Below are 113247 nucleotides of genomic sequence, written 5' to 3'. Positions count from 1 at the left end.
CTCGGCAAAGCTGCTCTCTGCAAGGCGCTCGCCCAGACGGGCCTGACCGGGAATTTCATAGACATTGGAGACATGCCAGAGCTTGCCGGCCTGTTCCGTCAGCGCCTCTACGAGGTGCGGGTGCGCATGCCCCAGTGAATTGACGGCAATGCCGGCAGCGAAATCGAGATAACGCTCGCCATCAGCCGTTTCGATCCAGCAGCCCTCGCCGCGCTCGAATGCGAGGGGTTGACGGGCATAAGTTCCATAAAGCGCAGATTCACGCATCCACACGGTCTCCGCTGAGCCTGAGAATTGGTTCCTGCCTCGCGCGGACGCGCGTGCAGAAGGATGAAATCAAAATGCCGCCCCAAGGGCGGCACTACGGGATTTATCGGTTGTTTCCGCATAAGTGTCAACGCACGCGGCACGACAGCCAGGTGACACCGAAAACCAGCAAATTGGGGAAAACCCTAAAAAGCGAATCAGCTTACGGTAAGGACTCTTGTCACGGAGTCAGACGATAAGGTAGTTTCTGGTCAAGCAAAAAGACTACATTTTGTGCGGCGGACCACTTCTACCATGATTATATGGTGCTCCCTCGGCTTTGGCTGAGCGAGACTGGATTCGGATTCCGCACGCTGGACAGGAGCGTGTCCCGATGAACTGGACTGACGAAAGAGTCGAAACCTTAAAGAAACTTTGGGCGGAAGGACTGAGCGCAAGCCAGATCGCAGCCCAGCTTGGCGGCGTCAGCCGCAATGCCGTGATCGGCAAGGTGCACCGCCTCAAACTCTCCAGCCGCGGTCGCGCAACGAGCCCGCGCACGCGCCAGAAGAAGGCAGCCACCGCAGCGCCGACCACGACGACGACCACCACGCGTCGTCCGCGCGCCACGCGGCCAACCACGGTGTCCATCGGCGCAACCGCGCTTCAGGCGCAGTTCGATCAGGAGCCGGTGGCCCAGACCTATATCCGTCCGGTTTCGGACGTGGTTGTGCCGATCTCGCGCAAGCTGGAGCTGGTGCAGCTCACCGAAACGACGTGCAAATGGCCGAACGGCGACCCGCTGTCGGAAGAGTTCAGCTTCTGCGGCAACGAAGCCGGCGAGAGCGGCCCCTACTGCGCCTACCATTCGCGCATCGCCTACCAGCCCGCTTCGGAGCGGCGCCGGGCGCGCTGATCGCGAAAGACTTCTCCTCTGCACTACCCGGCTCGCATCATGCGCAGCCGGGTTTTTCTTTGCCTGAGTGAAATCTGAAGCACCGCACGGGCCGAGGGCGCGAGAAGCCCCTCGCCCTCGCCTCAATCAACGGCTACCGGCTTGCTTGCCCGCTCTCGTGGCTAGTTTTCGGGCGCCGCGACAACCCGGTGGCTCTGATCTTCCTTTGGACGCTCGAGCGGTAACTGCCGGCCCGTCACGATGTGATGCACCGTTTCCGCGATATTGGTCGCATGGTCGCCGATGCGTTCGATGTTCTTGGCGCAGAACAGAAGATGGGTGCAGGCCGTGATGTTGCGCGGGTCTTCCATCATGTAGGTGAGCAGCTCCCGAAAGAGCGACGTGTACATGGCGTCGATTTCCTCATCCCGGTCGCGCACGAAACCGATGCGCTCCACGGAACGGGAGGCATAGACATCGAGCACCTCCTTGAGCTGGGTCAGCGCCAGGCTCGCCAGCGCTTCCAGCCCGCGGAAAAGACGGATCGGCTGACTGCCCTCGGTCACCGCAACAACGCGCTTTGCGATGTTCTTGCCGAGATCGCCGATGCGCTCCAGATCCGATGAAATACGAATGGCGCCCACGATCTCGCGCAAATCGTCGGCGACCGGCTGGCGCTTGCCGATGATGATGACGGCGCGTTCACCGATCTCCCGCTCCTTCTCATCAAGGAACAGATCATCCTCGACCACCTTGCGGCCCAGTGCGGCATCCGACTGCACGAGCGCAGCGACGGATTCCGCCACCATGCGCTCAGCATAGCCACCCATGGCTGCAATCTGGTCCGACAGATAGTTCAACTCATCGTCGAATGACCGCATCGTGTGCTGTGTCTGCATGGTTTCAATCCTTCTCAGCCCGGCCTTCTCAGCCCGGTCGGCCTCGTTGCCTGCCATCCCTACTAAGTTATTGTGATGGCGGTAAAATGAAAGTGGTGACGCAATCTGCGCCCGGACTGTTCTGCCTTACCCTGCCGGCGGCACGGGCGGGAAATGAACGGTGAACGAAGAGCCCTCTCCCGGCGCCGATTTCACGGAAAGCCGCGCATCGTGCCGCGTCAGAATGTGCTTCACGATGGAAAGGCCGAGGCCCGTCCCCTTCTGGATCCGGCTCGTTTCGATATCCACGCGATAGAAGCGCTCGGTGATGCGCGGGATGTGCTCTTCGGGAATGCCGGGACCGAAGTCGCGCACCGTGATCCGCACCTCATCCATCGAGCTTGCCTGCTCGGCCGATACGATAACACGCTCACCGTCACTGCCATATTTGCAGGCGTTTTCGATCAGGTTCTCGAAAACCTGAACAAGCTCATCGGAATGCCCTGCGATCAGCATCGGTTTGACACCGAGCTCCGAAACAAACTCGACATCATTCTCGCCGGCAATGTGACGCATGGACTCCATCACGCCCTTCACGAGCTCCACCACATCGAGTTGCGTGCTCGGCTTCTGATAGGGCTTCATCTCCAGCCGTGACAGCGACAGGAGATCATCGATGAGCCGCGCCATGCGCTGCGTCTGGTTCTGCATGATCTGCAGGAACTTTTCCCGCGCCGCAGGGTCATCGCGGGCCGGACCGCGCAGCGTTTCAATGAAGCCCGCAACGGAGGCCAGCGGCGTGCGCAGCTCATGGCTGGCATTGGCGATGAAGTCCGCCCGCATCCGGTCGATCCGGCGCGCTTCGCTCTGATCCTTGAAGAGCAGGACATAAAGGCCAGTATCATTGCCAATGCGGCTCGCCACCACCCGGTAGGCGCGCTCGACGGGGACCCGCTCCGCATAATTGATCGCGACGGACTCCTCCGCACCCGAGATCACCTTGGCGACCAGCTCATGCATTTCAGGCGCACGGAATTTCAGGCGCAGCGACACGCTCTTCGACACAGGGCCGAACGCAAGATCAGCCGCCTCATTGGCATAGAGTATGCCGCCATTGCTGTCGAAGATGTACAGCGGGTCAAGCACCGCCGCCGCCAGATAGACGGCAGGCAATGAATTGATGTCGCCCTTCTTCGGGCGCGGCTTCTCGGCCTTGCCATTGCTGCGTGCGCCCGCAAAAAGGGCGCCAGCGGCTTTCAGGGCCGATCCGATACGAGCAACAAGACCGCGCTCAACGCCGTCCTGATTTTCCTGCCCATTGTTCTCATTCGCACTCATTACGAAGTCCATTCCCGCGATCGTCAGGCACGCCCGCTTCAGGGTCTCTTGTTATGAAGAAGAATTGTCATTCCGTCTTCACTGCTGGACCTTGTATCAAGCTGCAAATAGCATTGACACTCTCATGATTCAGGATCGGTTTTATGAACAAGCCTTTGGAAAACCCTGCCCAAGAAAAAATCAAACCTTTCAAGCTCACGATTGCAGGCGAGGAAAGGACTTTCGACATTGACGAACCGGACCTTCCTGACTGGGTCAAGGAGCGGGAACTCACAGCCGGCGGTTTTCCATATGACGAAAAAATGGACCGTGACGACTACGAAAAGCAGCTCGAAACGCTGCAGATCGAACTGGTAAAGCTGCAGGCGTGGATGCAGAAAAGCGGCGCGCGGGTTATGGCGCTCTTCGAAGGGCGAGACGCTGCCGGCAAGGGCGGCACGATTGCGCGCATTCGCACCTATCTCAATCCGCGCAATGCCCGCAATGTCGCGCTGCCCAAGCCCACCGAGACGGAGCGCGGGCAGTGGTATTTCCAGCGTTACGTCACCCATTTCCCGACGAGCGGCGAATTGGTGACCTTCGACCGCTCCTGGTACAATCGCGGCGGCGTCGAGCCAGTGATGGGTTTCTGCACGCCCGAGCAGCATGAGCAGTTCCTGAACGAAGCGCCCGACTTCGAGCGGGCCATCGTCAATGACGGCATCCATTTCTTCAAATTCTGGCTGAACATCGGCCAGGAAACACAGCTTGAGCGCTTTCATGACCGTCGTCACAGCGCGCTCAAATACTGGAAATTCTCTCCCATGGACGTGGCCGGCATTCAAAAGTGGGACGCGTACTCCCGCGCCCGCGACACCATGCTGGAACGCACCCACAGCGCCCACGCGCCCTGGACGGTGGTGCGCGCCAACGACAAGCGCCGGGCACGGTTGGCGGTCATTCGGCGCATATTGCTCGCCATCGCCTATGACGGGCGTGATCTCGACGCCATCGGCCCCGAAGACCAGCTCATCATCGGCACAGGTCCCGGCTTCCTGGATTAACGGCCAGCTGCATTCAGGAACGGCAATGTCGGGCGGAGACGCCCGACACACGACCTTTCGCCCCCTGCCTGAACGCCCGTTTCAAAAACACCGCCGCAGCCAGGCTACGGCACACCGGCCCTTCAGGATCAGACCTGACGCTCCTGAACCTTTCCGACCGGCAAATGACCGCGGCTATGCCGCCTGTGCGGTGTTTTCTCCCAGTGATGCGGGGTCCAGTAGAGCTGCCAGATGCATCGCCATGCGGCCACCGACATCAGGCACCAATAGGCCGGCGTCCATACGATCCGCTTCCAGAAGGCGGGTCGCTCGGTCTTCTGCAAGGTCATCCAGCCGAGCAGCAGAAACGCGCCATGCCCGAGAACCACGTTCACTATATCGATATAGAGCAGCGACTGCTGGAAGGCCTGAAACTCGCCGCCCAGCATCAGATAGACGATGACGCCGAATGCGGTCAGGAAGAAAAAGCCATAAGCCAGCGCCGAGAGCACCATCCCTGCGAACAGAACCTGCATGATCACGAAAGAACCCAGCCCCAGCTCGCGCGCGGTCAACTGCGGATTGCGCATATGGACGAGCCATGTCTGCGCCCACCCCTTGAACCAGCGCGTGCGCTGCGGCAGCCATGTGCGCACATCCGTGGGCGCATCTTCCTGCGTCGGGTTCCAGATGACGCTCGCACGATAGCCGAAGCGGCTGAGACGCGCCCCGAGGTCGGCGTCCTCGGTGACATTGTAAGGGTCCCAGCCGCCCGTCGCTTCCAGCGCCACACGCCGGAAATGATTGGAAGTTCCACCCAGCGGAAGCATCAAGCCGGACCGCGCCAGCCATGGAAGGACCGCCCGAAACAGCGCAGCGTATTCCAGCGCGAACATCGCTGAAATCCAGCTCTCCCGACTGTTGGATATGGTCAGCGGCGCCTGTACACAGGCCAGCTTCTCGTCGGCAGTCTCGAAAGCGTTCCAGGCCTCCACCAGCTGGAACGGATGCGGCCTGTCTTCCGCATCATAAAGCGCCACAAAATCGCCGGAGGTCATCGGCAGGGCGTAGGAAAGCGCTTTTGGCTTTGTGCGCGGGCCGCCCGCCGGCACCTCAATCACTTCGATATAGGGGCGCAGCTCCTGCGCCCGAAGCGCTGCAAGCGTTTCATGGTCATCCGCCTCGCAGACCAGCTTGATTTCCAGCTTGGCGCGCGGCCACACGATCTTGCCAAGCGACATCAGAAGATCGGGAACGATCTCGGCTTCCTTGTAAAGCGCCACCAGAACCGAATAGACCGGCATGTCAGCCGGCCCGATCGTGGTGAAGCGCGGCCCCGGCGAACGTTTGACACCCAAACCGACAACCACCCGCAGCAAGACGCAGGAAAGGAACGCCAGCGAAAACGCGCCATGCAGCACCAGCAGCGTGGCAGAAGGCGCAAAGACGGCCGCAAAAAGCAGCGACACCACCGCAGCCCCGAGCGCCGCCCCCTGCCAGGCATTGACCACAATGCGCGCCGACATCTCCGGTGCTTCCCTGAAAAGCCGCTCCGTGGCAACCCGCATCAGTCTGCCCCGCGAGCGCCTGGTGATCGCATCCCGCAATGCGCTGGGCTGCACCACGCGAATGCGCTTCGATGCGCGCGGATACCGTTCCACGAAAGAGTGCAATGCGGGAATGTTGAGCTGGTCGGGCGCGATCAGGACAACGGACTGCCCCCGCGCATCGACGGAAAGGCTGACCCGCGCGCCACCACGCTGTGCCAGCGCCGCCAGCCCCTGCCACCCACGCATGACAAGCGCGTCAGCATCGGGATTGGCCAGAAAGGCCAGCCCCAGATTGTCTGCCAGCGCCCGAAAAAGCGCATGTTCAGGCACCAGACCGGACGCAAGCAGTTCCGTCTGAAACGAAACGCCGGCAAGCTTCGCCCGCGCCTCAATGCCGTGCGCTTCCGCTTCTGTGATCGAAAGTGCCTTGAGAATGGGCAGCCAGTCAGCGGCTGGCGATGGTGTTGTAGCGTCAGGCATTTCGCCTGCCCCACCAGAACGATCTGAACCAGATGAATGGCCAGAGGCCCGGTCTGTCTTTGATGTGTTCATCAGATGGTCCATGACAACCACCTAATTCAATGTGTATGCGTTGCTCTCGGTAAACCTGAAACTTCGTTTTCTATGAAATCTGGGCCCAAAAGGCCAAAATTCAAAACACAGTAGCGATACGAAAACTCTCCCAACAATCGAACGATCCATTCACCTCACCATTGAATGATTAATCCATCAATTCGATTTCCCCACCCTTCTAGTCTGAATAAACCACCCATTATAGTCAATCAGAAATAGAATTTAAAAAAACGCCTCAATCGAAGACGCCGCAGCGAATGGCCTCTGCAACCGCATGCACACGATTGGCCGCCCCTAGCTTTGTCTTGGCATTCAGCAGATGTTTTTCCGCCGTATGCTCGGAAATCCCGAGAATCTGCGAAACCTCCCATTCGGATTTTCCGAAAGCCGCCCATTCAAGACACTCTTTCTCTCTCGGCGTCAGGCGCGGCGCTTCCCCGAGGCGATAAAGCGTATGACCGGGACCAAGCTTTCTCTTGCCCTGCTCGATGTGATGCGTGACCTCGTCATGATCGATGCACAACCGCTCGGAGATTTCACAATGAGAGCGACCACGGGCGGCGAGCTGAAGGCATTCCTTTTCAAGCATGTCCAGGTCACCATATCGATCCGCGCCGCGCAATCCGAGCGCATGGGCAACGGCACAGGTTGCCGCGAAAGAGACGACACCGAGATCCTTCTTGGAAAGCTCGGCCTCTTCCCCTCCGAAAGACATGATGATCTGGCTGCCTTCGAGGGTAGGAAACGACATCGCAATGCCGTCAACCAGCTTGAACCCCCTGGCCTCGCTCATCATTTTCGATGTCTGACGGGTTTCCTCGACATCATTCAGGATATCGCGCCACAAAACGGCATTTCCGCTTTCGCGGACATGTTTTACGATCGGGTCATGAAAAATGTATCCGCGCGAGACATATCGGTCGATCCATTCCTGGGGCCAGCTGCTCAGAACGAGGTGCCCAACCTGGTCTCCGGGTGCGGCTCCTCTGGGCGGCAGCGTCCCCGCACACACCGTATGCAGCCCGAAACGCTGCGTAAAAGCGATCAGGACGTTGCAAATCGCCGCCGGTGTCTGCGCCTTCTGGATAGCGTCAACAAAAACCCGCGTTTCCCGGAAATCACCCATACATGCCTGTCCCTGCCCCACATTCCTCGCGACTCACCCCCAGAATGCGGACAATTCGCCTTTGTCTTAAACAATAAAGCCTATCGGTAATAACAATGGAATTGTTCCATAGACAAAAAAAATCAGTAGAAGCAACAAAACATAATTCGTCGGCTACTATTCTATGAGAAAAATGCTGCACCGCAACAAGGCAATCCTTGCAATCATTTTGACGCTTGCATCAATACCTGCAGCGGCAGAAGAAGCGACGCCACCAGCCTTCACGGATCCAAAGCAGCAGCTGTCAAAACCGGATATTTCATCGCTTTCCAGACTGCGGTTTCTCACAACGGTCGATTTTTATCCGTTCAATTATCTGGACGAGGAAAACCGGATCAGTGGCGTTCACATCGATCTCGTTCGACAGATATGCGGCGTGCTCGGCATCTCGGAACGATGCCAGATACAGGCGCTGCCATGGAATGAAATCGGTCCGGCGATTGAAAACAGCCGTGCCGAAGCCGTCATCGCCGGACTGGCGATCACCGAGGAGAACCGCGAGCGCTATCTTTTCTCGCGCCCCTATCTGCGTTTTCCGGCAAGGCTTGTGACGCTTCGCTCGGCCCCTCTGGCAGAACCGCTCCATGAGGCGCTGAAGGGGAAGCGCATCGGCGTCATGGATGAAACCGCCCACGAACTCTTGCTGCGCGACCTTTTCACGGAGGTGCAAAGCGTCGTCTACACGCGAAACGACTGGCTCCACGAAGATCTGAAATCCGGGAAGATCGATGGCATATTCGGCGACGGGGTGAAGCTGGGATACTGGCTGGCGAGCAGGGATGCGCAGGACTGCTGCGTTTTTTCCGGAGGCGCCTATTTCGCACCCGAATATCTCGGTCAGGGCCTTGCCGTGGCGGTTCCGAAGGACATGCCGCAACTCGTCGAAGCCATCGACTTCGCATTGCAGAGCATGAATGCGACCGGCGGCTTCACCCACACCTATCTGCGATACTTCCCGGTCGACTTCTACTAGGGGTGCATTGTGATCTAACGTCGGCGAAGGCTGCGGAACGGCAGCACCAGCATCCACACGAGCTGCGCCGTGAAACTGCCGCGATAGTCCGACAGGCCGATCTCGATGTCGTCATGCCCGCGCTTCGGCTGCGCGATATAGGTACCGAAAAGGCGATCCCAGAACGGAAAATTGAACCCGTAATTGGAATCCGTCTCCCGCCTTATGGTCGAGTGATGCACGCGGTGCATGTCCGGCGTCACCAGCACAAGACGCAGGATCCGGTCGAGACCGAGCGGGATTTTCACATTGGAATGGTTGAACATGGCCGTGCCGTTGAGCACGATCTCAAACAGGAGCACTGCCAGAACCGGCGCGCCCAGCAGCACCACGATCGCCGCTTTCCAGAGCATGGAGACGACAATCTCCAGCGGATGGAAGCGCAGCCCCGTGGTCACGTCGAAGCCATTGTCGGCGTGGTGCATGCGGTGGATGCGCCATAGAAGCGGGATCTTGTGGCTTGCCACATGCTCCAGCCACACCGCGAAATCCAGAATGATGAATGAGATGACGCCGGCAAGAAGCGGATGGACGCCAAGGGCATGGAAAAGCCCCCAGCCCTCCGCCTCGGCCCACATGGCGGCCCCAACGGCGGCGGCGGGAAACACCACCCGCATCATCGCGGACGAGATCAGCACCATTGAAAGATTGGCAAACCATCGGCGCGATTTCAGCGCGCCGACCATTTCGGGTCGCTCGAGCCGCGGCGACCACAACTCGTAAAGCGCCATGATCGAAAAGATGCCGACAAAGGCGAAGAGGCGGATGGCCGCTTCGGAGAAGAGAAAAGAAGTCATGCCGCCATTATTCCGTAGCGCCGTTCAAACGCCAGTCACATGCGCTTGAACGGCCATATGTGTCAGCCGAGCGCCCGCTTGCGCGCCTGCGCCGTGCGCTCGATGGCGGCGGCGACCAGCGGCTCCAGATGCAGCCTGCTGCGCACGATGTGCAGCAGGCGCTTTTCTTCCGGTTCCACATGCCGGTCTGCTGCGACAACCTCGACAGCCAGCGCATAGGCGGTGTCGTGCAGCCTGGCAGGCACGGTGTCGCGCACGGCGTTCAGAATACGCTCAAGCCCGTCATCTTCCTGAAGGATCTGCTGGCACTGCCGCGCCACCTCGATAATCCGGTTGTCGTCGAACTCCTGAAAAACCGGCCAGGAGCGGATCGTGTCGCCGATAATGGCAAGTTCTGCATCGGTCATGTCGCGGTCGGCGGCCGACATGACGACCATCAGGTAAATCAGGGCTTCGTGGGCGGACGGCTGCGCCATCTTGTTCTCCGCTATCACAATAAGGGAGCCTGAAAGTAGGTAGCCGGGCGTCATGCCGCAATGAAAAATCGTCGCTTCGATTGACGCACCGGCTGAGCCGCCTTACAGGCTTGGCCCTTGATCGAAACGAAATTCTGGAAAGCGACATGACGACGGCAAGCCAGGACGCGCTTGAATTGACGCCCGAAGTGATTGAGGCCGCAGCCGACAGCAAGGCGTGGCCCTTCGAAGAGGCGCGCAAAATCGTCAAACGCTACGAAGGCGGCTTCCCCGAAACCGTGCTCTTCGAGACGGGCTACGGCCCCTCGGGCCTGCCGCATATCGGCACTTTCGGCGAAGTGGCCCGCACCTCCATGGTGCGCCATGCCTTCCGCGTGCTCACCGAAGACAGGATCAAGACCAAGATCCTGTGCTTCTCCGATGACATGGACGGCCTGCGCAAGGTGCCGGACAATGTGCCCAACAAGGAGATGCTGCGCACGCATCTGGGCAAGCCGCTGACAAAGGTGCCGGACCCGTTCTCCAACGAATACCCATCCTTCGGCGCGGCCAACAACGCCCGGCTTCGCGCGTTCCTCGACCGGTTCGGCTTCGACTACGAGTTCGCCTCTTCGACCGAGTACTACGCCGCCGGCCGCTTCGACGAAATGCTGCTCACCATGCTCGAGCGCTACGATGCGGTGATGGACATCATGCTGCCATCGCTGCGCGAGGAGCGCGCGCAGACCTATTCGCCCTTCCTGCCCATCCACCCGAAGACGGGCGTGGTGATGCAGGTCGCTCTGGAAGAGCGCAAGCTCGACGCAGGCAGCATTGTCTGGCGCGATCCCGAAAGCGGCGAATTGTTCGAGACGCCCGTGACCGGCGGCCACTGCAAGCTGCAGTGGAAGCCCGACTGGGCCATGCGCTGGGCCGCGCTGGACGTCGATTACGAAATGTCCGGCAAGGATCTGATCGACAGCGTCAAGCTGGCAGCGCAGATCTGCGCAGCACTTGGCAAGAAGCCGCCGGAAGGCTTCAACTACGAACTGTTCCTGGACGAGAACGGCCAGAAGATCTCCAAGTCCAAGGGCAATGGCCTGACCATCGACGAGTGGCTCGCCTATGCCCCGACCGAGAGCCTCTCGCTTTACATGTTCCAGAAGCCGAAAGCGGCCAAGAAGCTCTATTTCGACGTGATCCCGCGCGCGGTGGACGAGTATTACACCTTCCTGTCGGCCTATGACCGTCAGGACTGGAAGAACCGTCTGGGCAACCCGGTCTGGCACATCCATGACGGCACACCGCCGGAAATCGAACTGCCGGTGCCGTTTGCGCTGCTGCTCAATCTGGTCAGCGCCTCCAACGCGCAGAACACGGACGTTCTGTGGGGCTTCATCTCGCGCTATGCGCCCGGCGTCACGCCGCAGACGCATCCCGAGCTGGACCGTCTCACCGGCTATGCGCTGCGTTACTTCGAGGATTTCGTGAAGCCGTCCAAGGCGTTCCGCGCGCCCGACGAGGTCGAGCGCGAGGCGCTTGCCGGCATCAACGAAGCCCTTGGCGCACTGCCGGCCGACGCCGATGGCGAAGCCATCCAGAACGCCATTCTGGATGTGGCGCGCGGCATCGAGCGATATCAGGACCACAAGCGCAAGAGCCCGAATGGCGGGCCGGGTGTCTCGGTCGCCTTCTTCCAGATGCTCTATCAGGTGCTTCTGGGCCAGGAACGCGGTCCCCGCTTCGGTTCCTTCGCAGCGCTTTACGGCATCGCCGAAACGCGCGGCCTCATCACTGCCGCGCTCAACGACGAGCTGTCGGCCTGACAAACGGATCTGGCCTTTTCGCGCTCCCTGAGTCGCGCTTCTTGAGCGGGAAGAGGCCAGTCCCTTCAAGATCTCGGATTACGAGCCGGAAGGCCCGCCGCTGAATATGCCCTTGCCGGCATTGCGGGCCGCCTTCGCCTCTTCGGCGTAAGGGCCATCTGGGTTTGCGAGCGCCCAGCCATTTTCAACCAGCCAGCTGCCCACATCGTAACCGGCGAGCGAGCAGCGCATCGGCGCATCGCTCTCATTATCGGAAGCAGCCTCATTCGCCGCCCCGCCTTCCGCATGGCACTCCAGCGCGCGCCCGCGAAGCCAATAGCGAAACGCCGTCCGCGCCCGCTTGCCGCAAAGCCATGCGCCGCCACTGCTCGCATCACAGGACTGGTCCGCGCCGATGACGCGGATGCCGGCAATCGTGATGGTGCGCCCTTCGGATTCGAACATGCCCGCCGCAATGGCGACAGGCCGATAATAGAGCGTGTCCTGCGGCTTGGGCTCGGGAGCGGGGCCTGCAAGCACGCTGAGCGGCTCGCGGGGCTGCGCCCGTTCAAGCCCGGTGGAATCGATCGGCGGCGGCGCGACAAGCTCCGGCGCGATGACACGCGGCTGCCGGCGCTCCTGCGCCTGCGCGGAACCGGGCGTCAGGAGTGCAGCAGCGCCAGAAAGAAGCGCCAGTGAAAGAACGCCTGCCCTCTTCATTACTGGCTCGCCCACACGATACGCGCCATCCATTCCATCTGCGCTATCTCGATCACACGATTGGGATGTTCGGGGTTCAGCGAAAGCAGTTCGACCTGCTCGCTCGTCTGCCGCAGCAGAACCTTGGCCATGACCTCGCCGCCCGCCGTCTTGACCACCACACGATCGCCGCGCCGTAAGCGGGCCGTGGGATCGACGATCAGCGTGTCGCCGTCACGATAGAGCGGCATCATGGATTCACCCTGCACCTGAAGCGCATAGGCGCCTTCGCGCGCTGCGCCCGGCAAATCCACCTGCTCCCAGCCCTCGCCGAGCGGGAACCCGGCATCGTCGAAGAAACCGCCGGCGCCCGCCTGCGCAAAGCCGATCAGAGGCACGCTGGACGGTGGATTTCCATAAGGTTCGGTGGGCCTAGCGTCACGCTGCAGAAGCGCAAAGAACTCCGACAGCGTCGTGCCCGTGGCAAGCATGATCTTCGACAGGGATTCGGTTGACGGCCAGCGCGGGCGTCCATCGGCTGAAAGGCGCTTCGACTTGTTGAAGGCAGTCGAATCCAGGCCTGCCTTCCGGGCCAGACCGGAGGCGGAAAGCGAGTGACGCGCCGCCAGCGCGTCTATGGCTGCCCAGACCTTGTCGTGCGAAAGCACGCGACACATCCTTCCGGTATCAAAGAGACAGGAAAATATACCTGTCTTTTGCTTTTAGCGCCGGCGGCAGGGCTTGTCCACAAACCCATGCTTGCCGCCACACGCGCCACACCCGCAAATTAAGCCGACTTACTATCAAGTGACATTGCGGGCTTCCCTGCACCATGCAGGGGGCATCACGTCACGGTCAGCGCGGAGCGCGCTTGGCCAGAATACGCTGCAGTGTGCGGCGATGCATGTTCAAACGCCGCGCCGTTTCCGAAACGTTGCGGTCGCACATCTCGTAAACCCGCTGGATATGCTCCCAGCGCACACGGTCGGCGGACATCGGATTTTCCGGCGGCGCAACCTTTTCGCCCGACTGCCGCGTCAGGGCGGCGTATATGTCGTCGGCATCGGCAGGCTTTGCCAGATAATCGACAGCGCCAAGTTTCACCGCCGTCACGGCCGTGGCGATGTTGCCATAACCGGTCAGAATGACCGTCCGCGCATCCTTGCGCTTTTCACGGATGGTGGCCACCACGTCGAGGCCATTGCCATCGGCAAGGCGCATGTCGACCACGGCGAAAGCCGGCGGCGTGGCCCTTGCGCGCGCAACGGCTTCTTCCACGCTCTCGGCCGTTTCCACCGTGAAACCACGGCTTTCCATCGCCCGCGCCAGACGCGTCAGAAAGGGTTTGTCATCATCAACGATGAGAAGGGAGCGGTCTTCGCCCAGAGCGGCGTCCGGGTCTTCCACGGTGTCGCTTGTCATATCCAACACGTTCAGCACGTTACTCTTCCTAGAATCTTTCTAGCCTAAATCTGTCAGCTTTCCAATTTAGGACTATTTTCGCCCATTTCCAGATTGTTATCCGGAGCAACAAATACGGCTCTGGGCCAGATAACCTCGGCATAAGCGCCTTTTCCGCTTTCGGCGAGGTTACCAAAACGAATCTGTGCGCCCGAGCGCTCAAGCAGCGTCTTGGCGATGAACAGACCAAGCCCGAGCCCGCCGCCACTGCTGGAGCCCGGCGCGCGCTTGGACATATAGGGTTCGCCGATCCGGTCAAGGATTTCAGCCGGGAAGCCGTGTCCGTCATCGATCACCAGAAGGCCGGCCTTGTAGGAATCCCAGTGCCAGCGGATCGTCACGCTCTCTTTCGCGAAGTCGACTGCGTTCTCGACCAGATTGCCAAGCCCGTAGATCACACCGGGATTGCGCCGCCCCACGGGCTCCGGCCCGTCGGTCACGCCGGGCTCCAGACGGATATCGATGCCGAAATCGCGATGCGGGGCCGCCGTTTCCTCGATCAGCGAGGTGAAGGGCTGCCGCGCCATATGCGCCTCGCCCTCCGATGACAGGCTGGTGAGCTGGCGCAGGATCTCGCGGCAGCGCTCGCTCTGGGTGCGCAGGAGCGTCACATCTTCGCTGAAGCGGTCGTCATTGCCAAGCGCACGCTCCATCTCGCGCGCCACCAGTGCAATGGTGGCAAGCGGGGTGCCGAGTTCATGCGCGGCTGCCGCCGCCAGCCCGTCCAGCGCCGAAATATGCTGTTCGCGCTGCAGCACGAGTTCGGTGGCGGCGAGCGCATTGGCCAGAAGCCGCGCCTCCTTCGCCACCCGGTAGGCATAAACACCGGTAAACGCGATGCTCGACACCACGGCGATCCACACGCCGATGATATAGATCAGCGGCATCACCAGCTCCGTCCCCGGGAACCAGGGAAGCGGGCGATGGAACACGGCGAGCGCCGTTGTCAGCGCCACCACCAGAAAGCCAAGAAGCGCAGTCCAGCGCAACGGCAGCGATGTGGCCGAGATCACCACCGGCACCGTCATCAAAAGCGAGAACGGGTTGGTGAGACCGCCCGTCATGTAGAGCAGGCCCGCCAGCTGAAACGCATCGAATGTAAGAATGCCGAGAGCGGGCAGCGGCGCAAGCCGGTGCGCCACGGAATATCTGAGCGCCAGATGCACGTTGAGCCAGGCGGATGCCGCGATCAGCGCAAAGCACATGCCCACCGGCAGCGGGAAGTCGAGCCCGAAGGCGACAACGATCACCGCCGCGCTCTGACCGATGATCGCCAGCCAGCGCAGCTTGATGAGCGTGTTGAGCCGCAGGCCGTGGCTCGGATCGTGTGCCCTGATATCCTCAAGCATGGCGGCGTTATGGGGGAAGTCCGCCCGCACTCCAAGAATTATTTTTTGCGCGGTTTGGCGCGATGTGTCGCGGCTGCGTTCGCCGGATCTTCCGGCCAGACATGCTTGGGGTAGCGCCCGCGCATGTCGGCGCGCACATCCGCCCACGATCCGGCCCAAAAGCCCGGCAGGTCCTGCGTGGTCTGGATTGGCCGGTGCGCCGGCGACAGAAGCTCCAGCTTGAGCGGAATGCCATCGGCCACCGTCGGGTGTTCGGTCAGGCCGAAAAGCTCCTGCACGCGGATCGCCAGAACCGGCCCCTCCGCCTCATAGCGAATGGGCACATGGCTGCCCGAAGGCGCGTCATAATGGCTGGGCGCCATCCTGCCGATGCGCCTTTGAAACTCGTGCGGCACCAATGCAGTCAGCCCTTCGCGCAGGATGTGCGGCGCCAGTCTGGAAAGCGACGCCTCGCCGGTGAGAAAGGGCAGAAGCCAGTCATCCAGCCGGTCGAGAAGCACCTCGTCGGACATGTCCGGCCATGGATCGCCCTTCGCCGCATGAAGCCAGGCAAGCTTGCCCCGGAGCGCCTTCGTCTCCCTGTCCCATGGCAGGAGCGACAGCCCGTTTGCCCGCACGGCGTCGATCACCGCGCGGTCGGCGGCAGCGCCCGATGGCGGCGGCAAAACCTGCTCGGCCAGCACCAGCGCGCCCAGCCGGCGCACCCGTCGTTGCCTGAGCGTGCCCGCGCTCCGGTCAAAGCGTGTCTCGGTAACCTCCTCGATCAGATGTCCGAGTGCCGCCACGATTTCTTCTTCGTCAATCGCCGCTGCCGAGGCGATGCGCGCATTCTGCGCCCGCCCCTGCAGATCGGCGACGACCAGAAAGGCGCTTCCGGCAAGCCGCTCCTCCGGTGCAAGCACGCCGCCACGACCATTCGCCATGACGAAATGCCCATGTGCGCCCCGCGCCTTTGCAACGCGGTCGGGCCAGGCGTTGATGAGCAGAGCGCCCGCATGCGGCGCATCGCCGGCGCGTTCGCCACCGGCAGACCTGGCAAGCCGCGCGGCCAGTCGGCGCGCCTGCTCCGCCCGCGCACCCCGCTCCCTGCGGAAGCGCTGCAACCGGTCGTCCAGATCGGCAGACCGGCCACCCAGCCCGCGCTCCGACAGGAGAACGGCGAGTTCGGCTGCGGCCAGCGCGTGACCATCTTCCGCCGCGCGCGCCACCATATGCGCCAGCCGCACCGGAAGGGCGAGCCTGCGCATCGCTTCGCCCGCCGCCGTCAGCCGCCCCGCCTCGTCCAGCGCGTCAAGCCGCTGCAAGAGGCTGCGCGCCTCGGCAACCGCCGCAGCCGGCGGCGCGTCGAGAAAGGAAAGAGAAGCCGGATCGCTCACGCCGAAAGCAGCGCAGTCGAGCAGCAGGCCCGACAGATCCGCCTCCAGAATTTCCGGCGACGTGAAGGCGGGCAGCGCCGCCGTCTGTTCCGCCCGCCAGAGCCGAAGCGCAATGCCCGGCGCGGTGCGCCCCGCGCGACCCGCCCGCTGATCGGCGGAAGCGCGCGAAACGCGCACCGTTTCAAGCCGCGTCAGACCCGTTGAGGGCTCGAATTTCGGCAGCCGCGACAGGCCGCTGTCGATCACCACGCGCACGCCGTCAATGGTGACCGAGGTTTCCGCAATGGCCGTCGCCAGAACCACCTTGCGCCGCCCCGCATCCGCCGGGCGGATGGCCGCATCCTGCGCCCGCCCGTCAAGACCGCCATAAAGCGGCGTGATGTCCACATCGGCGGGCAGCCGTTCGGCAAGACGCTCCGCCGTTCGCTCGATCTCGCGCTGACCGGGCAGGAAGGCAAGCACGCTGCCCTCCTCCTCCGCCAGAACCGTGCGCACCGCCCGCGCCATCGTTTCCTCGATGGCCTCGCCGGCGGGCCGTTCCGCATGGCGCAGTTCGACGGGAAAGCTGCGCCCCTCGCTCTCGATCACCGGCGCATCGCCAAGAAGCGCCGCCACCCGCGCGCCGTCAAGCGTGGCCGACATCACCAGAAGCCGCAGGTCCGGCCGCAATGCGGCCTGCGCATCGAGCGCCAGCGCCAGCGCAAAATCGCCATCGAGCGAGCGTTCGTGAAACTCGTCAAAGAGCACCGCCGCGATGCCGGAAAGTTCCGGATCATCGACGATCATGCGCGCGAGAACGCCTTCCGTCACCACGAGAATGCGGGTTCTGGCGGAGACCTTTCGCTCCATGCGCATGGCGTAGCCGACGGTCTCGCCCGGCTCCTCGCCAAGGATCGCCGCCATGCGCCGGGCCGCAGCCCGCGCGGCGAGCCGGCGCGGCTCCAGAAGCACGATGCGCCCGCGCGACGCCCATTCGGCGTCCAGAAGCGCGAGCGGCGCAAGCGTCGTCTTGCCCGCTCCCGGCGGTGCGACCAGCACCGCCTTGCCCTGCGTCTCCAGCGCCGCGCTCAGCGCCGGCAGCACTTCCGTTACCGGAAGATCGGGGAGTTTCAGTCTCTCCATCACGCGCCAATCCGCACGATGTCGCCGCCGGCGGCCTCCGCGTCGGCCTCGTCATGCGTCACCAGAAGCACCGGCAGCCCGCTATCGCACGCCTTGGAGAAGACCAGTTCGCGGGTCTGTGCACGCAATTCCGCATCAAGCTTGGAAAAGGGCTCATCCAGAAGCAGGGCGCGCGGCGAAGAGGCCAGCACACGCGCCAGCGCCACCCGCGCCTTCTGCCCGCCCGACAGCGTTGCCGGATCGCGCGTCTCAAGCCCCGCAAGGCCCACGCCCTCAAGCGCCTGTGCGACACGCGCCGCCCGCGCCGCGCGGCCGCGCACCGCCTCCGGCAGCGCGAACATCAGATTGCCGCCCACACTCATATGCGGAAACAGAAGCGGGTCCTGAAAAAGCACGCCCACATGCCGGTCTTCAGGCTTCAGCGCCGTCACCTCGGTTCCATCGACGAAAACCCTGCCACGCGCCGAAAACACCGGATCGAGAAACCCGCCAATATAGGCGAGCAGCGTCGATTTTCCCGCACCCGACGGCCCCATGACCGTCAGCACCCCGCCGGGCGCAACCCGTCTGGTCAGCGAAACGATCTCGCGCCCTTCAAGCGCAATCGTCACCCGGTCGATGAAGAGTCCGGCTTCCGTCAAATCCCGTGTCCGTTCAAACATGCATGTCGCGATACCGGCGGAATATCAGCGCCGGTACGATTGTGGCAACGGCAAAGCCGGCGGCCGGCAGCACCATCTGCATGAAGGCATAGATGCCGATCACGCGGCGATTGCCACCCGAGGCGAGCGCCACCGCCTCTGTGGTTATCGTCGTCAGCCGCCCCGCGCCGATCAGCACCGTGGGCAGATAGAGCCCCACCGACACCGAAAAGCCGATGGCCGCAACGGCAAGAAGCGGCCGCGCCAGCATCGGCAGGCGAATCTGAAAGAACCGCCGCACCGGCCCCTTGCCCAGCCCCGCCGCAATCTGGTCGTAGCGCCGGTCAAAGGCCCGCCAGGGGTCTTTCAGGGCGAGCCAGGCATAGGGCAGCACAAAGACGAGATGCGCGAACACGAGCGCCGCCAGCGTCGCCTCCACACCGGTCAGGATGAAGAGAAGCTGGAGCCCGAACAGGAACGCCACCTGTGGCACCAGAAGCGGCAGATAGAGAAGCGCCAGCGCGCCCCGCCCCGGCGGACGCCCCATCTCATCCTCCCGCACGAAACACAATATGGCGATCACCGCCGCAACGAATGTGGAGATGAACGCAACGAACAGAGTGGTTGCCAGCGGCTCCACCAGATTGGGCAGAACCCGCATCCAGTTGCGCAGATCGAAGCGCGCCGGCAGCAGGTCGGGATATTGCCACAGGCCCGCCACCGACCACAGGCCGAGCGCCACAAGCCCGGCAAAGATTGCGCCGGCAGACACAAGCATCGCGGCCAGCGCGCCCCAGCGCAGAACACTGTCGCGCCGAAAGCGCCGCCCGGCGCAGGAAAACCGGTCGCGCAGCCGCGCGCCGAGCTTCTCGAAGCCGATCCAGATCAGGATTGCGGCGGCCGTGACGCCCAGTTGAAGCACCGCCCCCGCCGACGCCAGAAAGCGCATGGAGAGGTCGGGATCGTTCATCCAGTCGACCAGCCGCACCGCGAGCGGCGCGGGCGTGGTCGGGCCCAGAATGGTGGCCACATCCACCACCGATGTGGCAAAGGCGATGACCGCGAAAACGGGCAGACGGATCTGCGGATAGATCGACGGCCAGAGGCCGAACACGAAACCGGAGATGCGCCCATATCCCATTGATGCAATGAGCGCCCGCATGCGCGCCGGCTTCACCTGCGGCAGTGCGGCCAGCGTGACGAGAAGCAGGAACGGGATTTCCTTCACGATCAGGCCCGCCATCATCGACAGGCCGAACGGATCATGCACGATCAGGAGGTCGGGCGGGCGCTCCCAGCCGGTCAACCCCGGTGAGATCAGCCGCGCGATCATGCCCGACGGCGCAATGAGAAAGGCGAGCGCGAAGGCGCTGGCCGCATGTGGCACGGAAAGCAGCGGCGAAATCAGATGCTGGATGCGTGCAAAGAGCCGCGTGCCGCCCCAGGCGGCGGTGAAAAGCATCACCACCGCAAGCGAGATCGCCGCCGTCGCAAGCCCGCTGACGAGGCTCATCAGCGCCGACATGAAAATGGCCGGCTCGGAAAACAGCATGGCGAAGGGCGCAAGCCCGAACTCCATGCCACCCAGCGCCGGCAGATAGCCGAAGGCCGGCAACAAAGTGCCGGCCAGCCCGAACGCGACCGGAACGGTCAGAAGCCCGATGGCGAGAAAGGGACCGAGGCGCGTCAGCATCAGGCTGGTCCCATGCCTTGGCTAATTTCCAACCCCATAGCGCCGTTTCCACTCGGTTTCGATGCGCTCCATCCAGCTCGGATGCGGCTCGTCCAGCGCCGGGCCGAGTTCGTCGGGCCGCAGCGTTGCGACGCCGAGATCGATGGCGTCGAAGCGGGCGCGGTCATTCACATCCAGCCTGTCGAGCGCGAGCACCGTCGGATCGCCCCAGATGGCTGGATCCTGCTTGCGCGCCTGTGCCTCGGGCGACATCAGGAAATTGGCAGCCACCAGCGCCCCCGCCTTCGCCGAAGCATTGTAGGGGATGGTCAGGAAGTGGGTGTTGGCCAGCGTGCCGCCGGGAAAGGTGAAGGAACGCACCGTGTCCGGCAGCTCGCCATTGGCAATGGCGTTCGAGGCTTCAGCCGGATTGAAGGCGAAGATGATGTCGAGTTCGGAATCGGCCAGAAGCTGCTTCATCGCCGGGTAATTCTGCGGATAGGCACGGCCGGAGCGCCACATGGCCGGGTTCAGCGCATCGAGATAGTCGAAAAGCGGCTTCGTCACCTGATCGAACGCATCTTCATCGACCGGTTTTTGCAGCAATGCCGGGTCTTCGACCGTTTCGGCCAGAACCTGCTTCAGGAAGGAAGAGCCTATGAAATCCGGCGGCTGCGGATAGGAGAAGCGGCCGGGGTTTTCCTGCGCCCATTTCAACAGCCCGTCGGCATCCTGCGGCAGGTCTTCCACATGGATGCGCGCGGTGTCGTAGAAGAAGACAAGTTTCGCCATGCCCCACGGGCTTTCCAGCCCTTCCACCGGCACGGTGAAGTCGGTGCGGATGGTCGGCTTGTTCTCGACATCCACAAAGGCCCAGTTGGGAAGCTTTTCCGCCCAGCCCGGCGAGAGGATCAGCCCCTGTTGCTTTATGGCGGCAAAGTTCTCGCCATTGATCCAGATGAGATCGACCGTTCCGCCCGTATCGCGACCGGCGGCCTTTTCCGCCACCACGGTGGCGACCGCGCTGGCCGTATCCTCAAGCTTCACATGTCTGAGCGTGACGCCGTAGCGCTCTTTCAGTTCGTCACCCGCCCACTCGATGTAATCGTTGATGTTCTGCGAACCGCCCCAGGCGTTGAAATAGACCGTTTCGCCACGCGCATCCTTCAGAACCGCATCCCAGTTCGAGGGATCGGGCTGCGTCGTATCGGCGGCGGCTGGAACCGCGCCAATGGCCAGAAGTGCAGTCGAGAATAGCAGTGCGCGCAAGCGAAACCCCTTTGTTGCCCTTGTTTGAAACCCGTTGGGATAGAGCACGTCAGGGCGGATCAAATCAACGCAAACCACCTCGCGCTGCGGTCACTTCGCGGTGAGTTGTGGGTGATGTGCGCTCTCAGCCGGTCTCGTCCGCGCCGGGTATGTGCAACTCGATACGGTCGGCGGCAAAGCGGGTCTCGGAATACTGCACGGGCTGTCCCTGCGCATCCACATTGATGGCAATGGTCACCAGAACGATCGCGCCGGGCGAAAGCTGCAGGTCTTTCAGATCGCCCGCTTCTGCGTGCCGGGCTGTTACAGTGGTGCTGTGGCGCAGATAATCGGCAAGGCCCAGTTCCCGGAACGAGGCCGTGATCGAGCGCGTTCGCGAAAAAATTTCCGCCATGCCCGCAAACCGCTCTGCGTCGAACCAGCCACGGGCGCGGGAAACGGGCCGTCCATCGGCATGCGAAAGCGTCTCCAGCCGGATCACCGGCGCGCCGGGCGAAAGACACAACGCCTTTGCAACATCAAGGCTCGCGGGCTCCACCGCATGATCGAGCAGATCGGCGGCGAGCCCGCGCGACTGCCCCGCCAGCCCTTCCGAAAAACGCGTACGGCTGCGGATGGGATAGGCCAGCCGCCTGCGTCCCTCGACAAAGGTGCCGCGCCCCTGCTCTGCGCGTAAAACGCCTTCCTGCACAAGCGCCGCAATCGCCGTGCGCACCGTGTGCCGGTTGACGCCAAAGCGCTCCGCAAGCGCCACTTCCGGCGGCATGCGCCCTCCCTGCCCCAGAAGACCTTCACTGATCTCGCGCCGCATGCGGTCGGCGATCTGCCGCCAGAGCGCAACGCCGCTGCGCCGCTCGATCACCGCTTCCTTTTTCTTCGCCTGCGCCAAAATCCCGTTCTCCCCGGCTGCGCTGTCATCAACGCGTCATGGACACCCGTTAGGCAAAACCCATAATATGTTTGGTTGTCTAGAACAATAGACAAATTGGCGAACGAGGAAGGAGACATCATGGTCTCACGACAGGAAAGACAGGCGGTCACCGAGCGGCGGCGCGAAGCGATGGCGGTGCTGGCCATGGCGAGCGGCGCCGATCTCATGCACCTCTGGAACGAAGCCGGGCTGCCCGACGAGGCCGAAACGCTGCGCGGACCTGAAACCGGCCTTGTGACCGTTCGCGGCCGCATGGGCGGCGGCGGCGCGCCGTTCAACTTCGGCGAAGCCACCGTCACGCGCGCCACCGTCAAGCTTCCCGGCGGCGAGGTTGGCCACGCCTATGCGCTTGGCCGCGAGAAAATGAAGGTGCGGGTTGCCGCCCTCATCGACGCGTTGCGCCAGCAACCTGACCTTGAAGCCCGGATCGAGGAGAAGATCCTCGCACCGCTGCGCGCCCGCCGCATCGAGGCTGACGCGACCCGTCGCGCCGAAACGGCGGCCACCAAGGTCGACTTCTTCACCATGGTTCGCGGAGAGGACTGATGACGCTCGATTCCATCGCCATCGAAGGCGGTTTCCAGAACCCGGTCTTCGACGCCCAGACCATTTTTCGCGCCGTCATGCAGGCCATGGCCGAGCCCGGCACGATCCACAGGGGCATTGCGCTCGCCAAGCCGCCCGCACCGCTGACGCCCGAGGCCGCAGCCGTCGCGCTGGCGCTTTGCGATCAGGACACGCCGATCTGGCTTGACCCCGCGCTTGCGGGCGATGAGGCGGTCCGCGCCTGGCTCGCCTTCCACACCGGCGCGCCGCTCGCCAACACGCCGGCCGATGCGCATTTCATCCTGGCGGCTGATCCCGAGCACCTGATCGGGCTGGAGAACTTTGCCCAGGGCTCGCAGGAATATCCCGACCGCTCGGCAACGCTCGTTCTTCAGGTGAACGACCTTTCGGGCGGCGAGGAACTGGTTCTCGACGGCCCCGGCATCGAAAACGAGGCGCGCCTCGCGCCCCGTCCCATGCCGCGTCATTTCACCCGCCAGTGGGCGCAGAACCACGCCCGCTTTCCGCGCGGCATCGACCTGATCCTGGTCAGCCGCGAGGGCCTTGCGGCCCTGCCCCGCTCCACCCGCATCACCAGCCAGGAGGCCTGAGCCATGTATGTAGCCGTCAAGGGCGGCGAAGCCGCCATCCAGAACGCGCACCGGCTTCTGGCCGACCGTCGCCGCGGCGACCGCAACCTGCCCGCCATCACGCTCGAGCAGATCGCCAGCCAGCTTTCGCTTGCCGTCGACCGCGTCATGTCCGAGGGCTCGCTTTACGACACCGGCCTCGCGGCACTTGCCGTCAAGCAGGCGCGCGGCGACATGATCGAGGCGATCTTCCTTCTGCGCGCCTACCGCACCACCCTGCCGCGCTTCGGCTATACGCGCCCCGTCGACACGGCGGCGATGCTGGTCGAGCGGCGCGTCTCCGCCACCTACAAGGATCTGCCCGGCGGGCAGCTTCTCGGCCCCACCTTCGACTACACGCACCGTCTGCTTGACCCGGAACTGGCCGAGGACGCCGAACCGGCAGCGCCCGAGGCCCGCAGCGAAGCCGAAGAAGCCATGCCGCGTGTGTCCGACATTCTCGCCAATGAAGGCCTGATCGAGGAAGACGGCTCCCTGCCGGAAGACCGTGAGCCCGGCGACATCACCCGCGAGCCGCCGGAGTTTCCCATGGAGCGCGACCAGCGCCTTCAGGCCCTGTCGCGTGGCGACGAGGGGTTCCTTCTGGCGCTCGGCTATTCCACCCAGCGCGGCTATGGCCGCAACCACCCCTTCGCCGGCGAGATCCGCATTGGCGAGGTGGATGTGGAGATCGACGTGCCGGAACTCGATTTCCCGCTCACGCTCGGCCGCATCCGCGTCACCGAGTGCCAGATGGTCAACCAGTTCAAGGGCTCGCAGAAAGTGCCGCCGCAGTTCACCCGCGGCTACGGGCTTGTGTTCGGCCAGTCGGAACGCAAGGCCATGGCCATGTCGCTGTGCGACCGGGCGCTGCGCGCCAACGAGCTGGATGAAGACATCACCGCACCGGCGCAGGACGAGGAGTTCGTCATTTCGCACTGTGACAACGTGCAGGCGACCGGCTTCGTCGAGCACCTGAAGCTGCCGCACTATGTCGACTTCCAGGCCGAGCTCGGTCTGGTCCGCCAGATGCGCCGCGAATACGAGGAGCGCCGCGAGGGCGCAGCCGCAGACACCGAGCGCCGGGAGGCCGCCGAATGAACGCCCACACCGACAACATCGCCCAGTACAATTTCGCCTATCTGGACGAGCAGACGAAGCGCATGATCCGCCGCGCGATCCTCAAGGCCATCGCCATTCCCGGCTATCAGGTGCCCTTCGCCAGCCGCGAAATGCCAATGCCCTATGGCTGGGGCACCGGCGGCGTGCAGGTCACCGCATCGGTGATCGGAACCGACGATGTGCTCAAGGTCATCGACCAGGGCGCGGACGACACCACCAATGCCGTCTCCATCCGCGCCTTCTTCCAGAAGGTCGCCAATGTGGACGTCACCACCCACACCGCCGACGCCACCATCATCCAGACGCGTCACCGCATTCCCGAAGAACCGCTGAAAGCCGGTCAGGTGCTCGTCTATCAGGTGCCGATCCCCGAGCCGCTGCGCTTCCTCGAGCCACGCGAGACCGAGACGCGCAAGATGCATGCGCTTGAGGAATACGGCCTCATGCATGTGAAGCTCTACGAGGACATCGCCCAGCACGGCCACATCGCCACCACCTTCGCCTATCCGGTCAAGGTCGAGGGGCGTTACGTGATGGACCCCTCGCCGACGCCGAAATTCGACAATCCGAAAATGCACATGTCGAAGGCGCTCCAGCTTTTCGGCGCAGGCCGCGAAAAGCGCATCTACGCCGTTCCGCCGTACACGCGGGTCGAAAGCCTCGACTTCGAGGATCACCCCTTCGAAGTGCAGACCTTCGATGAGCCCTGCGCGCTGTGCGGCGGCACGGATGTCTATCTCGATGAAGTGGTTCTCGATGATCGCGGCGGGCGCATGTTCGTCTGCTCTGACACCGACAATTGCGAGGCGCGCCGCGCCGAAGGCCATCGCGGACATCTGTCCGGCGAAGAGGCTGCAACGTGAGAAACGACAGCGCATCGATGACAGCGCCCGGATCGCGGCCCTCCTCCTTCTCCCCGTCGGCGGGGAGGAGGCGTCGGCAGGCGGATGAGGGGCTGCGCAAACTTTTGAAAATTCGCGGAGAAATCCAATGACTGACGAACCGCTGCTTCGCGTTCGCTCCATCTCGAAATTTTACGGCAACCGTATCGGCTGCAACGACATCTCCTTCGACCTGTGGCCGGGCGAGGTTCTGGCTGTGGTGGGCGAGTCCGGCTCGGGCAAGACCACCCTCCTGAACTGCCTCTCCACCCGCCTCCTGCCGACCTCCGGCACCGTGTCCTACCGCATGCGCGACGGGGCCTTCCACGACCTCTACCGCATGAGTGAGGCCGAACGCCGCTTCCTGATGCGCACCGACTGGGGCTTCGTGCACCAGAACCCCTCCGACGGTCTGCGCATGACGGTTTCCGCCGGCGCGAATGTCGGCGAGCGGCTGATGGCCGTGGGCCAGCGCCACTATGGCGACATCCGCGCCACCGCCACCGACTGGCTCGGCCGCGTGGAGATCTCCAGCGACCGCATCGACGACCAGCCGCGCGCCTTTTCCGGCGGCATGCGCCAGCGCCTGCAGATCGCCCGCAACCTCGTCACCGGCCCGCGCCTCGTCTTCATGGATGAGCCGACCGGCGGTCTCGACGTGTCGGTGCAGGCCCGCCTGCTCGATCTCCTGCGCGGCCTCGTTCACGAGCTTGGCCTGTCCGCCATCGTCGTTACCCACGACCTCGCGGTCGCCCGCCTTCTCTCCCACCGCATGATCGTCATGAAGGACGGTCACGTGGTCGAAAGCGGCCTCACCGACCGGGTGCTCGACGATCCGCAGGCGCCCTACACCCAGCTTCTCGTTTCCTCCATCCTGCAGGTGTGATCATGGCAACGCCCCTCGTCATCTCCGAAGTCTGCAAGAGCTTCACCATGCATCTCCAGGGCGGCATCCGCCTGCCCGTGGTGTCCGATGTCTCCTTCTCGCTCTCCGCTGGCGAATGCGCCGTGCTTGGCGGCCCCTCGGGCGCCGGCAAGAGCTCCATCCTCAAGATGATCTATGGCAGCTACGCCATCGACACCGGTCAGGTGATCGTCAGCCATGACGGCAATCTGGTGAACCTCGCCACCGCCGATCCGCGCACCGTCATCGCCATCCGCCGCGACACGATTGGCTATGTCAGCCAGTTCCTGCGCGCCGTGCCGCGCGTTTCCGCGCGTGACGTAGTGGCCGAACCGCTCATCGCGCGCGGCGAAGTTCTGGAAACCGCCCGCGGCAGGGCCGAGATGCTGCTCGAACGCCTCAACCTGCCCGAGCGCCTGTGGGATCTGCCGCCCGCCACCTTCTCCGGCGGCGAGCAGCAGCGCGTGAACATCGCCCGCGGCTTCATCACCGACCACCCCGTTCTGCTGCTCGATGAACCGACCGCTTCGCTCGACAAGGCAAACCGCGAAATCGTGGTTTCCATGATCGACGAGAAGAAGAAGGCGGGCGTCGCCCTTCTCGGCATCTTCCACGATCAGGATGTGCGCGAGATCGTCGCCGACCGCATCATCGACGTCACCGACTTCGCACCAGGCAGGAAAGCGGCATGAAACAGCTATCGGAAAAGCCGGCCATTCACCCCACCGCAAAGGTCGTCGAGTCCACACTCGGCCGCTACACCGAAATCGGCGAGCGCTCCCGCGTGCAGGAAACGGCGTTCGGCGACTACTCCTACATGACGCAGGACTGCAGCGTCTGGTGCGCGCAGATCGGCAAGTTCTCCAACATCGCCGCCGCCGTGCGCATCAACGCCACGAACCACCCCACATGGCGGCCGACTCTGCACCATTTCACCTACCGCTCCGGCGATTACTGGCCGGATGCCGAGCATGACGCCCAGTTCTTCGAATGGCGGCGGGAGAACATGGTGCGGATCGGTCACGACACATGGCTTGGCCATGGCTGCACGATCCTGCCCGGCGTCACCGTCGGCGATGGCGCGGTGATCGGCGCAGGCGCGGTCGTGTCGAAGGATGTCGCGCCCTACACGATTGTCGGCGGCGTTCCCGCCCGCCCGATCCGCGAGCGTTTCGACCGCAAAACCGCCGAGCGCTATCAGGCGCTTGCCTGGTGGGACTGGGACCATGACCGGCTGCGCGCCGCACTGGACGACTTCCGCTCGCTGAACGCGGAGGAATTCCTGGAAAAGCACGGCGGCTAAAGCAATTCCAGGAAAAGCGGGAACCGGTTTCCGTCCGGAATTGCGTAAAAGAAGATCCGATTTATTGATGGAGCATCGGAGAAACCGGAAGCCGGTTATCGCTTTCCGGTCCGATGCTCTCATCGCCGCGCCAACGGGTCGCAGCTTTCCCTGAATATGATTGTCATGTTTTTATTGACAGGAACGCCCGTCCGCGTGTTCTATGCGCCTGCATCTGCGCGATGCGTCCATGGTGTTGGGGCCTTCAACCCTTTCGATCGCAGGACGTCTGTCGTCGCCCGCAAGCCCTGTCTGCCGCAAAACCTGCCGGCAGTCTTTCGCTGATACGGGCGCGTTTTCCGACACACTCCGGCACGAAGGTTCAACCCTTGCCTGTGGGCTTGACCTTGCAAAGCCACGGAGCGTTTGACGTCGCCATGCTCGTCTGTCAGTGCAACCTGATCACCCAGAAAGAGGTCGAGGACACCATCGTTTCGATGCTGGACGAAGACCCCTGGCAGCTCATCGTGCCGGCCAAGGTTTATCACACGCTTTCCAAACGAGGTCGCTGTTGCGGCTGCTTCCCAAATGTGGTGGAAACGATCATCCGTGTAACGGAAGAATACCACCACCGTCACGCCGAAAGCGAAGGCGCTGAAGTCGTGACATATCTTGACCAGGTTCGCGCCCTGCGCGAGCGCTACGGGAGCAGGTTTAATGAAAGGCGACAAAAAGGTTATCGAGCGGCTTAACGAAGCCCTCACCCATGAACTCGGGGCGGTCAACCAGTACTGGCTGCACTATCGCCTTCTGGAAGACTGGGGCTTCACCAAACTGGCGAAGAAGGAACGCGAGGAATCCATCGAGGAAATGCACCACGCCGACAAGCTGGTCGAGCGCATCATCTTCCTTGAAGGTCATCCCAACCTGCAGGTCGTTGGACCGCTGCGCATCGGCCAGAACCTCAAAGAGGTTCTCGAAGCCGATCTGGCTGGCGAGCACGATGCCCGCAAGCTGTACAAAGAGGCCCGCGACGACTGTAACGCCGCCGGCGACTACGTATCCATGAAACTGTTTGAAGAGCTTCTGGCCGATGAGGAAGGCCATATCGACTTCCTCGAAACCCAGCTTGAGCTTCTTGAGACCATCGGCGAGGCCAAATACGGCCAGCTGAACGCCGGCTCTGCCGACGAAGCCGAGTAATCTGGCTTAGGAATGGCCGGTCGAGCACCCGCTCCCGGCCATTCCACTCCTGTGATCAATGCGCTCTTGGCCGCTGTTTTGCACCCGGAACGAGCGCCGCATCGCCCAGCTTGCGCGCCGCCCCGGTTCGCTCCGCCACCACGATCAGCCCTTCTATGGGCTCACCGCGATCCATCCGGATCGCCGCCTTCTCCAAAAGGACCGGCTCGAACCCCGCTTCCGCCAGCGCTGCACGCAGATGCGGCTCGGAATGGGCATAACGGCGCGAGGCGCGCAGCACCATTGCCTCCGGCCCCGCGTGATGTTCGACCGAGAAGACGAAGAGCGCTCCCGGCGCAAGCGACGCGCCCGCCGTCGCAAAAAGCCGCTCCAGCGCGCCCAGATACATGAACACATCGGCCGCCGTCACCAGATCGGCCTTGCGCGGCAGGGTCGAGAGCGCGGCCAGATCGGCCCGCTCCAGACGGTCGTATATGTGCTTTCCGCCGGCCCGCTTCAGCATCTCGGCGGAGATATCGAGCCCTTCCAGAAAGCTCACGCGGGATCGCAGACGCTCGCCCATGAGGCCGGTGCCGCAGCCAAGATCGACCGCATGGGCAAAGCTGTCGCGGCCAAGGCGCAGAAGCGCCTCTTCCAGCAATTGCGGCACGCGGTAGCCAAGTTTGTCCACCAGCGAAGCGTCGAAGGTTTCAGCATATTGATCGAACAGCGTTTCGACAAAGGCGGAAGGAGCGGCTTCAAGACCGTCCAGCGCGCCATGCAGCTCAAGCTTGAGCGCTGCGCCCAGCCTGTCTTCGCGATCAAGCCGCAGCACCGTGCGCCAGGCGTCCACCGCCGCCGCGATCTCGCCGGCCTCGGCCAGCATTTCGCCATGTCGATAATGCCCTGCGATCCAGTCCGGCGCGAGTTCCAGCGCCTCGCCCATCAGGCCGGCTGCCGCCGCAAACTCCCCGTTTTCCAGCAACATCTCGGCGTACTCCGCCCGGCGATCGGCCAGGAGGTTACCCGAGGTGAAGATGAATGGGTTCATACAGTTTGAATTTTTCCGGGGTGCCCTGGGTCAGGACCCACGCGGGCGGTGGGCGTTTATGCTCCCGGAAATCTCTCCTGACAAGCATATCTTTCACCATCAGAAAAAAATCCTATCTTGTGGTTCCATGAAGCCGCACGATCTGCTCCACCCGCGTCCGGCAGGGCTTTATTGCCCGCCCGGCGATTTCTACATCGATCCCGTTCGCCCGGTGGAGCGGGCGCTCATCACGCATGGCCATGCCGACCACGCCCGCGCGGGCCATCGCCATGTGCTGGCGACAGGGCAGACACTCGACATCATGGAGCTGCGCTACGGCGCGGATTTTGCCGAAAGCCGGCAGGCCCTTGCCTATGGCGAGAAGCTTTCCATCGATGGTGTCACCGTCTCGTTTCACCCCGCAGGCCATGTGCTCGGCTCGGCGCAGATCGCGGTCGAGGCCAACGGGCTGCGCATCGTCGCCTCCGGCGACTACAAGCGCCATCCAGACGCCACCTGCGCACCATTCGAGCCGGTGCGCTGCGATGTCTTCATCACCGAAGCGACCTTCGGGCTCCCCGTCTTCGTCCATCCCGATCCGCTGAACGAGATCCGCAGGCTGACCGCCTCGCTTGCCCAGTTCCCGGAGCGCGCCCACATCGTCGGCGCCTATTCGCTCGGCAAGGCGCAGCGCGTCATCGGCCTCCTGCGCGCCGCTGGCCATGATGCGCCGATCCTCATTCACGGCGCACTGGCCAAGCTCTGCAACTACTATCAGGGTCAGGGCATCAAGCTCGGCGAACTCGCCCCGGCCACCGACGACAAAGGCATTGTCGATCGCGGCGCGGGCCAGATCATCGTCGCCCCGCCCTCGGTTTTCGGCGAGCGCTGGACGCGCCGTTTCGCCGACCCGCTCAATGTCTTCGCCTCCGGCTGGATGCGCATTCGTCAGCGCGCCAGACAGCGCGGCGTCGAGCTTCCGCTGATCCTGTCCGACCATGCCGACTGGAACGAACTCACCGCCACCATCCGCGAAACGGAGGCGGACGAAGTGTGGGTGACCCATGGGCGCGAAGAAGCCATCGTGCGCTGGTGCGAGCTGAACGGCATCGCCGCGCGCCCGCTCAACCTTGTCGGCTATGAAGACGAGGCCGAGTGATGCAGCGTTTCGCCGATCTCCTCGACCGTCTCGTCCTCACCCCCTCGCGCAATGGCAAGCTGCGGCTTCTGGCGAATTATTTCCGCACCGTGCCCGATCCCGACCGGGGCTATGCGCTCACCGCACTCACGGGCGGTCTGGATTTTCCGGCGGTCAAACCCGCCATGCTGCGCACCCTGATTTCCGAGCGCATGGACGAGGTGCTTTTCGCCTGTTCCTACGATTATGTGGGCGATCTCGCCGAAACCATTTCGCTGGTCTGGCCCGCCGCCCCCGACAGCGAGACCCCGCCGCCGGCGCTCGCCGAAATCGTCGAAACCCTCGCAAGGCTTGGCCGTGCCGAAGCGCCAACAGTCATTGCAAGCCTGCTCGACCGGCTCGACCCTTCCGCCCGTTTCGCGCTCATCAAACTGGCGACCGGGGGCTTGCGGATCGGCGTTTCGGCGCGTCTTGCCAAACAGGCGCTTGCCGCCTTTGGCGACAGGGATGTGGGTGAGATCGAAGAGCTCTGGCACGGGCTCGAACCGCCCTATGAAACGCTTTTCGCCTGGCTTGAGGGCAAGGCCGAAAAGCCGGTCAGCGCAGCAAAAGCGCTGTTCCGACCGGTCATGCTCGCCCACCCGGTCGGCGAGGGCGATCTCGGAAAACTCGATCCGGGCGACTATGCCGCCGAATGGAAGTGGGACGGCATCCGCGTGCAGGCGACGTGCGAAGACGGTGTGAAACGCCTTTATTCGCGCACCGGCGACGATATTTCCGGCGCATTTCCCGATCTTTTGGCGGAATTCGATGCCGAAATGACGCTGGATGGAGAACTTCTGGTCGGAAATCCGGGCCTTAAAACCGGCACGTTTTCAGATCTGCAACAGCGCCTGAACCGCAAGACGGTCTCGAAGAAGATGCTCGCCGAATACCCCGTTTTTCTGCGCTGCTACGATCTTCTCCAGATCGGCGATGATGATCTGCGCGCCCTGCCCTTTGCCGAGCGGCGCGCCATTCTGCAAAGCGAACTGCCGGCGCTTTCAGAACACCGGTTCGACCTTTCGCCCATGGTCGGCTTTTCAGGCTGGGAGGAGCTTGAGGAAAAGCGCCGCAATCCGCCGCATCCCGTGATCGAAGGGGTGATGCTGAAACGGCGCGATTCCGCCTATGTGCCGGGTCGTCCAAAGGGGCCGTGGTTCAAATGGAAGCGCGATCCGTTCACCGTCGATGCGGTCCTGATGTACGCCCAGCGCGGCCACGGAAAACGGTCGAGCTATTATTCGGACTATACATTCGGCGTCTGGAGAGGCCCGGACGACGCACCCGAACTGGTGCCGGTCGGCAAGGCCTATTTCGGCTTTACCGATGAAGAACTGAAGCTGATCGACAAATATGTGCGCGACAACACGGTGGAGCGTTTCGGCCCCGTGCGCTCGGTGCGCGCGGAGCCCGGCCATGGCCTCGTTCTGGAAGTCGCCTTTGAAGGGCTGAACCGCTCGACGCGCCACAAATCGGGCGTCGCCATGCGCTTTCCACGCATCTCGCGCCTGCGCTGGGACAAGCCGGCGGCCGAGGCCGACCGGCTGGAAACCCTTATGGCGCTTTTGGCGGACTAGCGGGCAGTCACTGCGTCGCGACCGCTGCCCGGATCGCGAAGATGTCGAGCGCCTTGCCGCCGCCCGTCACATCGGGAACGATGGTGATTGTGCCGCCGCCATTGGGCCGCTCATCCGGCAGCGTGACCTCGAACAGATAATCCGCCCGTGAGGGGCCGACCACATAGCGGGTGCGTCCGCAGCCGCCGAGCGCGCCGAAATTGCACGACAGCGAAAGCTGCGTTTCCTCGCCATCCTGCGAACGCGCCTCAATGCTGAAGATCGCGCTGCGGCCTGCCAGCGTTTCGAGAATGCCCTGCCCCACATCGAAGGTGACGCCGGCATTGCCCGCCGTGCTGATGCGCAGGAACACACGATCATCATTGCGCATGACATCCACATTGCCGCCATTGGACGCGGCGACCGTCGTCGGGTCGGTCGGATCGAACACGGTGATCCACTCGCCCGCAGCGCGGCTTGTGCCCGATGCGCCCTGCGTGCCCGTGGTCTCGTCGCTGCCCGTCGAGAACTCTTCTTCCTCAAGCGCCAGCGGCGGATTGGGAACGCTGGTGTCGCGTTCGGCGCTGGACATCAGGATGCCACTGGAAAACGTCCACCAGAGCCCCATGGCGACAAAGGCCACCAGGGTCGCCACGAGAAACAGCATGGCGTAGGGGCGGCGCTGCCTTGGCAGGGCCGCGCGAATGCGGCGCTTGGTTTCCGCATCCGACGGCTGGTCGGGTGCGGAAGGCCGGTCTGCGCGGTCGATCTGCGGCGTGAAGTCGCTTTCGGCGCGCCGCACTTGTGCGCGACGCGGCTCGGGCGTCACCTCGGGCGATGGGGCCTGAGGCGAAGGGGCCTGACGCGGCGCGGGCCTCGGCTCCTGCCGCTGTGGCGCTTCGGGTTCCGGCGCGGCCGGGCGACGGGGCGCGGCTGCAGGAACGAATTCCGTTTCGATTTCGGTGATCGTCGCCTTCAGGTTCTCACGCCGGGCGAGTTTCGCCTCGTCCGAGAGATCCTCGCGTGCCTCAAGCGTGCGCTCCAGCGCGGCAAACGCCGAGCGGTAGACCTTCTCACGAAAGGACCGCTTGTCTGCGTCGCCCTTTTCGAACGCCTTTCTTATGGCTTTTTCTATTGCGTCCAAGGCTGGCTGCCCTCTTTGCCTGCTTTGCCCCATGGTTAACCGTTGGTGAGTATGCAATCAACGGTGATAACAAGGTGTGAACAATCCATCCTTCCGGCGCAACGCGCGGAAAACGGTTCACAAACCGCTCAAAACAAGGCCGGAGGAGACTGAAATGCGTGATTTCGCGCTCGAAGTTCATTTTTCCCGCTGGGAGTTCAATGCCCGGCATCACATGACCGCTTCGGACATGGAGAGCATGACGCTCGGCGAACTGACGCAGATGGCAGGGCCGGCGGCGCGCGAACAGCTCGACAGTCTCTGGCTCGGCTACACGGAAACCTGGGGCGCGCCTGATCTGCGCGAGGCCATCGCCGCCACCTATGACGGGCTTTCCGCCAGCAACATTCTCTGCTTCGCCGGGGCGGAGGAAGGCATCTACGCCGCCATGCGGGTGATGCTCACGCCCGACGACCACGCCATCGTCTCGGTGCCCAACTATCAGGCGGCCGAGACCGTGCCGCTCGGCCTGTGCGCCGTTACCGGCGTGCCGCTTCTGGAAGACGAGAACTGGCGGCTCGACCTCGACGCGGTGCGCGCCGCGATCCGCCCCAACACAAAGCTCATTTCCGTCAACCTGCCCAACAACCCGACCGGCGCGCTGATGCCGCAGGACGATTTTGCGGAACTGGTGGAGATCTGCCGCGCGCATGATCTCTATCTTTTCAGCGACGAGGTCTATCGGCTTCTGGAGCGCGACGAGAGCAAGCGCCTGCCGCAGGCCGCCGAGATCTATGAGAAAGGCATCTCGCTCAACGTGATGTCCAAGGCCTACGGCCTGCCGGGCCTGCGCATTGGCTGGATCGCCAGCCCGGACACGGCGCTCCTGCTGAAATTCGAGCGCTACAAGCACTACCTCTCGATCTGCAATTCCGCTCCCAGCGAGCGTCTGGCGGTGATGGCGCTTTCGGTGAGCGACCGCATTCTTGCGCGAAACCGCGCTCTGATTGCCGAAAACCTGGAGAAGATGGACGCGTTCTTCGCCGACCATGCCGACCTGTTCGACTGGACACGGCCCGATGGCGGCTGCGTGGCCTATCCGCGTTACAGGGGCGCCGACGGCGTGGAAGCCTTCTGCCGCGATCTGGTCGAAGAGCAGGGCGTGCTGCTTCTGCCCGCCTCGGTCTATCATTCCGAGCTGATGGATGCGCCGGCCGGACGCTTCCGCATCGGCTTTGGCCGCCGGGGCATCGACGCGGGACTGACCGCGATGCGGGCCTTTCTCGAACGCCGTCACAACGGTGTTGCGGCCGGGTGAGGAGACGCCCGGCGCAAAAAATGCGACAAGGGTCCCCGGGACGCTTCGGGAGCCCGCAAGATCAAGGGTTCCCAACAAGGGGTGAGATGCTGTAGAAGTTTTGACGTTTACGAATACGTCAATAGAGGGGATAGCCAATGGCGCTTCCGGCCGTTTTCGACAAATTGCGTTTGCCCGTGGTCGGCGCGCCTCTGTTCATCATCTCGCATCCGCCGCTGGTGGTGGCGCAGTGCAAGGCCGGCGTGGTGGGCTCGTTTCCCGCGCTCAACGCCCGCCCCAAGGAGCAGCTCGACGAGTGGCTTTCGCAGATCACCGAAGAACTGGCTGCGCATGACGCACAGAACCCGGATCGTCCCTCCGCCCCCTTCGCGGTCAACCAGATCGTTCACCGGTCCAATGACCGGCTGGAGCATGACCTGAGGGTCTGCGTGGACCACAAGGTGCCAATCGTCATCACCTCGCTGGGCGCGGTCGAGGAAGTGAACCAGGCCGTCCACTCCTATGGCGGCATCGTGCTGCACGACATCATTCACGACCGCCATGCGCGCAAGGCCATCGAGAAGGGCGCTGACGGGCTGATCGCGGTTGCAACCGGGGCCGGCGGCCATGCAGGCACGCTCTCGCCCTTCGCGCTGGTGCAGGAAATCCGGCAGTGGTTCGACGGGCCGCTGCTTCTCTCGGGCGCCATCGCCAATGGCGGCGCGGTTCTGGGCGCTCAGGCCATGGGCGCGGACCTCGCCTATATCGGCTCGCCCTTCATCGCCACCCATGAGGCGCGCGCCAGCGACGACTACAAGGAGATGATCGTCTCTTCGCGCGCAGCCGACATCGTCTATTCCAACCTGTTCACCGGCGTGCACGGCAACTATCTGAAGGGGTCCATCGTCAACGCTGGCATGGATCCCGACAACCTGCCGGAAGCCGACCCCTCGAAGATGAATTTCGCCAGCGCCGACGCAAAGGCCTGGCGCGACATCTGGGGCAGCGGACAGGGTGTCGGCGCGGTGAGCGAGATCACCGGCGCTGGCGCGCTGGTGGACCGGCTTGCGGCAGAATATGCCGCCGCAAAAGACCGGCTCTGCACGCCGCGCTGAGACCAGATCGTGATCTTGGAGAGATCACCCCTCGTCGCTCAGACTGTCCTGTAGCGACGAGACGATCTTTTCGAGCAACGCCAGATAGTGCGCGCGCTCCGCATCGGTGAGGGCTTCGAGCGCGAGGCCGTTCACAGAACCAACCGCCTGCCTGACACGCACCGCCTTTTCCATCGCATCCGGGGTCAAACCGATCAGCCGGCTGCGCCGGTCTTCCGGGTCGGCCCGTCTCTCGATCAGACCATCGCGCTCCATGCGCAACAGCGTTGCCGCCATGGTCGGCTGCTCGATGCCGGCGCTTTTCGTGAGCGCCTTCTGCGATAGCCAGGCTCCCTCACCCAGCGCGAAGAACACCGGCAGCATGCCGCTGGTCACGCCGATGTCCCTCAAATTGCGGTCGATGGCGCGCGCGAAAAGCCGCGCTGCCCAGTTCGTCATATAGCCTGCAGATCGTTCACGCCTGAAAGTCATTTATATAGCTTGCTATTCATTTATATTGCATGCTATGTATATTGCATCGACGGTATCCCCGCAAGGAGAAGGACCATGCGCTGGAAAAGCACTGATGACCGCTATGGAGCGGTTGCGATTGCCATTCACTGGACAACGGCCGTGGCCATTGTCGGCATTCTGGCCTCCGGTTTTCAGGCGGCAGACGCGATGGAGGCGGCAGACAGGCTCGTGCTTCTGCGCATCCATGCCACGCTTGGCATCTTCGTTGTGCTTTTGACGCTGATGCGGATCGGCTGGTGGTGGCTGGGCGATGCCAAACCGGCCGATGCCGCCGGCACGCCGCGCTGGCAGGCGCGAGCCGCGCATATCGTGCACGGCCTGCTTTACGTGATCATTCTTGGCATGGGAGCCAGCGGCATCGGCATGCTGGCGCTCTCCGGCGCGGGCGCGACCCTTTTTGCAGGCGCCACGACGCCGCTGCCGGACTTCACCACCTATCTGCCGCGCGCGCCGCATGGTCTGGGAAGCCGGCTTCTGATCGCGCTTCTGGCATTCCACACCGCCGCCGCGCTCTACCACCATTTCGTCATGCGCGACGGGCTTCTTGGGCGCATGGGGCTGGGGCGCTAACGCCCCGCTCACACGCCGCCGGCCAGAACGCACCGGCAATGGCAAAGGCGTTTAACCCGGCAGGCCCTCCAGCCGGCTTACCTCATCCAGCCCGTCATCCCAGTTGGCTCGGCTGGAAAGACAGATATGCGCGTTCGGGCGAATATCGACCGGTGTGTCGAGGCTGCCCGCAGGCACGACGAGAAGTGCGCCATCCATCTGGATGCCTGGAACTGCCGAGCCGCATTCGCTGCAGAAGCTTTTTTCATGCCGGCTTTCGGGCACCCGGTAAGTCTTGATCCGGTCTTCTCCTGACAGCCAGGTGATCTTCGCCACGGTGGAGAAAAGATTGGCCGCATGCGCCGACCCGGTATCCTTACGGCAACGGGAGCAGTGACAAAGAAAGAAGCTCTCGAACGGGCCGGAAATCTGAAATTTGACTGCCCCGCACTGGCAGGAACCCTCGTTCTTCTGGGTCATATACTCTCTCATCTCTTTTTGAAGCGGCCGTGTCTCTATCACAAAGCGCCCGTGCGCGCATCCAGAAGCACCCGACCGCATGAGCGGCCATCGCCCCAGGGCGGCTCCGGGGCTTCAATCGCTGCTGTGCGCTGTCAGAAAACCGTCATCTCATCGACATGCAGGTTTCATCCGCACCCGTTAGGCGAATGACCAACAAGGGCGACAAGCCCACGGAAGAGCCGCAACAAGGCGCTTAACGGGAAGAGCACATGCTTGAAATTCGTCAGGTCACCCGTCGTTTCGGGCCAAACACGGCCGTGCGCGACGTGGAACTGAAAATCGAACAGGGCCAGATGGTCGGTGTCATCGGTCGCTCAGGCGCCGGCAAATCGACGCTTCTGCGCATGATCAACCGCCTGATCGATCCGTCCGAAGGATCGATCTTCTTTCAGGGCAAGGAAGTCTCCGCGCTGAAAGGCGCGGAACTGCGTCGCTGGCAGCGCGACTGCGCGATGATCTTCCAGCAGTTCAACCTGGTGCCGCGCCTCGACGTGCTCACCAATGTTCTGCTTGGCAGGCTCAACCACCGCTCCACGGTGCTCAACCTGCTCAACATGTTTACGCGGGAAGAGCGCATTCAGGCGATTGCAGCGCTTGAGCGCCTCGACATCGCCCAGACGGCGCTGCAGCGCGCCGGCACGCTTTCCGGTGGCCAGCAGCAGCGTGTGGCGATTGCCCGTGCGCTCATGCAGGAGCCGAAGGTGATCCTCGCCGACGAGCCGATCGCTTCGCTCGATCCGCTCAACGCCAAGGTGGTGATGGATTCGCTCGCCGACATCAACGCCCGCGAAGGCATCACCGTCATCACCAACCTGCACACGCTCGACACGGCGCGCGCCTATTGCAACCGCATCGTCGGCATGGCCAAGGGCGCGGTGGTTTTCGACGGCCCGCCCGAGGCGCTGACCAGCGAAGCGGTGCGCACCATTTATGGCGGCGAAGAAGGCGCGGAACTTTCCGAAGCCATCACTTCCACCAGCATCAATGTTCCGGCTCCGCAGCCGGCAAGAAAATCGACCGGTCAGGCTCAACCGGCGCTCGCCGCCGTCTGATCCACGGGATCGTCTCGCCCGCGTAACGGGCTCCACCTGCTTGAAACCCCGCCGGCAAGGCCGGCACCCAAATGGAGAGACATCATGTTCAAGAAAGCTCTTATGGGCGCCGTTGCGCTCACCGCGATCATGGTTGGCGGCGCACAGGCCGAAGATCTGAAAGAGTTCCGCATCGGCATTCTCGGCGGCGAAAACGAAGCCGACCGCCTGCGCAATTTCTCCTGCATCGTCGACAAGCTCCCCGAGGTTCTGGGCGTCGAGAAGGTCGCCCTGTTCCCGGCTGCCGACTATGACGGCGTGATCCAGGGCCTGCTCGGCGGCACGCTCGACTATGCCGAGCTCGGCGCTTCGGGCTATGCAAAGGTCTATCTGGAAGATCCGGAGGCCGTTGAGCCGATCCTCACCACGGTGCAGACCGACGGTTCGACCGGCTATCACTCGATCATGGTGGCCCGCAAGGATTCCGGCATCGCAACGCTGGAAGACATGAAGGGCAAGAAGCTCGGCTTCGCCGATCCGGACTCCACCTCCGGCTACCTCGTTCCCGCCGTCACGCTGCCCAAGGCAGTCAACGCTTCGGTTGAAGAGTTCTTTGGCGAGACCGGCTTCGGCGGCGGCCACGAGAACCTGGTTCTCGAAGTCGTGAAGGGAACGTTCGACGCCGGCACGACCTGGGCTTCGGGCGTTGGCGAGTTCTCCGACGGCTACACCTCCGGCAACCTGCACAAGATGGTCGAGAAGGGCATTCTCGACATGGACGATCTGGTTGAGCTCTGGAAGTCCCCGCTGATCCCGAACGGTCCGGTCGTGGTTCGCACCTCCATGGACGCCGACATGAAGAACAAGTTCAAGACCTTCATGATGGAAATGCCGGAAGCCGATCCGGAGTGCTTCGCAGCCATCCAGGGCGGCGACTACAAGGGCTACACCGAAGTGACGCCGGCATTCTACGAGCCGATCATCGACGCCCGTCGCTCCAAGATCGGTTCCTGATCCCTTTCCCGCAATCTGACGCGCCGCCGGCCTGTGCCGGCGGCGTTGTCGCACAGGCGTGCCAAACATGACAGCAACGACCCATTCCCCGCTTCTTTCCGAAGCCGGCCAGGCCGTGGAGCGCCACTGGCGCGAACTGGCCGGACGCCGTCGTCTCTACACCATTGGCGGCATCGTGTTCATGGTTCTCGCCATGAGCGGTTCGCTCTGGTTTGCCAATGAATCGAACGCCGGCAAGTTCTTCGACCGACTGCCCTATCTGTTCGATTTCGTGGGACAGATGATGCCGCGCGATGGCTGGGAAATCTGGCGCGCCCTGTTCGACCTGCCCTCGCCCTATGACGATGGCAGCCTGAAATACAATTATCCCGACGGACGGATCTATCTCACCGAGACGCTCTATCTGCCCGAATATTTCTACAAGATGCTGGAGACCATCAACATTGCGCTGGTTTCCACGCTGATCGGCTTCGGCCTTGGCTTCGTTCTGTGCTTCCTGGCCGCATCGAACCTGACGACGCGGCGCTGGCTGCGCTTCTTCGTGCGCCGTTTCATGGAAGTGCTGCGCGCCTTCCCCGAGATCGTGATCGCCGGCTTCTTTCTGGCCGTGCTGACCATCGGGGCCGTGCCCGCCATCATCGCGGTGTCGATCCACACGGTCGGCGCGCTTGGCAAGATGTTCTTCGAAGTGGTCGAGAACGCCGACATGAAGGCCGAGGAAGGCCTGCGCGCCGCCGGTGCGAACTGGGTGGAGCGCGTCTGGTTCTCCATCGTGCCGCAGGTCATGCCCAACTTCCTGAGCTACGCGCTGCTGCGTCTGGAAATCAACGTGCGCGCCTCCACCATCATTGGCGCGGTCGGCGGCGGCGGCATCGGCGAGGCGCTGCGCCTCTCGATCAGCCGCACGCATGAAGCCAAGACGCTCGCCATCATCCTTCTTCTGTTCTGCACCATCGTCGCGGTCGACCAGCTTTCGGCCTGGCTGCGCGGCCGCATTGTCGGCAAGCAGGCATTCGAATTCGGCCGGGGAGGCTGATCATGACCGAGATCGAAGCCAACGCCATCGCCGCGCGCCACGCGGATGTGTTTCACCGTCCGCTGATGGAGCGCCTGCGCGGCGTGATCATCATCACCGCCATCGCCCTCTACATGGTCTTCGCCTGGTGGTTCTTCGCCATCGGGCAGGTCATCTCCAACGGCAACTGGGACATTGCGGGCAGCTATCTGGCCGACTGGGTTTCCTATGAAATCCGCCCGGACATCGAATATGACGGCGATGCGCTGGATGTTTCCTTTCCGCGCTTCTCGCCGCTCGGCAGCGACCCAAGGCCGGAATGGCTGACGACCGAGACCGCCATGGTCGAACGCCGCGTGGCGGCAAGCGCTGCGGCGGGCAACGCCACGGGCGGCGCGACCAGCGGAGCCGGTTTCCTCGGCTCGCTCGACGCCGAACCTGCCAAGAAGGAAGACGGTGGTTTTCTGGGCGCGATGGCCCCTTCTTCCACCACCACGGAAAGCCCCGCGACCGAGGCGGAAGCTGCGCCGCAGGCTCCTGCGACGATGCGCGAGGAAGCCGTGGTCAGCGCCGACATCTCCTTCGGCGGCGATACGCATATCCGCGTTCAGCCGGGCTTCGTGACCGTGACCCACAGGGGCGAAACGCTGGAACTCGACATCGAGGAGCGCGTCAGCGTCAATGCACGCGGACCGCTGCCCGAGTGGGCAAGCCAGCGCGCGCCGGGCGCGAAGGTGATCGTACGCTTCGGATTTGCCGGACGCGCCGAGATCGAGGATGACGAAGTGAAAGTGCGCCGCCGTTTCATCGGCTGGGAGAACTTCTTCTTCGACACCCGCTCGCCCTATTGGGACATGTCGGCCGGCGAGGTTCTGGGAACGATCTTCTTCGGCGACCGCATCGAGGCGGACCGCTCCAACCTGTCGCTCGCCTGGAACAATTTCGTCAACAATGCCGACTGGCAGCATGGCGATGTGTGGCTGAAGCTGCTGCAGACCATCGTCATGGCCTTCGCCGGCACGGTGCTGGCGTCGATGCTGGCCTTCCCGCTGGCCTTTGCCGCAGCCCGCAACATCATGCCCAACCGGGTCGTCAATCAGGTGCTCAAGCGCTTCTTCGACTTCCTCCGCTCGGTGGACATGCTGATCTGGGCGCTGTTCTTCACCCGCGCCTTCGGGCCGGGACCGCTGGCCGGTATCTCGGCGATCTTCTTCACCGACACCGGCACGTTCGGCAAGCTCTACTCGGAAGCGCTGGAGAACATCGACGACAAGCAGCGTGAGGGTGTGCGCTCCGTCGGCGCGGCCCCTGCCTCGGTCCAGCGCTATGGCGTGGTGCCGCAGGTTCTGCCGGTCTTTTTGAGCCAGGCGCTCTATTTCTGGGAGTCCAACACCCGCTCCGCCACCATCATCGGCGCCGTTGGCGCCGGCGGCATCGGCCTCAAGCTCTGGGAAGCGATGCGCACCAATCAGGACTGGGAAAACGTGGCCTACATGGTCATCCTGATCCTGCTTGTCGTGTTCGTCTTCGACAACATCTCCAACCTTCTGCGTCAGCGTCTGATCGGCAGGCAGCCGTGAAGAGGATGACGCAGGGGAAATTGGCTGCTAGCCTTCGCGGTCCTTTTGAGGGATTCGTTAACCTGTCACACAAATCGCCTATTGCATCGCTTTCGGCGAGGATATGCTCATGCGCTACGCAATCTACTTCACACCCGAAAAAGACGACCCGCTGACGCGGGCCGCCGCACGCTGGCTCGGCCGGGACGCCTTTACGGGCCGGTCCATCGCGCCCGTGGAGGCAGGCCCCTTCTCTGCTGCGGAGATTTCCTTTCACACCGCGGCCGCGCGCCGCTACGGCTTCCATGCGACGCTGAAGGCCCCGTTCCATCTGGCAGAGGGTCAGAGCGAACAGAGCCTGATCGCCGCGCTGGCGGACTTCTGCGAGCGCACGGAGCCCGTGATCATTCCGCGTGCGGTTGTGCGTCGTCTCGACGGTTTCTTTGCGCTGGTGCCCGAGGACCGCTCCCCACGGCTGGATGCGCTGGCCGGCAACATCGTGGAGGCGTTCGAGCCCTTCCGCGCGCCGCTGACCCAGGAAGAGCTGGAGCGCCGCAACCCCGAGGGCCTGTCGCCCAGCCAACTCAAGAACCTCTACAAATGGGGCTACCCCCACGTGTTTGAAGCATTCCGCTTCCACATGACGCTGACCGGCCGCGTGCCGCAGGCAGAAGCTGTCCGCATGGAGCGCGCCATAGACGCCTTCTTCGGGCCGCTTTTGTCGGAACCATTGGAAATCGGCTCGCTGGCGCTGTTCATCGAGCCTGAGCCGGGCGCACCTTTTCAGGTGAGATACTCCCACGCGCTCGGCTGGAACAAGACAAGAAAGACCGCCTGATAATGACGCAAGAACTGGTTTTAAGAAACGCCCGCATCGTGCTGCCCGATGAGGTCATCGAAGGCAGCGTGGTGATCCGCGACGGGCGCATCGTCGACATTGCCGCCGGCAATGCATCCATCGGCGAGGACATGGAAGGCGACTACCTGCTGCCGGGCCTTGTCGAGCTGCACACCGACCATCTGGAACGCCACTACGCCCCGCGCCCGAAAGTGCGCTGGAACCCCATCGCATCGGTGCTGGCGCATGATGCGCAGATCGCCGCTTCGGGCATCACCACCGTGTTTGACGCGCTGCGCATCGGCCTCGACGAGGACAGCAATCTCGGCGCGGAAGAAATGCGCGAACTGGGCAACGCCATCGAGAACAGCGTGGAGGCCGGCCGCCTGCGCGCCGATCACTTCCTGCATCTGCGCTGTGAGGTTTCCGCACCCGATTGCCTGGAAGGATTCGAGCTCTTCAAGAACGACAGCCGCGTGAAACTCGCCTCGCTGATGGACCATTCGCCGGGCCAGCGTCAGTTCACGAGCATCGACACCTACAAAGTCTACTACATGAACAAGACGGGCATGACCGAAGAGGATTTCCGCCAGTTCTGCGAAAAGCGCGTTGCGCAGTCGCAGACCTATTCCAGCCGTCACCGCAACGCCATCTCCGACATCTGCCGCGAGCAGGGCATCATTCTGGCGAGCCATGACGACGCCACGATGGAGCATGTGGACGAGGCGGCGACGCAGGGCGTGCGCGTGGCCGAGTTCCCGACCACACAGGAAGCGGCAACCGCCTCGCGCGACGCCGGCATGCAGGTGCTGATGGGCGCGCCCAACGTGGTGCGCGGCGGCTCGCATTCCGGCAATGTCTCCGCCCGCAGCCTGGCCGAGGGCAACACGCTCGACATCCTGTCTTCCGACTACATTCCCTTCAGCCTCGTTCAGGCCGCTTTCGCGCTGGGCGAGACCGTGGACCACATCTCGCTGCCGCAGGCCGTCGCCATGGTTTCCAAGAACCCGGCAGAGGCCGTGGGTCTCGATGACCGCGGCATTCTCGAACAGGGCCGCCGCGGCGACGTGATCCGCGTGCGGGTGGACGAGCATGTTCCGATCGTGCGTTCGGTCTGGCGCGAGGGGGCGCGGGTGGCATGAGGGCATCGGCCACGCTGGAGCGTGTCATCGACGAGCAGGACGTCCCGATCCGCCATGGCGTATTCATCGCCGTCGCCGGTCCTTCGGGGGCCGGCAAGGACTCTGTGATGGACTATGCGCGCCAGCGGCTCGGGCCGCAGGACAGCGACGTGACCTTTGTGCGCCGTGTCATCACCCGTGAGATGGACGGCGCAGGCGAGGCCCATGACTGCCTGACACGCGCCGATTTCGATGAAGCCGAGGCAAAGGGCGCATTCGCCGTGAGCTGGGAAGCGAACGGACTGAAATACGGCCTGCCAGCAAGCGTGGATGACATTGTGCGCGACGGGCATGTGGCCGTGGCCAACGTGTCGCGCGCCGTCATTCCGCTCCTGCGTGAGCGCTATGGCAATGTGGTCGCCGTGATCGTGACCGCCGCCCGCGATGTGCTGGCCGAGCGACTTTCGAGCCGTGGCCGCGAAACCCGCGAAGAGGTTCTGGCGCGGCTCGAACGGGCGCACGCAAAGGAATTGACCGTCGAAGGCGCAACCGTGATCGACAATTCCGGTACGCTGGAAGAAGCGGGCGAGCGGTTTCAGGACGTTCTGCGCCGCGCTGCAGCCTGGAGCGCGGTAAGCGATTCCGTGTGAGGCTCCGCCTCCCGTTTCGGATATGTGAGTAGACACTGAAAGCGCCTCTTGGCGCTTTCTCTGTTCTGGTTTAGTTCTAGTTCATCTTGGAACACCGGACGCACCCCATCGACGGCATTGCCGCCCCGTTTCTGCCAGCGCCCTTCAGCGCGTGGTTCGCCACGCGCGGGTGGCAGCCGCGCGCGCATCAGCTCGAACTTCTGGCGCGCACGCAGGCCGGTCGCTCCGCACTGCTGATCGCCCCCACCGGTGCGGGCAAGACGCTGGCCGGCTTTCTGCCCACCCTCACCGATCTCGCGGCGCGGCCGAAGCGCAAACCCGGCGCAGCGCGGCGTGGCGTGCACACGCTCTACATCTCGCCGCTCAAGGCGCTCGCCGTCGACATTCAGCGCAACCTGAACATGCCCGTGGCCGAGATGGAGCTGCCGGTAACGATGGAGACGCGCACCGGCGACACGCCCACCCACAAGCGCCAGCGGCAGAAACACGCCCCGCCCGACATTCTGCTCACCACGCCCGAACAGCTCGCCCTTCTGATCGCCTCGCCCGATGCGGACAGGTTCTTCTCGGATTTGCGTTTCGTGGTGTTCGACGAATTGCACTCGCTGGTGATTTCCAAGCGCGGGCATCTGCTTTCGCTGGCGCTGGCGAGACTGCGCCGGATGCGGCCGGAGCTTCAGACCATCGGTCTTTCCGCGACGGTGGCCGAGCCCGATGAGCTGCGCCGGTGGCTCGTGCCGCAGGATACGGCCCGCGCCCTGTCCGATATCGTGACCGTGTCGGGTGGCGCAAAGCCGCACATCACCATCCTGGAGACGGAGGAGCGCGTGCCCTGGGCCGGGCACTCCGCGCTCTACGCCATTCCGAAGGTCTATGAGGCGATCAGGGCCCACCGCACCACGCTGCTCTTCGTCAACACGCGCAGCCAGGCGGAGCTTCTGTTCCGCGAATTGTGGCGCGCCAACGACGACAATCTGCCCATTGCGCTCCACCATGGCTCGCTCGATGTCGGCCAGCGGCGCAAGGTGGAAAAGGCGATGGAGACCAACAGTCTGCGGGCCATCGTCGCCACGTCGACGCTCGACCTCGGCATCGACTGGGGCGACGTGGATCTGGTCGTGCATGTGGGCGCGCCAAAGGGGGCAAGCCGGCTGGCCCAGCGCATCGGCCGCTCCAACCACCGCATGGACGAACCGAGCCGCGCCATTCTCGTGCCGGCAAACCGTTTCGAGGTGATGGAGTGCCGCGCCGCCCTTGAGGCGAACTATCTGGGTGCGCAGGACACGCCGCCACTGGTGGAAGGCGCGCTCGACGTGCTGGCGCAGCACGTGCTGGGCTCGGCCTGCGCCGCCCCCTTCGACGCCGACGTACTCTATGGCGAAGTGGCGAGTGCAGCCCCCTATGCCGCGCTTGATCGGGTAACCTTCGACCGCATCGTGGATTTCGTGGCGACCGGCGGCTACGCGCTCAAGACCTATGAGCGCTATGCCCGCATCCGCAAGACGAAAGACGGGCTGTGGCGCATCGCCAATCCGCGCATCGCCCAGCAATACCGGCTGAATGTCGGCACCATCGTGGAATCCCCCATGCTCAACATCCGCATGGTCAGGCGCGGCCGGGGCAACGCCTCGCGCGGCGGACCGGTGCTGGGCAAGGTGGAGGAATATTTCCTCGAAACGCTCACGCATGGCGACACCTTCCTTTTCTCGGGCCGGGTGCTGCGCTTCGAAGGCATTCGCGAGAATGAGTGCCTCGTCTCGGCGGGCGGCGGCGAGGATGCAAAAGTGCCCTATTACGCCGGCGGCAAGTTTCCGCTCTCCACCTATCTGGCGTCCGAAGTGCGGGCCATGCTGGCCGACCCGAAGCGCTGGAAGGCGCTGCCCGAACAGGTGGCCGAATGGCTTTCCATCCAGCGCGACAAGTCGATCCTCCCGCGCCGCGAAGACCTTCTGGTGGAGACCTTTCCGCGCGGCGAGCGCTTCTACATGGTGCTCTACCCGTTCGAGGGGCGGCTCGCGCACCAGACGCTTGGCATGCTTCTGACCCGCCGGCTGGAGCGGGCAGGCGCACACCCGCTCGGCTTCGTCGCCAATGATTACGCCATCGCCGTGTGGGGCCTGAACGACATGGCCGCCATGCTGGAGGACGGACGGTTAAGCCTCGCCGCGCTCATGGACGAGGACATGCTGGGCGACGATCTGGAAGCATGGATCGCCGACAGCTGGCTTTTGAAGCGCACCTTCCGCAATTGCGCGCTGATCTCGGGACTGGTCGAAAAGCGCCACCCCGGACAGGAGAAGACCGGCCGACAGGTGACCGTTTCCGCCGACCTCATTTACGACGTTTTGCGGGCTCATGAGCCTGACCACATTCTGATGCAGGCCACCTGGGCAGACGCCGCGCAGGGCCTGCTTGATGTCAGGAGACTGGGGGAGATGCTGTCGCGCATTCGGGGTCGAATCGTGCATAAATCTCTCAGTCGCATTTCACCGCTGGCTGTGCCCATCATGCTCGAGATCGGCAAGGAGGCCGTGGCCGGCGACGCCAATGAGGCGCTGCTCGGCGAAGCCTCACGGCTTTCCGGCGAGGAATTGATGCAGGAGGCTCTTGAGGCATGAACAGCCTTGCACCCGCAACCGGGACAAGCACCGCGCTGACGATCCGCATCGCCGGACACGAGGCCGTGTGCGACTGGCGCGGCGTGCTGTTCTTCCCGCAGATGAGCCTCATGGTCGTCTCCGACCTGCATCTTGAGAAGGGCGCGGCCTACGCCCGGCGCGGGCGCATGCTGCCGCCCTATGACACCGCCGCCACACTGAAGCGGCTGGCAACAACGTTAGCCGACTACGATCCAGAGATCGTCATCAGCCTTGGCGACAGTTTTCACGACGATCACGGCGCGGCGCACATGCCCGGGCCTTTCCGCACGCGGCTGGTCGAACTCATCGGCGCGCGCGACTGGCACTGGATCGCCGGCAACCACGACCCTGCCCCGCCGCCGGACCTTCCCGGCCACTGCGCGCAGGAGATTGCCATTGACGGGCTGATCTTCCGTCATGAGCCGGCAAAGGGAAGTGCCCGTGGCGAGATTGCCGGGCATCTGCATCCCGGCGCGCGCATCGTGCGCCGCGGCCGCTCGGTGCGGCGCGCATGCTTCGCCTCGGACGGTAGCCGGCTTATTATGCCCGCATTCGGCAGCCTGACCGGTTCGCTGAACGTGCTCGACCGTCCTTTCGACGGCCTGTTCGCGCGCGAGCGGCTGGCCGCCTACATGCTGGGCCGGCAGGGCATTTACGCCATTGCAGGCAGCATGCTGCGCTGAAGCACAGCGCCGGAGCGCGCGCGCTCAGTCCTTGCGGAAGATGATCCGTCCCAGCCAGCCGGTGATGATGGCGATCAGCACGGCGGCGATGCCGTAGATCAGGCTGTTCTGATGGGCGAATTCGTAAAGCCGCTGCTCAAGACCCGCTTTGCGGATGGTGAGCTGGGCCGATGTCTCGCGCAGGAACACGCTGTTGCGGAACAGATAGGCGCGCGCCCTGTGCGTGCCGACCGCCACATTGGGGGCCAGCTTGAGGGACGCGCGGAACAGGCTTTGCGAGAGGAAGCGCACGCCGCCGGTCTGCGTCGAGTAGAGCCCGAGCGCCTCCTTGCGCTGAAGCAGCGCCTCGGTGAACTCCTCGATGGTTTTCGGATCGCCATCGGCCTTGAGCGGCTGGAAGTGCAGATTGTCCGCACCCAGCGCGAGCCTCTTGTATCCGTCGGGCGTGCTGATGTCCTGCGGCGCGCGGGTGAGCGCCATGGAATAGGATTCCGGCACATCGCGGAAGATGACCGATTCCGTGTTGATCCACATGCCCAGCACGCGTGTCTTCTTGCGCACCGTGACGGCGCGCGGCGGCCCTTCCAGAACCACCACGACATCGTAACGCCCCTGCCGCGCCACCAGCGGGTCGGCATTGTCGAGCGCGCCGAAAATGGTCAGCTCCGCGCCGCTGAAATCGGACGTGATCGACACCTGATCGGTGGAAAGGCCGATCTGGATGTTCTCGGGGATTTCGTCCTGCGCCCGCACCGGCAGGGCCGGCAGGAGCAGAAGAAGCGAGGTGGCGGCTGCCAGGAAACGCGCGCGCATGGCTCACATCGCTCCCGTGGACAGGCTGTAGACGCTCTCCGGCTGCACGAACAGGTCGAAGCCGAGACGCAGCGCCACCGCCAGAACCAGAAGCGCCAGAAGCGCACGCAGCTGCTCGCCGCGCAGACGCTGCCCCACCCGCGCGCCATATTGTGCACCGGCCACGCCGCCGACCATCAGCAGGAAGGCAAGCACGACATCGACGCTCTGGTTCGCCGTGGAGTGAATGATGGTGGTGAAGGCCGCCACGAAGATGATCTGGAACAGGGATGTGCCGATCACGACATTGGTCGGCACTTTGAGCAGATAGATCAGCGCCGGCACCATGATGAACCCGCCGCCGACACCCATGATCGACGCCAGGAAGCCAATGAACGCGCCAAGCACCACCACGGGAATGACGCTGACAAACAGCTTCGACGCGCGAAAACGCATCTTGAGCGGCAGACGGTGAATCCAGTTGTGCTGGCCGGGCTTTCTGAGCGTGGCCGTCTGGCCACCGCGCGAACGCCGGATGGCGCGCACGCTCTCCATCAGCATCAGGCCGCCAACGACGCCCAGAAACACCACATAGAGCAGCGAAACGATGAGATCGAGCTGGCCCAGCCGGCGCAGATAGGCGAACACGAACGCGCCGATGGACGCGCCGACAATGCCGCCGGCGAGCAGGACCGTGCCCAGTTTGACATCAAGAGACTTGCGCTTGAAATGCGCCAGCGCGCCCGAGAAGGACGACGCAATCACCTGATTGGCGCCGGTGGCGACAGCGATCGCAGGCGGGATGTTGTAGAAGATCAAGAGCGGCGTGATCAGAAACCCGCCGCCAACCCCGAACATGCCGGACAGAAAGCCCACCGCGCCGCCCATGGCAAGCAGCACGAAAACGTTGACGGACATTTCGGCGATTGGGAGATAAATACCCACCCGCGGCACCCGAATAATTGTTTGCCCGGCAGCGGCGCCGGACGAGGTGTGGAAGCATTAATGCGTGCTTCCGTTCTGCGCCCTACCGCCCGCGAAGTCAAACCGGGAGGTGGCAGAAACCGGAAAAGTTTGAACGGCTTGCCACACAAAGATGACGTGCGTCCTCCGGGACACACATCAACCTGCCGGCAAACGATGCCGTGACAGCTTACTGAGCGCTTACAGCCGCTTCATTCTTCTCCAGAAGGGCACGCACCAGCGCCTCATCGACCTGCCCCGTCGGGTTCAGGCCATTGGCCTTCTGGAACTGCGTGATCGCGGCCTTTGTCTTGGCGCCCATGATGCCGTCAGGCTTGCCCGCATCAAAGCCTTCCTTGTTCAGGATAAGCTGGATGTTGGTGATCGCCTTGGTCATGTCGACGCTCGCCGTGAGCTCGCGGCTTTCACGCCAGGATTCCGGAATATCGACCAGATTGACCGCCGGATCGATCTTCTTGACCTTCCAGAGCGCCGTCTTGTTTTCTGCCTGTTTCAGCTGCCCGGGCGACAGCGCAGCGGCGATTTCGTCGCGCTTGGCGGCTGCATCCCTGTCACCGCCCTGGGCGACGATGGCGAACCATTTGTAGGCTTCCGTCAGGTCCTGCTGCATGCCCATGCCCTTGGCCGAAAGGATGCCCAGATTGAACTGGCTGTCCTTCACGCCATGCTCGGCAGCTTCAATGAACCAGCGGGCGGCGGACTTGTTATCGGCCGGGCCATCCGCACCCATGGCGAACAGCACACCGAGATTGTGCATGGCGCTGGCATTGCCCTGCTGGGCTGCAAGCTGGAACCACATCTTCGCCTTGGCGGCGTCACGGTCCACGCCATTGCCCTTCTGGTAGAGGTCGCCCAGCCGATACTGAGCCGGCGCAAAACCTGCTTCGGCTGCCTTGGTGTACCATTCAGCGGCCTTCGTCAGATCGGCCTGCGTGCCACGACCTTCCGCGTAGCGGCTGCCGATCTCGAACAGCGCCTTGGGGTCGCCCTCGGCTGCGGCCTCGCGAAGCGGTACCGGACCGGCATCCACCGGAACCGTGTCCAGCGAAATGGGCTTGGGTGCTTCAGGGGCAACATCTTCCGGAATGCTGACGGTCTCGTTGCCCGTCAGGGTTTCCTCAAACCTGCCAACCGGCTCTTCCAGCGGCGCGTCCATCTCGGGCATGGAGGCCAGCGTGTCGACCACGCCATCCGTTGCCTGCTCTTCGGCAGCAGCAACCCTGGCCGGTTCTTCATCCAGCACGCGCACCTTGCGCTCTGCCGGGGCAGGCTCGGCCTGCGCCATCACCGGCGCGGGTTCCGCACTGGTGGTCTCATTGGTCATCTGCACCGGAATGGCGGTGGAGTTCGAAAGATAGGTCTTTCCGACCTGATAGCCGCCCGCCGCGACGATGCCCGCGCCGAGCATCACCACCAGAGGCTTCTTGCTCCGCTTCAGAAAACGTTTGATCCCGAAGCCGCCGGTATCTTCCGCAGCATCGCCCTGACGCTTTTTCAGGATCTCGGCCTCGGCCGCAGCCGCCTGCGCCGCACGGCGCGCCGCCGCGATGAAATCCGACTTGGCCGCATCATCCGTTTCCGGACGGACGGTCGCTTTCTTTTCGTCACGAACACGACGCAGGATCGCATTCAGGTCCGGCGCGCCGGAACCCGGTTCCAGCGGCTCATTGATGCGGTCGTCATCCAGATCGATGGCTTCAAGGCTGGCGTCCAGTTCGGCGGACGCCTCGTTCTCGACCTCATTCCGGGGCTCGTCGCGCTGCTGACGGTCGCGACGGCTTCCAAGAGCACGGGTGAGCCCGCCCAGAAGCGATGATTTGCCGGGGGCCTTTTCCGTTTCCTGCGCATCCTCGTCCAGCGCAGCGCGCGCGGCGGCGGCTGCCGCTTCGGCGGGCGAGCGCTTCGGCATCGCCTCTTCCGCAGCGCGTGCAGAAACCGGAGACACGTCATTGCCGGGATCGATGGAGGGAGCGGCAGCGACCGGAATTTTTGCCGGCTCGGCCTGCACAGCCACGCCCTCGCCAGCAGTTCCTTCGACAGCGCCAAGCCGGTCCACGATCTTGAGCAGCGTGTCATGGATCGCGCCGAACGTCTTGGTGTTGCGCTCGTCGGACTTGCGGGTCAGCGCTTCAAGCGCCTTCAGTTCTTCGCGCAGTTCACGGTCGAAATTGCTGTCGAAATTCTGCGTGTCGCCCAACGCGCCGATTGCCTGCTCGGCTGCCTGCCGTGCGGCTTCGACCACCGAAGCGCGGTTTTCCTGAATTGAGCGTTCGATGTTCTCCAGCCGTGGGCCCAGATCCTCGAACTCCGGCAGGTCAGCCGTCGGGCGGGAGAAATGCTCGGAGAGGCTGCGAACCTGCGCCTCGAGATTGTGGATCACCTCCGGATCGATGGACGAAGCCTGCGACGAAGATGTCTGCAGGCGACCGGAAATGTCATCAAGCCGCATCTCGAGGGCGCGCAGAGCCTCGGTGCCCGGCGCTTCACGTGTGCTCGTGTCGAGCCGCGCCGCCAGTTCGTTGAACCGGGCGTCGATGGTGGCCATGAGATCGGCCTCGTTGCGCACGGGCTCGCTGCTGCTGCGCTCGTCGATGCGGGCGGCAATGTCCTGCAGCCGATGCTCGAGATCGTGAACCAGCGAGCGTCCCTGCTCTGCAGCGTCGCCATGGCGCTGTTCGATCATCTGCGACAAATGCGCGAACCGGTCTTCAATGCCGCGCAGCATGTGCTCGGGGATCTGCGGCTCCGGTGCGTTGTCCAGCTTGTGCGCGATGCCGGCAATCTGGCTGGCCAACCGCTCAACCGTCTGCTCCGGCATGTCGATACGCGCAGCGATCTCGTCCACGCGCTGCGACAGCGAATACATCTGCTCGCTGAGATGCCCGACAGCCTCGCCACCCGGGCGCTCGTTCAGAAGCTCGCCCACCTGATTTGCCAGCGAAGAGATGCGCGCCTCGATGCGCTCGAAGGGCTGCGGGTCGAACGAAGCAGCCTGTGTCTTCGGCATGGTCGCAGCAATCGCGCGGCTGATCTCGTCAAGCCGCTCATCGATGGCGGCATAGAGTTCGGGATTGTCCTGCTGCTTGCGCTCAAGAAGCTGATCCAGCGCGCCTGCGAGCGTGCGGACACGATCCTCCAGAGACTGAAGCGACAGCGATTCCGGCAGGCTGTTCACCGCATGCGCGATCTGCTCGATCCGCTGGTGCAGCATGTCGATGGCGGGGCCGCTGCGGCTCAGATCGCTGGAAACGCGGTCTTCGAATGCGCTCCACCTGTCGTCGAAAGCATCCCAGCGCTGATCCACGGCGCGCAGCGTTTCTTCACGCGCGAGACTGGAAATGGAAGACTTCAGCTCTTCCATCTCGAGCCGCAGCATCTTGACGTTTCTGTCGTCACCGCGCTCGGCGAGATGGGCAATGGCGTTGGACAGGCGTTCGAATTCGACAACCAGCTCGCTGCTGAGCGCGCTGTTGGGAACGGAGGCCATGATGCCTGCCAGCTCCTTGCGCAGCGCGCCGAACTCGTCGCTGATGCCCGAACGCATCACGTCGCGCAGATCCCTGCGCAGCGTCTTGAGTTCTTCGGCAATGTTGCCGATCGAATTGAACTCGCGTTCCTGACGGCGGGAGCGCTCAAGCTCATGCGCCGCGTGTTCGAGCGAGGCGCGCGAAGCCGGCTCCTGCCGGGGCGCGGGCATGCGGCCAGCCGGTCGTACATAGGAATGCGAGACCGTTTCCGACAGCTCCTGGATTCGCCGGGCGACGTCATTTTCATCCACCTGCTGGTCGAAACGCCCGGTCGCTTTTCCAAGGCGGTTTTCCAGGTGGTCCAGCGTCCGACTGATCTCGTCAAGCGACGCATCTGTCCCGGGCCGCCGCCGGCGACCGGCATTGATATTTTCCAGATAGGAACGCTTATTGTTCATCGGAACGCCCGCCTCTCCACCGTGTACCGGTTGGCCGTCGAGATTTCTTGCCACGCGGGACTTTCAGCCTTGAAATGCCGGAAGGCAGAAAACAAACACTGTTAAGACACCCACGGTCAGCAGCGGACCTCGAAGCGAATGCAAACAAGCACCGTGTGCTGACGGTTCACATTTCGCTGATCGTGGTAAACACGGAGTTAACAATCCTTACCGAAGGTTAAGTCTTCGGTGAGGAATCCCGTAAAAAGATTGTTGGCAAGCCGATCACATTTTGCGCTGCGGCCCTTGTAATGCCGCATTCTGCACCGCATAAGCGCGCCCTTTAGAGCGTGTCTGGGCGGCACAATTTTGCCACTGGCGAAAACCTAACGTCAGACATGCCCATCCCGGTCCCCCCGCCGGAGCGCACATCAGTACGGAACAGTGATCATGACGAACATTGCAGTGGCAGTCGAAAAGACGGCCGAGGGAAATGATTTTCCTGAACAGTCCCCAGAGCAGGCCCCGGAACATGCTGGAGAATACACCCGCATCGGCGAGATGGCTCGGGAGTTTGGCGTAACCCTGCGCGCCCTGCGCTTTTATGAAGACAAGGGCCTTTTGAGGCCGGAGCGCGCCGGCACAACCCGCCTTTATTCCCGCACGGACAAGCTGCGTCTGCAGCATATCCTGCTCGGCCGGAAAATCGGCTTCTCGCTGAACGACATCAAGGAAGTGCTCGACCTGCACGAGCCGGATGGCGGAAACGTGAAGCAGCTTCAGCTTGTTCTGAAGAAGTCGGAACGCCAGATGGTGCGGCTTGAAAAGCAGCGCACTTCCATTGATGACGCGATCAATGAGCTGAAGACCCTGATCGGCGAGGTCTCGACCCGCCTGGACGGTGCATCGCCCCTGCGCGACGCAGGCTGACCACCTCCGCCAGCTACCCCTCTTTCCTTCCGGTTCATCACAAGACCCCGCGCGGACACGCACCGCGCGGGGTCTTGTCGTGCGCTGCGTCGTTTTTGACGTTTACGCAAACGTCAAAATTTGTTAGAGCGACTGTAACGCTGCGCGAATGGCCTCTTCGCGCCTTTGTTACGAGAGCTGGAGGATTCTCATGCCGACCTATCAGGCGTCCGTGCGCGACACGCTGTTCGTGCTGAACGATGTTCTGGGCTATGGCAATCACGACAATCTGCCGGGCTTCGCCGACGCCTCGCCCGACATTGTCGAGGCGATTCTCAGCGAAGGCGCGAAACTGGCTGAGAACGTCATACAGCCGCTCAACCGCATCGGCGACATGGAAGGCTGCACCCGTCATGCCGATGGTTCGGTGACGACGCCCAAGGGCTTCGACGGCGCCTATCGTCAGTATTGCGAAGGCGGCTGGCTTGGCCTTTCCGTGCCGGCGGAATATGGCGGTCAGGGCCTGCCCTACACGGTGCACACGGCGGTGAGCGAGTACCTCGTCTCGGCCAATATGGCGCTGATGATGTATCCGGGCCTCACACAGGGCGCCATCGCCGCGATCCTCGCGCATGGCACCGATGAGCAGAAGCAGAAATGGCTGCCGAAAATGGTGGAAGGCACCTGGACCGGCACCATGAACCTGACGGAGCCCCATTGCGGCACCGATCTCGGCCTTCTGAACTCCAAGGCCGTGCCGAACGGCGACGGCAGCTACCGGATTTCCGGCCAGAAGATCTTCATCTCGGCCGGCGAGCACGACATGGCCGAGAACATCATCCATCTGGTGCTTGCACGCATTGAGGGCGCGCCGGCGGGCGTGAAGGGCATCTCGCTCTTCATCGTGCCGAAGGTGATGGTCGATGACGAAGGCGCGCTGGGCGATGGCAATGCCGTTTCCTGCGGGGCAATCGAAGAGAAGATGGGCATCCACGGCAACGCCACCTGCGTCATGAATTATGACGAAGCCACCGGCTATCTTCTGGGTGAGGAGAATGGCGGCCTGAAAGCCATGTTCACGATGATGAACGAGGCGCGCCTTGGCGTCGGCCTGCAAGGCCATGCCATCGGCGAAGCCGCCTATCAGGGCGCGGTCGAATATGCCCGCGAGCGCCTGCAGGGCCGCGCGCTGACCGGACCGAAAGCGCCGGAGAAGAAGGCCGATCCGATCATCGTTCACCCGGATGTGCGCCGCAACCTGATGACCATCCGCGCCTTCAACGAGGCCGGCCGCGCGCTGATCCTCTGGACCGCGCTGAAATCCGATGTCGCCCATCTCTCCGAAGACGACAAGGAACGCGAGACGGCGTCCGACCACATGGCGCTGATGACGCCGGTGGTGAAAGGCGTGCTCACCGACAAGGGTTTCGAGCATGCGGTGATGGCGCAGCAGATGTTTGGCGGCCACGGCTATATCGAAGAGCATGGCATGAGCCAGTTCGTGCGCGATGCCCGCATCGCCATGATCTATGAGGGCGCGAACGGCATTCAGGCGCTCGACCTCGTGGGACGCAAGCTGCCCGCCAATGGCGGTCGCGCCGTGCAGGCCTTCTTCAAGGAAGTGGGCGATTTCTGCGAAGCGCACCGCGAAGACGAGACCATGGCCCCCTTTACCAAGGCGCTCAAGAAGGGCCTCAACGATCTGCAGGCCGCATCACTCTGGCTGATGCAGAACGCCGTTCAGAAGCCCGACAATGCGGGCGCTGCCTCCCATGACTACATGCACCTGATGGGCCTCGTGGCGCTCGGCTACATGTGGGGCCGCATGGTCAGGACGGCGCAGGAGCAGCTTGCCGCCGGGGCAAATGGCGACGCCGCCTTCCTCGAAGCCAAGATCACCACCGGACGCTACTTCATGGAGCGCGTCATGCCCGAAACCGCCGCGCATCTTGCGCGCCTTTCGAGCGGTGCGGACACCATGATGGCGCTTCCGGAAGAGGCGTTTTGACTGGCGTAACGGCCACACCCGTTCTAGCTTGCACGTGCCAGCGTGCAAGCCGGTCCCTGAGGAAGCGCGACGTGTCAGACCCGCAGCCCGACTTTGACCATCTCCGGCCCGCCGGCCCGCAGCGCACCTGAAGCGCCGAACAGATCCCGGGGCTGGCGATTGCCAGCCCTCTTTGAACCAATTGCACGACCCCGCGTTGGGTCCATAAAGCAGGGAGACCGATATGGCTGACGCTTATGTATATGACGCCGTGCGCACGCCGCGCGGACGTGGCAAGAAGGACGGTTCGCTGCACGAGGTGCCCGGCGTGCGCCTTGGCGCGAAAGTTCTTGAAGCCGTGCGCGACCGCAACGGCCTCGACACCGCAAAGGTGGACGACATCATTTTCGGCTGCGTCGATCCGGTCGGCGAAGCCGGTTCCGTGATCCCGCGCTCGGCTGCCTTCGAGGCGCGCTACGCGAACGCGGCTCCGGGCATCCAGATCTCGCGCTTCTGCGCGTCGGGCCTGGACGCAATCAATCTGGGCGCGGCCAAGATTGCCGGCGGCTCCGACGAGATCGTCATTGCCGGCGGCGTGGAAAGCATGTCGCGCGTCGGCATGGGCATGTCCGGTGGCGCATGGTTCATGGACCCGTCCGTCGGCATTCCCTCCTATTTCATGCCGCAGGGCGTGTCTGCCGACCTGATCGCTACGAAATACGGCTTTTCCCGCGACGACGTGGACGCCTATGCGGTGGAAAGCCAAAAGCGCGCCAAGCACTCCTGGGACAAGGGTTATTTCAAGAAATCCGTGATCCCGGTGGAAGACCAGAACGGCCTGACCATTCTCGACCACGACGAGCACATGCGCCCCGGCACCGACATGCAGGCGCTTGGCCAGCTCAACCCCTCCTTCGTGATGCCGGGTGAAATGGGCGGTTTCGACGCCGTCGCCGTGCAGCGTTATCCGGAGCTTGAGAGCATCAACCACGTCCACCACGCCGGCAATTCGTCGGGCATCGTCGATGGCGCGGCCGCAGTGCTGCTCGGTTCGCGCAAGGCCGGCAAGTCCATGGGGCTGGAGCCGCGCGCAAAAATTCGCGCCTTCACCAATATCGGCTCCGAGCCAGCGATCATGCTGACCGGCCCGGTCGACGTGACGGAGAAGCTTCTGAAGAAAGCCCGGATGAAGCTTTCGGACATCGACCTGTTCGAGCTGAACGAGGCTTTCGCCTCGGTGGTGCTGCGCTACATGCAGGCTTTCGAGATCGACCACGACCGGATCAATGTGAATGGCGGCGCAATCGCCATGGGCCACCCGCTCGGCGCAACCGGCGCGATGATCTTCGGCACGGTTCTCGACGAGCTGGAGCGCCGCAACCTGAACACGGCGCTTGTCACGCTGTGCATCGGCGCGGGCATGGGCACCGCAACCATCATCGAACGCGTTTGAGCTGTCGGGGAGAGATCAGACCATGACCGACTACAAGAACTTTACCGTTGACGTGGACGCAGACGGCGTCGCGCTCGTCACCTGGGACATGCCGGACCGCTCCATGAACGTCTTCACCGAAGAGGTGATGAACGAGCTGGATGCGATCATCGATCACGTTGCCGGCAGCGATGCGATCAAGGGCGCAGTCATCACCTCCGGCAAGGAGACCTTCTCCGGCGGCGCGGACCTGACCATGCTGCAGAAGATGCTCGGCCTGTTCGAAAAGGAAAAGGCAAACGACCGCAAGAAGGCGGTCAAGCTGCTGTTCGACAATGCCGGCCGCATGGGCTGGCTCTGGCGCAAGCTTGAAACCTCCGGCAAGCCCTGGGTCTCGGCCATCAACGGTACCTGCATGGGCGGTGCGTTCGAGCTGTCGCTCGCCTGCCATGGCCGTGTCGCAGCCGACAGCCCGGCAGTGAAGATGGCGCTTCCGGAAGTGAAAGTGGGCATCTTCCCCGGCGCGGGCGGCACCCAGCGCGTGCCGCGTCTGGCCAAGCCGCAGGAAGCCCTGCAGATGCTCACCACCGGCCAGACGCTGACGCCACAGAAGGCGAAGGCCATGGGTCTGATCCACGAGATCGCCGCGCCGAAGAAACTGGTCGAGACCGCGAAGAAGATGATCCTCGACGGCCTCAGCCCGGTTCAGCCATGGGACGAGAAGGGCTTCAAACTGCCCGGCGGCCCCGTCTACTCGGCGGCGGGCGCAAACCTCTGGCCGCCGGCAATCGCCATCCTGCGCCGCGAGACCTACAACAACTACCCGGCAGCAGCCGCGATCCTGAAATGCGTCTATGAGGGCATGCTGGTGCCCTTCGAGACGGCGCTGACCATCGAGCAGCGTTATTTCACCGAGATCATGCAGACGACCGAAGCGAAGATGATGATCCGCTCGCTCTTCGTCTCGCTGCAGGAACTCAACAAGGGCGCGCGCCGCCCCGACGACGTGCCGGTCAGGAAGTTCAAAAAGATCGGCGTTCTCGGCGCGGGCTTCATGGGCGCGGGCATCGCCTTCGTCACGGCCAAGGCCGGCATTCCGGTCGTTCTGATCGACCGCGACACGGCGTCCGCCGAAAAGGGCAAGGCGCATTCCGCCGAGCTGATGGACAAGAGCATCAAGCGCGGCCGCGCCACCGCCGAGGACAAGGAAAAGCTCCTCTCGCTCATCACCCCGAGCGAGGATTATGCGGAGCTTGAAGGCTGCGATCTGGTGATCGAGGCCGTGTTCGAGGATTCGGAGATCAAGAAGGCGGCGACGGAGAAGGCCGAGGCCGTTCTGAAGCCGTCGGCCGTGTTCGCCTCCAACACCTCGACCATTCCGATCTCCGGCCTGGCGAAAAACTCCAAACGCCCGAAGAACTTCATCGGCATCCACTTCTTCTCGCCCGTCGACAAGATGATGCTGGTCGAGATCATCATGGGCAAGAAGACCGGCGACAAGGCGCTTGCCATGGCGATGGACTATGTGCGCGCCATCAAGAAGACGCCCATCGTGGTGAACGACACGCGCGGCTTCTACGTCAATCGCTGCGTCCTGCGATACATGCAGGAGGCCTTCTCCATGGTCATTGAAGGCGTGCCCGCTCCGATGGTTGAGAATGCGGCGAAGATGGCCGGCATGCCGGTCGGCCCGCTTGCGCTCACCGATGAGACGGCTGTCGATCTCGCCCAGAAGATCATGAAGCAGACCGTGCGCGATCTCGGCCCCAAGGCCGTCGATCCGCGCCACATGGAGCTGATCGACACGCTGGTCGACAAGCATGGCCGCCTTGGCCGCAAGAATGGCAAGGGCTTCTATGACTATCCGGCAAAGCCCGCGAAGAAGCATCTGTGGGCCGGCCTGAAGGATCTCTATCCGCAGAAGAACCCGGACAAGATCGACGTCGAGGAATTGCAGGAGCGCTTCCTCGCCACGATCGCGCTGGAAGCGGCCCGCATCATGGAAGAAGGCATTGTCGTCGATCCGCGCGAGGCGGATGTCGGCTCCATTCTCGCCTTCGGCTTCGCGCCCTACACGGGCGGCGCCCTCTCCTATATCGACGGGATGGGAGCAGAAGCCTTCGTCGCCATGACCAAGCGCCTTCAGAAGAAATACGGCAAGCAGTTCAAGGCCCCGAAACTCCTTCTGGACATGGCCGAGAGCGGCGAGACTTTCTACCAGCGCTTCGCGCCCGAAAAGGCGGCGGAGAAGAAGGCCGCCTGAGGCGTGCCGTTCAGAATGAAAACCACCGTCCCGGGCGCGCTCCGCATCCGGGACGGTGAACAGGTCAACGCCCCGAAATCGCGGTTTCCCCAAAGCGGCTTAAGCGCTCCGATTTGTTGTTTTTGGCAGATCCGAACTGAAAACCGGCTCCCGCTTTTTCTGGAATTGCTCTAGGACAAGCACCGACCGCAACACCAACCTCCCCGGGATAGAAAATCATGTATGTCTGGATGCGTCTTCTTCGCGTGGCCGCCACACGCAAGAGCCGGGGCGTCTATCGGCTGGGCGACGAGAGCAAGCTTTCCTTCCGCTGCCTGCCCACCGACATCGACATGAACATCCACCTGAACAACGCCCGCTACATGATGCTGGCGGATATGGGGCGGATCGACATCTTCCTGCGCAGCGGACTGGTCGCCGCAGCCCGCAAGCGCGGCTGGGCTCCCTTGCTCGGCGGCCTGCAGACGGCCTATGTGCGCGAGGTGCGCTTATGGCAGCGCTTCGAGGTCGTCTCCACCATCGAAACATGGGAAGACACGCAGATCATCGGCCAGCATCGTTTCGTACTGGATGACGGGCGCGTTGCCGCGATGGTGCTGACCACGGGCGGGGTCTACGACAAGCGCGGCAAACGCTTCGTGCCGGTCGACGAGTTGATGCGCACGCTCGGCCACGATGGCGCGCCCCGTGCGCCCAATGCGGAAGAGAAAGCCTTCATCGCCTCGCATCAGGGGCTGCGCGCTCGCGCAAAAGTGTTGTCCTCACACCTTTAAGTCGACAGACCGCATCGCTACTCTCCGGCCACCAACATGCACCGGAGACATCGATGACAGCGACCGTCGACTATTACTTCACTTCCGCTTCGCCCTTCACCTATCTCGGCCACCAGGCTCTGCGCACCGTGCTTTCCAAGCATGGAGCGGATGTGCGCGTGAAGCCGATTAACCTGATGGGTGTCTGGGAGATCTCCGGCGCGGTTCCCCCGCCCAGGCGCCCCCCCGGTGCGCCAGCGCCAGCGGCTGGTGGAGATCCAGCGCATCGCCGATTTTCGCGGCCTGCCGATCAACAAGACGCCCAAACACTGGCCCGTCGACCCGGAGCTTTCCGACCGCGTGATCGCAGCACTAGCGGCAGAGGGCCATGATCCGCTGAGCTATATGGAGCGCGTGTTCGCCGCCGTGTGGGCCAATGAGGAAAACATTGCCGACCCGGACACGCTGACCAGATATCTGGAACTGGAGAAGTTCGACGCCGCGTCCATTCTGGAGAAGGCGCAAAGCGAGGCGATTGCCGAAATCCGCGCGCAGAACACCAGGGACGCCGTAGAGGCCGACGCGGTGGGCGTGCCCACCTTTGTGCTGAACGGCGAGGCCTTCTTCGGGCAGGACCGCGTCGAGTATCTCGACCATGCACTTGCGACAGGCCGTCAGCCGATCACGCCGTAAGCCTCAGCCTGTCTCACCCTCGGCCAGCGGCACGTCGATGCCCGCAAGTTCCGCAGCGGTGAGACGCGCCGCCCCCGCCCGCGCAAAGCGCAGCATCATCGCCTTGCGGGTGGCGGCGGCAAGGCGGTGCTCGTCCGGCTCGCGCAGGATCTCCGCGCCATAACCGTCCGACAGGATGAAACCGCATTCCTCGGGAAAAATCTCCGCCGGCACTTCCGGGTGGGTGGCGAAGAAAAAGCGGTCGGAGTGCAGGCGATAATCCGGCCATTTCCGGTCCACCCGAAAATCCTCCACTGACGACTTGATCTCGATGATCCAGATGTCGCCCTTCTTCGTCAGCGCCACGAGATCGGCGCGCCGGCCGGTTGCGAGCGTCAGCTCCGGCAGAACAACGGCGCCCATGGTGATGAGCAGGCGCTGCACGCCCCGGCGAATGACCATGGCGCGTTCCGACTGGCGACCATCGGCCAGCGGGTTGACGGGAATCGGTGAAATGATCGGCATGGAAATATTATGCCATCAACGGTGAGCCTCTTGAAGCGTCACTGCGCCCCGGCAATATCGTCCAGGATCGGACAATCGGGCCGGTTGTCGCCATGGCAGGCATTGATGAGTTTGCTCAGCGTGGCGCGCATGGCCTGCAGTTCCGCAATTTTCTCGTCGATTGCCACCACATGCGAAATGGCGATGCCGCGCACATCGTGGCTCGCCCGGTGCTTGTCGCGGTAAAGCGTCATCAGCTGGCGGCATTCCTCGATGGCGAAGCCGAGACCGCGCGCGCGCTTCAGAAAGGTCAGGAAGTGCAGGTCTTCATCGCTGTAATCGCGGTAACCGTTTCCGGCCCGCGCCGGCGAAACAAGGCCGATTTCTTCGTAATAGCGAATCGTCTTTGCCGGTAGGCCCGAACGACGGGCCGCCTCGCCAACGTTCATGACACGTCTCCTGAACTTCCACGCTTGCTGAATTCCGCCATCTGAAACTGGGGATTGTGTTGCGCGTTTGCAATATCACGCGGCAATAACGGGATTACGCAACGTAAGACGCATCCAAATCTTGTCATTTCATTAACCAGGAATTTAAGAATGATGGTCAAAGTGCGGCGCAATTCAGGCACACTTAACAAATTGGGGGACCGGGGGAACATATGAGATTCAAATCAATCGTCGTGGCTGCGGCACTGGGACTTGCAACCGCTCTTGCCGGGTGCACGACGGGTGGGCCTCTCAAGGTGTTCACCTCCGACTACGGTACGGTGAAGGATGCGGGCTACCAGCTGCCGCGCATTCCGATCAGCCAGGTTCCGCGAAAATATCATCGCCAGATCGTCTCCTACGAGACGAAGGAAAAGCCCGGCACGATCATCGTCGATACCAAGGACAAGTACCTCTATCTGGTGCAGGAAAACGGCAAGGCCATGCGCTACGGCATCGGCGTTGGCCGCGAAGGTTTTGAGTGGTCCGGAACGGCGCGCGTTGCAATGAAGCGCGAATGGCCCACCTGGACCCCGCCCGCAGCCATGATCGGCCGTCAGCCCGAGCTGGCGAAATGGCGCGGCGGCATGCCGCCCGGCCTGTCCAACCCGCTTGGCGCGCGCGCGCTCTATCTCTTCAACCGCAGCGGCGACACGGGCTATCGCCTGCACGGCACGCCGGAATGGCGCTCGATCGGCAAGGCAATGTCTTCCGGCTGCATCAGAATGATGAACCAGGACATCATCGACCTTTACAACCGTACCGAAATTGGTGCTAAAGTAATCGTTAAGCGGTAGTAACCGTCTCAGCAACAGGGGTCGGCCTTGGTCGACCCTGAAAAAAGCCGGGCCTCAGAGCCCGGTTTTTTCGTATCTCTCCATCCTTAGCGCTTCGGATGCACAAAGGGCGCTCCAGCCGGATGACGACTTCCTTCTCCCCGCACGCGGGGAGAAGGTCCCGGCAGGGGGATGAGGGGCTGACGCCGCGTATGAAAATCCCGCCATGTTGTGGGTTCGCGCAAGCTGGCGCTCGCCCCTCATCCTCACCTTCTCCCCGCACGCGGGGAGAAGGGGGCCTCGAAGACGGTGCCCGCAATTGCGCAAGAACATTGAATGAGGCGTTTTCGCTATTGAATCCAAACATCGTGCGAAAAAGAGAGCGCCCAGGAGGGGTCAGACGACCTGTTCGACCTCCCGGACTTCCGGCACGAAGTGGTGCAGAAGGTTCTGGATACCGTGCTTCAGCGTCGCCGTGGAAGACGGACAACCGGCGCAGGCACCTTTCATGTGCAGGAAAACCGTGCCCTTCTCATAACCGCGGAAGGTGATGTCGCCGCCATCCTGCGCCACAGCCGGACGCACACGCGTCTCCAGAAGCTCCTTGATGGTGGAGACGATGGCCTCGTCGGCCTCGTCGTAGAACTCGCCATCCTCGGAGGCAGGCAGGCCCGGACCGCCCGTGGCCATGACCGGCTGACCGGACATGAAATGCTCCATGATCGTGCCGAGAATGGCCGGCTTCAGATGCTGCCAGTCGGGACCGTCTTCCTTCGTGACCGTGATGAAGTCGTAGCCGTAGAACACGCCCGTCACGCCGGGCACGGCAAAGAGGCGCTCTGCCAGAGGCGATGCCTCTGCGGCCGTTTCCGCCTGACGGAAATCGGCGGTGCCTTCTTCAAGAACAACACGGCCAGGCAGGAATTTCAGCGTCGCGGGATTGGGAGTCGCTTCGGTCTGAATGAACATTGTAACTTTCCGATCTGGCGTTTCTTGGAATAATTCTAAAATAAGCAGAAAGCCTGCCGCATTCAAGCATGCATGTGGCCAGACCGCCCTGCGCCATGCCGACGCAGAAAAGACGACCCGAACCACTGGGGAAGCATCGGAACAGCCGAAAACGGGGGCCGCTTTCGGTCCGGCGCTCCGGAGCACATATGGGAAGCGCCCCGCCCCTATGCCAGGCTTTCGATTTCCTCGTCGCTCAGATTCTGCGGCACGACCGTGACGGGAATCGGGAACGCGGCCGTTTTCCCGGCGATGGAGGAGACGAGCGGACCCGGCCCTTCCTTGGAACTGCCGGCTGCCAGAACCAGGATCGCAATGTCCTGATCCTCTTCGATCAGCTTGTGGATCTCGTCGGCCGATGCGCCTTCACGCACCACCAGTTCCGGCTCGATGCCGACCGTTTCGCGCACCTTGGTGGCGTGGGTGTCGAGCGCGGCGTTTGCCGTCGCGGTCGATTCTTCCCGCATGATCTGCTCGACGCCGAGCCAGTGCTGAAAATCGCCCGGCTCGATCACGAAGAGAAGGACGAGCGCGCCGCTGGTGGCCTGGGCGCGCCGCGCCGCATAGGCCACGGCCCGTTCGCATTCGGGAGTGTCATCGATGATGGCAAGGAACTTGCGGCGGTGCCCTGCCTCGCGGATCAGTCGCTTAGAGACCATTCACACGTCCTGTGTTGCAGGCGAGTGCCCCGCCCCATTCCGCGCAATCTGCCATCGCGAAAGGGTTTCGGCAAGACGATGCGTAAAAGGGGCTCACCCGTCGATGAGCCCGATGATTTCACGCACCATCTTCATGGTCGTCTCGGCCTTTTCGCGCGCCCGGCCCGCGCCCTCGCGCAGAACGCCGTCGATATAGGCCGGGTCGGCCAGGATGCGACGCATCTCGCCGGCGATGGGGGCGAGTTTGTCCACGGCAAGTTCGGCCAGAGCCGGCTTGAACTCGGAGAACTGGCGACCGCCGAACTCGGACAGCACATCGGCCTTGGAGACGCCGGACAGCGCGGCATAGATGCCGACAAGGTTTTGAGCCTCGGGGCGATCGGCCAGACCATCGACCTCGGACGGCAGGGCCTCGGGGTCCGTCTTCGCCTTGCGGATCTTCTTGGCGATGGCGTCGGAGTCGTCGGTCAGGTTGATGCGCGACAGGTCGGACGGGTCCGACTTCGACATCTTCTTGGAACCGTCGCGCAGGCTCATCACCCGCGTGATCGCACCTTCGATAAGCGGCTCGGTGAGCGGGAAAAAGCCGTTCACCCTCTCTTCGCCGACTTCCATCTCCACCCCATAGCCAAGCTCGGCAATGCGCTGGGAGAAGTCGTTGTTGAATTTCTGCGCAATGTCGCGCGTCAGCTCAAGGTGCTGCTTCTGGTCGTCGCCCACCGGCACGTGGGTGGCGCGGTAGACGAGAATGTCAGCGGCCATGAGGCTCGGATAGGCGAGCAGACCAAGCGAGGCGTTCTCGCGGTCCTTGCCGGCCTTGTCCTTGAACTGCGTCATGCGGTTCATCCAGCCGATGCGCGCAACGCAGTTGAAGATCCATGCGAGTTCGGCGTGCTGCAGAACCTGGCTCTGGTTGAAGACGATGTTCTTCTTCGGGTCGATGCCGCTCGCCAGGAAGGCGGCGGTGATCGAGCGCGTCTGGTCGGCCAGATCGGCATGCGCCATGGTCGCGGTCAGCGAGTGCAGATCGACGACGCAATAGATGCACTCATGGCTGTCCTGCAACGCCACAAACTTCTGCAGCGCGCCCAGATAGTTGCCGAGGTGAAGATTGCCCGTCGGCTGAACGCCGGAGAAGACGAGCTCCTTGAATTCGCTCATGGATCTTTCCTGAATGCCTTTTGGAGCGCGAAAACCGCGCGCCTTGGCTTATGAACGACGCGAAACCGGCAATCAAGCCCCACGGGCCGATTGCGTTTCCGCGCCACCGGCCGGAAGCGCCTTGCCGCGCGGCGCAAGCCCCACCAGAAGGCCCGTGCGGCCGGGCAGCCATTCGGCCGCGATGGCGAACAGGAAGGAGCCTGCAAACGTCGCGATCAGCACCAGCGCATATTCGGTCCAGACATCGAGCCCGAGCGGCAGCACGTAGTAAAGCGCCGCCACCACCACGGTCTGATGCACGATGTAGAGCGGGAAGACCTTGCGGTTGAGCCATGCGACAACGGCGCTCGGTGCATTCAGATATCTGGCCGAGAAGCCGCACAGCGTCAGGATCATCGCCCAGGCAAGCGCCATGAGCAGCGTCTTGAAGAGCGGCGTCATGGCCTCGTAATCACCAATGGAGAACCCGCCCGCGCCCGTCCAGGAGAAGAGGTAAAGCGCCACAGTCAGCGCCGTGGCGAGCGCAGCACTTCGCCAGCGCAGGGCGATTACATTGCCGATCAGCGCCTGATGATAGCGCGCGAAGAGGAAACCGAGCCCGAACCAGCTGGCCCACACCGCAAACCATGCCCCGTCATTGTAGAGAGAATTGGTCTGGCGCGGGAAAATGGGCGACAGCGCGAGGTTGAGCACGAGCGGTAGAAGGAAAAGCAGATAGACCCACCCCGATGCGGCGACCCGCTGGAACCAGTCATTCACCGGCTTCATGAAGGGCTGATCGATCAGCCGGAACACCGGATAGCAGACGAAGGTCATCGCCAGCAGATACGCGACGAACCACATATGCGCCCATGTGAAATTGCCGTCTGGATATTTGCCTTCGGTGAAATAGCGCGTGACCCAGAAGGTGAGGAAGGAGCCCTGATAGCCATCTTCATACATGCGCTCATACCAGACCTGCGGCACGATGATGACGCACATGGCGAAGATCAGCGGCGGGAAAAGCCGCATGAACCGGCCCGTCAGGAAGCCGAGATCGTGGCAGCGGCGATAGACGAACCACGTGCCCATGCCCGACACGAAGAACAGGAGCGCCAGCCGCCAGGCGCGCGGGAACTTCATGATCAGCGACAGCGCGGCGCTGCCTTCCGGCGCTTCGATCAGCCATTTCATGTCCGGAAAGAACGCCACCGACGCATGGTAGACGATCAGCAGCATGAACGCCGAGACGCGCAGGAAATCGATATAGTAGAGCCGTTGCTGCATGCCTCTCCCCCGAAATGGCAAAGGCGATGCTACACGCACCGCCTTCGAATTCCGTTAATGAGAGGGATGAGCGGTCTCAGGCGTTTTTGCGCCGGCGGCGCGCAACGCGGGCAAGCTCGCTCCGGTCGATGCCGCCCGTGAGAAGGGCGACGCCGAAATAGGCGACCACCGCCACACCGACAATGGCGGCGACCGTGAGAATGCGCACGATCAGCAGATCGTGGCCGACGAATTGCGGCAGGGCCGCGAGCAGCGCCCACACGACGCCTCCCATCACCACGCTTGCAACCAGCATGAATGTGATCCGCCTGAGCGTGACGGGCGAAGGCCGGAAATCGCCCCGCCACCAGAGCGTCGCCGCCAGAAGCAGGACATTGACCCATGCCGAAAGCGCCGTCGCCCCGGCAATCGCCACATGGCCATAGACGGGGAAGAAAAGCAGGCTCGCCGCAATGTTGACCACGACCGTGACCAGCGAGAACCACATCGGCGTGCGCATGTCTTCACGCGCGAAGAAGGCCGGCTGAAAAACCTTGGTCAGCACATAGGCCGGCAGGCCGCTGGCAAAGGCGGCGAGTGCCGCAGCTGTCATCGCCGTGTCGATGGCGGTGAACTGGCCGCGCTCGTAAAGAACAGCGACGATGGGCGCCGGCATCACCATCAGCCCGACGGCGGCCGGCAATGTGAGCCCCAGCGCGAACTCCATCGACCGGTTCTGCAAATGCTGTGCGTCGGCCTGATCGCCGGCCTTCAGCGCGCGCGAAAGTTCTGGCAAAAGCACCACGCCCACCGCGATGCCGATCACGCCCAGCGGCAACTGGTTGATGCGGTCGGCGAAGTTCAGGAGGCCGATGGCGTTTTCCTGCGTGGAGGCGATGATCTGCCCGACCAGAAGATTGATCTGCATGATGCCGCCGGTCAGGAGCGCTGGCGCCATCAGCACCAGGAGGCGCTTGACGCCCGGCGTGAGACGCGGGCGACGCACCCGCATGGAATAGCCTGCCCGCCGCGCGCCGTGAATGAGGAAAAAGAGCTGCGCCAGACCAGACGCGAACACGCCCCAGGCAAGCCATACACCCGTCTGACGCGGATCGAACTCCCAGAAGAGTGCGGCCAGAAGAACGCCGATCAGGATCACATTGAGCAGCGTCGGCACCAGCGCGGCCAGAAAATAATGCCGCATCGCATTGAGGATGCCGGAGAACATGGCGACCAGCGACATGCAGAACAGATAGGGGAACATGATCCGCGTCATGACCACCGTCAGATCGAACTTCTCCGGCGACGCCGCAAAGCCCGGTGCGATGATGGTGGAGACCAGAAACGGCATTGCGAGCATCGCCGCCGCCGAAAGCGCCAGAAGCACCGTCATCAGAACGGCCAGCACATCTTCGCCGAACCGGCGCGCGGCCTCCACGCCGCCGCCCTCCATCTCCTTGGCGAAAAGCGGGATGAAGGCGGTGTTGAACGCACCCTCGGCAAAGAGCCGCCGGAACAGGTTCGGAAAGCGGAACGCGGCGTAAAAGGCGTCCGTCACCGGACCAACGCCGATGGCGGCGGCAATCAGCGCCTCGCGCGCAAAGCCGAGAATGCGGCTGGCCATGGTGGCGCTGCCAACGCTGGCGAATTTTCCGATAAGGCTCATGGATGGAAAGACCTGAAAATGGGGGCCGGACAGGGGCTGCAATTGGAACGATGGTGACGCTGAGATGCGCTGGCATGGCCCCTCGGGTCAAGCCCGAGGGTGACGAACGTCATGGGTGGCCTGTGCGGCACAGCATCCAAACGCCGGCAAACACCACCCCTTTTCGTCATCCTCGCTCCCTCTTCGTCATCCTCAGGGCTCCTGCACCATCCCGGACCACCATCATCAGCCCGGCCTTTTTCGCAATGGTCAGACGCTCTTCCTCACCCCGAACCACCTTCATCGTCCTCTGAGCTCCCGCGTCATCCCGGGCCACCATCGTCAGCCCCGGCCATTTTCGCGCCCCTCAGGCGTCCGCCATCATCTCAGGCGCTCGCCCTCACGGCCCCACCCTTCGTCATCCTCGGGCCTGACCCGAGGATCCATGCCGGAACACTGCTCCCCCGCCACCCTGCGAGATAAAGCCCACCACCCCGTTCATTCGGCAGCCGCCTGCGACTTGCCCTTTGCCGGACGCTCCACCCTGCTCTCCAGCGTCTTGAGAAGAGCCGTGCGGATAGCCTCCAGCCGGTCGGCGCTGACGATCTTCTGGCCCGTCAGATCGGTGACGTAGAACGTGTCGATGACCTTTTCGCCAAAGGTGGTGATGTGCGCCGAGGCAATGTCCAGCGACAGGTCGGAAAGCGTTTCGGTCAGTTCCGAAAGCAGGCCCGGCCGGTCGAGCCCCTTCACTTCCACCACGGAAAAACGGTTCGACAGCGTGTTGCCGATCTCCACCCGTGGCTGAACCCGGAAAGCCTTTGTGCCACGGCGCGGCTTTGCGCGCTTCTCGATCACCTCGGGCAGGTAGGACTTGCCGGACAGGACATCCTCAATGAGCCTGCGCACGCTTTCCGCACGCCGGCGCTCATCCGCATCGAAATCGAACTCGCGGCTGATCAGGATCGTGTCCAGCGCGCGGCCATGCGTTGTGGTGAAGATCTGCGCATCGACAATGTTCGCCCCCGCCGCCGAACACGCCCCTGCGATGATCGACAGGAGACGCGGATGGTCGGGCGCAAAGATGGTGATCTCGGTCACCGCCTCGAATGTGTGCGGCTTGACCATGGTGGCAAGCGGACGCTCTTCCTTCTCCGCTTCGCGGATGAAATCCGCATGGCGCAACTGGTCTTCCAGATCGACGGCGAGCAGATAGGCCGAGTAATGGAGGCCGAGATAGTCCTCGATCTCCTTTTCCTGCCAGCCGTTTTCTGCAAGGGCTGCGGCAAGCCGCAGGCGTGCTTCCTCGGCGCGGGTGGCGCGCGAGGCTTCCGAGAAACCGCCGGTCAGAAGCACTTCGGTTTCATAATAGAGCGTGCGCAGGAGCTGCCCCTTCCAGCCGTTCCAAACGCCGGGGCCGACGCCGCGAATATCGCACACGGTCAGCACCAGAAGCAGTTTCAGCCGCTCCACCGACTGCACCTTGTCGGCAAAATCCTGAATCGTCTTGCGGTCGTTCAGATCGCGCGTCTGGGCGACCATGGACATGTCGAGATGATGTTCCACCAGCCAGGCGATCATCTCTGTTTCCTTGGGATCGAACCCCATATGCGGGCACAGCCTGCGGGCGATGCGCGCGCCCGCGATCTCGTGGTCTTCGGGCCGCCCCTTGGCGATGTCGTGCAGAAGCACCGTGGTGTAGAGCACCTCGCGCCACGATTTCAGCGACGGCATCAGCGAGTGCGAGAGCGGATGCAGCTTCTCCCCGTCGCCATGCTCGATTTCCGAAAGCACGCCGATGCAGCGGATCAGATGTTCGTCGACCGTGTAGTGGTGGTACATGTTGAACTGCATCATCGCCACGATCTTGTTGAAATCGGGGATGAGCTTGCCGAGCACGCCGGCCTCGTTCATGCGACGCATGTTGAGCGCGGGATCGCGGTCTGACGTCAGCACGTCCATGAACAGGCGATTGGCTTCCCTGTCGCGCCGCAGATTGCGGTCGATCAGCTTCAGCGAGCGCGTGAGCAGCTTCAGCGCCTCGGGGTGATATTCGAGCCCGTGCCGGTCCGCGAACCAGAACAGCCGCAACAGGTTCACCGGATCGCGCTCGAAAACGCCTTCATCCGCCACGTTGATGCGGTGATTGTCGACGATGAAATCGCTGGTGCCGGCAAGTTTGCGCCGCCGCCGCGAGAAATTCATGAAGAAGCGGTTGAAGCCGGGCACATGCTTGCCCTGCTCCTCCTCCAGCGCTGCGCAGAAGATGCGCGTCAGGTCGCCCACGCCCTTGGCCGTCAGGAAGTAGTGCTTCATGAAGCGCTCGACATCCGAGAGGCCGGGATGGCTCATATAGCCAAGCCGCTCGGCGATATCGCGCTGAATGTCGAAATGCAGCCGCTCCTCCGCCTTGCCGGTGAGGAAGTGCATGTGGCAGCGCACAGCCCAGAGAAAATCCTCGGCCTTGCGGAACTGGAGATATTCCTTGCGGGTGAAAACGCCCTGCCCCACCAGATCCTCCGCGCGGCGCACGCGGTAGAAATATTTGCCGATCCAGAACAGTGTGTGCAGATCGCGCAGGCCGCCCTTGCCGTCCTTCACATTCGGCTCGACCAGATAGCGGCTTTCGCCCGCCTTGGCGTGGCGCAGGTCGCGCTCGGCGAGCTTGGCCTGGCTGTATTCCGCGCCCGTGTCCTTCACCACTTCTTCGTCAAAGCGGGTGACCATCTCTTCATAGAGAGGTTTTTCGCCACAGATGAAGCGCGCTTCCAGAACCGCGGTGCGGATCGTCATGTCGGTGCGCGCCTGGCGGATGCACTCATCGATGTTGCGGGTGGCGTGGCCGACTTTCAGCCCCATGTCCCACAGCATGTAGAGCACATATTCCACGATCTGCTCGCCCCAGGGCGTCTGCTTGTAGGGAAGCAGGAAAAGCAGGTCGATGTCGGAACCCGGCGCAAGCGTGCCGCGTCCGTAGCCGCCAACGGCGACAATCGCCAGACGCTCGGCGGAAGACGGGTTCTGCATGGGATAGACATGCGTGGCGGCGAAGTGGTGCAGCTCGGTGATCACCACGTCCATCAAATGCGACAGCCGCGCCGCGCAGGCCGTGCCGCCGCCATCGTTCATGAGCATGGTTTCGGCCGCCTTGCGGCCTGCCGCGATGTGCGCCTTCAGCGTCGCCATCACCTTCGAGCGCAGCTCTGAGCCGCCCGTGTTTTCTGCAAAACTGTCCAGTTCGGCGCGCAATGCCGCGCCATCGACGATCTGATCGAGCTTGAGTGGAACCTTGGCCATGAGCATCCCGGATTGGCGGCGCTGTATAGCGTGTTTTCGCGCGCCGCGAAACGACTGTCAAAAGATGCGGTTGCAGCGCTGACGCCCTGCCGCTATGTCGCACGGGTTTCGCACACCAAGGACACGGGTTTCAAATGGAGCTTCCCGCCCCGCTGCGCCAGGCAGTCGACGCGTTTCTGGAAGGCACGTCGCTTTCCGAAATTCAGGGCGCTGCCCAGCGCCTTTCGAAGCGCTACCGCGCCGAAACCCGCGATGGCAGCCTGCATGTGGGCGATGCGCTCGCCGCCAAGGCCTATCTGGCAACCCGCCTGCCCGCCACCTTTGCCGCCGTGCGCCAGTGCCTTTCGGAAACGGCCGCGCGGCGTGAGGATTTCGCGCCATCGCGCCTGCTCGATGTGGGCGCCGGTCCCGGAACCGCGCTCTGGGCGGCCCGCGCCGAATGGCCGGAGCTCGGTGCGGCCACGCTGGTGGAAACCAGCCGTGCGATGCGTGACGCCGGTGCAAAACTGGCCGAAGCGCTCTCCATCGACACGGACTGGCAGGCAGCCAGCGTGGAAGACGGGCTTGCGGACATCGCGCCGGCGGATCTCGTGACGCTCTGCTATGTGCTGGACGAGCTTGCCCCGGCAGCGCGCAATGCGCTGATCGACCGCCTCTGGGCGCTGACCGCCGACACGCTGGTAATCGTCGAGCCCGGAACGCCAGCCGGCTGGCAGCGCATTCTTGCCGCGCGCGACCGGCTGACTGCTCTTGGCGGGTACATTCTGGCCCCCTGCCCGCACCATGCGCCCTGCCCGGTGAAAGCGCCCGACTGGTGTCATTTCTCGCGCCGCGTCGCACGCTCGCGCCTGCACCGCACCGCCAAGGGCGGCGAAGTGCCGTGGGAAGACGAGAAGTTCAGCTATCTGGCGGTTTCACGCAATGCGCCCGACGACCGCCCCGACCGCGTGCTCGCCCCACCCAAAACGGCCAGCGGCATGGTGCGCCTGAAACTGTGCACCAGCGACGGCGCACTGGACGAACGCCTCGTCACCCGCCGCGAAGGCCGCACCTTCAAAGCCGCCCGCAAAGCCGACTGGGGCGACGCGCTTTAGGGGCGCTGGAGGGGTTGGGATGCTCAGGCATGGATCCTCGGGTCAAGCCCGAGGATGACGAAGGGAGGAATGTTCTCCACCCCGGCCCGGATACGGTTGCGAACAAGCGTCTAAACACACTCGTCATCCTCGGGCTTGACCCGAGGATGACGAGGGGGGAAGCGGGACACGGTTGCGCGAAAGATCGGGGTGTATGCGCTTGCCGATCTTCTTCCGCTGAGGTGATATTGCCCGGTTGAAACGGAGAGGTTTTCCGTGACCGGTTACGTCTACATGCTCGCAAGCCAGAAACGTGGGACGATCTATATCGGCGTCACCAATGATTTGGGGCGGCGCATCATCGAACACAAGACGGGCCGGATGCCTGGCTTTACCAGTCGATACGGTGTGGCCCGGCTTGTCTGGTACGAGGAGCACTTCGATATGCGCGACGCTATCCAGCGTGAGAAGTCATTGAAGCGCTGGTCTCGTCAGTGGAAGATTGAGTTGATCGAGAAATCCAACCCGGAGTGGAACGAGCTTTTGCGTGGATGGGGCTGGTCCTGACGCTTCGAAGCGCAGGGCATGGATCCTCGGATCGAGCCCGAGGATGACGAGCTTCTTTTAACGCCTATGCGCGGATGGCATCTGCCGGTAACCCGAAACCCCTCTTCGTCATCCTCGGGCTCGACCCGAGGATCCATGCCAGAACGCCACATGCCAGAACGCCCGCCCCGGCGTGACCTACTTCTGCGCAGCCAGCTGCTTCAGCCGATAGAGCGCGTCCAGCGCCTCGCGCGGGGTCAGGTCGTCGGGATTGATCGCCAGCAGTTCCTCGCCAACGCGATCCGGCGTCTTCGACGCTTTCGCTTCCTGCTTCGCCGCCACCGAAAACAGCGGCAGATCGTCGATCAGCTTCGACGCCTTGCCGGAGGTCTCGCCCTCTTCGAGCTGCTGCAGCACTTCGCGCGCCCGCTCCACCACCGCATGCGGCAGGCCGGCAAGCCGCGCCACCTGCACACCGTAGGAACGGTCGGCCGCGCCGCGTCCCACCTCGTGCAGGAACACCACGTCGCCCTCGAATTCCTTCACCCGCATGGTGACATTGGAGAGCCGTCCGAGCTTTTCGGAAAGCGCGGTCATCTCGTGGAAATGGGTGGCGAACAGCGCCCGGCAGCGGTTCTGCTCGTGCAGATACTCAACCGCCGCCCAGGCGATGGACAGACCGTCGAACGTTGCCGTTCCCCGGCCGATTTCGTCGAGGATCACCAGCGCGCGCGGGCCCGCCTGATTGAGGATCGCCGCCGTCTCCACCATTTCGACCATGAAGGTCGAGCGGCCGCGCGCCAGATCGTCGGATGCGCCGACACGGCTGAACAGCCGGTCCACCACGCCGATGCGGGCAACGGCAGCCGGCACGAAGGAGCCCATCTGCGCCATCACCGCGATCAGCGCGTTCTGGCGCAGGAAGGTCGATTTACCGCCCATGTTCGGACCGGTGAGAAGCCAGATCGCGCCGGCCTGCTCTTCACCCGTTGGCGACAGGTCACAGTCATTGGCGACGAATGGCTCGGCCAGCTGCCGGCGCAGCGCCTGTTCCACCACCGGATGGCGTCCGCCCTCGATGTGAAATTCGAGACTGTCATCCACCTGCGGGCGGCAATAATCTTCGGCCTCGGCAATCGTGGCGAGCGCGGCCGAAACATCGAGCACCGCCAGCGCATCTGCGGCGGCGCGAATGGCGTCGGCAGCCGCCACGGCTTCTCCAAGCAGTTTCTCGAAGGCCGCCAGCTCGATCTGCTGCGCCCGGTCGGCGGCATTGGCGATGCGGGTTTCCAGCTCGGCGAGCTCGGTGGTGGTGAACCGCATGGCGTTGGCCATGGTCTGGCGGTGGATGAAGCGCGCCTTGGCCTCGTCCGTGCCGTTCATTGCCGCCGCGTTGTTGGCCGTCACCTCGATATAGTAGCCGAGCACATTGTTGTGCCGGATCTTGAGCGACTTGACCCCGGTTTCCTCGGAAAGCTGCCGCTCCATCTCGGCGATCACCCGGCGCGACTGGTCGCGCAGCGCGCGCATCTCGTCGAGTTCTTCATTGTAGCCCGCGCGGATGAACCCGCCGTCGCGCTTCAGAAGCGGCAGCTCATCGGAAAGCGCCCTGTCGAGATGGGCCGCGAAATCCATCGGCAGGCCGGCAATGCCCGAAAGCGCCCCGGCGATCTCTGCGGGAACCTCCCTGCCCTGAAGCAGCTCGGCCACGCCATGCGCCGCCTCAAAGCCGGAGGCAAGCGCGCCAAGGTCGCGCGGGCCGCCACGGTTGAGCGCCAGCCGCGAGAGAGCGCGGGCAATGTCCGGCACGCCTTTCAGAAGCCGGCGCGCATCGTCGCGCAGCCCTGCCTCGGACAGGAAAAAGGACACCGCATCAAGCCGCCCGCCAATCGCGTCCGGGTCGGTGAGCGGCGACATCAGCCGCTCGTAGAGAAGCCGGCTGCCCGCCCCCGTCACCGTGCGGTCGATCGCCTTGGCAAGACTGCCATCGCGGCTGCCCGAAAGCGTGCGGCCAAGCTCCAGGTTTGCGCGGGTGGCCGGGTCGATGAACAGGCTCGCGCCCTCATCGTCACGCTCCGGCCGGCCAAGCGGCGGGCGTTCCGCCTTCTGTGTCTTCTCCACATAGGCGACCGCGCCCGAAATGGCCGAAAGCTCGGCGCGCGAGAACCGGCCGAACCCTTCCAGCGTCGCCACGCCGTAAAAGCGCGTCAGGCGCATTTCGGCGGATGCGGAATCGAACATGTTTGCCGGCTGTGGATTTGCCGTCCGCCCCAGCACGTCGAACACCGGGCGGTAGGACTGGTCGTAATAGAGCGCTTCCGGCACGATCAGCTCGCGCGGGTCGATCCGCAGCACATCGGCCAGAAGCCGGTCGGGCCGCGTGGGCGCAACGCGGAACGCGCCGGTGGAAATGTCGATCCAGGCCAGCGCCAGGCTCTCATCCCCGCCCTTCACCCGGCCAAGGGCCATCAGGTAGTTGGCTTCTGAAGGATCGAGCAGCTTTTCCTCGGTGATGGTGCCCGGCGTGAACAGCCGGATCACATCGCGCTTCACCACCGATTTGGAGCCGCGCTTCTTGGCCTCGGCGGGATCTTCCATCTGCTCGCAGACGGCCACGCGATGGCCAAGCCCGATCAGCTTCTGCAGATAATCGTCGGCCGCGTGCACCGGCACGCCGCACATGGGAATGTCGTCGCCCTGATGCTTGCCCCGCTTGGTGAGCGTGATGCCCAGCGCCCGGCTGGCGATCTCCGCATCCTCGAAGAACAGCTCGTAGAAATCGCCCATGCGATAGAACAGCAGCGAATCGGGATTCGCCGTCTTGATCTCGATGAACTGGGCCATCATCGGCGTGGCCCCGGCGGCAGCGGCCTGCATCGCCTTTTGGCGCATGGGCGTTTCGTCGTTCAAGGAAGGGCTCCCCGGCCTTTGCATTGGCTTTGTACTGGCTTCAAATCAACAGCTTCAAACTGCTTGGCCATTTACTGGGCAAAAGTGTAGCCTTATGCACCCGTCACTGGCAAAACTCCACAGAAAGCACATGCCAGAGCCCGTCTCCCGGAGGAAACACACCGACATGCCCGCCAGCAACAAGCCCGAACGCCAGGGACCGTCCGTCAGCCCGCAGGAAGCCCTCGACTTCCACTCCACCGGCAGACCCGGCAAGCTCGAGATCACGCCGACCAAGCCGATGGCGACCCAGCGCGACCTTTCGCTGGCTTATTCGCCCGGCGTGGCCGTGCCCGTTCAGGCCATTGCGGAAGACCCCAGCCGCGCCTTCGACTACACGACGCGCGGCAACATGGTGGCCGTCATTTCCAACGGCACGGCGATCCTCGGCCTCGGTAATCTGGGCGCGCTCGCCTCCAAACCGGTGATGGAGGGCAAGTCCGTGCTCTTCAAGCGCTTCGCCGATGTCGATTCCATCGACCTTGAGGTCGACACCGAAGACGCCGACGCCTTCGTGAACTGCGTCAAGCTGCTCGGCCCCTCCTTCGGCGGCATCAATCTGGAAGACATCAAGGCGCCCGAGTGCTTCATCATCGAAAGCCGGCTGCGCGAGCTGATGGACATTCCCGTCTTTCATGACGACCAGCACGGCACCGCCATCATCGCCGTTGCCGGCCTCATCAACGCGCTGCACCTCACCGACCGCGACATCAAGACGACGAAGCTCGTCTGCAATGGCGCCGGCGCTGCCGGCATTGCCTGCATCGAGCTTGCCAAATCGCTTGGCCTCGCGCCTGAAAACGTCTTCCTGTGCGACACCAAAGGCGTGGTCTACAAGGGCCGCGAGCAGGGCATGAACCAGTGGAAGTCGGCCCACGCAGTGGAGACCGACAAGCGCACGCTGGCCGAAGCGCTCGAAGGGGCGGATGTGTTCTTCGGCCTTTCGGCCAAGGGCGCGCTGACGCCGGCCATGGTGCAGTCCATGGCCAAGAACCCGATCATCTTCGCCATGGCCAATCCCGATCCGGAAATCACGCCGGAGGAAGTCGCCGAGATCCGCACCGACGCCATCATGGCGACGGGCCGCTCGGACTATCCCAACCAGGTGAACAACGTTCTCGGCTTCCCCTACATCTTCCGTGGCGCGCTCGATGTGCGCGCGACCACCATCAACGACGCGATGAAGGTGGCCGCCGCCGAGGCGCTGGCCGAGCTAGCCCGCCAGGACGTGCCGGACGACGTGGCCGCCGCCTATCAGGGCAACCGCCCGAAATACGGCCCCAACTACATCATCCCCGTGCCGTTCGATCCGCGCCTCATCTCCGCCGTTCCGGTGGCCGTGGCAAAGGCCGCGATGGATTCCGGCGTTGCCCGCCGCCCCATCCTGGACATGCAGAAATACACGAACGAGCTTTCCGCCCGTCGCGATCCGCTCGCCTCCACCCTGCAGCGCATCTACGACCGGGTGCGCCGCCAGCCAAAGCGCGTGGTCTTCGCCGAGGGCGAGGAAGAACAGGTGATGCGCGCCGCCGCGTCCTATGTGAACCAGAAGCTCGGCACGGCCATTCTCGTCGGCCGCGAAGAGCAGATCCGCGAGACCGCGCGGCACGCGGGCGTGGACCTTTCCAAATCCGGCATCGAGATCATCAATGCGCGGCTTTCGCGCCGCAACGCCATCTATGCCGACTATCTCTATGAGCGCCTGCAGCGGAAGGGCTATCTCTTCCGCGATGCGCAGCGCCTGATCAACAACGACCGCAACCACTTCGCCGCCACCATGGTGGCGCTGGGCGATGCGGATGCGATGGTGAGCGGCGTGACCCGCAACTATTCGACCGTGCTGGACGATGTGCGCCGCGTGATCGACGCCCGCCCCGGCCACCGGGTCATCGGCGTGTCGCTGGCGCTGTGCCGGGGCCGCACCGTGCTCGTGGCCGACACGGCGGTGCATGACATGCCCAATGCCGAAGAGCTGGCCGACATTGCCGAGGAGGCCGCAGGACAGGCCCGCCGCATGGGCTATGAGCCGCGCGTGGCCATGCTCGCCTACTCCACCTTCGGCCACCCGCCGGGCGAGCGTTCCGACCGTGTTCAGGAAGCGGTGAAGATGCTCGACAAGCGCCGGGTCGACTTCGAATATGACGGCGAGATGGCCGCAGACGTGGCCCTGAATTCGAGCCTGATGCAGCAATATCCGTTCTGCCGCCTGTCAGGCCCGGCGAACGTGCTCGTCATGCCCGCCTTCCACTCCGCCTCCATCTCCACGAAGATGCTTCAGGAACTGGGTGGCTCCACCGTCATCGGCCCGCTTCTGGTGGGGCTGAACAAGTCGGTGCAGATCGTTCCGCTGAACGCGAAGGATTCGGACATCGTGAACATGGCGGCGATTGCGGCGTATAACGCGGCGGTTTGATTGGGGGGGGGGGCAAGATCCAGGCACTCGTAGCCCTAATTGCAACAGATTAATCGCAAAATTGCGCGACCTGAACTGGTGGCGGACCATGAGATTGGTCCGCCGCTATTGTTCCAGGAGATACGCGCGCGCAAGCAACAATCTTTAGCTGTATAGCGACTGATCGCATTTGACATCGCTTTCAATACGAAATCGATTTCCTAGCGTACGAAGAACTTCGAAGCTACGCCCCCGCTCATCTCCTATCCTACTGATTTCACAAAGAATATAAATCTACTAGTTGATAAAGTAGGTTTGAGTGAAGTTCTCTGAAAATCTCTCAGTCCTGATAAAATCACGCAATTGCTCCCTCGTCCTAGCCTCTGATTGGCCGATGAGTTTCTCGATGTGCTTTGATACTTTTTCGATATGAGCTGCGTAGGCACTATTATCTCGTATCACGCTCATAACCGACCTATGAACTGAAGAACGTTGCGTACCGGATGCCTCAAGAATGTTCGGCATCGTCCAAAACTGGCGAACCAATGCGTAAAGCACATAGAATTTGTTGATCGCGAACGTTCTAGGAACTCTGGACGTACGTACGAGATAGTCGAACTTGTACAATGACAATGCGGCCATGTGATAAAGTTCGACGCTATGATTACGGAGGAAAATTTTCTTCGAAAACTCTTTTCGGATACCTCTGTGATCGCGGGCCGCACGGTTAGGCTGAAAGAAGAAAGCTGCAGCTGCCACCTTCATGAGGTCAGACGGCTTCATGATCCTAGTACGTTCGATCGCGACATCCCGATACTGGTTGTCACGTCTCTCTATAAGTATTCGCTCGTCCCCATCCTGTCCAGAGCAATAAATCTCAAGATCTTTCATAAATGGAAGCAAAGCCCAGAACTGATCCTCGCGCACCTCGTTTTGCTTGTTAGTACCAACAATAATTTTTGATACAAAATCAGGGTCTGAACTCCCAATTAGACGTAGCGGAACACTAATTTCACCTGCCGAATCACGCGCCTGAGCCAAAATATTCGTCGTTTGACAACCGTTAACTATTTGATAGTCATCAATTTTAAAAGTATCCCCCTTCCTTGAAATACTCTTCGCAACAACAGTTATACCATTATTCTTAAAAACGAAAGAAGAAAGATCTCCACATTCTATTTCTTTTAGTATTGACTTATTTATATCTGAATTTGGATTGAAATCCCTGACGTTATCGTAAAACAATGCTCTATTTATATGGCGCTCCCCGATACTATCAGGCTCACCCAAAGCCATCTCCAAAACCTGATCCGCTGTAACATACCCAATATAAGCCTCTTCTGCACTTGAATGCTCAGGAAGAGTTATGTTCTTAGGAAAAAATATTGAAGCGGATGATGAATTGGTCGCTGCGCGAAAAGCCTCCTGAATACTCCGGGCTCCTAGACAGATTATATCAATGGAACCAAATACATTAAGCTCTTTAAGGCGCTCCTTATTTTTCTGTATGAGAGAATCTATCTCACTAGACACCTCGCCAGATCCGGTCGTGCAAAAATAACACTTAAGATCTGGATTGGAACGCGTCGCCGCTGCGAAGACCTGATCGCGGGCCCCCACCAAATCGTCAATCTGAGGCCCTTTTAAAAGCTTTAGGTCCGTGAAGAAGTCATAAACGGCGTCGAGAAACTTAGATACCTGACCATAATCGAGCTTATTTGACATCTTTGATTGATACATGTGGAACGAACCAACATGGTTCTTCCCAACGGATAGTACGGAAGACGCTTCATCCTCATCGACACACAGTATTCCTTGAACACTGATAGCTATACCGTCAATCCCAAATTCCTCACCTTTTAAATGCGCCCTGAAAGGATTAATATTCTCTCCGAGAATACCATTCTCGACTGCGAATATCGACATAACCTCGAAGAATTCGCTATCACTTCCTTCTTCGCTTGGATTAGCACTCTTGAAATCTTTAAGCTGGGCCCTGACTATGGGGTTCATTGCCATCGAGCTCGCCTCCCGCCGCTTTATCTTATCCAGAAGTATAATCTCATAAACACATTTTATAGAAATCATCTCATTCAACAATAGCGTTATGAGAGCGCCTACATACGTGCCTCAAAAAGCAATAAAATTCGACTTAGCCGACTTACCTATTAACGAAGCGCCGCATCGATAATAGATTTCCAGAAACATGAATAAAATTCAAAAAAAAAAAGAAATAGGGAAATTATTCTAGATCCGAATCCTAAATTATCCGATGGAACATTTACACTCAACTATGTGCCACCCTATATAAAAAACCGGGCGACGCGCCTCACGCATCACCCGGCCTCAATGCCGCTCAGCTTTAGCCGCGCATCAGCGCGCGCCCCCCCCCTCAAGCCGCAAAACGCTGCGCTTCGGCCCCGTAGTAATTGATATACCGGTCCGAGATCGCCTCCACCGGCAGGACCACGAACACATCCGTGGTGCCGAAATCATGGTCGATCACGCAGCCTTCGCCAAAGCGCGCGCCGAGGCGCAGATAGCCTTTTACCAGCGGCGGCATGGCGGCGAGCGCGGTGCGCATCTGGATGGCTTCCTTCGGCATCAAATCCATCGGCGCATAGCGGCTGGCCACAGCGCGCACATGCCAATCGGCCTCCACCTGGCAGAAATGCCCGAGAAAGGAGAGCGCCTCCGCATGGGCGGCCGGCACCACGCCGGGGAATGAGGCGCAGCCCATCATCACGTCGATGCGCTTCTTGCGGCAATAGGCCCAGATGCCCTGCCACAGAAGCTCGATGGTGCGCTTGGTGCGATAGGCCGGCAGCACGCAGGAACGGCCAAGCTCCAGAAAGCGGCGGCCATCATGGCGGGCCATCAGCGTTTCGATGGCGAATTCGTCTTCGGAATAGAACTTTCCGGCCCGACGCGCGCCCTCCGGCGTCAAAAGCCGGTAGGTGCCCACGATCCGGTCCACATCCTTGCCCGGAAGCGTGGTGTCCAGCACCAGAAGATGGTCGCAGACGGCGTCGAAACCGTCCATGTCGCGCTCTTCGGCCATGCCGCCCTGCGGCGCGCGCGCGCCCATCTCCTCGTAGAACACGCGGAAACGGATGGTCTGGGCGGCGGCGACTTCCTGCTCGCTGCCGGCAAGGCGCACTTCAAGCGGCCCGATGCGGCCGAGCAGTGCACCGTCGGCGCCGTCAAGCAGCGACGCTGCGGCCCGATCGTTCAAAGAGGTCTGGTTCAGCGCGATGCCCTGCATTGCTCTTACTCCTCCGCGTGGCGTTGACGCTGAAATACTGCTCTGCTGCGACAGAACTGTGACACTAAAGCATCGGACCGAAAAGTGGAATCCGGTTTTCGGTTATCCCGATGCTTCATCATTATTTGTGATTGTCCTTCGTGCGTCCGAATGAACACACGACGATCTGGCGTCGAGGTCGTGATTCACGAGAGGCAGGTATCAGACCACCGCGTGCATATCCAGTGCGGTGAGCAATTCATCCGGGTCCAGCGGCTTGGTGACGAACCCGTTGGCCCCGTGCGCCAGAACGCCATGGCGGGTTTCTTCCTGCCCGTCGGCGGTCAGAACGAGGATTGGCAGCGGCGCAAGGCCCGTTTCCTCCTCATGCCGGCGGATCGCATTGATGGCGTCCAGCCCGTCCATCACCGGCATGTGCAGATCCATCAGAACGATATCGTAGCGCGCATGCGCCTCGTCGTTCACCGCTTCCACCGCCTCGCGCCCGTTCGACACGATGCGCACCCGGTGGCCGGCCTTGCCGAGTGCGGCGCGCGCCAGCATGGCGTTGATCTCGTTGTCCTCGGCCACGAGGATGTTGAGCCCGTTCTTGCGGTGCGCGGGGCGGGGCGCGCTGCCGGCCTCTTCGCCCGCCTCGGCCACGGGCCAGGCGATTTCGCCATGCGCGCTCAGAAGCTGGCGCACCAGCGTGTTGCAGCGCACCGGGCGGGCGAGGAAGGCCCCGTAGCCACTGGCGCGGAAAGCCGCCAGACGCCCGCGCTCCGATGGCGTGATCAGGGTGAGCGCGCGCCCGCCGCCCACGCCAAGCCCATGCAGCCGGGTGATCAGCGCGCCATCGTCGCTTTCAAGCGAGGCGTCCACCAGAACCGTGTTGAACGGCGCGCCGCCATCTTCGGCCAGCCGCGCCGCATCCTCTGCGCTGGCGGCAATTGCCGCGCGCCCGCCATGGACGCGGATCGTCATGGCGATGGTCTCCGCCTCCTGCGTGAAGGGCGAGAGGATGACCGCGTTCACCTCTTCCAGAATGGGCTCCACGCGCATGCCCTCATCGTCGCTCTCGCCAAGCGGCAGGAGCACGGCGAACTCCGAGCCCTCGCCCGGCGTGCTGGCGACCGTGATGGAGCCGTTCATGGCGTCGATGATGCGCTTGGTGATGGCAAGGCCAAGCCCCGCGCCGCCATGACGGCGGGTCGAGCTGCCATCCACCTGCTCGAAATCCTTGAAGATGCGGTTGATGTCGTCCTTTTCCAGGCCCGGTCCGGAATCGGCCACCGCAATGCGCAGCGCCGGCTGGCCGTTCTTCTCCGCCCGCGTCACCGCCACGGTCACGCCGCCCTCATCGGTGAACTTGACCGCATTGCCGAGCAGGTTGAGCAGCACCTGGCGCAGACGCCCCGGATCGGCCGTGATCGTCTTCGGCAGGTCGGGCGCGATGTAGCAGCCAAGCCCGATATCCTTGGCGAAGGCGCGGGCCGCCAGAAGCTCCACCACGTTCTCCACCATCTCATGAACCGAGAGCCGGCGCGGCTCCAGCTCCAGCCGGCCTGCCTCGATCTTGGAATAGTCGAGCAGATCCTCGATCAGCGCCACCAGCGCGCTTGCCGAGGTGGAAACCGCCCCCACATAGGTGCGCTGCTCGGGCGTCAGCTCCGTGTCGGCCAGAAGCGTGGCCATGCCCATAATGCCGTTCATCGGCGTGCGGATCTCGTGGCTCACCGTCGCCAGAAAGCTGGATTTCGCGCGGCTCGCCTGCTCGGCCCGTTCGCGGGCGTTGATCAGCGCCGTCTCGGCCCGTTTGCGCGCCGTGATGTCGCGCGCGATGGCGCGGTGCGAGACCGAGTCCGCCTTGTCGTCGCGCACCGAATGCTCGATCCACGAATACCAGCGAATGCCGTTGCGCGTGTGGATCGCCACATCGGTGGAGCTCAGGCATTCGCCATCGGAAAACGCCGCATCCGGCACGAGGCCGATATCGATGCCAAGCTGGCTAAGCGTGTGCCCCATCAGCGAAGACGGATCGCGGCCCAGAAGGTCTGCGAACACCCGGTTCACATAGACGATGCGGCCACCCCGGTCGCGATGCACGATCAGATCGCCCAGCGCGTCGACCAGCCCGTGAAAGCGCTCTTCGCTTTCGCGCAGCTCCCACATGCGGTCCGCCAGATCTTCCAGCTCGCCGCGATTGACCGCTTCCTTCTCCGCCAGTTCCGAGACAAGCCGGCGGTCCATGGTCGAGGCGCGGAAGGCCACCGCCAGCGCTATGCCGCCCAGGATCACCAGCATCATGCTGATGAGCGGCGAAGCGCCCGTCAAATGGCTGAGCCCGGCAATGAAGATGATGGCAAGCCCGACCGCGACCTCGCCGTAATGCGTCTGCACCGGCAGCGTAAGCGACACCGGCGCGAGCGCCGGCGGCTTGATGCGGATCCGTTTGCGTGGCTTCGTCTCTGTCGCGAGCTTCTTCGCCGGCTTTGGATCGATTATGTGCTTCCCCGCCCTTTTCATGGCCGCGACTTTACGCGACGGGAATTACGGAAGCTTTTGGCGGATCGCTCGCATTTTAACGGTTCCGCGCCGTTACGGCATCTCCACCACCACCCGGCCGCGCACCCGGCCTTCGATGATGTCTTCCGCCGCCGAAAGCACGTCGCCAAACGGGATCACGCTGGCGATGGAGCTGAGTTTCGCATGGTCGAGTTCGGTGGCGATGCGCCGCCAGGCTTCCAGCCGCAGCGCTTTCGGGGCCATCACGGAATCGATGCCCAGCAGCGACACGCCGCGCAGGATGAACGGCGCAACGCTTGTCGGCAGGTCCATGCCCTGCGCCAGCCCGCAGGCCGCCACCGCCCCGCCATAGGAGGTCATCGACAGCACATTGGCGAGCGTGTGGCTGCCCACGGCGTCCACGCCGCCGGCCCAGCGCTCCTTGCCAAGCGGCCGGGCGGGACCGGAAAGCTCCTCCCGGTCGATGATCTCGGCAGCACCCAGTTCCTTCAGATAATCGGCTTCGGAGGCCCGCCCCGTCGAGGCGATCACGTGATGCCCCTGTCCGGCAAGCAGCGCCACGGCGACAGAGCCGACACCGCCGGCAGCGCCCGTCACCACCACCGGCCCGCGCTCCGGCGTGATGCCGTGGCGCTCCAGCGCCATTACGCACAGCATGGCCGTGTAGCCGGCTGTGCCCACCGCCATCGCATCCTTCGCGCTCATGCCGTCGGGCAGCGGCACGAGCCAGTCGCCATTGACCCGCGCGCGCTGGGCATAGGCGCCGTAATGCGTCTCGCCCACGCCCCAGCCATTGAGGATGACGCGGTCGCCTTCCTTCCAGTCGGGATGGCTCGATGTCGTGACCGTGCCGGCAAAATCGATGCCGGGAACAAGCGGAAAGCGGCGCACCACAGGGGCCTTGCCGGTGATGGCGAGCCCGTCCTTGTAGTTCACCGTGGTCGCTTCCACGGCAACCGTAACGTCGCCCTCCATCAGGTCGTCTTCGGAAAGCTCCGTCCAGGCAACGGATTGCTTCTTGTCTTCATCCCGCGAAATCAGAACCGCTTTGAACGTCTCCGTCATCACTCACTCCGGCTGGTTACGGTCTTCAATGATGAGAGAGAGTGCGGCGCGCGGGGCGCAAGGTCAATCCGGGCGCGCCTCACCGCCTGAGCGGCCTGAGCGCCCGCGCCGCCAGTCGAGAAACTCCTCGAGGATCACAAGCCCCGCTCCCACGGTGATGAAGACATCCGCCAGATTGAAGATCGCAAACGACCAGACCGGCGTGTGGAAGTAGATGTAATCGGTGACGAAGCCGAGGGTCAGCCGGTCGATGAGATTGCCCACCGCGCCGCCCAGAATGAGCGCGAAGCCTAGCCGCGCCCAGGTCTGCGAAGCGCCGGTGCGCAGCGCCAGATAGCCGATGAACAGGATCACCCCCGCCATCACGATGCTGAGCCCGATGCCGCTCATGCCCGAGAACATGGAGAAGGCGATGCCGGTGTTGCGCGAATGCAGAAGCGAAAGGAACGGCAAAAGGTCGATCCGCTCATGCAGCGGCATCATGGTCTCGACCAGTTCCTTCACCACCTGATCGGCAAGCGCAAACAGAGCAATCAGGAGGCCGTAGAAACCGATGCTGCGCATGCTCATGGGCCCGCCCTTTCCTCAAGCGGCAGCGCATCGCGCCGGATCTCGTAGAGCATCACGCCCGTCGCCACGGCGAGGTTGAGCGAATCCGCCCGCCCCGCCTGCGGAATGCGCACCAGCGTGTCGCAGCTTTCCGCCAGCACGTCCGGCAGGCCCTGCTGCTCATTGCCCATCAGGAGCAGCACCGGCCCCTTCCGGTAATCGACGGTGCGGTAGTCGACCGAGCCCTTCAGATGCGTGCCGACCACACGGCCGCCAAACCCCTTGCGCCAAGCAAGAAACGCATCCTGGCTCGCGCGCACGATCGGCACGGCGAAGATGGAGCCCATGGTCGCGCGCACCGTCTCGAAGGAGAACGGGTCGGTGCAGTCGCCAACCAGGATGATGCCCTTTGCGCCAACGGCGTCGACCGTCCGCAAAACCGTGCCCAGATTGCCCGGATCACGCACCCGGTCGAGCGCCACCCAGACCTCGCCATCGGCCGGCTTCACGCTGGCAAGCGGCGTCGTCTTCTGCTCGAAAACGCCCACCACCATCTGCGGATTGTCGCGCTTGGTAACGGCCGACATCACCTTCTCGCTGACGATCAGCACGAGGCCGCCGGCAGCCACGGTGCGGGCGGCAAGCCGCTCCACTGCTTCATTGCCGCGCCCCGCCTTGGCGTAGAGCAGTGTGCGGATCGTCCAGCCGGCGTCGAACGCATCGATCACCAGCTTCTGCCCCTCGGCGATGAAAGCGTGTTCGCGGTCGCGAAACTTCTTCTGCGCCAGCGCGCGAATGTCCTTGATGATCGGGTTGGTCAGGCTGGTGACTTCCTTCACCTGGCCCGGCCTGCGCCGCTCGTTCTCATGTCCGCTCATGACGCCACCCAGCGCGAAAACAGCGAGGTCGACAGGGCCCGGCCCGCCGATTGCTCGCGAATGATCAGTTCACCCGATTCCACCCGACCGCCATAGCCCGCAAATGTGTCACGCATCAGCGCGTGAATGGCAAAGAAGGAAGAGCGGATGGAATAGGCCGTCAGCACCACGGCCAGCGGCTTCGGCGTCAGGATCGAGCGGCAGAGATCCGCCAGATAGGGCAGATCCTCGAACAGCTGCCACACCTCGCCCTTCGGTCCACGGCCATAGGCCGGCGGGTCGAACAGCACGATGTCATAGCTGTTGCCGCGCCGCGCCTCACGCTCGGCAAACTTCACCGCGTCTTCGCAGATCCAGCGGATCGGCTTGTCGCCGAGCCCGGCCATTTCCTGATTTTCCCGTGCCCAGCCAATCGCCTTCTTGGAGGCATCCACATGGGTCACTTCCGCGCCGGCGCGGGCGGCCACCAGCGAGGCAAGCCCCGTATAGCCGAACAGGTTCAGCACCTTCACGGGACGGCGCGCCTCGCGCACCAGCGTTTCCATGTGCGACCAGTGGGTCGCCTGCTCGGGGAAAACGCCCACATGGCGAAACGAGGTGAAACGGCCCAGATAGTCGATCCCGTCATGGCGCATGGGCCAGGTCTCGCCCAGCGGCTCCTTCGGAAAGCGCCAGCGCCCCATGCCCTCTTCATCCGTGTCGCCGGTGAAGATGGCGTCGGCCTTCTGCCACTCGGCCGGACCGAGTGCGGGCTGCCAGATCGCCTGCCCCTCGGGGCGCACAATGCGGTAAGGACCGTATTGCTCGAGCTTCTGCCCGCCGCCGGAATCCAAAAGCGCATAATCGTCATTGGGCAGCACTTCCAGAATGACGGGCAAACGCTCGTCAGGAAGCTTGCCCTGACGGCGCGGCGGCGCGGGGCGTGAATTGGGTTCGGACTGGCCCTGCGTCTTCTCGCGGGGGGCCGTCTGTTTTTTTGGGCTGCGCCGGTCATCGTTCCGGCGCTTGGCGCGCGCAGGCTTCAATCGGGTCTCCGCCAATGAGCTATAATGCCCGCGCTTCTGCCACAGGCGCGCGGGACAGGCAACAAAGCCGTCAGCGATGCTTTTCGTAGATCGCGATACCGCCGGCCAGATCTTCGATGGCCGCGCCGACGGATTTGAACAGCGTGATTTCGTCGTCGCTCGTCCGCCCCGGCTTCTCGCCGCGCGTCAGCTCGAAGAAATCCGCCTTGATGTCATCCGCCGTAAGTGCGCCGGCGGCAATCGCCTGAACGACGTCGCCGGCCTCCTTGGTCGCGCCGGCATGCGTGTCCACGAAAACCGACGCACGGCGCATCGCCTCGTCGTCGCTCTCGCGCATGGTCGGCGTGAACGCGCCCACCAGATCCACATGAACGCCGGGCTGCAAAAGCGCGCCCTTGACCAGCGGCACGGTGGAAAGCGTTGCACACGACACGATGTCCGCTTCGCCGATGGCAGCATCGAGATCGTCGGCCACGGAGGTGTTCATGCCCTCAGCGCGCAGCGTCTCGGCAACCTTCTCGGCATTTTCGCTGGAGCGGTTCCAGATCCTGATATCGTCAATCGGCCGGATCGCCGAATGGGTGCGTGCCAGCATGGGCGAAAGCGCGCCCGCTCCGACGATCAGCAGCTTCGAGGCATCCTTCCGCGCCAGATAAGAAGCGGCGAGACCGGAGGCGCATGCGGTGCGCCATGCCGTCAGGCGCTGGCCGTCGATCAGCGCCAGCGGTTCGCCCGTGGTGCCATTCATCAAGAGATAGACTGCCATCACCGCCGGTTTGCCGATGGCGTTGTTGTCCGGCGAGACTGCCGCGATCTTCACACCGATATAACCGGAATCGTCACCCGCCAGCCGCGAAAAATCGCTCCATGCCGGCATGAGAAGAAGCGTGCTGTCCGCGCCTTCAGGCCGTTCGATATTGTGGTGATGACGCACCGGCTGAACGGCGCCCTTCCTGAAGGCTTCGCCCAATGTCTGCACGAGTTCGGCATAGTCCAGGCACGCGTCGACCTGGTCGGCGGAAATGGAGAGCATTGGCTGGGCCTTCTGGCTGGAGGGTCAGGAGGGGGATTGCGGGATCTGCGGTGCGTTCGGGCTGGCCGGCGGGGCCTGGCGCAGCTTGTCGACTTCCTTCTTGCGCTCGCGCGCATCACGCCGGTAGCGCCCCTGACGCAGCCAGGTGGCGAGACTGCCGACAATCATGCCGAAACCAAGGGCGGCAAAAAGATAAACGAACAGCGGCCACTCGATGGTGAGCGCCGGATTGCCCGGATTGAACGGGTCGATGGTGAAAGGCACTGCCGCGCGGTTCGCCACTGCAAGCGCGATGATGATCACCGCCAGAGGCACGAGGACAAGAACGAGAATGATGCGGTTGGCCATTTCAATCCACTGCTATCTAAAAAGTAAGTGCCCCCTGAAGAGTAAGTGTCCGGGGGAAGGACTAGCTGTCCTTGTCCTCATTGAGGCGCTCGCGCAGCTCTTTGCCGGTCTTGAAGAAGGGAACCCACTTCTCCTCCACCTCAACGGATTCACCGGTGCGCGGGTTGCGGCCCGTGCGGGCGGGACGGTTTTTCACCGAGAACGCGCCGAAGCCCCTTAACTCCACGCGATTGCCTTCTGCGAGCGCGTCCGAAATCTCTTCGAAGATCGCGTTGACGATGTTCTCGACGTCGCGAAGGTAGAGATGCGGGTTGCGATTGGCGATCGTCTGCACGAGCTCTGATTTGATCATGGATTCTTTTCCGCCGCTGAAATGGCCTGTTTAACGCCCGGTCGTTTACGACACAATGGTGATTTTGTTTGCTTTTTTTAGTCAGGCAACCTTCTGTTTTCAGGTTGCCAGACCGACAGCAGACCGTCAAGGAAGATGCGATCCGCGCCCAGCTCGCGCAGGATGTCCGCGCCGCCTTCCGGCACACCGAGGAAACGCGAGGCAAGGTCCGGCAGGAACAGGTTCCCCGTTGTTTCGCGCTTCTTCCACTCCACCACGTCCAGATCTTCGTCCAGCCCCTGTGTGACCAGCCAGGCCTTGGCTTCGCGCTCACCGCCCAGCTCATCGACCAGCCTGAGTTCAACGCCCTGCCGCCCGGTAAAGACCGAGCCGTCCGCAACCTCGAGCACCTCGTCGCGCGTCAGCGGGCGGCGCTCCGCCACCAGATCGACGAACCAGTCATAGCTGTCGAGGATCATAGAGCGGATCATCGCGCGGGCTTCTTCGCTGGTTGGCTTGAAAGGAGAAGGCTCGGCCTTGAGCGGCGAGGATTTGATTTCCTCCAGCTTCACGCCGAGCTTGTCCATGAGGCCGCTCACATCGGGATACTGGAACAGGACGCCGATGGAGCCGACGATGGAAGACTGCCGTGCAACGATGTGATCCGTGGCGCTGGCGATCATGTATCCGGCGGAAGCGGCAAGCGTCCCCACCTGTGCGACAACGGGCTTTTCTGCGGCCAAAAGGCGGATTTCCTCGAAAATGGCTTCACCGCCAGCCGTCGTACCGCCGGGGGAATCGATGGTCAGGATGACGCCCTTGACCGCCGGCGTCTCGCGAATCCGGTCGAGCCGCTCCAGCAGTTCGTCATCCTCGAAGATCGTTCCGGAGATTTTCACCTGCGCAATGTGGCTGGAAGACACGCCGGCCGCATCGCTCATCAGGCGCTGCGTGGCGAAGCCGATTGCCAGCACGATCACCACGAAGGCGGCAATGCGCCAGAAGGTGAGCTTGCGCCGCAAACGCCGACGATCGATCAGTTCATCCGCACGATTGGACATGACAGCCTCGCTTTCACCTTCACAGGGATTTCGTCCTAAACCAGCGCCTTTTAGTCCAAAGCCGCCCCCGGAACCACCGCCTTGTACAAGATTTCGCCGGGAATTCGCGCAACAGCTGCAAACACGAAGAAACTTGCACGTAAATCATTGTCGTTAATCCAAAAATAGCCATATTGGGGTGAGATTTGGAAGCAAGGGGCAAGTTTAGGATCTGAGGCTTTCCGGCTACGCAGTTCTGACCAAGGGGTCGGCGACATCGTTTCGCCGTCAGGCGCGAGGTGCATTCCTCGAGGTGCATCCCTCGAGGTGCATCCCTCCGGGGGATGGCGCTGACTGTATCCGGGAAGGGCCATGCCCGGGCGTCCACCCGGGCGTCCAGTTGACTGGCCGCCAAGCTCACGGAAAAGCGCAAAGCACATGAGTAACCCAAAAGACAATGCCGCAGGCGCGGCAAGGAGAGGTCACGGCGACGCGATCCGCAACACCGAGCGCGGCGCCGAAGACTTTGCGCTGGCCTCGCGTCACTCCCGGCGCGTGCGCCTTTTGAAGCGCGTGCTGCCGGCTGTTGCAATCGCCATCACGGTGGTCTTCGTTGGCTATTCCTACCTGTTCTCCGGCACACGCGGGGCGATCGATCTGGCCAGCGCCTCCATCGAGGGCGGTTCGCTGGTCATGTCCAGCCCCGAGCTGAACGGCTTCACCAGCGACGACCGCCCCTACAAGATGACCGCCGAACGCGCCCGCCAGAAGCTTGGCGGCGAGGATGTAATCGAGCTGGAAGGCATTCGCGCCCATGTGCCGGTCGATGGCGACAATTTCGCCACCATTCAGGCAAGCGACGGCGTCTATGACCGCGGCAACAACCGCCTCGACATCACCAGCGAAATTGCACTGCGCACCACGTCGGGCATTGTCGCAAAACTCGACTCCGCCGAAATCGACATCGCAAAAAGCAGCCTCTCCTCCTCGAATCCGGTTGAAATCGAACTTGACGGGACGAAGATTGCAGCCGATTCCTTCGCTGCGGAGGAAGGCGGCAAGGTGTTTGTATTCGATAAACGCGTTCGCGTTACAATCGACCCGTCACGGATCCGTGAAACCGCCGACGCACGCAACTGAGGCTGCGGCACAAGAGGGAACGGAAAGGAACATCATGCGCATCAGAAGCTTCTCAGGGCTCGCCACGGGCGCGCTTCTTTTGGCCGGACTTTCGTCCGCCGCACTTGCGCAGGATTCGCAAAGCCGCCTGACCGGGCTGCAGCTTTCCGGCGACAAACCCATTCAGATCGAGAGCGAGCGGCTTGAGGTTCGCGAAGAAGACAATGTCGCCGTGTTCTCCGGCAATGTCTCCGTCGTTCAGGGTCCGACCCTGCTCAAGGCCGGACGCATGAAGGTCTACTACTTGCAGGACGGCGGTTCGGCCGCAACCGGCAGCGCCAATATCGACCGGCTCGAAGTGGACGGAAACGTCTATGTGAAGTCGGAAAACCAGGTCGCCACCGGCGACAGCGCCACATTCGACATGAAGACCGAAGTGCTTGTTCTCTCGGGCAAGGAAGTGGTCCTGTCCGAAGGCGAGAACGTTATCGTCGGCTGCCGTCTCACGGTTCAGATGAAGAACGGCCAGGCCGAACTCGATGGCTGCAAGGACACGAAGGCCGGCGGCCGCGTGAAGATGCTCCTCACTCCCGGCTCCCAGAACAGGCAGTAAACCGCGTTGATTTCCAAGTTGCGTAAAATGCGGGCCGCCAAGGAGCCCGCGGCAGAGAATCCTGCGAGCGGCAAGCTTCCCGAGTACAAGGGCACGCTCATCGCACGCGGCCTCACCAAGGCCTATAAGGGCCGCCAGGTCGTCAGCGGTGTGTCCATCGGCGTGCGCGCCGGCGAGGCCGTGGGCCTGCTCGGGCCGAACGGCGCCGGCAAGACCACCTGTTTCTACATGGTCACCGGCCTCGTGCCGGTGGATCAGGGCACGATCCACATCGACGGCCACGACGTGACCGGCATGCCCATGTATCGCCGCGCCCGGCTTGGCATCGGCTACCTGCCGCAGGAAGCCTCGATCTTTCGCGGCCTGACGGTCGAGCAGAACATCCGCGCCATTCTCGAAGTGGTGGAGCCGAGCCGCAAGGAACGCGACAAGAACCTCGACGCACTTCTCGAAGAGTTCAACATCAGCCATCTGCGCAAATCGCCCTCCGTCGCCCTTTCGGGCGGTGAGCGGCGGCGTCTGGAAATTGCGCGCGCGCTTGCCAGCCGGCCCAACTTCATGCTGCTCGATGAGCCCTTTGCGGGCATCGATCCCATCGCCGTGACCGATATTCAGCAGCTCGTGCGTCACCTGACGGCGCGCGGCATCGGCGTGCTCATCACCGACCACAATGTGCGTGAAACGCTGGGCCTGATCGACCGGGCCTACATCATCCATGCCGGTCAGGTTCTGACCCACGGCCGCCCCAACGAGATCGTCGGCAATGCCGATGTGCGTCGCCTCTATCTGGGCGAAGGCTTCACGCTCTAAGCTGCGGCTTCACTGCTTTCTGGCTTGACAAGCAAAAGTCGGGCCAATTGAATCCCGTTCTGCGGCAACATTGTTGCCGCACCGAACAGGGGCCAAAACTTCATGGTGCTCGCGCCAAAACTCCATCTGCGTCAGACACAATCGCTGGTCATGACGCCGCAGCTTCTGCAGTCCATCAAACTGCTGCAGATGACGCATGTGGAGCTTGAGCATTTTCTCGACGCCGAGATTGAGCGCAATCCGCTTCTGGAACGGGGCGAAGAGAATTCAGAAGAACGCGCCGAAACCTGGCAAAACGAGCCGGAACCACGCGAAAACACCGCAAAATCCATCTCGGAAAAACTGGATTCTTCGCTCGAAAACCTGTTCCCCGACGATCCCGGCACGCAGGAGCGTATCAGCGCCGACCTCTCGGCCCAGTGGAAATCCGCCGGCGGAAACGGCCTGCAAGGCTCCGGCGGCAGCGCCTTCGACCTCGAAAGCACCACCGCCGCCGCAACCACGCTGCGCGACCATGTGAACGGTCAGATCGCGCTCGCCTTTTCAGACCCGGCGCAATTGCTCATCGCTCATGAACTGGCCGATGGCCTCGATGAGGCGGGCTATCTGGCTGTCGAAACGGCGGAGATTGCCGAACGCATCGGCGCGGAGCCCGCAACGGTCGACGCCGTGCTCGCCACCTGCCAGACCTTCGATCGGCCCGGCATTTTCGCGCGCGATCTGGCTGAATGCCTTGCCCTGCAACTGATTGCGCAGGACCGCTACGACCCGGCCATGAAGGCGATGGTCGACAATCTCGACCTTCTGGCAAAGCGCGACTTCCGCACGCTCGGCCGGCTCTGCGGGGTGGACGCCGAGGATCTGGCCGACATGCTGGCCGAGATCCGCATGCTTGATCCCAAGCCGGGCATGGCGTTTTCCGGCGGCACCGCCGATCCGATCGTGCCCGACATCGTGGTGCGGGCGGCAAGCGACGGAAGCTGGGCGGTGGAGCTGAACCCGGAGACCCTTCCGCGCGTTCTCGTCAACGAGCCCTATTACGCGGAGATTTCTCCCCAGGCGCGCGACAATGAGCGCGAATTCCTGAGCGAATGCCTGCAAAGCGCCAACTGGCTGGCGCGAAGCCTCGACCAGCGGGCCAGAACCATACTGAAGGTGGCGTCCGAGATCGTGCGCCAGCAGGATGCCTTCCTCGTCCACGGCGTGAGCCATCTTCGCCCGCTCAATCTACGCACGGTGGCCGAAGCCATCGGCATGCACGAGTCCACCGTCAGCCGCGTCACGGTCAACAAATACATGATGACCCCGCGCGGCACGTTCGAGCTGCGCTACTTCTTCACCTCCGCTCTCGCATCGGCGTCGGGCGGCGATGCACACTCGTCAGAATCCGTGCGCGACCGCATCCGTGCGTTGATCGACGCGGAGAAACCGGCCACCGTTCTTTCCGACGACGCGCTTGTGGATATGCTGCGCTCGGAGGGCATCGACATAGCCCGCCGCACCGTCGCCAAGTACCGGGAAGCGCTCAATATTCCCTCTTCGGTACAACGCAGGCGCGAGAAGAAGATGCTGGCGGCGGCAGGGGCCGGCTCCTGACCCGAAACCCCGGTCGAATTGACAAGACCGCCGGAAAACACTAGAAGCCCGCCCGCATGGACCACAGGCCTGAGAGCCTTTTAGACTTTTGTCCGTAGTGCCAGCAAACGAAGAAGGGAAACGCGGCAGACCGAGATCACAATCCGCCGCGGCACCTTGTACATGCAAGCCACACGTATAAACTCGATTCGTTCGGTGTCTGATCAGGAAAGGTCTGTATTCAGATGAGCTTACGTATTTCCGGAAAACATATGGACATCGGCGAAGCGTTTCGCTCGCGTATCGAGGGACGCATCGGCGAAGCCGTCGACAAATATTTCGACGGTGGGTTTGCTGGTCGCGTTACGGTAGAAAAGTCGGGTTCTCGTTTTGCCGCCGATTGCATGATCCATCTCGACACTGGCATGGTGTTGCAGGGCACGGGTCAGGCGCAGGAGCCGCAAGCCGCTTTTGATGCTGCCGCAGAGCGCATCGAAAAGCGTCTTCGCCGCTACAAGCGCCGGCTTAAGTCCCACAACAACGGCCAGCATGTCGATCAGATGGACATTGCCTATCGCGTCATGGCCCCGGTGGCCGAAGATGAAGAAGAGGTCCCGGAAGACTACGCGCCGACCGTGGTTGCTGAATCGAAGATGGCCCTGCAGACCATGTCTGTGGCTACCGCCGTCATCGAACTCGACACCAAGGACAATCCCGTCTTCGTGTTCCGCAATGCCGGAAGCAACGAAGTGAACATTGTCTACCGACGCGCCGATGGCAACATCGGCTGGATCGATCCGTCGGTAGTGGCAAGCGCATAAGTTCCGTGCCAGCGTCAGCGCCGGCCATCGAGCATGGCCGGCGGACAGACAAAGCAAAGGATGCATAAGACATGGATCTGAGCGATCTGATCGACCAGAAAGCGGTGATCCCGGCGATGAAGGCCAATTCGAAGAAGCAGCTTCTGCAGCTTCTTGCCGAAAAGGCGGCTGGGGTAACCGGATTGCCGGAGCGCGAGATCTTTGACACGATCCTGCAGCGCGAACGCCTGGGCTCCACCGGTGTGGGCAATGGCGTCGCCATTCCGCACGGCAAGCTGCCCGGCATAGACCGCATCACCGGCGTGTTCGCACGCCTGGAAACGCCGGTCGACTTCGAAGCCATCGACGATCAACCCGTCGATCTGGTCTTCCTGCTGCTTGCGCCGGAAGGCGCCGGCGCTGACCATCTCAAGGCGCTGTCGCGCATTGCGCGCGTGCTGCGCGATGCCGAGAACACCGCCAAGATCCGCGGCACCAAGGATGCTGCCGCCATTCACAGTTTCCTGGCGCAGACGCCGGCTTCCAACGCCGCCTGATCGTCTGCGACAAGCCTGATCGTCTGCGACAGGCAAAATGCCGGAACGGCCTTCTCACATCGAGAAGGCCGTTTCCTTTTGCGTGACCGCAATTTCGACGAAGGGAACCGCCGGATCATTGCCCCGGCGGATGTGCATGCGCCGCTCGGCCAGATCCATGGCGATGGTGCAGATCGTGCCCTTGCGCCCCAAAAACCCGTCACTGTCCCGATACGGGGCCAGGATGGCGTGTTCGGGATGCGCATTGTCGGAAAGCACGGCTTTTAGCCGGGCGAGATCAGCCGGCGTTCCCGGCGCCGTCAGCGCACGGATGCGCTCAAGCCGCGCCGTGGAATTCTCCAGCAGCTCGGCATCGACCGGAGCCTTGCAGGTGACGTAGTGATTGGTGTGCGTGGTCGCCGTACCGCCCGGCTCCATGCGCCGCGCCGCATCGCCCTCATACTCGATATTGATGGCGCGGCCGTCCCTGCCGGCGACCAGAAGATTGAGCGAGCGCCCCACCCCTGCCCGCTCAAGCGTCTCTTCCACATCGGCCCAGGAGCCGGCGTCGAGAAGTGACCGCAGGAGAATGTGGGAAGGCACGCCGCGCGTGGGCTTGGGCGTCGGCAGGAAGTTCAGGCACACGCCGAAGCCCGCATCATTGAGGCCGACCTTGGCCAGCATGCCGGGCTCGGTCATTGTCAGAAAGCGTTTGCCGCGTTCATCTTCCGAGCGAATGAGAACGACCAGCTCTTCAAGCTTTTCCGACCAGTCCCAGTTCTGCCCCACAAAGGGCGTTCCGGTGTATTGCACCACGGTGCATTCGGACGCTGAGAGTGCGGAGAGAAGCTCGCTGCGCGCATTGAGCGCGACGATCCAGAGAGGATCGACATCCGCACCATCGGCGATGCCATCCATCTCGGCGCAGGCGCGCGGATCGAAAGCAGCGATCACATCGCGAAACTGCGCTGCCGCCGCGAGGATTTCGCCTTCGGGGCGGTCGAAATAGGTTTTGTAGATAGAAAGCGTACGGGCGATCCGCTCATTCAAGGCCGAACCGATCTGGCGGCCTCTTTCTTCCGGTTTGCCCCAAACATCAATAAGCGGAAACGTCCTGCTGCTGGCCGGCATGGCCTTCCTCCAGATTTGACGGCAATCACGATGTAAGTGCCTGCGCCATTCCCTGGAAGATCGGCCCGGCTGTCAAGACGAAAAGGAGACGGCTACCGGCAATCTCTCACCGAAATCCGCCACGTAACTGTGACTTTTGACAGTGGCTTTCCATCTGCGCGGAAGCGGCGTCGCCTGTTTCCGCGCAGAACGTGTTCGGTCAGTGGAGACTGACGGTCTCCAGATCGTTCTGCATCGCGCCTGCGAGCGCTGTGTCGCGGGCGTCTGCCAGTAAGATGGGCTGACCGTCTGCGCCGAAAAGCGCCCAGAGCCGTGTGCCCGGCTTCAGGTCAGGCATGCCGGGAAACTTGCCCTGCAGGTCTTCGGCATCCATCTCGCGCATATAGGCCACTGCACCCTCGCCGATGTGGGCAAGCTGCTGCTGGGTAATGGCGATCTTGCTTTCATGTTCGGTCATCGAAGCCTCCTTAACGCAGGCGTTTCCCCTGGAAACCAACCCGCTGAAGAGCCCAAGGTTCCGGGACGGGTCAGCCCGCCCGGTTTCCTCCCGAATAAGACCAGTATGTCAGTCTTTCACGGAAATGTTTATTTTTTGTACCAGCCGTTCCGGCTCGGGTCGGTCCAGGTCTATGGACAGGAGGCCGTTCTTGAGATCGGCGTTCAGCACCCGCATGCCTTCCGCCAGCACGAACATGCGCTGAAACTGGCGCGCGGCAATGCCGCGATGGAGGTACTCACGCTCGCCTTCTTCGGTCTGTCGGCCGCGAATGATGAGCTGGTTTTCTTCCGTTGTGACGTCCAGATCATCCGCACCGAAGCCCGCTACGGCCAGTGTTATGCGGAGTCTCACGCCCTGCCCGCCTTCGGCGCGGATGCGCTCGATATTGTAGGGCGGGTAGCCATCGCCCGATTTCGCAATGCGCTCGAGCGTTTTTTCCATGCTGTCGAACCCTAAAAGGAGCGGATTCGAGAAAGGCGTCATACGCGTCATTTATTACAGTCCTCAAAGAGCGACGTGGATAGAAGAAAACCCGAATGGCATTTTCTCCGTTGCAACTGATATGGTCGCTCAAACCCTGCGTTTCAAGCATTTTGGAGCAACTGCATGACGGCGGCGCGCAAGATTATTATCGACACGGATCCCGGTCAGGACGACGCTCTTGCCCTGTTACTTGCGCTGGCCAGCCCCGAGCTGGACGTGCTGGGCATCACCGCCGTGGCCGGCAATGTGCCGCTGGCGCTGACGGAGAAGAACGCGCGCAAGATCTGCGAACTGGCCGGAAAGCCCGGGACGAAGGTTTTCGCCGGCGCGATCCGCCCGCTGGTGCGCGATCTGGTGACGGCGGAGCATGTGCATGGCCGCACCGGCCTTGACGGTCCCGATCTGCCGGAACCCGAAATGCCGCTTCAGGATGGCCATGCGGTCGATTTCATCATCGACACGCTGATGGCCCATGGCGAAGGCGAGATCACGCTTTGCCCGCTTGGCCCCCTCACCAACATCGCGCTGGCGCTGAACCGTGAACCGCGGATCGCCACGCGCATCCGCGAGATCGTGCTGATGGGCGGCGGGTTCTTCGAGGGCGGCAATGTCACCCCCACGGCAGAGTTCAACATCTATGTGGACCCGCATGCGGCCGATGTGGTGCTGCGCTCGGGCGTGCCGGTCGTGATGATGCCGCTCGACGTGACCCACAAGGCGCTGACCACGCGCGCCCGCATCGCGGCCATTCGCGCGCTCGACACGAAGGTCGGCGCGGCATGCGCCGAGCTTCTGGAATTCTTCGAGCGCTTCGATGAAGAGAAATACGGCACCGATGGCGGGCCGCTGCACGACCCCTGCGTCATCGCCTATCTTCTGAAGCCCGAACTCTTCACGGGGCGCAGCTGCAATGTCACCGTGGAGACCGGCTCCGAACTGACCATGGGCATGACGGTGATCGACTGGTGGCGGGTGACGGACCGCCCGGAAAACGCGCTCGTGATGCGCGACATCGACGATGACGGCTTCTTCACGCTCCTGACGGAGCGGCTTGCGCGGCTTTAGGTCGGGTTGCAGTCAGGTGAAAACACCTGACTGCTGAACGCTCAGGCGAGCGCCGCGTCCACATCCTTACGCAGCGGAATGGCAGGCTGCGCACCGGGTTTCAGGCAGGCAAGCGCGCCTGCCGCCGCTGCCTGACGCAGTGCGGCTTCCAGTTTCAGCCCCTCGGCCAGCCCTGCCGCCAGATAGCCGCAGAACGTGTCGCCCGCACCGACCGTGTCGACCGGCGTGATCTTCATCGACGGGCAGGTGACGAAGCCGTCCGGCGTTGCCGCCCATGCCCCCTCGCCGCCCAGCGTCACGATGACGGTGCGGCCGGTCTCTGCCACGAACGCTTCCATGCGCGCGCGCCGGTCTGCGCCTTCAAGTCCCAGCGCATCGGCGTAGAGGTCGAACTCGGTCTCATTGGCGACCACGTAATCCGCATCGGCAAGCAGCGACGCCGCCTCGGGCCGGTAGGGCGCGGTGTTGAGCACCGAAATGGCCTCGGCCCTGCGCGCTTCCTCGATGGAGGCCGCAACGGTCTCGATCGGAATCTCAAGTTGCAGAAGCACACGGTCACCGGCGGCCAGTGCGGCCTGCGCCACATGGCCGGGCAGAACATCGGCATTGGCGCCCGGAACGACGGCGATGGTGTTTTCGCCTTCCCGGTCAACGAGGATATGGGCCGTGCCGGTGGCGCTTTCGGCCCGGTGCACGGCGGAGAGATCGACACCCGCCGTCTCCAGAAGCTCCAGCGCCTCGCCGGCGAAAGGATCATTGCCCACCGCACCGACGATGCGGGTGCGCGCTCCGGCCCGCCGTGCGGCCAGCGCCTGGTTCGCTCCCTTGCCGCCCGGCGCAGTGACGAATGTGTCGCCGGGCACCGTTTCGCCGGGCTTCGGCAGCCGATGCACCGTGGCGATCAGGTCGAGGTTGATGGAACCGATAATGACGATCAAGACTGTCTCCCGCGCTTATTCGCGCCGGAAAGTAGAGCATCGGGCCGAAAAGTGGAATCCGGTTTTTCGGTTGTTCCGATGCGCACTCAAGAGACGTCTTTGCGGGGTCAGGCCGGCTGGCTGTACTGCGAGAGCTGCCCCGCTTCCCAGCCAAGGATGGCGCGCTTGCGCGTGAGGCCCCAGTGATAGCCCGTGAGCGCACCCGACTTGCCGACGGCGCGATGGCACGGCACCACAAAGGAAACCGGGTTGGCGCCCACCGCAGCACCAACCGCGCGCGAGGCGCTGGGCTTGCCGATGGTGCCGGCAATGTCGGAATAGGCGCAGGCGCGTCCCATCGGAATCTTGAGAAGCGCGTCCCAGACCCGCACCTGAAAATCGGTTCCGATCAGCACCACGCGCAGCGGCTCGTCGGCACGCCAGCGCGACGGCTCGAACACGCGCGCCGCACAGGGCGCGGTGGCGGCCATGTCTTCCACATAATCGGCATTGGGCCAGCGCGAGGCCATGTCCTCGAACGCCGCACGCTCCTCGCCCGCGTCGCAGAAGGCAAGGCCCGCGAGGCCGCGTTCCGTGACCATGATCAGGGCCTGACCGAAGGGCGAAATGTGAAACCCGTAGCGCATGGTGAGCCCTGCCCCGCGCGCCTTGTATTCGCCGGGTGAAATCGCCTCATGGGTCACGAACAGATCGTGCAGACGGCCCGGCCCCGACATGCCAAGTTCAAGGGCTGCATCAAGCAGCGGCATGCCGGAATCGAGAAGCCGCCGCGCGTGATCCAGCGTCACCGCCTGCAGGAACGCCTTGGGCGAAAGCCCCGCCCATCGCGTGAAGAGTTTTTGCAGGCCGGTCGGCGTGTCGCCCACCTCCTGCGCGATTTCCTCCAGCGAGGGCTGGTCGCGATAATCGAGGCTGATCTTTTCGATGACCCGGCGCACGATCTCGTAATCGCTGTCTTCCGGGGTCACATCGCGTTGCAAAAGCGCGGTCTGCATGTTCATGGCGTCCATTCCCGGCGCCGGTCGCTGTCGCGCCGCGCCTCGTCAAATCTCCATCGAAGCCGACAATGACGGTTTCAGCGCATCCGCACCACCCGTTTCCTGCAAAGCTCAGCGCCCCTTGGCGGTGGCCAGCGCCTGCCCGAATGCGGTCGCGAAGCTTTCACGGTCGTCGGGGTTCAGAAAGCTGCCCAGTTCGACCCGCTCGCCACGCATTTCCACCGCCATGTCGGTGATGCCGATCTCGTCGTGACGGTCGATGCGGAACCGCGTCCAGAACGGGTTGAAATGATGCTCCTCCGCCTTGCCGGAGGGCGGCACTTTGCGAATGTCGAGGCTGGTGCGCGACAGGCGCACTTCCTCGCGCACCCGCGCGGCGCGGTAGTTCACCCGAAACGCCACATAGATGGCCAGAATGTCGAGCCCGAAAAAGCCGAACACCGGCCATGCGCCGATCCGCAGGAAGACCGCGCCGATGGTCAGCCACACAAGCAGGAGAAGGCCCATCAGAACGGCAAACCCGCGCCCGCTCAGCGAGCGATAAGGCGTGAGCAACGCCTGAAAAACAGGTGCGTCTGCGGTGTTTGTTTCAGCCATGATCCCGATTATAGAAGGCACATGGAAAAGCCCAAGAAGAAAATTGCAGCACCCCGCAAACCAGGCCGCACCCGTCGCCGCAGGACCGTTTACACGCCAGAGGAGATCCACGAGATCTTCCGCCGTTTCTCGGTGCAGCGCCCGGAGCCGAAGGGCGAGCTGGAGCATGTCAACGCCTTCACGCTTCTGGTGGCGGTGGTCCTGTCGGCACAGGCAACCGACGCCGGCGTGAACAAGGCGACGCGCGATCTCTTCAAGGTGGCCGACACGCCGGAGAAAATGCTGGCGCTCGGCGAGGAGCAGGTGGGCGAATACATCCGCACCATCGGCCTGTGGCGCAACAAGGCGAAGAACGTCATCGCGCTGAGCGAGGCGCTGATCCGCGATCACGGGTCACAGGTGCCCGACAATCGCGAGGCGCTGGTCACCCTGCCGGGCGTCGGGCGCAAGACGGCCAATGTGGTTCTCAACATGTCGTTCGGGCAGCCCACCATGGCCGTCGACACGCATATTCTGCGCATCGGCAACCGGATCGGGCTTGCGCCGGGCAAGACGCCCGAGCAGATCGAGGACACGCTGGTGAAGATCATTCCGGCGGAGTTCATGCGCCACGCCCATCACTGGCTGATCCTGCACGGGCGCTATGTCTGCAAGGCGCGCAAACCCGACTGCGTGGCCTGCGTGATCGCCGATATCTGCAAGTCGGCGGAGAAGACGAACGAAATCCCCGCCCCGCTGGTGGAGCTGGCTCCGCAGGCCTGATCCAGCAATTCCAGAAGAAGCGGAAGCGCTCTAGCCGCGCAACTCCACCCCGCGCGCGGTTCTTGCCGCGTCTTCCTGCGAAATCAGCTTGTGCAGGTGCACCATCATGGCGGCCGCAAACAGCGGCGTCAGCAGGTTGAGGATCGGCACGGCCAGGAAGCCCGCGATCACCAGACCGGCAAGGAAGATGGTGCCCGCATGGCGGCGGCGCAGCGCCTTTGCATCCGCCTCGCTGCGGAAGCGCATGGCGGCGAATTCGAAGAATTCACGCCCCAGCAGATAGCCGTTGACGAGGAAGAAGGCGAGAATGTTCACGCCCGGCACCAGAAGCAGCAGGAGCGCGATGATGTTGCCGAGAATGACGACGCCGAAAAACTTGATGGATGTGGCTATGGCCGCGCCAAGCGGCAGCGCCTTGCCGGGCGGGTCCTGCGGATAGTCTTCCTTCTCCACCACCTCGGCCACATCGTCGAGGAAGAGACCGGCGATCACGGCGGTCACCGGCGCGATGAGAAGCGCAAGCCCGGCCGCAAGACCGAGCCCCGCCGCAATCGCCGCGACGAAGCTCAGCCAGCCCAGCCATGAAGGCATATCCGGGAAGAACGCATCGAACCACGGCAGCGCGAAATACTCGAACAGTTCCTTTGTGCCGAGCCACACGCCGACAAGCACGAGAAGCGTCAGACCGAGCGTCTTGAAGAACACGCTGCGGAACTCACGGGAGAAAAGACGGCTTATGGCGGCGCGCGCCGCATCAAGGATCATACGGGTAAAGGGCCTTTCACGGTGTGTCTGCCGCTTCGAGATAGGGTGCGCTCAAGGCCGGCGCAAGGCGCACGGTTCGCACCGATGGCTTGCAAATCCCGGTCAAACCGCTAAACCGCCCGGAGATTTGAGCCAACAACGCTTCCCTTGCATATCTGGAGATCTGAACTTGAGCGAATATGACGTGCTGTGCATCGGCAACGCCATTGTCGACATTATCGCCCGTTGCGACGAAGCGTTTCTGGAAGACAACAACATCATCCGCGGCGCGATGAACCTCATCGATGTCGACCGCGCCACCCTGCTCTATGACCGCATGGGACAGGCCATCGAGGCTTCCGGCGGCAGCGCCGGCAACACGGCGGCCGGCATTGCGGGCTTCGGCGGCAAGGCTGCCTATTTCGGCAAGGTCTCCGACGATGCGCTCGGCAAGATCTTCGCGCACGACATTCGCGCGCTGGGCGTCGCCTTCGACACCAAGCCGCTTGACGGGCATCCGCCGACAGCCCGCTCCATGATCTTCGTCACCCCGGATGGCGAGCGTTCCATGAACACCTATCTGGGCGCCTGCGTGGAGCTTGGCCCGGAAGACGTGGAAGAGAAAAAGGCCAGCGGTTCCAAGGTCACCTATTTCGAGGGCTATCTGTGGGACCCGCCGCGCGCCAAGGAAGCGATCCGCATGACCGCCGACGCGGCCCATGCCGCAGGCCGTGAAGTGGCCATGTCGCTGTCCGACCCGTTCTGCGTCGACCGCTACCGCGACGAGTTTCTGGAACTGATGCGTTCAGGCCGCGTGAACATCGTTTTCGCCAATGAGCACGAGCTTCTGTCGCTTTACCAGACCGCGTCCTTCGACAGTGCACTGGAAGAAATCCGCAGAGACACTAGCATGGCGATCGTGACCCGCTCCGAGAAGGGCTCGATCATCGTCACCAGGGATGAGACGATCCCGGTCGACGCCATTGCCATCGACGAGCTGGTGGATACCACCGGCGCAGGCGATCTCTATGCGGCAGGCTTTCTCTACGGCTACACGAACGGGCGCAGCCTCGCCGATTGCGGCCGGTTGGGCTCATTCGCCGCCGGTCTGGTCATCCAGCAGTATGGCCCGCGCCCGCAGAAAGACCTGCGCTACGAGGCCGAACAGGCTGGCCTGATCTAGGGGCACTACTCTAGCTCTTCCGGCGGACGGCCCGGCCGCGAACGATAGCGCGGGATCGTCCAGCCGAATTTGAGTGCACCGCCGCGCACCAGAAAAGCGGCGGTGACGGCGATCAGGGCCGCCACAGCGCCCTGCACACCTGCCAGATCGGCCACGGTGAACACGCTGGCACCGACGAGTGCGGCAGAGACATAGACTTCCGGACGCATGAGAACCGACGGTTCGCCCGCCAGCACATCGCGCAACACGCCGCCGAATGTTGCGGTGAGCATGCCCGTCACCACCGCCACGATGGCCGAACCGGACGCTTCAAGCCCCTTGGCCGCGCCCAGCACCGAATAGGCGGCAAGGCCGGCGGCATCGAGCCACAGAAGCAGCCGATAGCGATATTCCACCAGCGGCGCGCCAAAGAAGACGAGCAGCGCCACGACGGCGCAGACGATGATGTAAATGTGGTTTTCGACCCAGAAGACCGGAACGCCCAGAACGAGATCGCGCAGCGTGCCGCCGCCTGTGCCCGTCACACCGGCCAGGAACATGAAACCGATAAGGTCGAGTTCCTTGCGTGAGGCCGCAAGCGCGCCTGTGGCGGCAAACACCGCAACACCCGCATAATCAAGAAGCTGAATAGGATCCATCTGGCCCTCCCCGGCACTCTGGATAGCCGAAGGGCGGATGAATAGGAAGCAAGCGCCGCTACAAAGCGATTTTTGCGCCCGGAAAGAGGTGCAGGAGAGGTCTGTCGCCGCGGGCGCGCGATGCCCCGCGGCGATGAACAAATCACGCCTTACGCGTCGCGTTCGGCCTGCGGATTGGGCGGACCGGGCTCTGCCGAAGCATTCTCGCCATTCTGCACCGCGCCGGCCTTCGGGCCGCCCTTGGCGACGCCGACCATGGCCGGGCGCAGAACGCGCTCGCCGATCACGAAGCCCTGCTGCACCACCTGAACGACGGTGTTTTCAGGGGTTGTCGGGTCCGGCACCTCGAACATTGCCTGATGGAAATGCGGGTCGAAACGCTCACCCTTCGGGTCGAGCTGCTTCACGCCATGGCGCTCCAAAGTGGAGAGCATGGAGCGCTCCGTCATCTCGACGCCTTCCATCAGCGAGGCAAGTCCGCTGTCGGCAGCCGCACGGGCTTCCGCCGGCACCGCTTCGAGCGCACGGCGCAGATTGTCGGAAACCGTCAGCATGTCGCGGGCGAAGCCGGCGATCGAATAGCTGCGCGCTTCGGCGACGTCGCGTGCGGTGCGCTTGCGCAGGTTTTCCATTTCGGCCGCGAGGCGAAGGGCACGTTCCTTCAGCTCCTCGTTTTCCCTGGCCAGCCGCACCAGGACGTCTTCTTCCGAAACCGCCTCGCCGCCGGCGTGCGCTTCGGACGCCTTCAGGTCCTGCTCCTCGGCCGTTCCGGGTCTGGTTGCTTCGTTGTCCTTAGCCTGATTGGTCATGACAGTCCGTCTATGGTTCTACAATTGTTCGGATATTGCGTCCGATATCGAGGTTCGTGCGGGCAAAATCAAGGGGTGGCCTGATGCATTCGCGTACTGGCTTCCGGTGTGACTTAATCCGCTAACGCAGAAGGCGCCCCACGATCTGGGCCGTATAGTCGACCATCGGCACGATGCGGGCATAGTTGAGCCGCGTGGGGCCGATGACGCCAAGCGCGCCGATCACGCGCGATTCCTGATCACGGTAGGGCGCAACCACAAGCGACGAGCCGGAAAGCGAGAAGAGCCGGTTTTCCGAGCCGATGAAGATGCGCACGCCCGACCCTTCCTCGGCCATGTCGAGAAGCTGGATGAGACCTTCCTTGGTCTCCAGATCTTCGAACAGCCGGCGCAGAAGCTCCAGATCGGCCTCCGCCGTCAGGTTTTCCAGAAGGTTTGCCCGGCCACGCACGATCAGCCGCGCCGGCTGGCCGCTTTCGGTCCCCGCCCACACGGCGAGCCCCTGCTCCACCAGCTCCTGCGAGAGCGTGTCGAGCGCGGCGCGTGTTTCTTCCTGCAGGCGCGACAGCTCGGTCCGCGTTTCGGCGAGCGTGCGGCCACGAATATGCGCATTGAGGAAGTTGGACGCCTCATGCAATTGCGAGATGGTGACGCCTTCCGGCAGATCGATGACGCGGTTTTCCACGTCGCCATTCTGCGAGACGAGCACGGCAAGCCCCTTGCGCGGCTCAAGCTGCACGAATTCGATGTGCTTGAGCGCTGCTTCCGACTTTGTGGCGAGCACCAGTCCCGCACCGCGCGAAAGGCCGGACAGAAGCTGGCTCGCCTCCGTCAGCATGTGATCGAGCGAATGACCGCTGCTCGACGCCTTGACCTGCGTTTCGATGATGCGGCGCTCATTGTCCGACAGGTCGCCGATTTCCATGAAGGCGTCGACGAAGAAGCGTAACCCCTGCTGCGTGGGCATGCGGCCGGCAGAAACATGCGGCGCGTAAATGAGGCCCAGATGCTCCAGGTCGCTCATCACGTTGCGGATGGTGGCCGGCGAAAGCTGCGTGGAGAGAATGCGCGAAAGGCTGCGCGAACCCAGCGGGTCGCCGTCTCTCAGATAGGATTCCACGATGACGCGGAAAATCTCGCGGGAGCGGGAATCCAGCGATTGCAGTGCGTGTTCGTGAAAATCTCTGTCCAAGACTGGTTTCGTCATTCGCGGCCTCTGATATGTCGAATATAAGCGGCATCCCATGGATGACAACAGTCATGAAGGTGCGCGCACAGCTGGATTTCCAGTCGTTTCCGGATTTCCTTTGCGTTGACGCACCCGCGAAGCTACAAGCCGCCAACACCAAATGACACTGGAGAGAACCGCCCATGCGCCCTTCCAAACGCGAACCCGATGAAATGCGTGCCGTCAGCTTCGAGCGGGGCTTTTCCAAGCACGCTGAGGGGTCGTGTCTGGTGCGCTTCGGCGACACCCATGTGCTGTGCACGGCCAGCCTTGAAGAGCGCGTTCCGCCATGGCTGCGCAATTCCGGCCAAGGCTGGGTGACGGCGGAATACGGCATGCTGCCGCGCTCCACCGGCGACCGCATGCGCCGCGAAGCCTCTTCCGGCAAGCAGGGCGGCCGCACGCTCGAGATCCAGCGCCTGATCGGCCGCTCGCTGCGCTCGGTCGTCGACCTGCAGGCGCTTGGCGAAAAGCAGATCACCGTCGACTGCGACGTGATCCAGGCCGATGGCGGCACCCGCACGGCAGCCATCACCGGCGGTTTCATCGCCCTTTCGGACTGCCTTTCGTGGATGGAAGCGCGCCAGATGGTCAGCCGCGACAAGGTCCTCAAGGACCATGTGGCCGCCATTTCCTGCGGCATCTACAATGGAACGCCCGTTCTCGACCTCGACTATCTCGAAGATTCGGCTGCCGAGACCGACGCCAACTTCGTGATGACCGGCAAGGGCGGCATCGTGGAGATTCAGGGCACGGCTGAAGGCGAGCCCTTCTCCGAGGACGAGTTCGCAGCCTTGATGGGACTTGCCCGCAAGGGTATCACCAAGCTCGTGGACATGCAGAAGATGGCAATCTCCTGAGCTGGATCGCCGTGCGTCCCATTCGGACGCACAAAGGACGATCTGAACATTAGATGGAGCATCGGAATAGACCGAAAACCGGTTTCCACTTTCGGTCCGATGCTCTGATCCCGAAAGGGTCGTAACCGAGCCATGCAACCCCCGGCCATACTGGAAGCCGCGCTCTATGTAAGTGACCTTGCCGAAGCCGAGCGCTTCTATGGCGAGGCGCTCGGGCTGGAGCGGATTGCCAGGGTCGAGGGCAGACATGTGTTCTTTCGCTGCGGGCAGACCGTACTGCTGCTCTTCAACCCGGCGGCTACCGCCGAACCGCCCGCAGCCGACGCCCGGCTTCCCGTGCCGCCGCACGGCGCGCGCGGACAGGGCCACCTCTGTTTTGCCGCAACTGCCGAAGAGATTGCCCGCTGGAAGGCGCATCTCGAAGCGGCGGGCATCGCCATCGAGGCGGATTTCGAATGGCCGGGTGGCGGTCGTTCGATCTATTTCCGCGATCCTTCCGGCAATTCGCTCGAATTCGCCGAACCGCGCATCTGGGGACTGACTTGAGACCGATCGACAACAAGACCTTTGTGCTCGCCAGCCATAACAAGGGCAAGCTTCGCGAGTTTTCAGACCTTTTGGCCCCGTTCGGCTACACGGTGCGCTCGGCTGCCGAGCTTGGCCTGCCCGAGCCGGAAGAAACCGGCACGACGTTTGAAGAGAACGCCCGCATCAAGGCGCTTGCCGCCGCCGAGGCCACCGGCCTGCCGGCGCTGTCGGACGATTCCGGTCTCTGCGTGGATGCGCTGGACGGCGCACCCGGCGTCTACACCGCCGACTGGGCGACGAAGGATGACGGCAGTCGCGACTTCATGATGGCCATGGAGAAGACGCAAAAACTGCTTTCCGAGGCTGGCGCGGACACGCCGGAAAAGCGCACCGGCCGCTTCGTGGCGACGCTTTGCCTGTGCTTTCCCGATGGCGAGACCGAATACTACCGCGGTGAAGCCGAAGGCCATCTGGTCTGGCCGCCGCGCGGCACGGACGGGTTCGGCTATGATCCGGTGTTCCAGCCCGAGGGCTATGACGTCACCTTCGGCGAGATGACGGCCGAGGAGAAGCACGGCTGGAAGCCCGGCGACAAGCACGCCCTCTCCCACCGCGCCCGCGCGTTCCAGAAGTTCGCCCGGGCAAGGCTGGGCGCCGCGTGATCACCCCGCTCGATAGGACGCCGGGCTTCGGCATCTATCTGCATTGGCCGTTCTGCGCGGCCAAATGCCCTTATTGCGACTTCAACAGCCATGTGCGCCACCAGCCGGTGGATCAGGAGCGCTTTGCCGCCGCCTTTGAGCGCGAGCTTGCCACCATGCGCGCCCGCACCGGGCCGCGCACCGTCACCAGCATCTTTCTGGGCGGGGGCACGCCCTCGCTGATGGAGCCGCGTACGGTCGGCGCTCTGCTCGACGCGGTCACCGCCAACTGGAGCGTTCCCGACGGCATCGAGGTGACGCTGGAGGCCAATCCAAGCTCCGTCGAGGCCGACCGTTTTCGCGGCTATCGCGCTGCCGGCGTCAACCGGGTTTCGCTCGGCGTGCAGGCGCTCAACGACCGGGATCTCAAGTTTCTCGGCCGTCTGCACAATGTGGAAGAGGCGCTGAAGGCCATCGGCCTTGCCCGCGAGACCTTCCCGCGCCTTTCCTTCGACCTGATCTACGCGCGCCCCGGCCAGAGCGAGGAAGCCTGGGCCGAAGAGCTCAGACAGGCCATCGGCCACGCCGCCGACCACCTGTCGCTCTACCAGCTCACCATCGAGGAAGGCACGCGCTTCCAGCTTCTGCATGCCGCCGGCAAGCTCGACATGCCCGATGGCGACCACGCCGCGCGGCTCTACGAGATCACGCAGGAGGTGACGGCGGCGCACGGCCTGCCGGCCTATGAGATTTCCAACCATGCCCGCCCCGGCGCGGAAAGCCGCCACAACCTCGTTTACTGGCGCTATGGCGAATATGTCGGCGTCGGCCCCGGCGCCCATGGCCGTTTCATCGAGAATGGCCGCCGCCATGTCACCTTCACCGAGAAGATGCCGGAAACCTGGCTGGAGCGGGTGGAGACCAAGGGCCATGGCGTGATCGGCGGCGAGGTGCTGACGCATGACGAGGAAGCCGACGAGTTCCTGCTGATGGGCCTGCGCCTTGTCGAGGGCATCGACCTGCCGCGCTACGAGGCGCTTTCCGGTCGTGCGCTTTCAAACAGCCGCATCGCCGTATTGCAGGAAGAGGGCCTTGTCGAGCCCATCGGCAACACCCGCCTGCGCGCCACCCCGCAGGGCATGATCGTGCTGGATGCGGTCGTGGCCGATCTGGCGCGCGAATAGACCGGCATTCGCGGGTCTCAGAAACCGATTGCAGCATATGGCAGGAGCGAATGCGCCTGCCGCCGCCTCGCCTTGTTGCCTCGCCGGTGGCCCGCTATAGCTCGGGGCCTGGGAAGAGGAGACGATTGATGGCAGAGCTGACGCTGACGACGTTCGACTGGGTGCCCGAGCTGCCGCGCGGCTATGTGCGCGACCTGAGGATAAGATGGGCTCTGGAAGAGGCCGGCCTGCCTTACCGCGTGGAAAGCGCGGCGTTCAGCGACCGGCAGCCCGGGCACTTCTCGCACCAGCCCTTCGGGCAGGTGCCGTGGCTGACGGATGGCGACACCTCGATCTTCGAAAGCGGTGCGATCCTGCTGCATCTGGGCGAAAAGAGCGATGCGCTGATGCCCACGGATGAAAAGGGCCGCAGTGAAACCATCGCCTGGCTGTTTGCAGCGCTGAACTCGGTCGAGGCGGCAAGCCTGCCCTGGACGATCTTTCAGTTTCACGGCCTTGCCGGCGACACGCCCGGCTGGAAGCCCCTGAACGACTTCCTGAACGCCCGCCTGAAGCACATGGAGAGCGTTCTGGCTGACCGCGAATGGCTCGCGGACAGCTTTTCCATCGCCGACATCGCCATGGCCGATGTGCTGCGGCTGGTCGACCGTTTCGACGGGCTGGCGGGTTATCCGGCCTGCCGCGACTATGTCACCCGCGCCACCGCCCGCCCGGCCTTTGCGAAGGCGCATGCCGACCAGATCGCGCATTTCGCCGCAGCAGACTGAGCCGGCGCTCGATCAAAAACCGATCTAGAAAGCCCCGCCGAACCGGGTTGGCGCGGCATCAATGACCTGCGGACGGCCCTCACGCACCTCGTAGACCGCATAGCCGCGCTCGGTCGTGCCATCGCCATTGAAGCGGAACAGCCCGGTATAGCCATTGAAGCCGACCGGCGTTTCAAGCGCATGGCGCTGAACGCCGCCGCCGCCCTTTGCAATGTTGGCCACCAGAACGACCGTGTCATAGGCGAGCGCCGATGTGAGCGAGGGCTCGGCCCCGAAGCGCGCCTGATAGCGCTGCTTGTAGGTGTTGACGCGCGCCTGATCCGTATCGGCGAACCACGCGCCCTGAAGCGCGGGATCGGCGAGGTTGGCGCTCGTCCACTGCCCGGTTCCGAGGATCTTCTTGTTGGAAACGTCGATGCCGGTTTCCGTCATGGTGGTGACGATGGTCGCCGGGCTGCTGCCGCCATCGGGAATGAACACCGCATCGGCGGCCCGCACGGCATCAGCCACGCTCTGCACGGCTTCATAGACGGACATGTTGTCATAGGCGTAGCGCGCCACCGCCGTCAGCTCACCGCCGGTTTGCTGCATGGTGCGCCGCGCCTCGGCCTCGGCGAGGTCGCCCGCCGCCCCTTCCGGCAGGATCGCCACAACGGAGCGCACGCCCTGACCGGCGGCATAGGTGAGCGTGCGGTTCACGACGCCCTGCGGCAGGAATGAGTTGAGGTAGACGCCCGGCGAAGCAGCCGCGCGGTCCGACGAGAATGCGATCATCGGCGTCTGCGTTGCCTGCAACGCCGGTGTTGCAGCGCGAACATTGGCCGAGAAGAGCGGCCCCAGAACGGCAGACGCGCCTTCCGTCAGCGCCTGCGTGGCGGCGGCGGTCGCGCCTTCGGTCGTGCCGCCCGTGTCCTTGACCACGAGTTCCAGCGTCTGCATGCCGCTGTCATCCATCGCCAGCAGGGCCGCGTTCTTGAGTTCAGCGGCAATGCGGCTTGCGTTGCCCTCACCCGTCAGCGGCAGGA

At 63.0% G+C, this 113247-nt stretch carries 105 protein-coding genes (2 of these 105 cut by a window edge); 51 read left to right on the top strand and 54 right to left on the bottom strand.

Annotation, left to right across the window (positions count from 1 at the left end):
- Nucleotides 1–267: the start of an aspartate aminotransferase family protein gene (locus tag NDI72_RS10010; RefSeq protein ID WP_283800376.1), read on the bottom strand. 927 nt of this gene lie to the left of the window's left edge; only the first 267 of its 1194 coding nucleotides appear in the window; the start codon lies at nt 265–267; its stop codon lies beyond the left edge, outside the window.
- Nucleotides 268–640: 373 nt separating this feature from the next.
- Here NDI72_RS10010 and NDI72_RS10005 point away from each other — a divergent pair, with 373 nt between their 5' ends.
- Entirely contained in the window at nt 641–1162 is a 522-nt protein-coding gene (locus NDI72_RS10005) for a GcrA family cell cycle regulator (RefSeq protein ID WP_113154008.1), read from the top strand.
- Nucleotides 1163–1323: 161 nt separating this feature from the next.
- Here NDI72_RS10005 and phoU read toward each other — a convergent pair whose 3' ends face one another.
- Complete coding sequence (phoU, locus tag NDI72_RS10000) at nt 1324–2040, bottom strand: phosphate signaling complex protein PhoU (RefSeq protein WP_113156145.1); 717 nt, start codon at nt 2038–2040, stop codon at nt 1324–1326.
- A gap of 126 nt (nt 2041–2166) precedes the next feature.
- Nucleotides 2167–3357, bottom strand: coding sequence for an ATP-binding protein (locus NDI72_RS09995; RefSeq protein ID WP_283800375.1), 1191 nt, complete (start codon nt 3355–3357; stop codon nt 2167–2169).
- A gap of 143 nt (nt 3358–3500) precedes the next feature.
- Here NDI72_RS09995 and ppk2 point away from each other — a divergent pair, with 143 nt between their 5' ends.
- Nucleotides 3501–4400 (top strand): polyphosphate kinase 2, encoded by a 900-nt coding sequence (gene ppk2 / locus NDI72_RS09990; RefSeq protein ID WP_206553598.1) that lies wholly within the window; start codon nt 3501–3503, stop codon nt 4398–4400.
- 128 nt (nt 4401–4528) lie between these two features.
- Here ppk2 and NDI72_RS09985 read toward each other — a convergent pair whose 3' ends face one another.
- Both NDI72_RS09985 and NDI72_RS09980 read right to left on the bottom strand, forming a co-directional pair.
- Nucleotides 4529–6409 (bottom strand): glycosyltransferase, encoded by a 1881-nt coding sequence (locus NDI72_RS09985; protein ID WP_283800374.1) that lies wholly within the window; start codon nt 6407–6409, stop codon nt 4529–4531.
- A 328-nt stretch (nt 6410–6737) separates the two neighbouring features.
- A complete protein-coding gene (locus tag NDI72_RS09980; protein WP_283800373.1) occupies nt 6738–7628 on the bottom strand; it encodes a helix-turn-helix transcriptional regulator in 891 nt (296 codons plus the stop codon).
- Between the two features lie 172 nt (nt 7629–7800).
- Here NDI72_RS09980 and NDI72_RS09975 point away from each other — a divergent pair, with 172 nt between their 5' ends.
- A complete protein-coding gene (locus NDI72_RS09975; RefSeq protein ID WP_283800372.1) occupies nt 7801–8640 on the top strand; it encodes a transporter substrate-binding domain-containing protein in 840 nt (279 codons plus the stop codon).
- A 14-nt stretch (nt 8641–8654) separates the two neighbouring features.
- On the opposite strand, the gene NDI72_RS09970 is transcribed toward NDI72_RS09975, so the two are convergent.
- A complete protein-coding gene (locus tag NDI72_RS09970) occupies nt 8655–9476 on the bottom strand; it encodes a sterol desaturase family protein (RefSeq protein WP_206548681.1) in 822 nt (273 codons plus the stop codon).
- 62 nt (nt 9477–9538) lie between these two features.
- Nucleotides 9539–9952 carry a tellurite resistance TerB family protein gene (locus tag NDI72_RS09965; protein ID WP_113154002.1) on the bottom strand — a complete coding sequence of 138 codons (414 nt, stop codon included), beginning with the start codon at nt 9950–9952 and terminating at the stop codon, nt 9539–9541.
- Nucleotides 9953–10098: 146 nt separating this feature from the next.
- Between NDI72_RS09965 and NDI72_RS09960 the strand changes: the two genes are divergently transcribed.
- Complete coding sequence (locus NDI72_RS09960) at nt 10099–11757, top strand: lysine--tRNA ligase (RefSeq protein WP_113156143.1); 1659 nt, start codon at nt 10099–10101, stop codon at nt 11755–11757.
- A gap of 78 nt (nt 11758–11835) precedes the next feature.
- On the opposite strand, the gene NDI72_RS09955 is transcribed toward NDI72_RS09960, so the two are convergent.
- The 9 genes from NDI72_RS09955 to phnF all read right to left on the bottom strand — a co-directional run bounded on the left by NDI72_RS09955 (nt 11836) and on the right by phnF (nt 22214).
- Entirely contained in the window at nt 11836–12456 is a 621-nt protein-coding gene (locus NDI72_RS09955; RefSeq protein WP_283800371.1) for a thermonuclease family protein, read from the bottom strand.
- Nucleotides 12456–13103 (bottom strand): S24 family peptidase, encoded by a 648-nt coding sequence (locus NDI72_RS09950; RefSeq protein WP_206548684.1) that lies wholly within the window; start codon nt 13101–13103, stop codon nt 12456–12458. Before NDI72_RS09950 ends, NDI72_RS09955 begins: the two co-directional genes overlap by 1 nt.
- A 187-nt stretch (nt 13104–13290) precedes the next feature.
- On the bottom strand, nt 13291–13857 hold the full coding sequence (locus tag NDI72_RS09945) for an ActR/PrrA/RegA family redox response regulator transcription factor (RefSeq protein ID WP_113153999.1): 567 nt from the start codon (nt 13855–13857) through the stop codon (nt 13291–13293).
- Between the two features lie 53 nt (nt 13858–13910).
- Entirely contained in the window at nt 13911–15245 is a 1335-nt protein-coding gene (locus NDI72_RS09940; RefSeq protein ID WP_283800370.1) for an ActS/PrrB/RegB family redox-sensitive histidine kinase, read from the bottom strand.
- Between the two features lie 38 nt (nt 15246–15283).
- The gene (hrpB, locus tag NDI72_RS09935) at nt 15284–17743 is read right to left on the bottom strand and encodes an ATP-dependent helicase HrpB (protein ID WP_283800369.1); all 2460 of its coding nucleotides are present in this window, start codon (nt 17741–17743) and stop codon (nt 15284–15286) included.
- Nucleotides 17743–18405 (bottom strand): ATP-binding cassette domain-containing protein, encoded by a 663-nt coding sequence (locus NDI72_RS09930; protein ID WP_283800368.1) that lies wholly within the window; start codon nt 18403–18405, stop codon nt 17743–17745. The genes hrpB and NDI72_RS09930 overlap by 1 nt, the downstream gene beginning before the upstream one ends.
- Nucleotides 18398–20077 (bottom strand): ABC transporter permease, encoded by a 1680-nt coding sequence (locus NDI72_RS09925; RefSeq protein WP_283800367.1) that lies wholly within the window; start codon nt 20075–20077, stop codon nt 18398–18400. The genes NDI72_RS09930 and NDI72_RS09925 overlap by 8 nt, the downstream gene beginning before the upstream one ends.
- A gap of 21 nt (nt 20078–20098) precedes the next feature.
- Complete coding sequence (locus tag NDI72_RS09920) at nt 20099–21325, bottom strand: ABC transporter substrate-binding protein (RefSeq protein ID WP_283800366.1); 1227 nt, start codon at nt 21323–21325, stop codon at nt 20099–20101.
- A gap of 124 nt (nt 21326–21449) precedes the next feature.
- Complete coding sequence (gene phnF / locus NDI72_RS09915) at nt 21450–22214, bottom strand: phosphonate metabolism transcriptional regulator PhnF (protein ID WP_206544494.1); 765 nt, start codon at nt 22212–22214, stop codon at nt 21450–21452.
- Between the two features lie 120 nt (nt 22215–22334).
- Between phnF and phnG the strand changes: the two genes are divergently transcribed.
- The 9 genes from phnG (at nt 22335) to bfr (ending at nt 28823) form a co-directional block, all read left to right on the top strand.
- The gene (gene phnG, locus NDI72_RS09910) at nt 22335–22802 is read left to right on the top strand and encodes a phosphonate C-P lyase system protein PhnG (RefSeq protein WP_283800365.1); all 468 of its coding nucleotides are present in this window, start codon (nt 22335–22337) and stop codon (nt 22800–22802) included.
- Nucleotides 22802–23413 carry a phosphonate C-P lyase system protein PhnH gene (gene phnH / locus NDI72_RS09905; protein ID WP_206994336.1) on the top strand — a complete coding sequence of 204 codons (612 nt, stop codon included), beginning with the start codon at nt 22802–22804 and terminating at the stop codon, nt 23411–23413. The genes phnG and phnH overlap by 1 nt, the downstream gene beginning before the upstream one ends.
- A 3-nt stretch (nt 23414–23416) precedes the next feature.
- Nucleotides 23417–24532, top strand: coding sequence for a carbon-phosphorus lyase complex subunit (locus tag NDI72_RS09900; RefSeq protein ID WP_113153990.1), 1116 nt, complete (start codon nt 23417–23419; stop codon nt 24530–24532).
- A complete protein-coding gene (locus NDI72_RS09895; protein ID WP_206994337.1) occupies nt 24529–25416 on the top strand; it encodes an alpha-D-ribose 1-methylphosphonate 5-phosphate C-P-lyase PhnJ in 888 nt (295 codons plus the stop codon). Before NDI72_RS09900 ends, NDI72_RS09895 begins: the two co-directional genes overlap by 4 nt.
- Before the next feature lie 127 nt (nt 25417–25543).
- Nucleotides 25544–26320 (top strand): phosphonate C-P lyase system protein PhnK, encoded by a 777-nt coding sequence (phnK, locus tag NDI72_RS09890; protein WP_206544491.1) that lies wholly within the window; start codon nt 25544–25546, stop codon nt 26318–26320.
- Nucleotides 26321–26322: 2 nt separating this feature from the next.
- Nucleotides 26323–27030: a phosphonate C-P lyase system protein PhnL gene (phnL, locus tag NDI72_RS09885; RefSeq protein WP_283800364.1), complete on the top strand. Its 708-nt coding sequence runs from the start codon at nt 26323–26325 to the stop codon at nt 27028–27030.
- Nucleotides 27027–27641 (top strand): DapH/DapD/GlmU-related protein, encoded by a 615-nt coding sequence (locus tag NDI72_RS09880; RefSeq protein WP_206544489.1) that lies wholly within the window; start codon nt 27027–27029, stop codon nt 27639–27641. The genes phnL and NDI72_RS09880 overlap by 4 nt, the downstream gene beginning before the upstream one ends.
- Nucleotides 27642–28057: 416 nt before the next feature.
- Nucleotides 28058–28372, top strand: a complete 315-nt coding sequence (locus NDI72_RS09875; RefSeq protein ID WP_113153985.1) for a (2Fe-2S)-binding protein — start codon at nt 28058–28060, stop codon at nt 28370–28372.
- Nucleotides 28338–28823, top strand: coding sequence for a bacterioferritin (gene bfr / locus NDI72_RS09870; protein WP_113153984.1), 486 nt, complete (start codon nt 28338–28340; stop codon nt 28821–28823). The genes NDI72_RS09875 and bfr overlap by 35 nt, the downstream gene beginning before the upstream one ends.
- Before the next feature lie 55 nt (nt 28824–28878).
- Here bfr and NDI72_RS09865 read toward each other — a convergent pair whose 3' ends face one another.
- Nucleotides 28879–29853: a class I SAM-dependent methyltransferase gene (locus NDI72_RS09865; protein WP_283800363.1), complete on the bottom strand. Its 975-nt coding sequence runs from the start codon at nt 29851–29853 to the stop codon at nt 28879–28881.
- Between the two features lie 127 nt (nt 29854–29980).
- Between NDI72_RS09865 and NDI72_RS09860 the strand changes: the two genes are divergently transcribed.
- Nucleotides 29981–30991 carry a ligase-associated DNA damage response exonuclease gene (locus tag NDI72_RS09860; protein WP_283800362.1) on the top strand — a complete coding sequence of 337 codons (1011 nt, stop codon included), beginning with the start codon at nt 29981–29983 and terminating at the stop codon, nt 30989–30991.
- Nucleotides 30991–32589: a cisplatin damage response ATP-dependent DNA ligase gene (locus NDI72_RS09855; RefSeq protein WP_283800361.1), complete on the top strand. Its 1599-nt coding sequence runs from the start codon at nt 30991–30993 to the stop codon at nt 32587–32589. Before NDI72_RS09860 ends, NDI72_RS09855 begins: the two co-directional genes overlap by 1 nt.
- A 7-nt stretch (nt 32590–32596) precedes the next feature.
- Here NDI72_RS09855 and NDI72_RS09850 read toward each other — a convergent pair whose 3' ends face one another.
- Nucleotides 32597–33712 carry a hypothetical protein gene (locus tag NDI72_RS09850; RefSeq protein ID WP_283800360.1) on the bottom strand — a complete coding sequence of 372 codons (1116 nt, stop codon included), beginning with the start codon at nt 33710–33712 and terminating at the stop codon, nt 32597–32599.
- 154 nt (nt 33713–33866) lie between these two features.
- On the opposite strand from NDI72_RS09850, the gene NDI72_RS09845 reads away from it, so the two are divergent.
- Nucleotides 33867–35009 (top strand): aminotransferase class I/II-fold pyridoxal phosphate-dependent enzyme, encoded by a 1143-nt coding sequence (locus tag NDI72_RS09845; protein WP_283800359.1) that lies wholly within the window; start codon nt 33867–33869, stop codon nt 35007–35009.
- A gap of 137 nt (nt 35010–35146) precedes the next feature.
- A complete protein-coding gene (locus tag NDI72_RS09840) occupies nt 35147–36103 on the top strand; it encodes an NAD(P)H-dependent flavin oxidoreductase (protein WP_113153978.1) in 957 nt (318 codons plus the stop codon).
- A gap of 24 nt (nt 36104–36127) precedes the next feature.
- Here the strand turns inward: NDI72_RS09840 and NDI72_RS09835 are convergent, their stop codons facing one another.
- Complete coding sequence (locus tag NDI72_RS09835; protein ID WP_246747171.1) at nt 36128–36541, bottom strand: MarR family winged helix-turn-helix transcriptional regulator; 414 nt, start codon at nt 36539–36541, stop codon at nt 36128–36130.
- Between the two features lie 108 nt (nt 36542–36649).
- On the opposite strand from NDI72_RS09835, the gene NDI72_RS09830 reads away from it, so the two are divergent.
- Entirely contained in the window at nt 36650–37186 is a 537-nt protein-coding gene (locus NDI72_RS09830; RefSeq protein WP_283800358.1) for a cytochrome b, read from the top strand.
- Nucleotides 37187–37237: 51 nt separating this feature from the next.
- On the opposite strand, the gene NDI72_RS09825 is transcribed toward NDI72_RS09830, so the two are convergent.
- Nucleotides 37238–37645, bottom strand: a complete 408-nt coding sequence (locus NDI72_RS09825; RefSeq protein WP_283800357.1) for a GFA family protein — start codon at nt 37643–37645, stop codon at nt 37238–37240.
- A gap of 251 nt (nt 37646–37896) precedes the next feature.
- Between NDI72_RS09825 and phnC the strand changes: the two genes are divergently transcribed.
- The 9 genes from phnC to pdeM all read left to right on the top strand — a co-directional run bounded on the left by phnC (nt 37897) and on the right by pdeM (nt 48237).
- A complete protein-coding gene (phnC, locus tag NDI72_RS09820; RefSeq protein ID WP_206544480.1) occupies nt 37897–38739 on the top strand; it encodes a phosphonate ABC transporter ATP-binding protein in 843 nt (280 codons plus the stop codon).
- 84 nt (nt 38740–38823) lie between these two features.
- Nucleotides 38824–39732 (top strand): phosphonate ABC transporter substrate-binding protein, encoded by a 909-nt coding sequence (gene phnD, locus NDI72_RS09815; protein WP_206544479.1) that lies wholly within the window; start codon nt 38824–38826, stop codon nt 39730–39732.
- A gap of 67 nt (nt 39733–39799) precedes the next feature.
- A complete protein-coding gene (gene phnE / locus NDI72_RS09810; protein ID WP_206544478.1) occupies nt 39800–40768 on the top strand; it encodes a phosphonate ABC transporter, permease protein PhnE in 969 nt (322 codons plus the stop codon).
- Nucleotides 40769–40770: 2 nt separating this feature from the next.
- Nucleotides 40771–42327 carry a phosphonate ABC transporter, permease protein PhnE gene (gene phnE / locus NDI72_RS09805; protein WP_283800356.1) on the top strand — a complete coding sequence of 519 codons (1557 nt, stop codon included), beginning with the start codon at nt 40771–40773 and terminating at the stop codon, nt 42325–42327.
- 109 nt (nt 42328–42436) lie between these two features.
- The gene (locus NDI72_RS09800; protein WP_283800355.1) at nt 42437–43144 is read left to right on the top strand and encodes a DUF1045 domain-containing protein; all 708 of its coding nucleotides are present in this window, start codon (nt 42437–42439) and stop codon (nt 43142–43144) included.
- Nucleotides 43145–43146: 2 nt separating this feature from the next.
- Nucleotides 43147–44286 (top strand): alpha-D-ribose 1-methylphosphonate 5-triphosphate diphosphatase, encoded by a 1140-nt coding sequence (locus NDI72_RS09795; RefSeq protein ID WP_206544475.1) that lies wholly within the window; start codon nt 43147–43149, stop codon nt 44284–44286.
- Nucleotides 44283–44915, top strand: a complete 633-nt coding sequence (gene phnN, locus NDI72_RS09790; protein ID WP_206544474.1) for a phosphonate metabolism protein/1,5-bisphosphokinase (PRPP-forming) PhnN — start codon at nt 44283–44285, stop codon at nt 44913–44915. Before NDI72_RS09795 ends, phnN begins: the two co-directional genes overlap by 4 nt.
- Nucleotides 44916–45001: 86 nt before the next feature.
- Nucleotides 45002–47533, top strand: coding sequence for a ligase-associated DNA damage response DEXH box helicase (locus NDI72_RS09785; RefSeq protein ID WP_283800354.1), 2532 nt, complete (start codon nt 45002–45004; stop codon nt 47531–47533).
- Complete coding sequence (gene pdeM / locus NDI72_RS09780; protein ID WP_283800353.1) at nt 47530–48237, top strand: ligase-associated DNA damage response endonuclease PdeM; 708 nt, start codon at nt 47530–47532, stop codon at nt 48235–48237. Before NDI72_RS09785 ends, pdeM begins: the two co-directional genes overlap by 4 nt.
- Before the next feature lie 24 nt (nt 48238–48261).
- On the opposite strand, the gene NDI72_RS09775 is transcribed toward pdeM, so the two are convergent.
- The 3 genes from NDI72_RS09775 to NDI72_RS09765 all read right to left on the bottom strand — a co-directional run bounded on the left by NDI72_RS09775 (nt 48262) and on the right by NDI72_RS09765 (nt 53938).
- On the bottom strand, nt 48262–49050 hold the full coding sequence (locus tag NDI72_RS09775) for a TIGR02186 family protein (RefSeq protein WP_113153967.1): 789 nt from the start codon (nt 49048–49050) through the stop codon (nt 48262–48264).
- A 3-nt stretch (nt 49051–49053) separates the two neighbouring features.
- Complete coding sequence (locus NDI72_RS09770) at nt 49054–49974, bottom strand: sulfite exporter TauE/SafE family protein (RefSeq protein WP_113156140.1); 921 nt, start codon at nt 49972–49974, stop codon at nt 49054–49056.
- A gap of 208 nt (nt 49975–50182) precedes the next feature.
- Complete coding sequence (locus tag NDI72_RS09765; protein WP_283800352.1) at nt 50183–53938, bottom strand: peptidoglycan-binding protein; 3756 nt, start codon at nt 53936–53938, stop codon at nt 50183–50185.
- Nucleotides 53939–54367: 429 nt separating this feature from the next.
- On the opposite strand from NDI72_RS09765, the gene NDI72_RS09760 reads away from it, so the two are divergent.
- The 6 genes from NDI72_RS09760 (at nt 54368) to NDI72_RS09735 (ending at nt 61953) form a co-directional block, all read left to right on the top strand.
- Nucleotides 54368–54847: a MerR family transcriptional regulator gene (locus NDI72_RS09760; RefSeq protein ID WP_283800350.1), complete on the top strand. Its 480-nt coding sequence runs from the start codon at nt 54368–54370 to the stop codon at nt 54845–54847.
- 190 nt (nt 54848–55037) lie between these two features.
- A complete protein-coding gene (locus NDI72_RS09755) occupies nt 55038–56834 on the top strand; it encodes an acyl-CoA dehydrogenase C-terminal domain-containing protein (protein WP_283800349.1) in 1797 nt (598 codons plus the stop codon).
- A 223-nt stretch (nt 56835–57057) separates the two neighbouring features.
- Nucleotides 57058–58266, top strand: coding sequence for an acetyl-CoA C-acetyltransferase (locus NDI72_RS09750; RefSeq protein ID WP_283800348.1), 1209 nt, complete (start codon nt 57058–57060; stop codon nt 58264–58266).
- A gap of 22 nt (nt 58267–58288) precedes the next feature.
- A complete protein-coding gene (locus NDI72_RS09745; protein WP_283800347.1) occupies nt 58289–60508 on the top strand; it encodes a 3-hydroxyacyl-CoA dehydrogenase NAD-binding domain-containing protein in 2220 nt (739 codons plus the stop codon).
- A 218-nt stretch (nt 60509–60726) separates the two neighbouring features.
- Complete coding sequence (locus tag NDI72_RS09740; protein ID WP_113153961.1) at nt 60727–61281, top strand: thioesterase family protein; 555 nt, start codon at nt 60727–60729, stop codon at nt 61279–61281.
- 228 nt (nt 61282–61509) lie between these two features.
- On the top strand, nt 61510–61953 hold the full coding sequence (locus NDI72_RS09735) for a 2-hydroxychromene-2-carboxylate isomerase (RefSeq protein ID WP_283800346.1): 444 nt from the start codon (nt 61510–61512) through the stop codon (nt 61951–61953).
- Nucleotides 61954–61956: 3 nt separating this feature from the next.
- Here the strand turns inward: NDI72_RS09735 and NDI72_RS09730 are convergent, their stop codons facing one another.
- Both NDI72_RS09730 and cueR read right to left on the bottom strand, forming a co-directional pair.
- Nucleotides 61957–62457 (bottom strand): MmcB family DNA repair protein, encoded by a 501-nt coding sequence (locus tag NDI72_RS09730; protein ID WP_113153959.1) that lies wholly within the window; start codon nt 62455–62457, stop codon nt 61957–61959.
- 38 nt (nt 62458–62495) lie between these two features.
- Complete coding sequence (cueR, locus tag NDI72_RS09725) at nt 62496–62885, bottom strand: Cu(I)-responsive transcriptional regulator (protein WP_113153958.1); 390 nt, start codon at nt 62883–62885, stop codon at nt 62496–62498.
- Between the two features lie 212 nt (nt 62886–63097).
- Here cueR and NDI72_RS09720 point away from each other — a divergent pair, with 212 nt between their 5' ends.
- A complete protein-coding gene (locus NDI72_RS09720) occupies nt 63098–63721 on the top strand; it encodes a L,D-transpeptidase (protein ID WP_113153957.1) in 624 nt (207 codons plus the stop codon).
- 375 nt (nt 63722–64096) lie between these two features.
- On the opposite strand, the gene NDI72_RS09715 is transcribed toward NDI72_RS09720, so the two are convergent.
- The 6 genes from NDI72_RS09715 to NDI72_RS09690 form a co-directional block, all read right to left on the bottom strand.
- Nucleotides 64097–64669 (bottom strand): NifU family protein, encoded by a 573-nt coding sequence (locus NDI72_RS09715; protein ID WP_113153956.1) that lies wholly within the window; start codon nt 64667–64669, stop codon nt 64097–64099.
- Nucleotides 64670–64875: 206 nt separating this feature from the next.
- Nucleotides 64876–65367: a universal stress protein gene (locus NDI72_RS09710; RefSeq protein WP_113153955.1), complete on the bottom strand. Its 492-nt coding sequence runs from the start codon at nt 65365–65367 to the stop codon at nt 64876–64878.
- Between the two features lie 93 nt (nt 65368–65460).
- Nucleotides 65461–66528 (bottom strand): tryptophan--tRNA ligase, encoded by a 1068-nt coding sequence (gene trpS / locus NDI72_RS09705; protein WP_283800344.1) that lies wholly within the window; start codon nt 66526–66528, stop codon nt 65461–65463.
- Between the two features lie 72 nt (nt 66529–66600).
- Nucleotides 66601–67794, bottom strand: a complete 1194-nt coding sequence (locus tag NDI72_RS09700) for an acyltransferase family protein (protein ID WP_283800343.1) — start codon at nt 67792–67794, stop codon at nt 66601–66603.
- A gap of 76 nt (nt 67795–67870) precedes the next feature.
- A complete protein-coding gene (gene murJ / locus NDI72_RS09695; RefSeq protein WP_283800341.1) occupies nt 67871–69439 on the bottom strand; it encodes a murein biosynthesis integral membrane protein MurJ in 1569 nt (522 codons plus the stop codon).
- Nucleotides 69440–69916: 477 nt separating this feature from the next.
- Nucleotides 69917–72715: a [protein-PII] uridylyltransferase gene (locus NDI72_RS09690; RefSeq protein ID WP_283800340.1), complete on the bottom strand. Its 2799-nt coding sequence runs from the start codon at nt 72713–72715 to the stop codon at nt 69917–69919.
- Between the two features lie 134 nt (nt 72716–72849).
- Here NDI72_RS09690 and NDI72_RS09685 point away from each other — a divergent pair, with 134 nt between their 5' ends.
- Both NDI72_RS09685 and NDI72_RS09680 read left to right on the top strand, forming a co-directional pair.
- A complete protein-coding gene (locus tag NDI72_RS09685) occupies nt 72850–73809 on the top strand; it encodes a small ribosomal subunit Rsm22 family protein (RefSeq protein WP_283800338.1) in 960 nt (319 codons plus the stop codon).
- Nucleotides 73810–74064: 255 nt separating this feature from the next.
- On the top strand, nt 74065–74355 hold the full coding sequence (locus tag NDI72_RS09680; RefSeq protein ID WP_113153950.1) for a GIY-YIG nuclease family protein: 291 nt from the start codon (nt 74065–74067) through the stop codon (nt 74353–74355).
- Nucleotides 74356–74532: 177 nt separating this feature from the next.
- Here the strand turns inward: NDI72_RS09680 and mutS are convergent, their stop codons facing one another.
- The gene (gene mutS / locus NDI72_RS09675) at nt 74533–77226 is read right to left on the bottom strand and encodes a DNA mismatch repair protein MutS (protein ID WP_283800393.1); all 2694 of its coding nucleotides are present in this window, start codon (nt 77224–77226) and stop codon (nt 74533–74535) included.
- 184 nt (nt 77227–77410) lie between these two features.
- On the opposite strand from mutS, the gene NDI72_RS09670 reads away from it, so the two are divergent.
- Nucleotides 77411–79696, top strand: a complete 2286-nt coding sequence (locus NDI72_RS09670; RefSeq protein ID WP_113153949.1) for an NADP-dependent malic enzyme — start codon at nt 77411–77413, stop codon at nt 79694–79696.
- 276 nt (nt 79697–79972) lie between these two features.
- On the opposite strand, the gene NDI72_RS09665 is transcribed toward NDI72_RS09670, so the two are convergent.
- From NDI72_RS09665 to sppA, 11 genes are all read right to left on the bottom strand, one after another.
- Nucleotides 79973–81694, bottom strand: a complete 1722-nt coding sequence (locus tag NDI72_RS09665; protein ID WP_283800337.1) for an AIPR family protein — start codon at nt 81692–81694, stop codon at nt 79973–79975.
- Between the two features lie 373 nt (nt 81695–82067).
- Complete coding sequence (gene olsB, locus NDI72_RS09660; RefSeq protein WP_206994356.1) at nt 82068–82940, bottom strand: l-ornithine N(alpha)-acyltransferase; 873 nt, start codon at nt 82938–82940, stop codon at nt 82068–82070.
- 201 nt (nt 82941–83141) lie between these two features.
- On the bottom strand, nt 83142–85445 hold the full coding sequence (locus NDI72_RS09655; protein WP_283800336.1) for a PAS domain-containing hybrid sensor histidine kinase/response regulator: 2304 nt from the start codon (nt 85443–85445) through the stop codon (nt 83142–83144).
- 72 nt (nt 85446–85517) lie between these two features.
- Nucleotides 85518–86510: an acrylyl-CoA reductase (NADPH) gene (gene acuI, locus NDI72_RS09650; protein ID WP_206994357.1), complete on the bottom strand. Its 993-nt coding sequence runs from the start codon at nt 86508–86510 to the stop codon at nt 85518–85520.
- Nucleotides 86511–86573: 63 nt separating this feature from the next.
- The gene (gene lspA, locus NDI72_RS09645; protein WP_206994358.1) at nt 86574–87080 is read right to left on the bottom strand and encodes a signal peptidase II; all 507 of its coding nucleotides are present in this window, start codon (nt 87078–87080) and stop codon (nt 86574–86576) included.
- Nucleotides 87077–87937, bottom strand: a complete 861-nt coding sequence (locus NDI72_RS09640) for a TrmH family RNA methyltransferase (protein WP_206544455.1) — start codon at nt 87935–87937, stop codon at nt 87077–87079. The genes lspA and NDI72_RS09640 overlap by 4 nt, the downstream gene beginning before the upstream one ends.
- On the bottom strand, nt 87934–88962 hold the full coding sequence (locus NDI72_RS09635; protein WP_113153942.1) for an RsmD family RNA methyltransferase: 1029 nt from the start codon (nt 88960–88962) through the stop codon (nt 87934–87936). The genes NDI72_RS09640 and NDI72_RS09635 overlap by 4 nt, the downstream gene beginning before the upstream one ends.
- 70 nt (nt 88963–89032) lie before the next feature.
- Nucleotides 89033–89995 carry a bifunctional Delta(1)-pyrroline-2-carboxylate/Delta(1)-piperideine-2-carboxylate reductase gene (gene lhpI / locus NDI72_RS09630; RefSeq protein ID WP_283800334.1) on the bottom strand — a complete coding sequence of 321 codons (963 nt, stop codon included), beginning with the start codon at nt 89993–89995 and terminating at the stop codon, nt 89033–89035.
- Nucleotides 89996–90019: 24 nt separating this feature from the next.
- Nucleotides 90020–90343: a LapA family protein gene (locus NDI72_RS09625; protein WP_113153940.1), complete on the bottom strand. Its 324-nt coding sequence runs from the start codon at nt 90341–90343 to the stop codon at nt 90020–90022.
- 61 nt (nt 90344–90404) lie between these two features.
- Nucleotides 90405–90695 carry an integration host factor subunit beta gene (locus NDI72_RS09620; RefSeq protein ID WP_113153939.1) on the bottom strand — a complete coding sequence of 97 codons (291 nt, stop codon included), beginning with the start codon at nt 90693–90695 and terminating at the stop codon, nt 90405–90407.
- Between the two features lie 77 nt (nt 90696–90772).
- Complete coding sequence (gene sppA, locus NDI72_RS09615) at nt 90773–91735, bottom strand: signal peptide peptidase SppA (RefSeq protein WP_206544452.1); 963 nt, start codon at nt 91733–91735, stop codon at nt 90773–90775.
- 417 nt (nt 91736–92152) lie between these two features.
- Here sppA and lptC point away from each other — a divergent pair, with 417 nt between their 5' ends.
- From lptC to ptsN, 6 genes are all read left to right on the top strand, one after another.
- Nucleotides 92153–92854: an LPS export ABC transporter periplasmic protein LptC gene (gene lptC / locus NDI72_RS09610; RefSeq protein ID WP_206544451.1), complete on the top strand. Its 702-nt coding sequence runs from the start codon at nt 92153–92155 to the stop codon at nt 92852–92854.
- Nucleotides 92855–92888: 34 nt separating this feature from the next.
- Nucleotides 92889–93446: an LptA/OstA family protein gene (locus NDI72_RS09605; RefSeq protein WP_113153936.1), complete on the top strand. Its 558-nt coding sequence runs from the start codon at nt 92889–92891 to the stop codon at nt 93444–93446.
- Between the two features lie 27 nt (nt 93447–93473).
- Nucleotides 93474–94256 (top strand): LPS export ABC transporter ATP-binding protein, encoded by a 783-nt coding sequence (lptB, locus tag NDI72_RS09600; RefSeq protein ID WP_224873525.1) that lies wholly within the window; start codon nt 93474–93476, stop codon nt 94254–94256.
- 102 nt (nt 94257–94358) lie between these two features.
- Nucleotides 94359–95852 carry an RNA polymerase factor sigma-54 gene (gene rpoN / locus NDI72_RS09595; protein ID WP_283800333.1) on the top strand — a complete coding sequence of 498 codons (1494 nt, stop codon included), beginning with the start codon at nt 94359–94361 and terminating at the stop codon, nt 95850–95852.
- 224 nt (nt 95853–96076) lie between these two features.
- Nucleotides 96077–96652: a ribosome hibernation-promoting factor, HPF/YfiA family gene (gene hpf / locus NDI72_RS09590; RefSeq protein ID WP_113153933.1), complete on the top strand. Its 576-nt coding sequence runs from the start codon at nt 96077–96079 to the stop codon at nt 96650–96652.
- A 71-nt stretch (nt 96653–96723) separates the two neighbouring features.
- Nucleotides 96724–97188 (top strand): PTS IIA-like nitrogen regulatory protein PtsN, encoded by a 465-nt coding sequence (ptsN, locus tag NDI72_RS09585; protein WP_113153932.1) that lies wholly within the window; start codon nt 96724–96726, stop codon nt 97186–97188.
- 54 nt (nt 97189–97242) lie between these two features.
- Here the strand turns inward: ptsN and NDI72_RS09580 are convergent, their stop codons facing one another.
- The 3 genes from NDI72_RS09580 to NDI72_RS09570 all read right to left on the bottom strand — a co-directional run bounded on the left by NDI72_RS09580 (nt 97243) and on the right by NDI72_RS09570 (nt 99289).
- A complete protein-coding gene (locus NDI72_RS09580; RefSeq protein WP_206994361.1) occupies nt 97243–98298 on the bottom strand; it encodes a C45 family autoproteolytic acyltransferase/hydrolase in 1056 nt (351 codons plus the stop codon).
- A 199-nt stretch (nt 98299–98497) separates the two neighbouring features.
- Entirely contained in the window at nt 98498–98755 is a 258-nt protein-coding gene (locus NDI72_RS09575; RefSeq protein ID WP_113153930.1) for a BQ00720 family protein, read from the bottom strand.
- 108 nt (nt 98756–98863) lie between these two features.
- Complete coding sequence (locus NDI72_RS09570; RefSeq protein ID WP_113153929.1) at nt 98864–99289, bottom strand: Hsp20 family protein; 426 nt, start codon at nt 99287–99289, stop codon at nt 98864–98866.
- A 114-nt stretch (nt 99290–99403) separates the two neighbouring features.
- On the opposite strand from NDI72_RS09570, the gene NDI72_RS09565 reads away from it, so the two are divergent.
- A complete protein-coding gene (locus NDI72_RS09565; protein WP_206544447.1) occupies nt 99404–100345 on the top strand; it encodes a nucleoside hydrolase in 942 nt (313 codons plus the stop codon).
- Nucleotides 100346–100386: 41 nt separating this feature from the next.
- On the opposite strand, the gene NDI72_RS09560 is transcribed toward NDI72_RS09565, so the two are convergent.
- From NDI72_RS09560 to NDI72_RS09550, 3 genes are all read right to left on the bottom strand, one after another.
- On the bottom strand, nt 100387–101283 hold the full coding sequence (locus NDI72_RS09560) for a ribokinase (RefSeq protein ID WP_283800332.1): 897 nt from the start codon (nt 101281–101283) through the stop codon (nt 100387–100389).
- 107 nt (nt 101284–101390) lie between these two features.
- Entirely contained in the window at nt 101391–102284 is an 894-nt protein-coding gene (locus NDI72_RS09555) for a methylated-DNA--[protein]-cysteine S-methyltransferase (RefSeq protein WP_283800331.1), read from the bottom strand.
- 108 nt (nt 102285–102392) lie between these two features.
- Nucleotides 102393–102878, bottom strand: coding sequence for a DUF2244 domain-containing protein (locus NDI72_RS09550; RefSeq protein WP_206544444.1), 486 nt, complete (start codon nt 102876–102878; stop codon nt 102393–102395).
- Between the two features lie 21 nt (nt 102879–102899).
- On the opposite strand from NDI72_RS09550, the gene nth reads away from it, so the two are divergent.
- Entirely contained in the window at nt 102900–103640 is a 741-nt protein-coding gene (nth, locus tag NDI72_RS09545; RefSeq protein WP_113153925.1) for an endonuclease III, read from the top strand.
- A gap of 30 nt (nt 103641–103670) precedes the next feature.
- On the opposite strand, the gene NDI72_RS09540 is transcribed toward nth, so the two are convergent.
- Nucleotides 103671–104405, bottom strand: a complete 735-nt coding sequence (locus NDI72_RS09540; protein WP_206548725.1) for a sulfate transporter family protein — start codon at nt 104403–104405, stop codon at nt 103671–103673.
- Between the two features lie 169 nt (nt 104406–104574).
- Here NDI72_RS09540 and NDI72_RS09535 point away from each other — a divergent pair, with 169 nt between their 5' ends.
- Nucleotides 104575–105567, top strand: a complete 993-nt coding sequence (locus tag NDI72_RS09535; protein ID WP_206544441.1) for an adenosine kinase — start codon at nt 104575–104577, stop codon at nt 105565–105567.
- 5 nt (nt 105568–105572) lie between these two features.
- Here NDI72_RS09535 and NDI72_RS09530 read toward each other — a convergent pair whose 3' ends face one another.
- From NDI72_RS09530 to hrcA, 3 genes are all read right to left on the bottom strand, one after another.
- Nucleotides 105573–106205 (bottom strand): trimeric intracellular cation channel family protein, encoded by a 633-nt coding sequence (locus tag NDI72_RS09530; RefSeq protein WP_113153922.1) that lies wholly within the window; start codon nt 106203–106205, stop codon nt 105573–105575.
- Between the two features lie 149 nt (nt 106206–106354).
- The gene (gene grpE / locus NDI72_RS09525) at nt 106355–107014 is read right to left on the bottom strand and encodes a nucleotide exchange factor GrpE (RefSeq protein ID WP_206553553.1); all 660 of its coding nucleotides are present in this window, start codon (nt 107012–107014) and stop codon (nt 106355–106357) included.
- A 121-nt stretch (nt 107015–107135) separates the two neighbouring features.
- Entirely contained in the window at nt 107136–108221 is a 1086-nt protein-coding gene (hrcA, locus tag NDI72_RS09520) for a heat-inducible transcriptional repressor HrcA (protein ID WP_113153920.1), read from the bottom strand.
- Between the two features lie 164 nt (nt 108222–108385).
- On the opposite strand from hrcA, the gene rph reads away from it, so the two are divergent.
- The 5 genes from rph to NDI72_RS09495 all read left to right on the top strand — a co-directional run bounded on the left by rph (nt 108386) and on the right by NDI72_RS09495 (nt 112222).
- Nucleotides 108386–109102 (top strand): ribonuclease PH, encoded by a 717-nt coding sequence (rph, locus tag NDI72_RS09515; RefSeq protein WP_206994365.1) that lies wholly within the window; start codon nt 108386–108388, stop codon nt 109100–109102.
- Between the two features lie 132 nt (nt 109103–109234).
- Complete coding sequence (locus NDI72_RS09510) at nt 109235–109648, top strand: VOC family protein (protein WP_206544439.1); 414 nt, start codon at nt 109235–109237, stop codon at nt 109646–109648.
- On the top strand, nt 109645–110292 hold the full coding sequence (gene rdgB / locus NDI72_RS09505; RefSeq protein WP_283800330.1) for an RdgB/HAM1 family non-canonical purine NTP pyrophosphatase: 648 nt from the start codon (nt 109645–109647) through the stop codon (nt 110290–110292). Before NDI72_RS09510 ends, rdgB begins: the two co-directional genes overlap by 4 nt.
- Nucleotides 110289–111455 (top strand): radical SAM family heme chaperone HemW, encoded by a 1167-nt coding sequence (hemW, locus tag NDI72_RS09500; RefSeq protein WP_283800329.1) that lies wholly within the window; start codon nt 110289–110291, stop codon nt 111453–111455. Before rdgB ends, hemW begins: the two co-directional genes overlap by 4 nt.
- Before the next feature lie 128 nt (nt 111456–111583).
- Nucleotides 111584–112222 (top strand): glutathione S-transferase family protein, encoded by a 639-nt coding sequence (locus NDI72_RS09495; protein ID WP_113153916.1) that lies wholly within the window; start codon nt 111584–111586, stop codon nt 112220–112222.
- A 24-nt stretch (nt 112223–112246) separates the two neighbouring features.
- Here NDI72_RS09495 and NDI72_RS09490 read toward each other — a convergent pair whose 3' ends face one another.
- Nucleotides 112247–113247, bottom strand: partial view of a penicillin-binding protein activator gene (locus NDI72_RS09490; RefSeq protein ID WP_206544435.1) — the 3' portion only. 217 nt of this gene lie beyond the right edge of the window; only the last 1001 of its 1218 coding nucleotides appear in the window; the start codon falls outside the window, past its right edge; the stop codon is at nt 112247–112249.

Source organism: Nitratireductor sp. GZWM139, assembly GCF_030068685.1.
Lineage (GTDB): Bacteria > Pseudomonadota > Alphaproteobacteria > Rhizobiales > Rhizobiaceae > Nitratireductor > Nitratireductor aquimarinus.
The sequence above is the reverse complement of the archived record's forward strand: the minus strand, read 5'-3'. Positions and strand labels throughout refer to the sequence as shown.

Excerpts from the sequence above, each read along its gene's own strand:
- NDI72_RS09715 (WP_113153956.1), bottom strand. The coding sequence starts at position 64,669 with ATGTTCATTCAGACCGAAGCGACTCCCAATCCCGCGACGCTGAAATTC.
- NDI72_RS09995 (WP_283800375.1), bottom strand. The coding sequence starts at position 3,357 with ATGAGTGCGAATGAGAACAATGGGCAGGAAAATCAGGACGGCGTTGAG.
- NDI72_RS09570 (WP_113153929.1), bottom strand. The coding sequence starts at position 99,289 with ATGACGCGTATGACGCCTTTCTCGAATCCGCTCCTTTTAGGGTTCGAC.
- NDI72_RS09670 (WP_113153949.1), top strand. The coding sequence starts at position 77,411 with ATGCCCGCCAGCAACAAGCCCGAACGCCAGGGACCGTCCGTCAGCCCG.
- hrcA (WP_113153920.1), bottom strand. The coding sequence starts at position 108,221 with ATGACGAAACCAGTCTTGGACAGAGATTTTCACGAACACGCACTGCAA.
- NDI72_RS09830 (WP_283800358.1), top strand. The coding sequence starts at position 36,650 with ATGCGCTGGAAAAGCACTGATGACCGCTATGGAGCGGTTGCGATTGCC.
- NDI72_RS09765 (WP_283800352.1), bottom strand. The coding sequence starts at position 53,938 with ATGAACAATAAGCGTTCCTATCTGGAAAATATCAATGCCGGTCGCCGG.
- trpS (WP_283800344.1), bottom strand. The coding sequence starts at position 66,528 with ATGAGCGAATTCAAGGAGCTCGTCTTCTCCGGCGTTCAGCCGACGGGC.
- rpoN (WP_283800333.1), top strand. The coding sequence starts at position 94,359 with ATGGTGCTCGCGCCAAAACTCCATCTGCGTCAGACACAATCGCTGGTC.
- NDI72_RS09860 (WP_283800362.1), top strand. The coding sequence starts at position 29,981 with ATGAAGCCGCACGATCTGCTCCACCCGCGTCCGGCAGGGCTTTATTGC.
- mutS (WP_283800393.1), bottom strand. The coding sequence starts at position 77,226 with ATGCGCCAAAAGGCGATGCAGGCCGCTGCCGCCGGGGCCACGCCGATG.
- NDI72_RS09755 (WP_283800349.1), top strand. The coding sequence starts at position 55,038 with ATGCCGACCTATCAGGCGTCCGTGCGCGACACGCTGTTCGTGCTGAAC.
- lhpI (WP_283800334.1), bottom strand. The coding sequence starts at position 89,995 with ATGCTCTCCATTTCCGCCGACCAGGTCGACGCGTGCCTGGACTATGCC.
- NDI72_RS09620 (WP_113153939.1), bottom strand. The coding sequence starts at position 90,695 with ATGATCAAATCAGAGCTCGTGCAGACGATCGCCAATCGCAACCCGCAT.
- murJ (WP_283800341.1), bottom strand. The coding sequence starts at position 69,439 with ATGAGCCTTATCGGAAAATTCGCCAGCGTTGGCAGCGCCACCATGGCC.
- NDI72_RS09655 (WP_283800336.1), bottom strand. The coding sequence starts at position 85,445 with ATGAAAAGGGCGGGGAAGCACATAATCGATCCAAAGCCGGCGAAGAAG.
- NDI72_RS09575 (WP_113153930.1), bottom strand. The coding sequence starts at position 98,755 with ATGACCGAACATGAAAGCAAGATCGCCATTACCCAGCAGCAGCTTGCC.
- NDI72_RS09875 (WP_113153985.1), top strand. The coding sequence starts at position 28,058 with ATGCTCGTCTGTCAGTGCAACCTGATCACCCAGAAAGAGGTCGAGGAC.
- hpf (WP_113153933.1), top strand. The coding sequence starts at position 96,077 with ATGAGCTTACGTATTTCCGGAAAACATATGGACATCGGCGAAGCGTTT.
- NDI72_RS09550 (WP_206544444.1), bottom strand. The coding sequence starts at position 102,878 with ATGGCTGAAACAAACACCGCAGACGCACCTGTTTTTCAGGCGTTGCTC.
- NDI72_RS09855 (WP_283800361.1), top strand. The coding sequence starts at position 30,991 with ATGCAGCGTTTCGCCGATCTCCTCGACCGTCTCGTCCTCACCCCCTCG.
- NDI72_RS09930 (WP_283800368.1), bottom strand. The coding sequence starts at position 18,405 with ATGTTTGAACGGACACGGGATTTGACGGAAGCCGGACTCTTCATCGAC.
- NDI72_RS09955 (WP_283800371.1), bottom strand. The coding sequence starts at position 12,456 with ATGAAGAGGGCAGGCGTTCTTTCACTGGCGCTTCTTTCTGGCGCTGCT.
- NDI72_RS09540 (WP_206548725.1), bottom strand. The coding sequence starts at position 104,405 with ATGATCCTTGATGCGGCGCGCGCCGCCATAAGCCGTCTTTTCTCCCGT.
- NDI72_RS09940 (WP_283800370.1), bottom strand. The coding sequence starts at position 15,245 with ATGCTTGAGGATATCAGGGCACACGATCCGAGCCACGGCCTGCGGCTC.
- phnC (WP_206544480.1), top strand. The coding sequence starts at position 37,897 with ATGCTTGAAATTCGTCAGGTCACCCGTCGTTTCGGGCCAAACACGGCC.
- NDI72_RS09895 (WP_206994337.1), top strand. The coding sequence starts at position 24,529 with ATGAACGCCCACACCGACAACATCGCCCAGTACAATTTCGCCTATCTG.
- ptsN (WP_113153932.1), top strand. The coding sequence starts at position 96,724 with ATGGATCTGAGCGATCTGATCGACCAGAAAGCGGTGATCCCGGCGATG.
- phnN (WP_206544474.1), top strand. The coding sequence starts at position 44,283 with ATGAGGGCATCGGCCACGCTGGAGCGTGTCATCGACGAGCAGGACGTC.
- acuI (WP_206994357.1), bottom strand. The coding sequence starts at position 86,510 with ATGACGGAGACGTTCAAAGCGGTTCTGATTTCGCGGGATGAAGACAAG.
- NDI72_RS09965 (WP_113154002.1), bottom strand. The coding sequence starts at position 9,952 with ATGGCGCAGCCGTCCGCCCACGAAGCCCTGATTTACCTGATGGTCGTC.
- ppk2 (WP_206553598.1), top strand. The coding sequence starts at position 3,501 with ATGAACAAGCCTTTGGAAAACCCTGCCCAAGAAAAAATCAAACCTTTC.
- NDI72_RS09900 (WP_113153990.1), top strand. The coding sequence starts at position 23,417 with ATGTATGTAGCCGTCAAGGGCGGCGAAGCCGCCATCCAGAACGCGCAC.
- NDI72_RS09975 (WP_283800372.1), top strand. The coding sequence starts at position 7,801 with ATGCTGCACCGCAACAAGGCAATCCTTGCAATCATTTTGACGCTTGCA.
- NDI72_RS09685 (WP_283800338.1), top strand. The coding sequence starts at position 72,850 with ATGGAGCTTCCCGCCCCGCTGCGCCAGGCAGTCGACGCGTTTCTGGAA.
- NDI72_RS09980 (WP_283800373.1), bottom strand. The coding sequence starts at position 7,628 with ATGGGTGATTTCCGGGAAACGCGGGTTTTTGTTGACGCTATCCAGAAG.
- NDI72_RS09925 (WP_283800367.1), bottom strand. The coding sequence starts at position 20,077 with ATGCTGACGCGCCTCGGTCCCTTTCTCGCCATCGGGCTTCTGACCGTT.
- NDI72_RS09710 (WP_113153955.1), bottom strand. The coding sequence starts at position 65,367 with ATGGTCTCTAAGCGACTGATCCGCGAGGCAGGGCACCGCCGCAAGTTC.
- phnL (WP_283800364.1), top strand. The coding sequence starts at position 26,323 with ATGGCAACGCCCCTCGTCATCTCCGAAGTCTGCAAGAGCTTCACCATG.
- NDI72_RS09840 (WP_113153978.1), top strand. The coding sequence starts at position 35,147 with ATGGCGCTTCCGGCCGTTTTCGACAAATTGCGTTTGCCCGTGGTCGGC.
- NDI72_RS09530 (WP_113153922.1), bottom strand. The coding sequence starts at position 106,205 with ATGGATCCTATTCAGCTTCTTGATTATGCGGGTGTTGCGGTGTTTGCC.
- sppA (WP_206544452.1), bottom strand. The coding sequence starts at position 91,735 with ATGTCCAATCGTGCGGATGAACTGATCGATCGTCGGCGTTTGCGGCGC.
- hrpB (WP_283800369.1), bottom strand. The coding sequence starts at position 17,743 with ATGGAGAGACTGAAACTCCCCGATCTTCCGGTAACGGAAGTGCTGCCG.
- NDI72_RS09720 (WP_113153957.1), top strand. The coding sequence starts at position 63,098 with ATGAGATTCAAATCAATCGTCGTGGCTGCGGCACTGGGACTTGCAACC.
- NDI72_RS09945 (WP_113153999.1), bottom strand. The coding sequence starts at position 13,857 with ATGACAAGCGACACCGTGGAAGACCCGGACGCCGCTCTGGGCGAAGAC.
- lptB (WP_224873525.1), top strand. The coding sequence starts at position 93,474 with ATGCGGGCCGCCAAGGAGCCCGCGGCAGAGAATCCTGCGAGCGGCAAG.
- NDI72_RS09750 (WP_283800348.1), top strand. The coding sequence starts at position 57,058 with ATGGCTGACGCTTATGTATATGACGCCGTGCGCACGCCGCGCGGACGT.
- NDI72_RS09775 (WP_113153967.1), bottom strand. The coding sequence starts at position 49,050 with ATGCGCGCGCGTTTCCTGGCAGCCGCCACCTCGCTTCTTCTGCTCCTG.
- bfr (WP_113153984.1), top strand. The coding sequence starts at position 28,338 with ATGAAAGGCGACAAAAAGGTTATCGAGCGGCTTAACGAAGCCCTCACC.
- NDI72_RS09985 (WP_283800374.1), bottom strand. The coding sequence starts at position 6,409 with ATGCCTGACGCTACAACACCATCGCCAGCCGCTGACTGGCTGCCCATT.
- NDI72_RS09565 (WP_206544447.1), top strand. The coding sequence starts at position 99,404 with ATGACGGCGGCGCGCAAGATTATTATCGACACGGATCCCGGTCAGGAC.
- NDI72_RS09760 (WP_283800350.1), top strand. The coding sequence starts at position 54,368 with ATGACGAACATTGCAGTGGCAGTCGAAAAGACGGCCGAGGGAAATGAT.
- NDI72_RS09555 (WP_283800331.1), bottom strand. The coding sequence starts at position 102,284 with ATGAACATGCAGACCGCGCTTTTGCAACGCGATGTGACCCCGGAAGAC.
- NDI72_RS09970 (WP_206548681.1), bottom strand. The coding sequence starts at position 9,476 with ATGACTTCTTTTCTCTTCTCCGAAGCGGCCATCCGCCTCTTCGCCTTT.
- NDI72_RS09800 (WP_283800355.1), top strand. The coding sequence starts at position 42,437 with ATGCGCTACGCAATCTACTTCACACCCGAAAAAGACGACCCGCTGACG.
- phoU (WP_113156145.1), bottom strand. The coding sequence starts at position 2,040 with ATGCAGACACAGCACACGATGCGGTCATTCGACGATGAGTTGAACTAT.
- phnH (WP_206994336.1), top strand. The coding sequence starts at position 22,802 with ATGACGCTCGATTCCATCGCCATCGAAGGCGGTTTCCAGAACCCGGTC.
- NDI72_RS09795 (WP_206544475.1), top strand. The coding sequence starts at position 43,147 with ATGACGCAAGAACTGGTTTTAAGAAACGCCCGCATCGTGCTGCCCGAT.
- NDI72_RS09605 (WP_113153936.1), top strand. The coding sequence starts at position 92,889 with ATGCGCATCAGAAGCTTCTCAGGGCTCGCCACGGGCGCGCTTCTTTTG.
- lspA (WP_206994358.1), bottom strand. The coding sequence starts at position 87,080 with ATGAGCATGCGCAGCATCGGTTTCTACGGCCTCCTGATTGCTCTGTTT.
- NDI72_RS09625 (WP_113153940.1), bottom strand. The coding sequence starts at position 90,343 with ATGGCCAACCGCATCATTCTCGTTCTTGTCCTCGTGCCTCTGGCGGTG.
- phnE (WP_206544478.1), top strand. The coding sequence starts at position 39,800 with ATGACAGCAACGACCCATTCCCCGCTTCTTTCCGAAGCCGGCCAGGCC.
- phnK (WP_206544491.1), top strand. The coding sequence starts at position 25,544 with ATGACTGACGAACCGCTGCTTCGCGTTCGCTCCATCTCGAAATTTTAC.
- nth (WP_113153925.1), top strand. The coding sequence starts at position 102,900 with ATGGAAAAGCCCAAGAAGAAAATTGCAGCACCCCGCAAACCAGGCCGC.
- cueR (WP_113153958.1), bottom strand. The coding sequence starts at position 62,885 with ATGAACGTTGGCGAGGCGGCCCGTCGTTCGGGCCTACCGGCAAAGACG.
- rph (WP_206994365.1), top strand. The coding sequence starts at position 108,386 with ATGCGCCCTTCCAAACGCGAACCCGATGAAATGCGTGCCGTCAGCTTC.
- NDI72_RS09845 (WP_283800359.1), top strand. The coding sequence starts at position 33,867 with ATGCGTGATTTCGCGCTCGAAGTTCATTTTTCCCGCTGGGAGTTCAAT.
- NDI72_RS09880 (WP_206544489.1), top strand. The coding sequence starts at position 27,027 with ATGAAACAGCTATCGGAAAAGCCGGCCATTCACCCCACCGCAAAGGTC.
- NDI72_RS09495 (WP_113153916.1), top strand. The coding sequence starts at position 111,584 with ATGGCAGAGCTGACGCTGACGACGTTCGACTGGGTGCCCGAGCTGCCG.
- NDI72_RS10005 (WP_113154008.1), top strand. The coding sequence starts at position 641 with ATGAACTGGACTGACGAAAGAGTCGAAACCTTAAAGAAACTTTGGGCG.
- NDI72_RS09665 (WP_283800337.1), bottom strand. The coding sequence starts at position 81,694 with ATGGCAATGAACCCCATAGTCAGGGCCCAGCTTAAAGATTTCAAGAGT.
- NDI72_RS09690 (WP_283800340.1), bottom strand. The coding sequence starts at position 72,715 with ATGGCCAAGGTTCCACTCAAGCTCGATCAGATCGTCGATGGCGCGGCA.
- grpE (WP_206553553.1), bottom strand. The coding sequence starts at position 107,014 with ATGACCAATCAGGCTAAGGACAACGAAGCAACCAGACCCGGAACGGCC.
- NDI72_RS09580 (WP_206994361.1), bottom strand. The coding sequence starts at position 98,298 with ATGCCGGCCAGCAGCAGGACGTTTCCGCTTATTGATGTTTGGGGCAAA.
- NDI72_RS09960 (WP_113156143.1), top strand. The coding sequence starts at position 10,099 with ATGACGACGGCAAGCCAGGACGCGCTTGAATTGACGCCCGAAGTGATT.
- NDI72_RS09740 (WP_113153961.1), top strand. The coding sequence starts at position 60,727 with ATGTATGTCTGGATGCGTCTTCTTCGCGTGGCCGCCACACGCAAGAGC.
- NDI72_RS09730 (WP_113153959.1), bottom strand. The coding sequence starts at position 62,457 with ATGCCGATCATTTCACCGATTCCCGTCAACCCGCTGGCCGATGGTCGC.
- NDI72_RS09745 (WP_283800347.1), top strand. The coding sequence starts at position 58,289 with ATGACCGACTACAAGAACTTTACCGTTGACGTGGACGCAGACGGCGTC.
- olsB (WP_206994356.1), bottom strand. The coding sequence starts at position 82,940 with ATGCAGGGCATCGCGCTGAACCAGACCTCTTTGAACGATCGGGCCGCA.
- lptC (WP_206544451.1), top strand. The coding sequence starts at position 92,153 with ATGAGTAACCCAAAAGACAATGCCGCAGGCGCGGCAAGGAGAGGTCAC.
- NDI72_RS09835 (WP_246747171.1), bottom strand. The coding sequence starts at position 36,541 with ATGACGAACTGGGCAGCGCGGCTTTTCGCGCGCGCCATCGACCGCAAT.
- phnE (WP_283800356.1), top strand. The coding sequence starts at position 40,771 with ATGACCGAGATCGAAGCCAACGCCATCGCCGCGCGCCACGCGGATGTG.
- NDI72_RS09700 (WP_283800343.1), bottom strand. The coding sequence starts at position 67,794 with ATGCAGCAACGGCTCTACTATATCGATTTCCTGCGCGTCTCGGCGTTC.
- phnD (WP_206544479.1), top strand. The coding sequence starts at position 38,824 with ATGTTCAAGAAAGCTCTTATGGGCGCCGTTGCGCTCACCGCGATCATG.
- NDI72_RS09510 (WP_206544439.1), top strand. The coding sequence starts at position 109,235 with ATGCAACCCCCGGCCATACTGGAAGCCGCGCTCTATGTAAGTGACCTT.
- NDI72_RS09825 (WP_283800357.1), bottom strand. The coding sequence starts at position 37,645 with ATGACCCAGAAGAACGAGGGTTCCTGCCAGTGCGGGGCAGTCAAATTT.
- NDI72_RS09865 (WP_283800363.1), bottom strand. The coding sequence starts at position 29,853 with ATGAACCCATTCATCTTCACCTCGGGTAACCTCCTGGCCGATCGCCGG.
- pdeM (WP_283800353.1), top strand. The coding sequence starts at position 47,530 with ATGAACAGCCTTGCACCCGCAACCGGGACAAGCACCGCGCTGACGATC.
- phnG (WP_283800365.1), top strand. The coding sequence starts at position 22,335 with ATGGTCTCACGACAGGAAAGACAGGCGGTCACCGAGCGGCGGCGCGAA.
- NDI72_RS09640 (WP_206544455.1), bottom strand. The coding sequence starts at position 87,937 with ATGAGCGGACATGAGAACGAGCGGCGCAGGCCGGGCCAGGTGAAGGAA.